Source organism: Metabacillus sp. YM-086, assembly GCF_048059995.1.
Taxonomy (GTDB): domain Bacteria; phylum Bacillota; class Bacilli; order Bacillales; family Bacillaceae; genus Metabacillus; species Metabacillus litoralis_B.
In genome coordinates this window covers 57,672-139,038 of record NZ_JBLUOI010000004.1, presented here as the reverse complement: position 1 = coordinate 139,038, position 81,367 = coordinate 57,672, and the positions used below count along the sequence as shown (strand labels likewise).

General features: G+C 36.3%; 71 protein-coding genes and 3 pseudogenes (1 of these 74 running past the window's edge). 14 read left to right on the top strand and 60 right to left on the bottom strand.

Translation table 11 applies throughout. From position 1 onward, the window contains the following. Positions 1-441 (bottom strand): annotated as a pseudogene (locus ACEWK1_RS03350) (glucose-6-phosphate dehydrogenase); the annotation flags it as partial. A gap of 356 nt (positions 442-797) precedes the next feature. On the opposite strand from ACEWK1_RS03350, the gene ACEWK1_RS03345 reads away from it, so the two are divergent. Beyond that, positions 798-1,751 (top strand): hypothetical protein, encoded by a 954-nt coding sequence (locus ACEWK1_RS03345; protein WP_212135843.1) that lies wholly within the window; start codon positions 798-800, stop codon positions 1,749-1,751. Positions 1,752-1,835: 84 nt separating this feature from the next. On the opposite strand, the gene ACEWK1_RS03340 is transcribed toward ACEWK1_RS03345, so the two are convergent. The 8 genes from ACEWK1_RS03340 to ACEWK1_RS03305 all read right to left on the bottom strand — a co-directional run bounded on the left by ACEWK1_RS03340 (position 1,836) and on the right by ACEWK1_RS03305 (position 11,401). Next, a complete protein-coding gene (locus tag ACEWK1_RS03340; RefSeq protein WP_212135842.1) occupies positions 1,836-2,669 on the bottom strand; it encodes a sugar phosphate isomerase/epimerase family protein in 834 nt (277 codons plus the stop codon). After that, the gene (locus ACEWK1_RS03335; protein ID WP_212135840.1) at positions 2,666-3,649 is read right to left on the bottom strand and encodes a DUF6005 family protein; all 984 of its coding nucleotides are present in this window, start codon (positions 3,647-3,649) and stop codon (positions 2,666-2,668) included. The genes ACEWK1_RS03340 and ACEWK1_RS03335 overlap by 4 nt, the downstream gene beginning before the upstream one ends. Beyond that, the gene (asbD, locus tag ACEWK1_RS03330) at positions 3,642-3,920 is read right to left on the bottom strand and encodes a petrobactin biosynthesis protein AsbD (protein ID WP_212135838.1); all 279 of its coding nucleotides are present in this window, start codon (positions 3,918-3,920) and stop codon (positions 3,642-3,644) included. Before asbD ends, ACEWK1_RS03335 begins: the two co-directional genes overlap by 8 nt. Next, the gene (locus tag ACEWK1_RS03325) at positions 3,917-5,149 is read right to left on the bottom strand and encodes an AMP-binding protein (protein ID WP_212135836.1); all 1,233 of its coding nucleotides are present in this window, start codon (positions 5,147-5,149) and stop codon (positions 3,917-3,919) included. The genes asbD and ACEWK1_RS03325 overlap by 4 nt, the downstream gene beginning before the upstream one ends. Further along, positions 5,146-6,840: an IucA/IucC family protein gene (locus ACEWK1_RS03320; protein ID WP_232273799.1), complete on the bottom strand. Its 1,695-nt coding sequence runs from the start codon at positions 6,838-6,840 to the stop codon at positions 5,146-5,148. Before ACEWK1_RS03320 ends, ACEWK1_RS03325 begins: the two co-directional genes overlap by 4 nt. Then, positions 6,812-8,641, bottom strand: coding sequence for an IucA/IucC family protein (locus ACEWK1_RS03315; protein WP_212135834.1), 1,830 nt, complete (start codon positions 8,639-8,641; stop codon positions 6,812-6,814). Before ACEWK1_RS03315 ends, ACEWK1_RS03320 begins: the two co-directional genes overlap by 29 nt. 109 nt (positions 8,642-8,750) lie before the next feature. After that, entirely contained in the window at positions 8,751-9,734 is a 984-nt protein-coding gene (locus tag ACEWK1_RS03310) for an ABC transporter substrate-binding protein (protein ID WP_212135832.1), read from the bottom strand. A gap of 113 nt (positions 9,735-9,847) precedes the next feature. Beyond that, positions 9,848-11,401 (bottom strand): helix-turn-helix domain-containing protein, encoded by a 1,554-nt coding sequence (locus ACEWK1_RS03305; RefSeq protein WP_232273798.1) that lies wholly within the window; start codon positions 11,399-11,401, stop codon positions 9,848-9,850. 127 nt (positions 11,402-11,528) lie between these two features. Here ACEWK1_RS03305 and ACEWK1_RS03300 point away from each other — a divergent pair, with 127 nt between their 5' ends. Both ACEWK1_RS03300 and ACEWK1_RS03295 read left to right on the top strand, forming a co-directional pair. After that, complete coding sequence (locus tag ACEWK1_RS03300; RefSeq protein WP_232273797.1) at positions 11,529-12,575, top strand: FecCD family ABC transporter permease; 1,047 nt, start codon at positions 11,529-11,531, stop codon at positions 12,573-12,575. After that, positions 12,575-13,606: a FecCD family ABC transporter permease gene (locus ACEWK1_RS03295; RefSeq protein ID WP_212135830.1), complete on the top strand. Its 1,032-nt coding sequence runs from the start codon at positions 12,575-12,577 to the stop codon at positions 13,604-13,606. The genes ACEWK1_RS03300 and ACEWK1_RS03295 overlap by 1 nt, the downstream gene beginning before the upstream one ends. Before the next feature lie 44 nt (positions 13,607-13,650). On the opposite strand, the gene ACEWK1_RS03290 is transcribed toward ACEWK1_RS03295, so the two are convergent. Further along, positions 13,651-13,974 carry an antibiotic biosynthesis monooxygenase family protein gene (locus ACEWK1_RS03290; RefSeq protein ID WP_212135980.1) on the bottom strand — a complete coding sequence of 108 codons (324 nt, stop codon included), beginning with the start codon at positions 13,972-13,974 and terminating at the stop codon, positions 13,651-13,653. 142 nt (positions 13,975-14,116) lie between these two features. Between ACEWK1_RS03290 and ACEWK1_RS03285 the strand changes: the two genes are divergently transcribed. Next, the gene (locus ACEWK1_RS03285; RefSeq protein ID WP_212135828.1) at positions 14,117-15,328 is read left to right on the top strand and encodes an MFS transporter; all 1,212 of its coding nucleotides are present in this window, start codon (positions 14,117-14,119) and stop codon (positions 15,326-15,328) included. A gap of 256 nt (positions 15,329-15,584) precedes the next feature. Here the strand turns inward: ACEWK1_RS03285 and ACEWK1_RS03280 are convergent, their stop codons facing one another. The 10 genes from ACEWK1_RS03280 to ACEWK1_RS03235 form a co-directional block, all read right to left on the bottom strand. Next, positions 15,585-16,928 carry a GH1 family beta-glucosidase gene (locus ACEWK1_RS03280; protein WP_212135826.1) on the bottom strand — a complete coding sequence of 448 codons (1,344 nt, stop codon included), beginning with the start codon at positions 16,926-16,928 and terminating at the stop codon, positions 15,585-15,587. Positions 16,929-17,142: 214 nt separating this feature from the next. Then, the gene (yicI, locus tag ACEWK1_RS03275; protein ID WP_212135824.1) at positions 17,143-19,467 is read right to left on the bottom strand and encodes an alpha-xylosidase; all 2,325 of its coding nucleotides are present in this window, start codon (positions 19,465-19,467) and stop codon (positions 17,143-17,145) included. Between the two features lie 141 nt (positions 19,468-19,608). Further along, the gene (locus ACEWK1_RS03270) at positions 19,609-21,270 is read right to left on the bottom strand and encodes an ABC transporter substrate-binding protein (RefSeq protein WP_212135822.1); all 1,662 of its coding nucleotides are present in this window, start codon (positions 21,268-21,270) and stop codon (positions 19,609-19,611) included. 117 nt (positions 21,271-21,387) lie between these two features. Next, a complete protein-coding gene (locus ACEWK1_RS03265; RefSeq protein ID WP_212135820.1) occupies positions 21,388-22,302 on the bottom strand; it encodes a carbohydrate ABC transporter permease in 915 nt (304 codons plus the stop codon). 14 nt (positions 22,303-22,316) lie between these two features. Then, positions 22,317-23,276, bottom strand: coding sequence for an ABC transporter permease (locus ACEWK1_RS03260; protein WP_212135818.1), 960 nt, complete (start codon positions 23,274-23,276; stop codon positions 22,317-22,319). A 141-nt stretch (positions 23,277-23,417) separates the two neighbouring features. After that, entirely contained in the window at positions 23,418-24,965 is a 1,548-nt protein-coding gene (locus tag ACEWK1_RS03255) for a response regulator transcription factor (RefSeq protein ID WP_212135816.1), read from the bottom strand. Continuing rightward, a complete protein-coding gene (locus tag ACEWK1_RS03250) occupies positions 24,958-26,745 on the bottom strand; it encodes a cache domain-containing sensor histidine kinase (protein WP_212135814.1) in 1,788 nt (595 codons plus the stop codon). The genes ACEWK1_RS03255 and ACEWK1_RS03250 overlap by 8 nt, the downstream gene beginning before the upstream one ends. Positions 26,746-26,860: 115 nt before the next feature. After that, positions 26,861-28,894: a beta-galactosidase gene (locus tag ACEWK1_RS03245; RefSeq protein WP_212135812.1), complete on the bottom strand. Its 2,034-nt coding sequence runs from the start codon at positions 28,892-28,894 to the stop codon at positions 26,861-26,863. An 11-nt stretch (positions 28,895-28,905) separates the two neighbouring features. Further along, positions 28,906-31,266 (bottom strand): glycosyl hydrolase family 95 catalytic domain-containing protein, encoded by a 2,361-nt coding sequence (locus ACEWK1_RS03240; RefSeq protein ID WP_212135810.1) that lies wholly within the window; start codon positions 31,264-31,266, stop codon positions 28,906-28,908. A gap of 86 nt (positions 31,267-31,352) precedes the next feature. Further along, positions 31,353-34,196, bottom strand: coding sequence for a glycoside hydrolase family 3 protein (locus ACEWK1_RS03235; protein WP_212135808.1), 2,844 nt, complete (start codon positions 34,194-34,196; stop codon positions 31,353-31,355). Positions 34,197-34,546: 350 nt separating this feature from the next. Between ACEWK1_RS03235 and ACEWK1_RS03230 the strand changes: the two genes are divergently transcribed. Beyond that, on the top strand, positions 34,547-36,274 hold the full coding sequence (locus ACEWK1_RS03230; protein ID WP_212135806.1) for a cellulase family glycosylhydrolase: 1,728 nt from the start codon (positions 34,547-34,549) through the stop codon (positions 36,272-36,274). Positions 36,275-36,338: 64 nt separating this feature from the next. Here ACEWK1_RS03230 and ACEWK1_RS03225 read toward each other — a convergent pair whose 3' ends face one another. Then, on the bottom strand, positions 36,339-36,935 hold the full coding sequence (locus ACEWK1_RS03225; RefSeq protein ID WP_212135804.1) for a class I SAM-dependent methyltransferase: 597 nt from the start codon (positions 36,933-36,935) through the stop codon (positions 36,339-36,341). An 11-nt stretch (positions 36,936-36,946) separates the two neighbouring features. Beyond that, on the bottom strand, positions 36,947-37,357 hold the full coding sequence (locus ACEWK1_RS03220; protein WP_212135802.1) for an Lrp/AsnC family transcriptional regulator: 411 nt from the start codon (positions 37,355-37,357) through the stop codon (positions 36,947-36,949). A gap of 130 nt (positions 37,358-37,487) precedes the next feature. Between ACEWK1_RS03220 and ACEWK1_RS03215 the strand changes: the two genes are divergently transcribed. The 4 genes from ACEWK1_RS03215 to ACEWK1_RS03200 all read left to right on the top strand — a co-directional run bounded on the left by ACEWK1_RS03215 (position 37,488) and on the right by ACEWK1_RS03200 (position 41,314). Then, positions 37,488-38,249, top strand: coding sequence for an MBL fold metallo-hydrolase (locus ACEWK1_RS03215; protein WP_212135800.1), 762 nt, complete (start codon positions 37,488-37,490; stop codon positions 38,247-38,249). A gap of 522 nt (positions 38,250-38,771) precedes the next feature. Further along, positions 38,772-39,080 (top strand): PadR family transcriptional regulator, encoded by a 309-nt coding sequence (locus tag ACEWK1_RS03210; protein WP_121663599.1) that lies wholly within the window; start codon positions 38,772-38,774, stop codon positions 39,078-39,080. Positions 39,081-39,099: 19 nt separating this feature from the next. Continuing rightward, positions 39,100-40,287 (top strand): chromate transporter, encoded by a 1,188-nt coding sequence (locus ACEWK1_RS03205; protein ID WP_212135799.1) that lies wholly within the window; start codon positions 39,100-39,102, stop codon positions 40,285-40,287. A 205-nt stretch (positions 40,288-40,492) separates the two neighbouring features. Further along, complete coding sequence (locus tag ACEWK1_RS03200) at positions 40,493-41,314, top strand: STAS domain-containing protein (protein ID WP_251395427.1); 822 nt, start codon at positions 40,493-40,495, stop codon at positions 41,312-41,314. A gap of 126 nt (positions 41,315-41,440) precedes the next feature. Here the strand turns inward: ACEWK1_RS03200 and ACEWK1_RS03195 are convergent, their stop codons facing one another. The 3 genes and pseudogenes from ACEWK1_RS03195 to ACEWK1_RS03185 all read right to left on the bottom strand — a co-directional run bounded on the left by ACEWK1_RS03195 (position 41,441) and on the right by ACEWK1_RS03185 (position 42,769). Further along, the gene (locus ACEWK1_RS03195; RefSeq protein ID WP_212135798.1) at positions 41,441-41,779 is read right to left on the bottom strand and encodes a DUF1048 domain-containing protein; all 339 of its coding nucleotides are present in this window, start codon (positions 41,777-41,779) and stop codon (positions 41,441-41,443) included. A 14-nt stretch (positions 41,780-41,793) separates the two neighbouring features. Then, positions 41,794-42,120 (bottom strand): PadR family transcriptional regulator, encoded by a 327-nt coding sequence (locus ACEWK1_RS03190; RefSeq protein WP_121663602.1) that lies wholly within the window; start codon positions 42,118-42,120, stop codon positions 41,794-41,796. Between the two features lie 152 nt (positions 42,121-42,272). After that, positions 42,273-42,769 (bottom strand): annotated as a pseudogene (locus tag ACEWK1_RS03185) (GNAT family N-acetyltransferase). Positions 42,770-43,075: 306 nt separating this feature from the next. Between ACEWK1_RS03185 and ACEWK1_RS03180 the strand changes: the two are divergent. After that, entirely contained in the window at positions 43,076-43,252 is a 177-nt protein-coding gene (locus ACEWK1_RS03180; RefSeq protein WP_212135797.1) for a hypothetical protein, read from the top strand. Between the two features lie 93 nt (positions 43,253-43,345). Here ACEWK1_RS03180 and ACEWK1_RS03175 read toward each other — a convergent pair whose 3' ends face one another. From ACEWK1_RS03175 to ACEWK1_RS03140, 8 genes are all read right to left on the bottom strand, one after another. After that, positions 43,346-43,621: an adhesin gene (locus tag ACEWK1_RS03175; RefSeq protein ID WP_212135796.1), complete on the bottom strand. Its 276-nt coding sequence runs from the start codon at positions 43,619-43,621 to the stop codon at positions 43,346-43,348. A gap of 21 nt (positions 43,622-43,642) precedes the next feature. Next, positions 43,643-44,071, bottom strand: a complete 429-nt coding sequence (locus tag ACEWK1_RS03170; protein WP_212135978.1) for a protein-tyrosine phosphatase family protein — start codon at positions 44,069-44,071, stop codon at positions 43,643-43,645. A gap of 23 nt (positions 44,072-44,094) precedes the next feature. Next, on the bottom strand, positions 44,095-45,867 hold the full coding sequence (gene arsA / locus ACEWK1_RS03165; protein WP_212135795.1) for an arsenical pump-driving ATPase: 1,773 nt from the start codon (positions 45,865-45,867) through the stop codon (positions 44,095-44,097). 20 nt (positions 45,868-45,887) lie between these two features. Next, positions 45,888-46,247, bottom strand: coding sequence for an arsenite efflux transporter metallochaperone ArsD (gene arsD, locus ACEWK1_RS03160; protein WP_212135794.1), 360 nt, complete (start codon positions 46,245-46,247; stop codon positions 45,888-45,890). Between the two features lie 86 nt (positions 46,248-46,333). Then, on the bottom strand, positions 46,334-46,753 hold the full coding sequence (arsC, locus tag ACEWK1_RS03155; protein ID WP_212135793.1) for an arsenate reductase (thioredoxin): 420 nt from the start codon (positions 46,751-46,753) through the stop codon (positions 46,334-46,336). Positions 46,754-46,780: 27 nt separating this feature from the next. Beyond that, positions 46,781-48,079 (bottom strand): arsenic transporter, encoded by a 1,299-nt coding sequence (locus ACEWK1_RS03150; RefSeq protein ID WP_212135792.1) that lies wholly within the window; start codon positions 48,077-48,079, stop codon positions 46,781-46,783. A gap of 14 nt (positions 48,080-48,093) precedes the next feature. After that, positions 48,094-48,438, bottom strand: a complete 345-nt coding sequence (locus tag ACEWK1_RS03145; protein ID WP_212135790.1) for an ArsR/SmtB family transcription factor — start codon at positions 48,436-48,438, stop codon at positions 48,094-48,096. Positions 48,439-48,543: 105 nt separating this feature from the next. Next, a complete protein-coding gene (locus tag ACEWK1_RS03140) occupies positions 48,544-50,013 on the bottom strand; it encodes a SulP family inorganic anion transporter (protein WP_212135977.1) in 1,470 nt (489 codons plus the stop codon). 254 nt (positions 50,014-50,267) lie between these two features. Here ACEWK1_RS03140 and ACEWK1_RS03135 point away from each other — a divergent pair, with 254 nt between their 5' ends. Next, positions 50,268-50,687, top strand: coding sequence for a universal stress protein (locus tag ACEWK1_RS03135; protein WP_121663605.1), 420 nt, complete (start codon positions 50,268-50,270; stop codon positions 50,685-50,687). A gap of 68 nt (positions 50,688-50,755) precedes the next feature. On the opposite strand, the gene ACEWK1_RS03130 is transcribed toward ACEWK1_RS03135, so the two are convergent. The 10 genes from ACEWK1_RS03130 to ACEWK1_RS03085 form a co-directional block, all read right to left on the bottom strand. Next, a complete protein-coding gene (locus tag ACEWK1_RS03130; protein ID WP_232273796.1) occupies positions 50,756-52,477 on the bottom strand; it encodes an alpha-amylase family glycosyl hydrolase in 1,722 nt (573 codons plus the stop codon). Between the two features lie 155 nt (positions 52,478-52,632). Beyond that, positions 52,633-55,005 carry a glycoside hydrolase family 31 protein gene (locus tag ACEWK1_RS03125; RefSeq protein ID WP_212135788.1) on the bottom strand — a complete coding sequence of 791 codons (2,373 nt, stop codon included), beginning with the start codon at positions 55,003-55,005 and terminating at the stop codon, positions 52,633-52,635. Between the two features lie 15 nt (positions 55,006-55,020). Beyond that, positions 55,021-56,352 carry an alpha-amylase family glycosyl hydrolase gene (locus ACEWK1_RS03120; protein WP_212135786.1) on the bottom strand — a complete coding sequence of 444 codons (1,332 nt, stop codon included), beginning with the start codon at positions 56,350-56,352 and terminating at the stop codon, positions 55,021-55,023. 66 nt (positions 56,353-56,418) lie between these two features. Beyond that, the gene (locus tag ACEWK1_RS03115) at positions 56,419-57,303 is read right to left on the bottom strand and encodes a carbohydrate ABC transporter permease (RefSeq protein ID WP_212135784.1); all 885 of its coding nucleotides are present in this window, start codon (positions 57,301-57,303) and stop codon (positions 56,419-56,421) included. A gap of 17 nt (positions 57,304-57,320) precedes the next feature. Then, the gene (locus ACEWK1_RS03110) at positions 57,321-58,175 is read right to left on the bottom strand and encodes an ABC transporter permease (RefSeq protein ID WP_232273887.1); all 855 of its coding nucleotides are present in this window, start codon (positions 58,173-58,175) and stop codon (positions 57,321-57,323) included. Positions 58,176-58,338: 163 nt separating this feature from the next. After that, complete coding sequence (locus ACEWK1_RS03105; protein ID WP_121663610.1) at positions 58,339-60,015, bottom strand: extracellular solute-binding protein; 1,677 nt, start codon at positions 60,013-60,015, stop codon at positions 58,339-58,341. A gap of 345 nt (positions 60,016-60,360) precedes the next feature. Next, positions 60,361-61,746: a response regulator gene (locus tag ACEWK1_RS03100; RefSeq protein ID WP_212135783.1), complete on the bottom strand. Its 1,386-nt coding sequence runs from the start codon at positions 61,744-61,746 to the stop codon at positions 60,361-60,363. Then, positions 61,743-63,476 carry a sensor histidine kinase gene (locus ACEWK1_RS03095; protein WP_162987577.1) on the bottom strand — a complete coding sequence of 578 codons (1,734 nt, stop codon included), beginning with the start codon at positions 63,474-63,476 and terminating at the stop codon, positions 61,743-61,745. Before ACEWK1_RS03095 ends, ACEWK1_RS03100 begins: the two co-directional genes overlap by 4 nt. 412 nt (positions 63,477-63,888) lie before the next feature. Then, a complete protein-coding gene (locus ACEWK1_RS03090) occupies positions 63,889-64,239 on the bottom strand; it encodes a hypothetical protein (RefSeq protein ID WP_285849118.1) in 351 nt (116 codons plus the stop codon). A gap of 13 nt (positions 64,240-64,252) precedes the next feature. Beyond that, the gene (locus ACEWK1_RS03085; protein WP_121663613.1) at positions 64,253-64,660 is read right to left on the bottom strand and encodes a carboxymuconolactone decarboxylase family protein; all 408 of its coding nucleotides are present in this window, start codon (positions 64,658-64,660) and stop codon (positions 64,253-64,255) included. Between the two features lie 122 nt (positions 64,661-64,782). Between ACEWK1_RS03085 and ACEWK1_RS03080 the strand changes: the two genes are divergently transcribed. Beyond that, positions 64,783-65,220, top strand: a complete 438-nt coding sequence (locus tag ACEWK1_RS03080) for an Lrp/AsnC family transcriptional regulator (protein ID WP_121663614.1) — start codon at positions 64,783-64,785, stop codon at positions 65,218-65,220. A gap of 385 nt (positions 65,221-65,605) precedes the next feature. On the opposite strand, the gene ACEWK1_RS03075 is transcribed toward ACEWK1_RS03080, so the two are convergent. The 11 genes and pseudogenes from ACEWK1_RS03075 to ACEWK1_RS03025 all read right to left on the bottom strand — a co-directional run bounded on the left by ACEWK1_RS03075 (position 65,606) and on the right by ACEWK1_RS03025 (position 72,977). Continuing rightward, a complete protein-coding gene (locus ACEWK1_RS03075) occupies positions 65,606-65,746 on the bottom strand; it encodes a hypothetical protein (RefSeq protein ID WP_212135777.1) in 141 nt (46 codons plus the stop codon). Between the two features lie 18 nt (positions 65,747-65,764). Next, complete coding sequence (locus ACEWK1_RS03070; RefSeq protein ID WP_212135775.1) at positions 65,765-65,923, bottom strand: hypothetical protein; 159 nt, start codon at positions 65,921-65,923, stop codon at positions 65,765-65,767. Positions 65,924-65,992: 69 nt separating this feature from the next. Then, positions 65,993-66,514, bottom strand: a complete 522-nt coding sequence (locus ACEWK1_RS03065) for a hypothetical protein (RefSeq protein ID WP_212135774.1) — start codon at positions 66,512-66,514, stop codon at positions 65,993-65,995. Positions 66,515-66,524: 10 nt separating this feature from the next. Continuing rightward, positions 66,525-67,994 carry an FAD-binding oxidoreductase gene (locus tag ACEWK1_RS03060; RefSeq protein ID WP_212135773.1) on the bottom strand — a complete coding sequence of 490 codons (1,470 nt, stop codon included), beginning with the start codon at positions 67,992-67,994 and terminating at the stop codon, positions 66,525-66,527. Positions 67,995-68,326: 332 nt separating this feature from the next. Beyond that, a complete protein-coding gene (locus tag ACEWK1_RS03055) occupies positions 68,327-68,701 on the bottom strand; it encodes an FtsW/RodA/SpoVE family cell cycle protein (protein ID WP_212135772.1) in 375 nt (124 codons plus the stop codon). Between the two features lie 47 nt (positions 68,702-68,748). Beyond that, on the bottom strand, positions 68,749-69,183 hold the full coding sequence (locus tag ACEWK1_RS03050) for a hypothetical protein (protein WP_212135771.1): 435 nt from the start codon (positions 69,181-69,183) through the stop codon (positions 68,749-68,751). 366 nt (positions 69,184-69,549) lie between these two features. Beyond that, positions 69,550-70,083, bottom strand: coding sequence for a GNAT family N-acetyltransferase (locus ACEWK1_RS03045; protein WP_212135770.1), 534 nt, complete (start codon positions 70,081-70,083; stop codon positions 69,550-69,552). A gap of 139 nt (positions 70,084-70,222) precedes the next feature. Next, positions 70,223-70,777: an HAD-IIIA family hydrolase gene (locus ACEWK1_RS03040; protein WP_212135975.1), complete on the bottom strand. Its 555-nt coding sequence runs from the start codon at positions 70,775-70,777 to the stop codon at positions 70,223-70,225. Positions 70,778-71,005: 228 nt separating this feature from the next. After that, positions 71,006-71,206: pseudogene (locus tag ACEWK1_RS03035) on the bottom strand (DUF3885 domain-containing protein); the annotation flags it as partial. A 240-nt stretch (positions 71,207-71,446) separates the two neighbouring features. After that, the gene (locus tag ACEWK1_RS03030) at positions 71,447-72,067 is read right to left on the bottom strand and encodes a zinc-dependent metalloprotease (RefSeq protein WP_212135769.1); all 621 of its coding nucleotides are present in this window, start codon (positions 72,065-72,067) and stop codon (positions 71,447-71,449) included. Between the two features lie 70 nt (positions 72,068-72,137). Continuing rightward, on the bottom strand, positions 72,138-72,977 hold the full coding sequence (locus ACEWK1_RS03025; protein WP_212135768.1) for a hypothetical protein: 840 nt from the start codon (positions 72,975-72,977) through the stop codon (positions 72,138-72,140). 278 nt (positions 72,978-73,255) lie between these two features. Here ACEWK1_RS03025 and ACEWK1_RS03020 point away from each other — a divergent pair, with 278 nt between their 5' ends. Both ACEWK1_RS03020 and ACEWK1_RS03015 read left to right on the top strand, forming a co-directional pair. Further along, entirely contained in the window at positions 73,256-74,017 is a 762-nt protein-coding gene (locus ACEWK1_RS03020; protein ID WP_212135767.1) for a FixH family protein, read from the top strand. 14 nt (positions 74,018-74,031) lie between these two features. Then, positions 74,032-74,529 carry a hypothetical protein gene (locus ACEWK1_RS03015; RefSeq protein ID WP_212135766.1) on the top strand — a complete coding sequence of 166 codons (498 nt, stop codon included), beginning with the start codon at positions 74,032-74,034 and terminating at the stop codon, positions 74,527-74,529. 660 nt (positions 74,530-75,189) lie between these two features. Here the strand turns inward: ACEWK1_RS03015 and ACEWK1_RS03010 are convergent. The 6 genes from ACEWK1_RS03010 to ftsE all read right to left on the bottom strand — a co-directional run. Next, positions 75,190-76,365, bottom strand: a complete 1,176-nt coding sequence (locus ACEWK1_RS03010) for a PDZ domain-containing protein (protein ID WP_212135765.1) — start codon at positions 76,363-76,365, stop codon at positions 75,190-75,192. Between the two features lie 71 nt (positions 76,366-76,436). Continuing rightward, complete coding sequence (locus ACEWK1_RS03005; protein ID WP_212135764.1) at positions 76,437-76,784, bottom strand: swarming motility protein SwrAA; 348 nt, start codon at positions 76,782-76,784, stop codon at positions 76,437-76,439. Positions 76,785-76,933: 149 nt separating this feature from the next. Next, the gene (locus ACEWK1_RS03000; RefSeq protein WP_212135763.1) at positions 76,934-78,394 is read right to left on the bottom strand and encodes a S41 family peptidase; all 1,461 of its coding nucleotides are present in this window, start codon (positions 78,392-78,394) and stop codon (positions 76,934-76,936) included. A 197-nt stretch (positions 78,395-78,591) separates the two neighbouring features. Next, positions 78,592-79,881 (bottom strand): murein hydrolase activator EnvC family protein, encoded by a 1,290-nt coding sequence (locus tag ACEWK1_RS02995; RefSeq protein WP_212135762.1) that lies wholly within the window; start codon positions 79,879-79,881, stop codon positions 78,592-78,594. A 60-nt stretch (positions 79,882-79,941) separates the two neighbouring features. Next, positions 79,942-80,832: a permease-like cell division protein FtsX gene (ftsX, locus tag ACEWK1_RS02990; protein WP_212135761.1), complete on the bottom strand. Its 891-nt coding sequence runs from the start codon at positions 80,830-80,832 to the stop codon at positions 79,942-79,944. Beyond that, a protein-coding gene (ftsE, locus tag ACEWK1_RS02985; protein WP_121663619.1) for a cell division ATP-binding protein FtsE crosses the window boundary here: on the bottom strand, positions 80,825-81,367 show its 3' portion. The gene runs 144 nt beyond the window's last position; 543 of the gene's 687 nt are visible here — the last part of the coding sequence; its start codon lies off the right edge, out of view; the stop codon is at positions 80,825-80,827. The genes ftsX and ftsE overlap by 8 nt, the downstream gene beginning before the upstream one ends.

The following is an 81,367-nucleotide window of genomic DNA, read 5'->3' as shown; positions in this document are numbered from 1 at the left end:
GATAATAAGCCGCTTCCATCCGTTTGTCTCTCCTAAACCTGATTCTTTTATCTTTAATGCGATCACATCAAAAAATTGTGGAGCCACCGATAAATAAAACAAACGGTTTTCTGGAATATGTAACACCTGTTCTCGCTCTTGGATTAGAGTTAATAATCTTTGATATTCCTGATCCTTTGTCACATCCACCTTGCAGTAGCGAATAAGCTTGAGAAACTCCTGCATTTGAGGGATTGTTGCATCAAACTCTGTAAAGGATTGAATCGTTTGCTTGATATGCTCATGAAAATCTTCATCAGAGAGGTCTGTAAGGCTAGCCCCTATGATCGAAAACGGAGTTGACAGCTTTTGTTCATAAAATAATCGAAACAGGGCCGGAATAATTTTTCTCTTTGCCAAATCTCCAGTTGCACCAAATAATACAAAGGTTGAAGAATCCATCTTACCGCCATCCTTTTTTGCCTTTTATAAACATTTATTATGCTTATTGTGTCCGATGGTAGCTAAATTAAAAGGGGGAATTTATTGAATACTCTGGTGTAATTCTTGAGATTGTCGAAATTTATCGAATCGGAAATAAGTAGGGCAAAATCGAAGATAAAAGCTTAATAATCGACGATAAACAAATCTTACCCCTGCTAATTTGTAAGCACATACGGCTAAATCCTGATAAGTCTTTCTTAGTAAAATCCAGTTTCCTCCTCCTACTTAAGCTTCATATTTAGGGAAATCTGGAACTTTCTCCTAAACAGAAACGTCTTATTAATAGATACTTAAACAGAGGAGAGGTTTTAAAAGTGAAAAAACATTTTATAAAAGGAGCCCTTATCTCGAGTCTTCTTTTAACAAGTAATGCTGTCCTTATTGATCCTGTAAATGCCCAAGTTCAAACGTCTTCACAAGTTACGTTTCAACAAGCATATAAGCAAGGCGAAGTATTTTCCGAGAAAATCCTTACTTACTATCGAGCTGTTGAAGCAGGAGACATTGAAAAAATCAATCATTTATATGATGATTTCACGAGTGATCTAAAAAAGATTGAACAAACGATCGGGAAGGTTCCTGGTTATCAAAACCGTAAAAATCTACAAAGATGGTTTGTTCATCCCGCGAAGGTGGACATTGAGCGAACGATATATGAGGTTTCACAATATCGGTTATTAGATAAAGTGACTGACAAAGTAGAAGCAGATCAGCTAGAGGCTGCAGAATCTTTGCTTGATAAATTAGATAGACTAAAAAAACGTGGGAAAGAAATAAAACAGACTACTGGATATAAATCACTCCCTCGACAAATTTATAACGATTTATACTTAAAGGAAACTGTCACCCAAGGCCATTTAGTAACCGCCTATACTAAGAAATATAAAACGATAATCGACTCAGGAAATCTCCCCCTGCTTAATGATTCATTTCTGCAATTAAGAAGTAGTATGAAGCAAATGGATTTGTTAATTGGTCAAATTCCTAATGCTGACACAAGGAAAAAATTCGGAGAAGAGATTGTAAGACCTGCTAAACTTCAATTAGAGAGAACTCGTTACGAAATATCACAATATCAGTTAATGGAAACAATTAAAAATGATCTCATCACAAATGGAAGTAAAGAGCAGTACGAAGAACAAATGGCAATGCTTCAACGCTTAAAGGCGCGCACAGAGGAAAAAAATCAGTCAGGCACCTATGAAGCTGTACCCCAGATTGAAAAGGCATTAAGGAAGTATGAGCAAACATTACAAGCAACAGAATAAAATATAGGAAAAAACAATCAAAAATAGCCTATCAATTTGCATGAATTGATAGGCTACTTTCTTTGCTAACTTTATTCAAAATCACTACTCTTTTCTCACCTTCATAGCCTCAATTATCTCATTAATCTGCTTTCCATCCTTCTCAAGCACTTCCTTCACATTTGGACCAAACCATTCTAACGATGCCTGTACGTCCATTGTTGGAATCAGCTTCTCAAGGAACTCCTGATAATTTACAGCCCCTTCAAATAATGAAACCATTCCTTTTCTAGAGCCGGCGGCTGCATAAACATTATTAGGAGAGAAAACATCTAATTGAGACCGCGAGGCAATATTTTTAAAGTGAAAATGAGACACATATGGTCCAAGCTGCTTCATAGCTTCAAGTGGATTTATGCCAGATTCCCATACATGTAACACATCAAAGTTTATTCGGAGAGCAGGGTGATTTGCTTCTTCAAGCAGCTGAATCGTTGAAGCTACGTTATCTGCTAACGTATTTGGATGTGTTTCAACAAGAACAGACTGGCCTTCTGAATAAAGGTATTCACAGATCAATTGAAGCTTTTCTATCAAATCTTCTCGTTCCATTTTAGTTGTCTGCGCACTTCCCTTTTTTCCAACAAAAGTGCGAATCTTTTTTGTTCCCCAATGCTTTGCTAGTTGAGAAAGCTTTTTCGTTTCTGCAAGTAGATCTGATTCGCTAGCCTCTAACGGAAGGTAATCGCTAAGCATACTTGTTTCTAAACCATATGCATTCAGCCAGTCTGCTCCATAATGAGGTTCATCGGCTAGGTTTTTTGCATGAATTCCCCAAAGCTCAATTCCCTGAAAATCGTGTTTTTGAGCCCAGTGTGCGATTTGATCAAGGGAGTGGAGATGATGTCGAAAAGAGATTGTGCAGATCGAGAGCTTCATATCATTGTCACCTTCTTTATCTTGTTGTTTTGTCCTTTAGACCATTGTTCAAAGCATTGTAATAATCCCTGTTTAATCTTAAATTCTCGTTCGTTTTGCTCGGCTAATTTTGAAGTAATATCATCAACAAGTGATAAGTCCTTTGTTAGCGCAAGCTTCATTGTTCGGTATTGTATAGTTGTATATCCCTTTACAAGATGTTCAATTTCATCACACCAAGCTTCAAAGCCATCCTCCTCAAGCTCAAGAAGCTCCCAAAAGTAAGCAAAGGCATGCTCATACGCATATTTTCGAATCGCAAGTACAGGTAATTGCTTTAATGCCGGTGAAAGCTGAGCTAGATTCTCCTTCTGTTCTCCAATTGTATAGGCTTTAACAATGTCTGATAGAGCATCCGTAATAGGATTGGAATCAAGCTTAAGGCAAGTATGAAAATAAGCTTGAATTGTCTCAGCACTTGGAGGGCGAATCCTTTCAGCCTGAAAAACATACCCTCCTTCTACTGCTGGTTCCGCAATGGCGTTCAGAATTCTGTCCTTCGGTAATACGCCCTCCCACCTAAAATCAGGATCATACATAAACCACTCATCCTCATTTCCTGTTTTTTCAAGCATCACATAATGAGGAAAAGGCTTTGAATGAAACTTATTTTCTCGTTCTGGAAGCAGTGATAAGTCGAGCATCACCATCACGTATTGGTGCCGATCTTTATCCTCTAAAAGTGTTAACATCTTTTTGATATTTTCCTGCTTTGTTTTTGATTCGTCATACCATTTTTGTAGCTTAATACCGTAAAGTATTTCATACCATGTTTGAAAAAATTCATGGTTGATTCTGTCTGAATGGTACCTTAATGTTCCATCCTCAAGAACATCAAAATCTGCGTCCCATACACCAAAATAATAAGGCCTATGGTCAACTCCATTTGTTTTTTTAATGACCTCACAAACACAGCTAACAAAGCAATGAACTTTAATCATGAGTTTCCACCACCACCCCTTTTTCATGCTGACGCTCTAAGAAAGTAGCTAAGTGGCCTACTGTTCTAAAATCATTTGGTGAAAGTGCCTCGTCTGGCATTTTGATCCCTAGATCTAACTCAATGAATAAAATCAGCTCTAAAATCATGACTGAATCCATATAAAGATCTTCATTTAAACGTGCTTCTTCATGAAAAGAATCGATCGTCGGAAGCTCTATTTTATTTTTCAATATGTGATAGATTGCTTGAATGATATCATCTCTTGTCATATGTACGTCTCCGCTAATTTTTTTCGACTTACCTTGCCATTTGGTAGTTTGTAAATTTGTGAAACACGTTCGAACTCGATCGGTATTTGATGCGGAGCAAGATACTTGCTACACCATTCCCTAAGCACTATTTCTTCAATAAATTCAGTTGAAACATATTGAGCACATACCCGTTCTCCTGTGAATTTGTTTTGCTTTCTAAATACAACGGCTTCAATGATTCTCGGTTTCTTCATCAACACATTTTCCACTTCTTGAGGGTATACATTTAAGCCAGCAACATTAATCGTGTCATCCATTCTTGCTAAAAATGATAGAATCCCATCCTTAACATAGCCTAAATCCTTTGTAGAAATGGACTTTGTTGCTGTATGAATGATGATCTCACTCGGTGAATCGATTACACCCGCTTCCACGCTTAGATGTGGCAAAGGATATCCCATTTCCCAAGCCTGTTGTAAATTTGTGTGAACGGCAACACATCCAGCCTCAGAGCATCCATACTGCTGAAAAACCTTTGTTGATACGGCTTTTAAAGACTCTAACCAAGTAGCTGGGATAACTGTTCCTGAAGTCATCACATAGTGGCACCGTTGATTCGCACCCATTAACCTGCTTAGAGTGTGCAGAAGTGTTGGTGCTGCATAAAGAATATGATTACGATGTTCACTTAGTTTTTTCAATATAAAGCTTGGATTCATTTTTGTGATGATAACAGGCTCTGCCCCTCTTTTTAGACAAGAAAGCACACCGCTAATTAATCCATAAGAATGAGTAACAGGACAAGCTACGATTGAGGTGGTGAAACGATCAAGAGATAAAGCAGAAACATAACTATTGAGCTCTTCCTCAACCGAATTCCATGATCGTTCAATACATTTAGGAGCACCTGTTGTACCCGAACTCATTTGAATAAGACCACCTTCACCTTCCCATTCTCTACTAGATAATTCAGTTATAGAATGGAATGATTGATAGAATAGAAGGTTGCAAGAAGCAGCAGTCGCCATTCGTAACGCTCCTTCTTGTGGTGTCGAAGGATGAATAGGAAACACCATTCCTCCTTTTTGACGAATATATAAGCAGAGTGTGATCCACTGAAACATATCAGATAAACAAACAGCTAATCTTTTATGTTGACATTCTCTTATCGGTTGAATGGAATCAAAGAGCTCAAATTGCTTCTCCACTTCATGCAATGTATAGTAATGATCATCCACATAGATCATCGCAAATCCTCCCTTTTTTCTAACTTATTTTTCACAAGGTGACGAAATTCACTTCCACTCTTTCTGTTAAGCTTTTTCTTTAAAAGAGATTCAACATATATAGACTGTTTGTTGATTTCTACCTGTTTGTGTCGTTGTTTTAACTCGGGGAATTTATCCAAGTGAAGAGAGATCACTGTATCGACTGCATTCCAAAATTTTTCCTCTTTGTAGCCATAGTGTTTTCCAAGTAGAGCTGATAATTCTGATAGATGAAAGACAAATAAGGTATCCATTGCTAGCTCTCTTAACGCCTCCACAGATGACATCCAATAATATTGATTAACAGGTGCATCTTTAAAAGCAGGATGAATGCTTCTGAAATTTGGAACGAGGTCTTGATCTACTAAGAACTCCTCAACATACTCCAAACTATCATGAAAATCTCGTAAAACCACTTTTGTTGGCCAGCCATTTTTGTGTAAAAGAATCATATTTTGGGCATGGGCCTCAATGGCAATTCCATGTGCGATAAGAAGATGCCAGACAGGGACTACACTTACTCGTAACAATTGGTTTAACCAAGTTTCAATTCCATATCGATTAAGCCAATCATCAATAAATGGTCGACCATCTTGCTCGATTAATGATAGAGCATTACACGGGACAGCCCTCACATCTTCTTCCACATATAGCCTTAAGCTTTCTCTCCAAATGGCTCCTAGCTGTCCTTCTAGCTCTTGCTCCAATGATTCAAAAGTGATACCAGCATATTCCTTCAACATAACGAGCGATGCCTCATTTTTTAGATAAACATCTTTTTGAATGATGTGATCAAGCCAAGTTGAAAGATACGGTGCTGCACAAACTCCATGAGGTTGTAATGTTCTTACAGAAGATGTGTTGACCATGTTCATAGACAGCTTGATATTCGCTTTTTCTGGATTGGACTCGTTCCATAAGGTGCGAACAGATTGCGTTGCTCTGTAATAATCCCCTTTTACCACTAACAAAAGAATTTCTCTCGCATTGAGATGATTTTCTAGTTGTTCTTGAATTGACTCCCATTGATAAGGATGAATTGGTAAAAACGTATAGGTTTCAAAGCTTTCTCCCATCGAATGAAGCTGCTGTAACAGGTATTCCCACATTAATGAACCAAGCTCTTTCCTCCAAAATGCTTCTTCGTCTCCAGGTAACGATATTCTAACTTTGTTTCTTTTCACCGCTGTCCATATTAATGGAAACGATCGTTTTGCTTCTGGACCATACTGTTTATGATCTTCAACTGAAAAGCCGATACGTGACTTAAAGCACGGATGATAGGGATGACCTTCCATGATTTCTGATTCTAATTCTTCATAGCTTGCATCCCTCCTGGACACGGGATGGAAAAGATGAGTTTCATTCCACTCACATAGATTTATCGTTTGAGTTAACTCTCTGATTAATCGCCGTTTTGCCTCATCATCTGCTATACACTCTTCTACTAGCTCTTCTAATGTTGCCTCCATATTTTCTTCATCTAAACGCACCCTATCAAAGGCCATTCTTTTTCCTCTTAAACGATAGGTACGTGATTTTCCGAATAGAAGAAAGGTGCCATCCCTTTCGTCAAATTGAATCAAACCTTCATATATCATCGCCTCAACTAATTGTTTTTTCACTCGTGCTTCTGTTGTTTTAGTAGGTATAAGAGATAACTTTTGCACATTTCTCCTCCTTTTGAAGGGGTAAGAAAGGATTATCTATTTTTGTGTAAATGGCTTGCTCTAGCTTGGCTGTTAGTTCATCTACATCATGAAGACGTGTTAATAAATTTGCTTTGTATGATAGTTTTTCTTCATTTAATAAGCTAGAAACAAATTGCTTGCCTTGCCCTACTAGCTCTCCTTCTAACATCTTCAGCTTATCTAATGACCACTCAAGCAGAGTTACTTCAGGTATTAGTCCATCAGCTCCAAATCGGTAGATGACCGAGAAAAGCTGATTCATCACTAAATAATAGGTAAACCTTTCTTGTATTAACGAATTCTCATAAAAAAGCTCCGGTGCTTCCAATAACGAAGGCTCGATCTGACATAGAAATTGTTTGTGATGTTCTGATAAATAATAGCCCTGATTATCCCGATAAAAATATGTTTTTGGATAACCCTCTGAAACATCTAAAACACTGTTTTGCTGATGAGCTTCTAACGCAATTCCATATTCATCATATAAACGGATAAGTGGTTCAACTGCACAGCACCAATACTTTTTAAACCATTTCATACTCACTTCCTTTATGGAAAGATGATCCCGCTTGACCACCTTCATAATGAGGTGATAAAGCCTTGATTGTTGATTTGGCAAAGGATCTTGAACAATAGCTGCAATCGAGCTTATTCCCTTATCGCTTCCTTTTGGAAAGGGATTTGACCTAATAATCACTTCAAATCCTGATTCTTTCTGATTTGGAAAATCAACCGTTACATAACCTGGATCGTCAATCATTTGAAAAGCTGGATAGGCTTCAATAAACGATAATTTCCTCCATAATCTTGCTATTACAACTCCTGCTTTTAGTTCATGCTGTTGATTAACTCGTAATGAATTGGTGACTTTCACAGGAATTGAAAATTTGAGCATATACTCCTCATCAGCTCTATAAACCGTTCGTAGTGAGGATGTTGCGGTATAGTGTTTACCTAAAGTCCCTAAGGCCTTTATTAATCCCTTATTCATCGCGTCTTTCACATGATCTTGTTGTAAAAGCCACTGAGCTTGAAGTGGGTGCATTGGAATGATAAAAGCTTCTTTCGGTATGTGTAGAGTCGGAGATGAATGAATTAAGGCTGTTTTCAGCAGATCACTAGCACTCTCAGTTGACAAAATGCATTCTTCTTTTATCATGCTGGAATCAACTTGAAAGTAATGAAGCTGAAAACTTCCTGCTAATTCTGGTGCAAAGCTTTTGTGCTGCCAATATGACATTCCTTGCCTGCTTTTTGGTGTAGGGTGAAACCAATGACCAAAAAGTAACGATTGCTCTGTTTCAATAAATGAGCTGTTTTCTGAATAAAGAGTTTGAGAATCCTCCATTCTTGCTTCAATATATCTTTTCATTGTTTGATAGCTACCGATTAATCTGAGAATAAGTTCATCATAATGTGAAGCAAGATCATGATCACTGTTAGAATTTGTTATTAAGTGAAGCTCTTGAATCAACGTCATCATAAGGGTGAGCTTTTCTTCTCTATACCACTGCTTTCCCTTCTGACAGTACTTATGTGCTGCTCCTAAAACATGCCTTCCAACCTTTGAGAGATAGTTTACTTCGATTGCTAGCAGAATGTCTTGCTGAAGAAGCTCAAGCTCTATGATGTATGGACCATCAAGGAGGATCGAAGACCTATTTTCTATGATCCAATCCTCCGTCCTTATGTAATGTCCAGTACCAGCTTCTCGAATATAACTATTAAAAAAGGCCTGAAACGTTGCGTTTTCAGCGATTATTTTAGCTGAATCGTTCATATTTCCACCCTTTCACAGAGTCTATAGTCCTAATAATTGAAAATCATTCTCATTAGGTGAGGGAAAAATAGTCTTCCTTTACAGAAGACTACATTTTCAAAAGTGATGATTATTCACCTAATAATAATGTTTCAATTTCTTTCAAGCCTTTTTGACGTTCAATCGGATCCCAAAAGCCCCAAGTAGTTGTAAGAGTATGTACTTTATCATTTTGTACTGCTCTTAGGTTTTTCCAAACTTCTCCTTGAGTAACAGAGTCATAGTATTCTCCACTATTAAAGTAAGTAACATCAATAATGTGATCAGGATCATATTTTACTAGACCTTCAATCGAAATATTTTCACCAAAATCTTCAGGGAGGTTCTCAGTTGGTTTTAGTTTTAGATCATCAAATAATAATGAGTTCGTTGCATGATTTGTTGTTCCATATACACGAATGTCCTTTTTATTGATACCAACTGCCATGAAGGTTTCTTCCCCAACCTTCTCACGAATACGATTTCCGATATCTTCTGCTTCTTTTTCTAGATCTTCAATTACCTTTTTACCCTCTTCTAATTTACCAGCTGCTTCAGCTACTTTTAGGTGATCTTCCTTCCAATCTCCGCCTACCTCAACAACAACAGTAGGAATTGTCTCAGCTAATGCATCGTACAATGGTTTGTATCGATCACTGATAATTAATAAGTCAGGGTTAAGCTTTACAATTTCTTCCGTATTTATTTCATCTGCATATGGCAGAGCTGTTACACCAGCTAATTCTTCTGTTAAATGTGGTGGGAATTCATTGTCATATGCCATAACAGCATGTGGTTTTACCCCTACAGATACGAGTGAACCTTCCCATGAAACATGTGATAAAAGCACAATTTTCTCTGGGTTCATCGGTACTTCTGCTTCTCCGTATAAATGCTTAACTTTTCTTGTCTCCGCTACTTGCTCTTCTTGCTCTGTCTCGTTTACTTCCTCTGCTGCTTGTTCTTCTTTATTCTCTTCTGCATTAGAAGCAGTTTTTTCTCCATTACCGCATGCTGTTAATACAAGTAAAAGCAGCATTAACATCATGCTCCATAAAGCTAATTTCTTTGCCATGAGCCTTCCTCCTAATTGATAATGAATTTCATTTATGATGATAACAATTATCAATTAAAGCGAACATGGAGATTTCATCCTTTTTACATGGACGAAATACACACCTTACTAAACTATGACATTAATTTTGAAGCTTTAAAGCTTGAGCTAAATTGAAGGAGCATTTGTTTCCTGCCTATTGGTCCCCAAGGATCCCATTCGTGGCTCTTAGGATAATAAACTTCCTTATTTTTAACAGCTTTTATTTTCTTCCATTCCTTTGATTGAACCACTTTCCATACATCTTTTTCATGACTCCAAAGGATAAGCAGCTTGTCAATATTTAATGTGGCAAGCTCCTCTACTGTTAGTAATCGATATCCGCTAGTAGGCAAATCAGGATGAGGCTCAAAGCCCAGCTTTTGATATAACAAATCAAAACAAGCATGATGGCTGTGGCCATAAAGACGAATTTCATTTTGTCTAATCCAAATAACCGCCCATTTCCCTTTACGCGTTAAAGGACAGAGTTCATCCTTCACCTTTGACTCTAAGCAAGAAATCTCCTGTTCAATTTTATCAACCATACTCTCTCTTCCAAGCAAGCTTGCAATCTCGCGAAGATAGTCATTCCATTCCGTTTTGAATGAAATATGCTGCACTCTTTGTTGATGTGAAAGCAACACAGCTTGTACCTCTCCATTATGTAACGGAGTTTTTAAAATGCGGTCTGGCTGTGATTGAAGAACTTCCTCTGGTTTGAACATCTTTTCTGCATTTAGTAAACGTGTTCCTTGTAAATGATGTTCTAGATAGCTTGGAAGCCCACCACTCAAAGGATAAACGGATGGATAGAATGGAGCCGCTACAGGCTGTATGCCTAATGACAGCAAATGATCTTGTAAAAACATTTGACTCACAACCGCAATTCTTTCCTTTGACTTTTTCATAAAAATGGTAGGAGCCTCTCCTACTTTTTGTTTAAAAAGACGACTAAAATAAAATTCATCCTGTAACCCGATTTTCATCGCAACATCTTTTGTTGTAATCCCCTTATTTTGAAGCATCAGCGCTTTCGCAGTTTGTATTCTTTCCTCCATTAAAAACTCTTTAGGTGACATTCCTACTCGCTTTTTAAACGCACGTGTAAAAGAATTTGGTGTCATATTTGCCTTTTCAGCTAGTGTTGCTACCGAATATGGATTGGCTACATTCTTTCGAATTAACTCAATCGTTTCCTCAATTTGATCCACTTCAGCATAATCTGTTAACAAAGATAAGATCGTCCAAACTGCAGATTGAAATTTACATTGAGCCGATAACGACTCCCCATTTTGTAACCGAATCGCTTCATCCCATAGTGACACCATCTTTGCTGGCAATTGATCAGCTAGGCGAATGGACAAAACATTTGAAAGGTTTTTTACTTCCTTATCCCATGACAGCATATAAACTGTTAAAAGCTCAGAAGATGTGGATAGAAAATGACAGTCTTCTGTTAGGAAATAACTTTTACCTTCTTTAAGAGCTTCCTGTTCTCCATTTTTCGTTAAAAACCCATGACCCGAAGCAATGTACATAAGGTTAATATGCCCGTTCATGATGTTGATTGACTCAACACCTCCATCCCGAACTTTTAACATATCAAGCTTAAAATGATGAAGTTTCGTCAAAAGTAACTGTGACATAAAAGCACCTTCCTTATTTTAGAAAAAGAATTGACAAACTGAAGGTAACAATAGTAGATTAATAGACAATTACGACAGTAAATGAAAATGATAATCATTTACACGAAAAATAAAAGGAATGATTCTGATGAAAAACCATTCAATGACTGAATTAGCATGTGATACACCATCTCAATCTGTGAAGCACAATAACACAACAGTACTGAGTTTAGTTGGTCTGCTTTTCATTTTTATTAGCTTAATTGTTTCCATTGGTCTTGGAGCAGTTTGGATAAGACCTGCTGTTATCATAGATTCTTTTTTTTCGTTTCAAAATGGAAATATTGAGCACCAGCTTATCCGAGAAATCAGGATTCCGCGTGCTCTAACGGCCGCTTTAGTCGGAGCAACCCTTGCAGTTGCAGGAACAATTATGCAAGGACTTACACGAAATCCACTTGCTGATCCTTCTATTATTGGAATTACACATGGTTCTGGATTAGCCATTGCGATTTCACTTGCGTTTGTAGGATCAGGATCTTATTGGGTGCTTCTTCTTTGGTCATTTGCAGGATCAGCGATTGGTGCATTTTGTGTTTTAGCCTTCTCGATGATATCAAGAGACCGCATCTCTCCTGTAACACTTACTTTAGCTGGGGCTGCCTTGAGTACACTTTTTAGTGCCTTATCAACTGGTATCGCGCTTTATTTTCAAGTATCCCAAGACCTTAGCTTTTGGTTTGCTGGAGGATTATCAGGCACAAAATGGCTTCATGTTTTCATTCTCCTTCCCACCGTTATCATTGGTCTAACACTAGCATTATGGATAAGTCGTTCGCTCACCATTTTAGCCATGGGAGAAGAGGTCGCTACAGGACTTGGACAATCTTATCAAAAGGTTGGTTGGATCGGATTGATCAGTGTTATTTTACTGTCAGGTGCTGCTGTTTCAATTGCTGGTGCAATCGGGTTTATCGGACTTGTAATTCCACATGTGATTCGGTTGCTTGTTGGTCCCGATTATCGTATATTGCTACCGCTTAGTGCGATTGCTGGAGCATTTCTTCTTGTTGTGGCAGATATCGGCGCCCGAATGATCAACCCACCTTTTGAAACACCTGTTAGTGCAGTTACTGCCCTTGTCGGGGTACCAATTTTCCTTTATCTATCTCGTCAGAAAAGGGGGTATATGTAATGGACTGGAAAGAAGCATTACTTCAATCTAAATTATGGCTATTACTACTTACATGCTTGATTCTTAGCGTTTTTATAATCAGTCTTTCAACAGGAGTTTTGCCCATTTCACTCAAAGATATCGTTGCGACACTTTTAGGAAATGGAACACCTCAACAAGAACTTGTTTTGTATCAATTAAGATTACCGCGAATGATGATTGCACTATTAATTGGAGCAGGACTAGCACTATCAGGAGCGATTCTCCAAGGCTTATCACGTAATTCATTAGCCGACCCTGGCATACTAGGCATAAATGCAGGGGCAGGATTAGCTGTTGTATGCAGTATTTTTCTATTTGGACAATCCAAAGGCAGCATTCTTTCTTCTACCTTTTTTCTACCTGTTTTCGCGTTTGTAGGCGCTTTACTTATTGCACTCTTAATCTATAGCTTTTCTTGGAAAAATGGAATTGACCCTGGCCGTCTCCTCCTCATGGGACTTGGCTTTAATGCTTTATGTGGGGCATTATTAATCATTTTCCAATTAAAAATGGACCCAAAGGATTTTCAACAAGCAACGATATGGCTGACAGGTAGCATTTGGGGAGCACAATGGCCATATGTATGGGCTTTGCTACCTTGGATTCTACTTTTAATTCCGACCTCCTTTTTAAAAGCAAGATCAATGAATTTGCTTCAATTTAGTGAAACTGTTCCACATGTTCTTGGACTAAAGGTTGAGTCTGAGCGCCGGTTTTTATTAATTCTTTCAGCAGCATTAGCTGGAGCATGTGTAGCTGTTGGTGGTGGCATTGCATTTATTGGACTACTAGCACCTCACCTCGCCCGCCGACTATGTGGAGCAAATTATTTCAGCATTTTACCAGTTTCCGCTTTAATCGGTGCCCTTCTTTTACTTGTAGCGGATATGATTGGAAAAAATCTCTTAGCACCAGCTGATATTCCAGTTGGTATTGTGATCTCTGTCATCGGAGCTCCATATCTCATTTACATGTTGCTTACGAGAAAGGGAGTTGGCTTGAAAAGCTAAATAAGGAGATCGCTCATCAGATTATAAGCGATCTCTTTATCCCTTTATGGGCTTGTATATTCTTTCTGTCCGAGTACATAGTACAAATCTTGACAGCTATCTAAAATGAAGGAAGGAGAAGGTTTGCCACGATTTTCCCGGTGTCCAGCTAGATGAATCTCACTTGTTTCCCATGCCTTCCATGCGCTTTCTGATTCCCAACGAATGAGAATCATCACTTCTTCATTACCTTTTCGTTGCTTTTTCTTGCTAACACTCATATCAATAAAGCCTGGTTGCTTCTCAATGATTCCCTCCCCTGCAAAACGCTCTACCATCTTCTCCGCATGACCCTCTGTAACAGTGATTGATTTTTTCTGAATAAAAATGTTACATCTCCTCCTTAATCATTGTGTGATCTTCTGTTATTATAAATAATAATGATAATCAATTTCAATAAGAGGATGAGTGATTAGTAAAATATATACATATGAAATGTAAAATTCTACGAGAATGTGAGGCTTCTTGCTTATGAGAAAAAATAGAAATGTGTGGATTCTGCTAACAGGTGAGTTTGTAGCAGGCTTTGGGTTATGGCTGGGGATTATCGGTGATCTTGAGTTTATGCAGGATAAGGTATCTTCTGATTTCTTAAAATCTCTTATTCTTGTAGCTGGTATTTTTGCAGGAATTATCGCTGGTCCACTTGCGGGAAAGATTACAGACCAATACAACAAGAAAACTATCATGCTTTACTCTGGTGTAGCACGACTTATCAGTGTAGCTTTTATGTTTATCGCGATCGAAACAGGCTCTGTTTGGTGGATGATTGCGTTTCTTATTGCTATTAATCTTTCGGCAGCTTTCTATTTCCCAGCATTGCAAGCAACTCTCCCTCTTGTTGTGGAGAAAAAAGATTTATTGCAGCTTAACGGAATACATACAAATGTTTCTACCCTATCCCGCATTCTTGGTACAGCCGCTGCTGGGATTTTCTTAAGTGTAATGTCACTTTGGACGCTTTATTTGTTGGCGTTTATCTCTTATGTTGTTCTTTTTATTCTTACATGCTTCTTAAAAGTAGATGAACAAAAGTGTAAAGCTCAAAGCATTAAAGAAGACGCTGCTTCAAAGGGACAAGGATTTAAAGAGGTGTTTCCTCTTATAAAGGGTCAGCCTCTTGTCCTCATGACACTTGTTTTAACGATCGTACCGATTCTGTTTATTGGGGGCTTTAATCTAATCATTATCGCGATAAGTGAAATCCAAAACAATCCCTCAGTAAAAGCCTGGCTATATGCTGCAGAAGGAATTTCCTTTATGCTCGGTGCTTTTTTCGTTAAAAGGTATGGGAACAAGTCTCCATATGCTACGTTATTGTTCTTTTCTACTATTATCGGGATTTCTCAACTAGTCCTCTATTTTACAAACATGCCGATTATAACAGTTGTAGCGTTTATTTTATTCGGCTTTTCAGTAGGCACTTTCTTTCCAACTGCAGCGACGATCTTTCAGACAAATGTTCCGAGTGACTTTCATGGTCGATTTTTCTCCTTCAGGGGAATGTTTGACGATTTCACCTATCAAATCGTTTTAGTCGCAACAGGGTTTTTATTAGATATCATCGGATTTCAACAGATGACTGTGATCTTTGGTGTGCTGTCACTCCTGATTACGGGTTGTTTTTATATGAAGTTTAGGAATGGGGATAGAGAGAATTCTTTATTTAAAGAAGCTGGGTGATGTAGGTTATTTCTATATAAGAATACATTATTTATGGTTTATTTCCGCAGTACATGAAGTTGCAAACTCTGTTGATTGAAGTGAAAGGCGCGCAGGAGCTTGCGACAGGAGGCTCACCGCCAGCCCCGCGGAAAGCGAAGTGCCTGGAACGGAAAGCAACAGCCTCTGTTCAGCTCAACCAAAATAAAAGACTGTAGAAACCCCGATGTTTTTCGAGTTGTCTACAGTCTGAGGGAAGCGACTTAGTCGTTTCCCTTTAAAACTCAAACCAATTATTTGCAATCATCTTTTTGTACCAATAAAAACTATCTTTTTTCGTTCTTTCTAGAGTGTTGTAATCAACATGTACAATCCCAAACCGTTTGCTATAGCCTTCTGCCCATTCAAAGTTATCCATTAAAGACCATACAAAATAGCCCTTAATATTTACTCCAGATTCAATCGCTTGACTTAAAGCGGTTAAATGCTGTTGTAAGTATTTAATTCTTCGTTCATCTCCGACTTTTCCATTAACAGGTTCATCATTGTAACATGCACCATTTTCAGTAATATAAATCGGTACATCGCCATATCTTTTCGTAATGTGCGTCAGCACTTTAAAAAATCCCTCAGGATAAACCGGCCAATCAATATCCGTTCTTTCATAGCCCATTTCAATATATTCAAAGTCAAATAAACCTGTATTTTCTTTATAACGCGCGATATGACCTGTGTAATAATTAATCCCAAGAAAATCAATAGGCTGGTTAATATCATCTAAATCTCCAGATTGGATATGAAGTTCAACCCCTTTTTTCTTAAACCATTCGACCATAAACTGTGGATATTCTCCCTTAAACACCGGGTCCATAAACCATTCCACATAATGACCAATTTCACGTTGACATGCATCGAGATCCTCTTGTTGATCACTAAAAGGATCTAGCCATGTGGTGTTAGGTGCAAAGCCAATTTGTCCTTCTACCTCTAATTCTCTAAATTTTTTCACTGCTCTACCATGCGCTACTAATAAATGATGAGAGATATCAGTAGCTAACTGCAGATCTTGATATCCAGGTGCATGTGCTCCGATATGATTGGATAAGAAAGAAATACACCATGGCTCATTTAATGTAATCCAGTATTTAATTTTCCCTTTAAATTCACGAAACATCGTTTCTGCATATTGAACGAATGCATCAATGGTTTCTCTGTTTGCCCAACCGCCTTGATCTTGAAGGGCTTGTGGAAGATCCCAGTGATAGAGTGTACACATTGGCTCGATTCCATTTTCTATTAGCTTATCAACAAAATCATGGTAGTATTCTAATCCTTTTGGGTTGATGTCTCCCTTACCATTTGGATAAATACGTGGCCATGCAACAGAGAAGCGGTAGTAATCGATCCCAAGATCTTTCATGATTCTAATATCTTCTTCGTATCTATGATAGGAATCACATGCAATATCGCCGTTGTCACCACCTTTTACTTTTCCAGGTGTATGGGAGAATGTGTCCCATATTGATGGTCCACGGCCGTCTTCGTTTGCTGCACCTTCAATTTGGTATGATGCTGTTGCGGTTCCCCATTTCATGTCTTTAGGGAATTGAATGATTGCCATATTTATTGCCTCCATTATGTTGAGTGTTATAGGGTATAGGGTTAACTCTTTGTACTGGTTCGTTTCATTGCGCTGCAGACACTTGCTTTCCTCTACCTCCCGCAGGAGTCAAGTGTCTTCCGCTCCATTACACTATCGTTTAAAAAACTAGTTTCCCAAAGCAGTACTCTGTTTGAATGCCAACATATTGCAAAAACCTTAAGAGGACATTATATTAAAGTACAACTGTAAAGCTTTCAACACCATGCTCTGGTATAAGTTTTATTCCATGCTCTGTTGATTCGAATTTCACATGATCAGCTCTAGTTATTTCTGTGATACCACGTAATAGTAATGACCATGGTTTTCCTACAGTTTCAGAGATATTGATTGTTAATTCATTTTCAGTACGGGTTGCTGATACTGCTAGTTCTGCTTGTGATTTAGGGTTACGTACAGTGGCTGTTGCTGTTTTACCGTCTTCGAGTTGGAAGAGGTGTAGTTCGGTATTGTTTGCGTAGTCATAATCAGCTTTGTTAACAATTGAACCGAACGCAATGAGTGAATTAGGACGAGCATATAATGGAAGACTTAAGTAGCCATGATTTTCTGTTCTCCATTCTCCTCCGTCTATTACTTCATTTGATAATAGATGTGTCCATTTTCCTTTTGGAAGATAAAATGATACATCTCCTTCTTCGTTAAATATTGGGGCTACAAGTAAGGATTCACCAAACATATATTGTCTATCCAGGGTTTCGACAGCTGGATCGTCTTGGAACTCAAGTAGCATAGCTCTCATCATCGGAAGCCCTAGTTTTGCTGAATCATTCGCTGAATCAAAGATATATGGCATTAATGTTGATTTTAACTTTGTGAAAAATCTCGTCACTTCAACAGCCTCTTCATCATATGCCCAAGGAACACGATAAGACTTACTACCATGCAAACGGCTGTGACTAGAAAGAAGACCAAATGCTACCCAACGTTTATATAAATCAGCTGGCGCTGTACTTTCAAATCCGCCGATATCATGACTCCAGAATCCAAATCCCGTTAAACCAAGTGACAATCCACCGCGGATACTTTCGGCCATTGATTCATAAGTAGCGTCACAATCACCACCCCAGTGAACTGGGAATTGTTGACCACCAGCTGTTGCTGAACGGGCGAATAGGGAAACTTCTCCTTCTCCGAGCTTTTCTTTTAATACATCAAATACAACCTTGTTGTATAAGAATGTATAGTAATTATGCATTTTGTCAGGATTTGAGCCGTCAAAGTAAACAACATCGGTCGGGATTCTTTCACCAAAATCGGTTTTAAAAGAATCTACTCCCATATCTACTAATCTTCTAAGATGACTAGCATACCACTCACATGCTGCAGGGTTAGTAAAATCAACGATTCCCATACCTGGCTGCCATTTATCCCATTGCCATACATCTCCATTAGGGCGTTTAATTAAATAGCCATTTTGAACGGTCTCGTCAAAAAGCTTTGATTCCTGAGCAATATAAGGGTTGATCCATACGCAAATTTTTAATCCTTTTTCTTTCATTCGTTTTAGCATTCCATCAGGATCTGGAAACATGGTTCGATCCCATTCAAAGTCGGTCCAATTTAATGCTTCCATCCAGAAACAATCATAATGGAATACCGATAATGGAATATCGCGTTCACGCATTCCTTCTACGAAACTATTCACTGTTTCCTCATCATAGTTTGTTGTAAACGAGGTTGATAGCCATAAACCAAACGACCAAGCAGGTGGCATTGCTGGTTTACCTGTTAATGATGTATAGCTTGAAATAACATTTTTTAACGTTTCTCCACCAAAAATAATGTAATCTAATGATTCACCTTTTACGCTGAATTGAATCTTTGATACTTTTTCAGAAGCCACTTCAAGAGATACGTTTTCCGGGTGATTAATAAAGACTCCATACCCTTTGTTTGATACGTAGAAAGGGATATTTTTATAGGATTGTTGTGATGCCGTACCTCCATCTTGATTCCATATCTCGATTTCTTGTCCGTTCTTTACAAAGGAAGTGAACCTTTCACCAAGACCATAGATATTTTCCCCAACACCTAAATTGAGCTCTTCGCGAACATAGGTAGTTTTATTGGCAGTTTCCGTAATGTGGGACATTGCCTTATATCCACTGCCCGTCATTTTTTTGCCATTATATAAGTATTGAATTCCCCATGGTCCCTTTTTATTAATGACTGCACTTGTTTTTCCACTCTTAAATGTTATCGTATCTTCATTTTCTTCTATTGAAACAGGTGCTTGCTGTTCATAAAGCTGAAATTCTGGACCACGCTGCAATGCTCCTTTATGGTGAATGATTTTTACTCGAATCGCATCTTCCATTGGAGATGAAAATTCCACTGTTAATAAGGACGTATCTAGTTGATAGCCTCGATCTGATATATCCTTCGGTGCTACTAATACTTTTAATGTATTCTCTGTTATAGTAGCCTTAAAAAACTGTACGCCAGAAATTAAATCTAAGCCTTCCCTTATCATCCAATATCCATCTGTAAATTTCATGTTTACACCTCTTCATATCATTAAGTCAATTTACCAAAAATCTATTTGGTAGATAGACGAATTTTCAAATTAATTACACTTAAATGTTCCTTATTTTTAAAAGAGACCCAAAGGTGATTTCGGGTCTCTTATCTTTTTATCTTAGTTATTCCAAAGCTCTACTCGCTCTTTGATTAATTCTGTTCTCATTGCTTCGGCTTCTTTCGCACCAGCGTCATCGATTTCTTTCAAGAAACCATCATACACCTTATCAAAGTCAGAAGGTTTTGCTAAGATTGCCTCCGGAATACGTTTCTTCACAATATCAAGCACCTTTTGTTCAATAAGCGCTAAATCTGAATCACCAGGAACTTGAATATTAAAAGATGTACCCCAAGGTTTGATAGGGAATTCATCTTCCTGTGGATATAAGTCCTTCCACATTTCAACACCATAGTTAGTTAATACTTCTTTTTCTACATCTGTATAAGCATCTTTTATTTGTTCTGGAGAAGCAATTGTATATGTTTGGCCATTTGAATCAGTTACTCCATCTCCATAAAGAGGAGCAAAGCCTTTTAATACACCAATACCAGTTTCTTTTACATAGTTAGCATTATTATTTCTTTTATCCATTTCTTCATCAGAAATGACACGTTTTCCATCTTCAATTGTGTAGTGCTCTCCTTCAATTCCCCAGTTTTGAAGAATTTGACCTTCTTCAGATGCTAGAAAATCTAAGAATTTGATGGCAGCTACCGGATCTTCACAATTAGTTGTGATACCAACCCCCCAGCCAGCTAAATAACCAGCACTTTGGAAGTTCGCATGCTTCATATCTTCTTCCAGTGTCGCAGGGTATAATCCATACATTCTATCTTGTTGACCTTGTTCACGTAATGCACGCTGCGCCTCGTCGAATTCCCAATCATCATCAATAATTCCTAATACACGTCCTGAAGATAATTTAGCTAAATATTGATCATATTTTTGAACAAAGCTTTCTGGATCAAGCAACCCTTCATCATTCATATGATTTAACCAACGGAAGTACTCTCTCTCCTCTGGACGCTTGTAATGAAACATTGCTTCATACGTTTCTGGATCAATATAGTATTCTCCATCATCAGATGCACCAGTTGACCAGAAAGCTGGGTTTGTCGTCGAAATCATAATGCGCCAGTCATCTGCTAATAGTGATAAACCAATAGTAGATTGCCCATTTACTTCTGGTACCTTTTCTTTATATTCTTTAATAGCGTTTTCAAAATCCTTTAACGTATTAATTTCTGGATATCCAAGTTCCTTTACAACTGCATGCTGTAATCCCACACCATGACTAGGCTTAAAGTACTGAGTGTCTACAGGAGCCGTAGGTAAAATGTAGATTGACTCATCATCACTGCTCCATTTTAGACGATTCATATAATCGCCATATACTTTTTTCAAGTTAGGAGCATGCTCTTCAATAAGATCCGTAAGATCAATAAGTGCACCAGCATCAACTAATTTTCCTGCTTCACCTTTTGGTGCAATAATGTCCGGATACTCTCCACTTGCAATCATTAAGGCAATTTTTTGAGTTCCACCATTTACGTCAAATTCAGGATTTAACGTTACACCTGTTTTTTCTTTGACAACTTTACTTACAGGACTTTCCATATTATCCCATTGCGTATGTGGATCTGCACTAAATAGAGTAAACTCTGTAAGGCCTTCTTTATTCTTTTCTGTTTCAGTTCCAGACTTGTTGCTACAGCCTGAGATGATAAGAACAAAACTAATTGCCATGAACAAAACAATCTTACTAACACTCTTTTTCATGTATGAAACCCCCTAGTTTGAAATTGTATACATAGAACAGAAGTTTATATCTACTACTCTCTTACACCTAGTTTAGTTGGATCACCTCCTACAAAGTTGAGTTATTAATAGACTTCATTAACTTTTAACAGCCCCAATTGTCATTCCTTGCACAAAATATTTTTGAACAAATGGATAGACGACTAAAATAGGAACAATTGTTACAACTGAAATGGCCATTTTAATTGACTCTGGAGACACAAATGCTTTTAATTGATCCCCAGTCATCCCCTTCATCCCATTTGGATCTGTACTACCTACCGATGTATTTTGCAAAATCTTCATTAATTCATATTGCAGCGTTGTTAAATTTTCATTCATGCTGTTATATAAGTAGGTATCAAACCAGGAATTCCAATGCATTACGGCAACAAAAAGGGCAATTGTCGCAAGTACCGGTTTACATAAAGGCATGATAATCTTCCAAAAAATCATAAAATCATTTGCTCCATCAATTTTTGCTGATTCTTGAAGGGCATATGGAAGTCCATCAATAAATGAACGAACAATGATAATATTAAATGCATTTACAAGGCCTGGGATAATATAAACCAAATAGCTATTTACTAATCCTAAATCTCTTATCAACATGTACCCTGGAATTAATCCACCAGAGAAATACATCGTTAACACAATAATCATGGAGAATAATTTCCGCCCTTGAAAATCTGCTCGACTAAGCGTGTATGCGACCATTGCAGATGATATAACACCTAAAATAGTTCCAATAATGGTACGGGTAGTCGAGTTAATAAAACCAGTTATCAGGTTATCGTATTTGAAGATTTCCATATAATTGTCTAACGTAAATGATCTTGGCCAAATATGAATGCCACCTCTTACTGTATCAACCGATTCATTAAATGAAATGGCAATTACATTCAAAAAAGGATATAGGGTGACGATTGAGATTAGAATTAAATAGATATAAATAAACCAATCAAATAGTCGATCTTTTGCAGTTGATTTAGAAAGTGACTTATCTTTCCGCATGTTTATTTTCCTCCTTACATTACACTGGAGTTGGAATATTTCTTAAAAATTCCATTCGCCACAAAAAGTAGAATGATACTAACTACTGAATTAAATATGCCAATCGCGGTACCATATGAGAATCGTCCTAACCCTATTCCATAGTTCAACGCATATAAGTCTAGTACCTCGGCAAAGTCTACAACTAAGTTATTTCCTAATAGCATTTGCTTCTCAAAACCAATGCTAGTTAAGTGCCCAATATTTAAGATTAATAGAACGAGAATCGTTGGTCGTATTCCCGGCAATGTGATGTGCCATATTTGTCTTAACCGACCAGCACCGTCTACCTTTGCCGCTTCGTAAAGCTGAGAATCAATTCCTGACATTGCTGCAAGGAAAATAATTGCGTTCCATCCCATCTCTTTCCATATATCAGATGCTACAACAATCCCCCAAAAATACGATCCTTCTGCCATGAATTGAAAAGGCTTGTCTAGTATGCCAACGCTTATTAATAAATCATTGATTACCCCACCGTCAGTAGATAGCATTTTTGTCACAATCCCAGCAACAACAACCCAAGATACAAAGTGTGGTAGATATGTGATTGTTTGAACCGTTCGTTTGAACATGTTTACGCGAACTTCATTTAACAGTACAGCAAAAATGATTGGCATCACAAAGCCGATGGTTAACCCAAGAATACTCATACCTAGTGTATTTCTTAGTGCCCGATAAAACCGATCATCTGAAAATAGTTCAATAAAATGCTCAAATCCAACCCATTCTTGCTGTAATAGAGGTAGACCTGGCTTGTAATTTTGAAAGGCCATCGTCCATCCCCATAACGGAAGATAGTTAAATATAATGACTAGGATGACAAAAGGAACAGACATCATATATAAGTATTTTTGTTGCACTAAGGTTTTCCAAAAGCTGTTTTTCTTCGTTTGAATGATTGTAGCCGTTTTTTTGCTAGTAACCGTTTTCATATCCGTTGATTCCTCCTTACTTATAACTCAATGATAGCGCATACAATTAAGATTAAATACCTAATAAATTTAAACAAAAATCATATAGAATTTATATATATAAAATCATATAAAAAACGTACAACGAAAAAATCGTGTACGTTAAGGTGTTTTTCTTCTATATTTACTTGGAGACATACCAACATATTTTTTAAATTTATTATGAAAATAATCAACGTTAGAATAGCCAACCTTTTCGGCTACTTGGTAAACCTTCATCCCTTCTGTTAAAAATGTTTTTGCATTTTCCATTCGAATTTTATCAAGATAGGTGTTGAAGTATTCTCCTGTATGATTTTTGAAAATTTTACCTAAATAGGCACTATTATAATCAAATATCTTTGCCAAAGTTTCCAACTTTAAGTTTTCATGATAATGACGATGGATAAAATCTACAAGTTTCTTTAATTGCCCTTCCTGGTCACCAACATTTTGACTAGATATAACTTTACACAATATATCATAAATGTATTCTATTAGAACAAACAAAGATGTTTTATCATTGATTTTATGAAGATCCGCCGTAAGATCAGATAACGTATCACTTAGCTCTGGTTTATTCACTGAGCACTTATTAAGGACCATTGATAATAAGCGGATAAAACTTGTTTTGATTTGTTCCTCTGAGTACTCTATATTAATCATTGTTTGCGCAGCTTCCATTATTTCATTTTTAAGTGCCTGTTCATTAAATGCTTCAAGAGCAAAATAGAGTCTTTCTGTAAATGTATGGATTGGGAACTCATTTAGGTGAATTTCATTATCTTTTTGATTTCTAGCCACTAAAAAAGGTTCTGAATCAGATCTTAGAAATTTAGATTCTTTATAATAAAATGCATCATCGAGTCTAGCTTTTGTGTTTCTATATTCAACACCAATGTCAGTAATGATTGGAAAAACATGACTTACAGACATCATAATATTGATGCCCTTCAGATGGTTTCTTACTAGATCATACAACTCGTTATAATGAACAAGATTAGGTCTTATGTCTTTTAGTAGGATACAAAGATAATGATTTCTACTGAACAAATAGCCCCAAGTTTCTTCAATATAATTTGTTAAACGTAATCTAGCTTCTTCTAAATCTATGTTTGTTTGATTTAAAACTTTTATCAATACTACCTGATAATTTTTTGCTTCTAAACCTAATTTTGCAACGTCATTATTCAAATTTTGAGAGGGAACATTTTCTTTAGAATCAATCAATTCCTTCAAGAAAACTTGTCTATTATCAGGCAAGCTGCTAGCTAGTAATTCGTTAGAAGTTTGTTTTTGATCTAACGTTTTCTTAATTCCTTTCACATATCCAATCAATTCTTCTTCCTCTACTGGTTTTAATAAATAGCCAGTCACATTTTGCCTAATAGCCTTTTGGGCATAAGAAAAATCAGCATATCCACTCAGTACTAGAAATTGCACCTGATCATCATTTCTCCTAACAGTTTCAATAAGTGTGATCCCATCCATCCTTGGCATCCGAATATCAACAAGAATCAAATGGACTTCATTCTCCTTATATTTTTCGAACCCCTCTTGTCCATCTTTTGCTGTATCAATCACGTTGAAATCAAAGTCCTCCCAAGGAATTAATGTTCTCAAACCTTCTCGAATCATCGGCTCGTCATCAATAATTAACACGTTATACATGTTCCTTCCCCCTTGCTGGTATCACAAATGAAACCTCTGTTCCACTATTAGGTTGACTCTTAATTGTTAAGCCACTTTCCTTTCCAAACGTAAGGATAAGTCTTTGATGTACATTCACTAAACCAATTCTATTTTCTCTATTATCCTCGATATTTTCCAAGGCTTTATTGATTAGTTGTAGCCTTTTTTCATCTATACCAACTCCATTATCTGAAACAAGTACATGTAACTCTTCACCTATCACCTTTGTCTTAATGGCTACTTGTCCACCGTGTGACTTATCTTCTAGACCGTGAAGAACGGCATTTTCTACAAGCGGCTGAATAATAAGTGGATGAATATAAAGCTCCTCAGATAATGGATCAATATTTAACGAATAAGTTAAACGGTCATCATAGCGGAATTTTTGGATTTCTAAGTAACATTTAACTAAGTCAATTTCATTTTGTAGCGTGACCATTTCACCGGTAACAGAAATACTTTTTCTCATTAATTTCCCTAGCAATTTTACGACACCGGCAATTTCCTTTTCCCCCTTCATATGTGCCTTCATCCTAATGGATTCTAACGCATTGAAAAGAAAATGCGGGTTAATTTGACTTGCCATCATTTTTAACTTTATTTCCTGCTGACGTTTTTCCAGGATATTGTTTTTTCTGTGCGCCTTGTCTACCTCTTCTATTAGCTCTCTTATATTTCGAATCATATAATTTAATTGGTAAGATAACAGCCCAATCTCATCTTCTCCATCTACTTGAATATAAACATTTAAATCTCCTTCAGAAACGGTATCAATCTGTTCACCTAACCTAAGGATTCTTCTTGATAGGAGCTTGGAGAAAAAGTAGATTAATAGAACAGCAATTACTAAACTAAGAACAATGACAATTAATCCTAGAACGAGAAACTTATTCGCATCCTCCATAATGACCTTCTGAGGGATAACAGAGACAAATCTAAGTTTATTTGAGCTAATTTCAGGCAATAAAATATCAACAAGAACTTCAGCTTCTTCTCCATCAACCTTCCCAGAAAACGTACCTGACCATTCATCAGGCGGCAGCTCACTAGCAACAACATCATTTATCTTTTTACCTATAAATTCTTTACGATTTGAAACGGCAATATAGTTATTATCATCAATAATCATAACCGGTGTTTGTTCTTGGCTGAGCATATCGTATAAATGCTTGTTGTTCACATTAATCACTAAAAGAGGGCTTGTTTTATAATCCGTATAGTTGATCTTTCTTACTAAGCTTAAGTATTTTTCGTTGTTTTTTGTTTCATCCGGTATATAATACCAGCCTATCAATCCATTAGCATTTTTTGCGGAATGATACCAAAAATTATCTTCAATAAATTCCTCAGGAATAAATCTCCAATTATTTAGCATTGTTTTATTCTTTGTGTAAACACGTATGTTCGAAATTTCATTAAAGGTTTCAAGATATTCTTCAAATTTATGATAGCTATTATACGAAGAAACAACTTCTTGAATAGTTGTATATTCCTTATTAAGAATATCTTTCAGATCATGATCTAACGTTAAGTTATTCGATACATATATTGCCTTTTCTAACGTCTCGGCAGTACGCTTTTTAACCCTTTCTAAATCAGAGGACACTTGCTCTTTTGCATCGGTGAGAGCATTGGACCTTAATTCATGAGTCAAAAAAGTTCCAACAATAAGCAATGGAATAATAACAGCTATAACAAAAGAAAATACAAGCTTAGAATGGAGCTTCATATTATTAAAATAGTTTTTGATACGATTCATAAAATTGCACCGCCAAGATTTGTGTGTAAACGCTTTAATTTTTGCGAACTAGTAAAATTTATCTAGGAATAGGTCAGTAGGGAAAAGAGGCTAAAAAAAGATAGCCCCTTCATCGTCATTTACTCTGCTCAATAATCGCAACATCATATGAAGCCAGCTCAATTGAGTGATCGACTTTTTTTCCGGTTAATAGATTAAGTCCATTTACAGAAGGAAGCTCGATTTTTATAGCATCACTATTATGGTTTAAAACAAATACATATGTTTTTTCGCCCTTTATACGTTGTGTAATTTCAACACCAGGCTCATTCCCTGCAAAATTATTGCTTATTCCTTTTTCATTCATCATTCCATTAAGTAAACCATATAAAAATGCCTCATCAGGGCTTGATGCCACATACCATGCCTGCCCTTTACCATATTTATTCTTCGTTACCACCGGTCGGCCCTGATAAAAATCCTCTCCATAGGTGGCAATGGTCTCCGCACCCTCTGAGTGAATAAGATCAAATAATAGGTTACAAGAATATTCACTTTTTAAGAGGCCATATTCTTTTTCCATGATTATTTTATTTGTATGTTCTGGAGCAAGTGCGTCTATTTCTTCTGACCATATTCCAAGTAGTTGACGCAATTCACCAGGATAACCTCCTAATGTGACCAGATCATTTTCATCCACAATCCCGCTAAGAAAAGTGGTTAAAAATGTTCCCCCCTTTTCTACAAAATGTTCAAGCTTCTTTGCATATCCCGGCTTAACCATGTATAAAACAGGGGCAATAACAACTTCATATTGACTCAGATCCGCGTCAACACCAATCATATCCACTTGGATATTTTGGTCAAACAAAGCTTTATAGTATTTGTGAACTTCATCTACATATTTCAATGAGATAGATGGACCTGAGGAATATTCAACAGCCCACCAATTATCCCAATCAAACACAATCGCTACTTTTGCTTTGACTCTTGAATTTAATAGAGTATGTGATAATTGATCAAGCTCTTCCCCCAGTTCCGCTACCTCTTGGAAAACTCTTGTATGCTCATGACCGACATGCTCGATCACAGCTCCATGGAATTTTTCACATGCTCCTCTTGAACGTCTCATTTGGAAAAACAACACTGTATCAGAGCCGTGGGCAACTGCTTGATAGCTCCACAACCTCATCACACCAGGACGCTTCAATGCATTATATGGCTGCCAATTTTGCTGACTTGGCGTTTGCTCCATTAACATAAAAGGTTCGCCATCTTTTAAACCGCGCATTAAGTCATGCATCATCGCTGTATAGCTAACAGGTGTGTCAATTGAAGGATAATTATCCCATGCGATCACATCCATATACGGGGCCCACTTTTGATAATCTAGTGGTTTATAAGCACCCATTATATTTGTAGTGACAATCGTATCAGGAATCGATTCTTTAATAATATCATACTCCATTTTATGGCATTCTAACATACTATCAGAATTAAAACGTGCATAATCTAAGGAGATTCCCTGGAACATTGTGTGTCTTTCCCCAAAATGTTCACTAAGTAGATTAGGTGTGACAATCTCGTCCCAGTCATAAAACGTATGTCCCCAAAAGCTTGTGTTCCAGGCTTTGTTAACATCATCTAATGTACCGTATTTTTCTTTAAGCCAAACACGAAATGCTTTCTCACAATGATCGCAATAGCAGGCTCCACCCCACTCATTTGAAATATTCCAAAGCAGTACAGCCGGATGCGTCTTATAGCGCTCAACAAGTTTCTCCACAAATAACGAAGCATATTTTCGGTAAGTTAGGCTGTTTGGGCAGGAATTATGTCTACCACCAAACTTACGTTTCTTTCCGTCAAATTCAGTTCGTAAAACATCTGGATATTTCTTAGCAAGCCAAGCTGGATGAGCTGCTGTACCTGTTCCAATTCCTACCCTTATACCATTTTCATATAAGGTATCAATCACTTCATCTAACCATTGAAAATCGTAAGAAACTTCATCCTTCTGAGAGGTTGCCCATGCAAAAATATTCACTCTCACAAAATCAATTTTCGCCTTTTTAAACATTCTTATATCTTCATCCATCGTTTCACGGTCATATTGTTCGGGATTATAATCTCCCCCATAAATCATTTTCGGGATTTTTGTACTAATCATTCTATTACCTCCTAATCTATTTTTGATTTCTCAACTGATAAAACGATCAGTTTTGAATTACTATCTACTTTTATTGCATTTGTAGTAAGAACTGTCCCTTCTTCACTTTCGATCTTAACCTGTTGATTGTTATAAGAAACTACGACATCAGTTTGTTTAGTAGACGATATTTCTGCTAGTGTTAGTTGTCCATCAGCCCATTCTATCGTTACTTCGAATCCACCTCTTGCTTTTAATCCGCTTACCCTACCATTTTTCCAAGCCTTTGGTAATGCAGGTAGTAACTCAATTTCTCCTAAATGGCTTTGAACCAACATTTCAGCAATTCCCGACGTTCCACCGAAATTCCCATCAATTTGAAAAGGAGGATGATCATCGAAAAGATTAGGATGTGTGGATCTTGCTAGTAACGTTTGCAAATAATCATGTGCATTTATAGGATCATGAAGGCGAGCAAATAAATGAATGAGCCACGCGCAGCTCCACCCTGTGTGTCCTCCACCATTTTCTAAGCGATAGGTTAAGGTGTTTCTCACAGCTTCAACTAAGTTTGGAGTTTGTTTTCTATTTATTTGATTGCCTGGGTATAGTCCATATAAATGTGAAACATGTCGATGACCTGGTTCATGCTCCGCAAAATCCTCGATCCATTCTTGCAATCGTCCAGCTTTGTTTATTTTATATGGTGCTAAGCGTTTTAGAGCTTCCGACACTTCTTCAAGGAAATCATCTTCAATATTCAATTGTTTGCTGGCCTGCAAACAAGTCTGAAATAGCTCTCTCATTAACGTCATATCCATTGTAGAAGCATAAGAAACAGCAGTTGGTTGACCGTCATATGTTAGAAATTTATTTTCCGGTGATGTGGAAGGATTTGTTACTAAATAGCCTTCAGGTCCTTCTACTAACCAATCCAAGCAAAATTGTGCAGCCTCTTTCATTAATGGATACGCCTTTTCTTCTAGAAATTTATTGTCTAATGTAAACAGATAATGCTCCCATAAATGACTCGCCAGCCACACCCCTGCCATTGGCCAAAAAGCCCAACAAGCCTGGTCTGAGGACGGTGTAGACATCCTCCATAAATCAACATTATGGTGAACAGCAAAACCTCGAGCACCGTATAATTCTTTCGCAGTCTTTTTACCCGTAATACTCAAATCTTCTATTAAATCAAAAAGAGGATCATGACATTCTGTTAGGTTACATACCTCTGCTGGCCAATAATTCATTTCTGTGTTTATATTTGTTGTATAATCACTATTCCACGGTGGCTGAATAAACGGATTCCAAATTCCTTGAAGATTTGCTGCCTGAGTTCCCGGTCTTGATGATGAGATTAATAAATATCGGCCGTATTGGAAATACAAGGCTTCAAGTGCAATATCATCTCGGTTCGTTTTATAGATTTCAAGTCTTTCGTTTGTTGGCAGTTTCTCATACTTCTGTTCATGATCTAAAGATAATGAAACACGATGAAACAAACTCTGATAATCAACTAAATGACGATTTTTTAATTCCTCATATCCCCAATAGTTTGCGTTGGCGAGGATATCCTGACATTGCTTTTGAATACCTGCTAAATCCGGATCTGGTACTTCATTAAACTTTGTGAAATTCGTTTTCGCTGTTAGCAGTACCATCACTTCATTGTCACCAGAAACCTCAAGAGCCCCATTTGAGATTGATAATTCACCCTTATTGGTCTTTCCTTGTATATGAATTTGAAATCTTAAGCCTCGATGATCGTCATAAAGAATTTCACCTTGATTTTTTACAGAAATCGGACTTTGTCCACTTAGTATTAAAGAGTTATCTTTGCCTTCGTTTATTTTATGTGGATGCAATGAATCTAGTTGAATTCTTAAACGAATAGGAGAACATTCCTGACCGTAAGATTTTACTCTTATCGCAAGAACCTGATCTGGGTGACTTATAAAGGCTTCTCTCCTATATGTAACACCATTTATTTTGTATTCCGTCAAAGCAACAGCTGTTTGTAAATCTAGTTCACGTCGAAAATCGATAACGTCTCCTTCAACAAGATGTTCAATATGCAAATCACCTAGGGGCTGGTATGCTTCACTATCTTCTCCTACCATCTTACTTTCAATTAATTGTTCAGCTTCAGCATATTTCCCATTAAAGACAAGCTCTCTTACCTTATCTAAAGTAAGATTAGCTTGTTTATTTATGTTTTCACCTGGTTCACCGGACCATAATGTATCTTCGTTCAATTGAAGTTTTTCAACCTTTGTTCCTCCGAAAACCATTGCTCCTAACCGCCCGTTACCTAACGGAAGTGCTTCCTCCCACTTCGCTGCAGGAGTTTTATACCATAGCTTCAACTCATTTTTATTAGTTTGATCCATATTTTCACCCCATTTTTTCAAAAAAGGTCAGTAGGCACTCTCTGCCAGTCTGACCTTTACATTAATCCCCAGTAACCTTTTTATGACTACGCAATGAATCGGAAGTAGCTTAGGAATACCTCACCCTTACATACAAAATAAACCTTCGTGTGTTCAATCTTTTCTCTGATAGAAACAGCTCCTGTCACAGTGTGCCAATCTTGGCTTCCTCCAGTGTTATGGACAAGGAGCTGACCAATTTTTTCTCCTTGAGGATGTTCTAGGTGGATATCAATTTGTGTTGTTTCTGAACTATTAGATACACGAGCTTCAATAGAATGTACTCCTTTACTTAAATCTACATCAGAGAACATCATCCAGGAATCTGGTTTCGCTTGAACGGAGTGCCCGCCCTCTTTGCATTCATTAATCATAACGCCTTGATAGTCATCATAGTTTTCCGCTCTTGTATTGATATACAAATTACGTGAAGGAATCACCTCACCGATTACTTGGAGCTTTTCTTGTAACTGAATATCAGCTGATGATTGACCAATCAGCAATTCATATTCTCCCGTTTCAACACAATGCTTATCTCTAGTAACATCCCAAACGGCTAAATCAGTTGCTTTTACTTTTAGCTCGACTTCTTTTGTTTCTCCCGCTTCAATAAAAATTCGTTCAAACCCAATCAGCTGTTTAAGTGGTCTTTGGAATCTCGATTGCAGTGAACGGAAATACAGCTGTACAACCTCATCACCTGAGAGCGTGCTAGTGTTTTTCACTTTTACTGTTACAGTTACCTCACCATGTTCATTGATATCTTTTTCACTAAGCTTAAAATCACTATATTCAAATTGGGAGTACGATTTTCCATGGCCAAATGGGTATAATTCTTTATCATCGAAGTACATATATGTTCGCTTACCTTTGATAATATCGTAGTCTAATAGATCTGGTAATTGATCTACTGAACGATACCATGTCATATTTAAACGACCCGCAGGATTATAGTCTCCAAATAACACATCACTTATTGCATTTCCTAGCTCCTGACCTCCATGTGAAGTATAAAGAACTGCCGGAATATGTTCATCTACCCAATTGATCGCAAACGGATAGCTTCCGATTACAACGACAACTGTATTTCGATTCACTTTATAAACTTCTTGTATTAGTTTTTCCTGAGCCTCAGCTAATGTAATATCAGGACGGTCGACTTCTTCTTTCCCGTTCACAACCGGGTTATTTCCTACAAAAACGATGGCAACATCAGATTCCTTTGCCGCTTTAATTGCTTCTTCCATTCCATTTTCAATGATTTCTTTCTCAAGAACAGAAGACTGGGACACGTCTGTACCTTCAGATACCTTAAGCCTTTTTTCTTCATCTAAAACAACAGCTTGATTATTCCACGTGGACAGCTTAAAACCTTGTTGGCTTTCTGGTTGTAAGTGAAGAACTTCTTTTACAAACCACCCGTATATTTCATCAGCTGAAGCTGCTATGTTTTGATCATCTGCACTTGTTACATATTTTCCATTATCAAGTGAACGGGCTGTATAGCTACCCCATCCCCAATCGGAAAGCTCAAACCTTGCTGCTTCTTCTTTGATCTTTCTATTTGCGATTAGCGGGCTGTTTTCATCTGTGTCTAACCCAACAAATTCATTACGATATTTTAGAATGACTTTATCATTCCCACTATGGAATGTTACTTGCTTACCTGCCATTTTATTTTTTATTCCTTCATAAGGAGTAATAGAATACGGAAAATCTCCTGAATACCAATCTCGGTAGACGATGTTTCCGAGCGGCCCTATTACTGAAACCTTATTTACCTTTTCCTTATTTAAAGGCAACATATTATGCTCATTTTTTAATAGAACAATAGATTCCTTAGCCGCTTTAGCCGACACCTTAGCATGTTTCGGATCACAAATCACTGATTCAGATATAACTGAATAAGGATTATTTTCAGCAGGATCAAACTCTCCTAAACGGAAGCGAACTCTGAATGTATTTCGCAAGGCACCGTCTAAATCATTTTCATTTACTAATTGCTTTTCTAACGCTTCAAAAATTGCCTTTGTTGTTTCATCAAAGTCATCTGTCATACTGTCAATTCCGTTTTTAATGGCATCAGCCACAGATTGTGCATGATCATTATAATATCCATGATCTCGTACAACACCCAACAGGTCGGCTGCATCACTTACGACGAACCCATTCATTCCCCATTTTTCTTTCACGATTTCCTTTACATAAGGGTGAAGAATAGCTGGCGTACCATTAATCGAGTTATATGCTGTCATCATGGAGTAAGCCCCGCCTTCTTTAAAGGGCACTTCAAATGCTTTCAAATAATACTCATGCATATTTCTCGGATCAATACTAGCTGAACAGCTTCCCCGATCAATTTCATTATTGTTCGCTAAGAAGTGCTTTAATGTGGCAACAGCTTTGAAGAAAAACGGATGATCCCCCTGAATTCCTTTAACAAGAGACGATGCTAGCTTACCTGTTAAATAGGGATCCTCACCATAAGCTTCTTCTGTTCTTCCCCATCGTGGGTCTCTTTCCATATCAACGGTAGGAGCCCATAGGGTTAATCCATTTACTTCCGGGTTTTTCTTATAAAAAGCTCTAGCTTCAGTACTGATAACATCTCCAACTTCTTTCAATAATTCCTGATTCCACGTGCACGCCAGTCCAATTGTTTGTGGAAAGGTTGTTGCTTTACCTAACCATGCCATGCCATGAGCCGCTTCAGTACCTTGCTTATGAGCATGTATTCCCAAGCGTTCAATAGCCGGCTGATATTGACACATTAAATTCACCTTCTCTTCTAAGGTGAATCTTGAGATCAGATCATTTACTCTTGTTTCTAAAGGTAGATCAGGATTTTGAAAAGGAAATTCATAACTCTTTTTTTCTACTGTTTTTTCCATCATATTCTCATCCTCGCTATATTTTCATTAGTTAGTATTTAGTAATAGGAAACGGTTACCAAAATAAAGAATGCATGTAAACGCTATCTTTACTCTATCATCTACTCCTTACTGTTAAACACCCTAATTATTATTGAAATAATCCATTGTCATTTAGAGATATTGGAAAAAAATCTTCATCCAAACGTGCTCTAATAATCAAATTACTTCATGAAAACACATCTAATTTTCCATGTATAAACACTTAGCTTGTTTTGCTAACATATTTTTGTAAACGTTTACAGATTAATTGTGGAGGTGATTTGGTTTATTGGAGTTTTGTTAGTCTACTAAAATAGGAGGCGAGTTAAATGAGGTTCTTCAAGTTATTATTATCCATTGCTTTAGTAATAAGTGTAACAATCCCTACGGTTGGTTTTGCTAAAGAAAAAGCTAAATCAACATCACCAGCCTATGATATTGTTAAATACGCAAATAGCATGCAGCCGGGTTGGAACTTAGGAAATACGTTTGATGGCTTTGATACGAATAAGGTTGTTCTTGATGAAACTGCCTGGGGAAACCCACAGGTTACAAAAGATCTTATCAAAAAAATTAAGAAACAAGGTTTTAATAGTATCCGAATTCCAATTACATTTGACACTAGATTAGGAGATGGCCCAGACTATACGATTAATCCACAGTTTCTAAGCAGAGTGGATACAGTGGTAAATTGGGCACTAGATGCAGACTTAAAAGTGATGATCAACGTTCATCATGATTCATGGAGCTGGGTTGCCAATGGCATGCCTTGGGATCATGATCCTACCGTCATGAAATTTAATGCGATTTGGTCACAACTCTCTGACCATTTTAAACATTATCCGTCAGATTTAATGTTTGAAAGTCTCAATGAGCCACAATTTTGGGGAGATGGCGGAGATGCTCAAGGACAACAATTTTTAAATGAGCTTAATGATTCATTTTACGAGATTGTTAGAAGCTCTGGAGGAAAAAACAATACTCGTGCCCTTGTAATCCCTACACTTCATACTAATTTCGAAAAGCAAGAACTTGTAGATAACCTGTATAATTGGATTTCCGAAAAAGAAGATCCATATATCATCTCGACTGTTCATTATTATGGATACTGGCCTTTTAGTGTCAATGTTGCAGGAACCACTACTTTTGACGAACAATCAATAAATCATATCACCGAAAACTTTGATCGAGTTTACGAAAAATTCACTTCTAATGGAATTCCTGTTGTAATTGGAGAGTTTGGATTACTAGGCTTTGATCAAAATACTGGTACCATTCAACAAGGTGAAAAATTAAAATTCTTCGAGTATATGATCAATTATGCTGAACAAAAAGGACTCATTCATATGCTTTGGGACAATGGACAGCATTTTAACAGATCAACATTACAATGGAATGACCCTCAATTATACGACATGATGAAAGCAAGCTGGAAAGGTCGTTCTTCAACTGCAGACACTGATTTTATCTTCTTAAAACAAGGGGATCAAACAACAGACGTAACAAAAACGCTTAACTTAAATGGCAATAAATTCGTTTCTCTAAAGCATGGTAAAAAACGTTTAGTTCCCGGAAAAGACTATATCGTAGATGGTAACAAACTCACTCTGAAAGCAAGCTTTCTTTCCAAGTTCACTTCAAATAACTTAGGAGAAACAGCTGTTTTAACTGCAAAATTCAATAAAGGTGCAAATTGGACCTTCACTATTTATCATCATAATACACCTGTTGCAAGTGACGCATCAGGTTCTACTAGTGATTTTGCCATTCCAATGCAATTTAATGGAAATCTATTAAAAACAATGGAAGCAGTTTATACAGATGATGCTAGTGCAGCCGGACCACAGAACTGGACATCTTATAAAGAATTTGGATATGCATTTGCTCCTAACTATGAGAACAATACAATCACATTCCCTTATGGAAACGAACGGTTCTTCAATGAAATCGAGGATAACCGTGAGGTACAACTTACATTCCATTATTGGAGTGGGGAAACAGTGGAATATGTTATCACAAAAAGTGGAGACAATGTTGTTGGAACAGCGGTAAAATAGATTTGAATGAAGAGGTTACCAATCCGTTTTGATTGGTAACCTCTTTTGTAGTGAGAACAAACTATCACTTAACACTACTAGCTAGAAACATCGAAGCATCCTGATTCATAAAAATCCGCTGTCCATGATGAAATGTCTTCATGTCAACTGATTTAAATCCTACTTCATGTAACATCTCTTTCAGTTCTTCATGTAAAAAACCGTTATGAACTTTCGGATGATGAATGTGATCGTTTTTGTCAAAATCGACAATAATGAGCTTGCCATCTTGATTTAAAATGTTGAACAATTCTTGTAGTATTTTTTTCGTGTCCGGAATATGAAGAAGGACCAGTGACATGAACACGATGTCTGCCTTAAGCTCATGAGTTTCTTGAGTAAAATCTGAATAAAGTACCTTTGCGTTAGTGATTCCTTTATGAGATATTTTAGCTTTCGCGACCTCCAGCATTTCTTTAGATGAATCAACCAACAAAACAGAATCTACTAAATCTGCCAATTCTAAACTAACAAGACCAGTACCACTTCCATAGTCTAGTAAAGATTTTGAATGGCTATTTTGTAATTCAGTTCTCACTTCCTTCACGATCACTTTTGCTAATTCCATTCTTTCTTCTGTATCATATCTTTTGGCCATCTCTTCAAAAACGTTATGTTCCATGTTACACTCCCCTATTTATTAATCACAATCGATAATTTGTAGTTTGCATGCTCGTTTAATGCTTCTAAAAATTGATTCATATGTTCATTGGACGTAAATTTGCATTCAAGTAAGTAACAGCCTTCGCCACTAATTTTATAATTATTTAGGATATATTGATCATGAAGCTTAACGAAAGAAAGATACGGTTGGTGATTAATGCTTTGGGTAATGATCGTAATAAAAGCATATATATGATAACCTAATTTACCTTGGTTCACTTTAATCGTATATCCTTCAATCACTCCACTATCCTCTAGCTTCTCCACTCTTGCTGAAGTAGCTGGTCCTGTTAAATGGACTTTCTCGCCCAGTTCTTTCATTGTTATTCGGCTGTTTTTGGAAAGTTCATCTAGAATTTTTAAATCTGTGTGATCTAACAATTGATTTAACTCCTTTCATTAATAAAGTAAAAAGGCCAAAAGAGTTTATTTATTCTATGTATCCGTGATTAGCTTATATTTTAGAATATACATTGTAGAAAGGAATTTATAAAGAAAAGGAGTTTTTCACATGAAGATAAATACAATACGAAATGCGACGATCATTGTTGAATATGCCGGTAAAAAATTTTTAATAGATCCAATGTTAGCAGAAAAGGGAGCTTACCCACCATTCCCAAATTCACTAAGACAAGATCAGCATAACCCTTTAGTTAGCTTACCTACATCAATTGAAGATATGATCAACGTAGATGCGGTTATTGTCACCCATCTCCATTATGACCATTGGGATGAAGCGGCAAAAGAGGCATTGCCAAAAGATATGAAAATATTTGCCCAAAATGAGGAAGACGCAAAAGAAATTCAAAGCGCTGGTTTTCAAAACGTAGAGGTTCTACAAGAGAATACAGTCTTTGAAGGTATCAAATTAATCAAAACAAAAGGTGAACATGGAAGAGGCGAAATCTTAAAATTCACTGGTTTCGTATGTGGTGTTGTTTTCAAACATCAAACTGAGAAAACGCTATATGTTGCTGGAGATACAGTGTGGTATGAAGCCGTTCAGGAAGTGATCAACACACACAAACCAGAAATTATTGTAGTAAATGCTGGTGATAATCAATTCTTTGAAGGCGGTTCTCTTGTTATGGGAAAAAATGATGTTTTTGAAGTTTATAAAGCAGCCCCTACCTCCAAGATTATCGCAGTCCACATGGAGGCTGTAAATCACTGGGGTTTATCTAGAGAAGAATTAAAACAATTTAGTAAGGAAAAAGATATGACATCTAACGTTTTAGTGCCTGATGACGGTGAATCTTATCTATTTAAATAGGAGAGAAGAGATTGGAGGTACTCCTATTATCATCTGTATAGCTTATTAAGAGTCTGTTGAGGGGGCTTTGAACTTTGGATCAAATCCTCCTTTTATTTTTTTGTTTTTCACTGTTATTTTATAGAAAGGTTATGCTACATGACATAAATCCCCTGCTTTTCCTTAAATTTCATTATAAACGAAGCAAAAAATACTGCCTAAATTTTAAAAAGGTCATTTATCTTCGATTATGGACGTTTTATCTTCGATTACAGTGAGTTTATCTTCGATTATCAGAATTCATCTACGATTTTCCCCATTTTATCTTCGATTCTACAATTTACTACATATTTCGCCATCTACGAATCACAATCGAAAACTTCTTATACAGCGCTACATCATTATGAAATTTAGATCAATATCAATGTTAAGATTTTGTAAATATAACTGCGAAGTTATTGCAAATAATATTTTCATGTTATAGACTTTCGTTATCGAAAACCGATATTGTGTATTGATATTGAACTTTCCGGGGGTGATTGTTTGGAAGATAAAGTATTACGCAAACTATTTCTCGGTTTTATCCACATTCATATTTTGCATCATGCCAAGGACCACCCGATCTATGGAGTTTGGATGGTCGAAGAATTAAGAGAGCATGGCTATAATATCAGTTCTGGTACTCTTTATCCCATTCTACATTCTATGGAATCAGATGGGTTATTAGAAAAAGAAGAACGAAATGTTGAGGGGAAAATTAGAAAATATTACACAACTACGGAAAAAGGAAATGAAGTCCTAGTTGAGGCTAGAAAGAAAGCTTACGAGTTATTTAAAGAAATAAAAGATTAAGAAAAGAAGGTGAGTTTTTATGAAGAAACAAAATCTAAGTTTTAAAGCACTTATGGAAATACTTTTTATTTCTACAAGGCTTGGTTTAACCTCGTTTGGAGGACCTGTAGCTCATTTAGGTTATTTTCACAATGAGTATATTCGTAAAAGGAAATGGTTGGATGAAAAAAGCTATGCTGATTTAGTTGCCCTGTGTCAGTTCTTACCAGGTCCAGCAAGTAGCCAAGTGGGGATTGGAATTGGCGTTATGAGAGCTGGCGTCTTAGGAGGAATTGTCTCATTTATTGGTTTTACATTGCCATCTGTTATTGCTCTTATTGTTTTTGCATTGATTCTTCAAGGAGTAGATGTAGCAGATGCAGGCTGGATACATGGATTAAAAATTGTAGCCGTTGCCGTTGTGGCACATGCTATTTTAGGAATGGCACAAAAGCTTACTCCTGATTTAAAGAGAAAAACTCTCGCTTTATTAGCATTAGTGATTACCCTTTTATGGCAAACAGCTTTTACGCAAGTCGGTGTTATTCTACTTGCTGCTTTTATCGGTTTTCTATTGTATAAAGAAAATACCAATACTGATGATGCTGATTTACAAGTACCTATTTCAAAGCCTTTTGCATTAGTATGCTTATCGTTGTTTTTTGGACTTCTCGTCCTTTTGCCAATTTTGAGAGAAACAACAGCATTAAATTGGATTGCCATGTTTGATAGCTTTTATCGTTCAGGTTCTTTAGTATTTGGTGGTGGTCACGTTGTTTTACCGTTACTTGAACGTGAATTTGTACCAACAGGATGGATGAGTGAAGAAGCTTTCTTAGCTGGATACGGTGCTGCACAAGCTGTTCCTGGCCCACTCTTTACATTCGCTGCCTATTTAGGGGCCGTGATAAATGGATGGCAAGGAGGCCTTTTAGCTACAATCGCGATCTTTTTACCAGCATTTCTATTAATTTTTGGTACACTTCCATTTTGGGACGCTTTGCGTCGAAATCCTAAAATCAAAGGTGCATTAATGGGAGTAAATGCTGCAGTAGTTGGCATTTTAATTTCTGCCTTCTATCAGCCTATCTGGACGAGTTCAATATTAGCTCCAATTGACTTTGCACTTGCTGCAATTCTTTTCACCATGTTGGTGTATTATAAAGTTCCACCTTGGATCGTCGTTATTACAGGGGCAATTGGTGGGTCATTAATGACACTAATTTAAACAAAACGACCTCACAATTTCACACCATATGGGGTCCTTTTTTTAAGTTCCCTTTTTAACTATGGTCTGCTGTTACTAAGAAAGAACCACTGCTTTTTCTGTTGTAATTTAGGCCAAAGAATCCGTTTATTTTTCTCAAATACTATAATAAAATGAAATTAGGCAGTAGAATTCAAAAAATTTAAAGCATATTGGGGGGATTACAGTGGAATTCTTCTACCATGAATCATATCAATTAAAAGATTTTTTTGAGAAAAACATTCAAAGCTTCGAAGAGTTGCTTCTTTCTGAAGCTGTTAATGTAAAAGATATGATTGATGACATTTTACATATTGGAAATATCGATCTAGTAAATAATGCTAAGATTCTTGTTTTCTATATTATTGACCGAAAAGAAAAAGAGCTTCGACAGTTTGCCAAACACGAAGGTATTGCTTGGGCTACTCATTCAATTGACCTATCATTTAAATTAGAGTGGGTGCAAGCCATTCGTCGTACAATTTGGTTTCTAATTAAAGAGTATAACAGGTTAACAAATGATAAAATTATTGAAAACTTTTTCACTCTTGAAAAAGAAGTAAATAATCAAATTGATGACTTTTTAAATGCTTTTTTTATTAGTTACTCTACATATAAGGATTCTTTGATTAAGGCACATAGAGAGCTAGTCGAGAATTTGTCTGTGCCGATCATCCCAATTAATTCCTCAGTCTGTATATTGCCACTAATTGGTGCTATAGATGAATTTCGCACACATATCTTAGAAGAAAAAGTACTAACTGAAATTGGAGTGCTACGCATTCAAACATTAATTATTGATTTATCAGGTATTGCCGATATGGAGATTGATGTGATTGAACATTTATTAAAAATAATAGATGGTGCAAGTATGATGGGATGTAAATCAGTTATTACTGGTTTACGAGTAGAAGTTGTGAGAAAAATGATACACCTTGGTATCTCATTTGAACAAAAATCAAAAACATTGGGAACACTGCAACAAGCTTTAAGTGAATACTTACATTAATTAGACTTAAGGAGGAGGATCTTATCATCCTCCTCTTCTTTTTAGAATACATTTTCTAAAGTTAGAGTAGATGGAACTTCCTTTTGGTTTCTAAGCTATTAATAGTTTGCAGCTTGGCAAAACCATTTATCCCCGACCAACCGTATCGTTCAACTTCGTGCGATACTTATCCGACCACGTTTTCGTATCCTTCACGAGTTCATCGCAGAAAGAAGCCACGTCTTCACCTGTGAGGTCAGTGACTTTCTTGCCTTCTGCTGCACCTTCCTCAAAAAGGTCGATTATTCCATTAAAGATACGGCTGCATTCCTTCCATTCAGCAGGACCACCAGTAGTCCACATATACTTTTGAATGGCTTTATAAGCGTTATGATACTCACTTGGAAGTGCCTTTGCACGTGCCTCCATCGCCTTCCATTCTCGCTTGTCTTCCAGACTTCCGATCATTTTTTCAATAATATTCATATTGTTTCTCCTTTTTATTTTATTTTTGTTTTGAGTTCGTTAATTTTACTCGAGACAAATTCCCATTTCTTCCAAAAAGTTTCAAGATGCTCTTGACCTGCTGCATTGAGTGTGTAAAATTTTCTCGGCGGTCCCATATTGGATGGCTTTTTCTCGATGTTCACCAAATTGTTTTTTTCAAGCCTCATGGTAATCGTATAAACAGTGCCTTCAACCACATCAGTGAATCCAAGTTCACGCAGCTGTTGCGTAATTTCATAGCCGTAAGTTTCGCCACGGCTGATGATCTCAAGTACGCAACCCTCTAGCACCCCTTTCAGCATTTCTGTAATATTTTCCAAATTAATCCCTCATTTGTAATTCACTAATTTTATTTAGTACTCTATATTACAGGTATTTCGTAATACAGATATTAAGTAATACTTACTACTAGTATATAGTATCGCATGGTAGTGTCACTTGTAAAGGATAAACATGCTCCTAGATATAGCACCTAATTATTCCCATGCGTTCTGCTTCTTCTTTCTAATAACAAAACATCTCTCCATACTCCATTCATTTTCCCAATCTTTTCTCTCATCCCTACTTCTCAAAACCTAATTTTTTATGTAGGTTAATACTAGCTTTATTTTCTGGAAAGATACCAGCTTGAAGTGTCCAGAAGCCATTATCTTCACTTTCTTTAATTAATGTTTGAAGTAAGACTTTTCCAAATCCTTTCCCTTTATAATCCTGACCAGCATAAACACTCACCTCTGCAACTCCCGCATAAACACATCTGCCTGAAACAGGACTTAATGCTGCCCACCCAACTATTTCACCCCCTAAGGTAGCAATGATACGACAGCTAGCTGTATGTCCCTCATCCCAATCTTTCCATGTGGGTGCTTCGGACTGAAAAGTAGCGTTTCCAGTCGCAATTCCTTCTAAATAAATTTGCTTCACCTGAAGATAATGGTCACTCTTCATATTTTGTATGGTTACATTCATTTTTTTCTCCTCTTTATATCAATTTTTTTTGATTAATTTGTTGACAATAGTAAATTTTGGATATATAGTTAAAACATCAAAAAAATTTGATTTAGAAAAGATATTTTTGACGAAAGAGGAGCTCGACATCATTAGTAAAAACTAGGAGTACATGGAACAACTACAAGCTTAATCTACGAAGTTAACACCTATTATTAGCAAACCTTTTTGCCGATTCACGACTACTTGCTGATAAATTTTTTTAGGTTCTACATCAATTTTTTTTGATTAATACATCAAAATAATTCAGTTAAAGGGGATAATTAGATGATAAATGATTATGAGATTTTTATGCTTTTTAAGTTACAGCAAGAAAAATTGAGAAAAATAGACAAACATCATCATTGGGTAACATCTGCTAAAATGATAAAAACAAAGGTAAAAAAAAGAAAAGAAAAGAAAGACTTGAATGCAACCTGCTGTCATACAGCTAGTTGTTGCTAAAATGAGGAAAATACCTGAGATGCATTTCTGTTCAACGGAGAAAGACAAAAAAGGAAAGGTCTCCTCATAAGGAATGACCTTTCCCCTGGTAGCTTAACAGCAATTGCTTGCTCCTAATAAGACTAGCCCTGCACCATCCTGATTTTCCTCTTTATCTAAAGTTAATTCCTTAGTTCCAGCAAGTTGTGAATCAATCGCAACCTTTATCCCATTAATGATTGAAACTTCATCTGATTCAATTGGTGCATCTAACGAGATCGTAAATTGTGGTCCACAACATCCTGCAATTGACGTAAGGCGTATTCCCTCTGCTCCTTTTTCACTTAAAAAGTTCATTAACAGTTCCTTCGCTCCATCCGTTATATTCATCATCCTTTCCCCCTTTTTAGATTATGCATTAGGATAGATTCTTTTTAATGCTTCTTTCATTTCAGGCTTCACATTAATTTTAGGTCTTGCAGTTTTTGCCATTTCTTCTGCTTCTTCGATGGTTTTAGCTTGTCCTAAAGATAAAAGGGTACCGATGGCAACAGTTCCTGTTCGATTACTTCCACCTTGGCAATGAAAATAAACCTTTTTGCCCTCATTGTAGGAAGAAACAACAGAATCAATAGATTTTTTTACTGATTCATCTTGATGGTCTGCGTCATCCACAATTGGGCTGTGTACATGATGATATGGTGATTCGGCTTTTGGTGCCTCTGCTCTTAAATCATAGGCAATATCTACTTTTTCATTTTCCATTACATCATTGATGTCATCTGCTCCACCAATATAGATTCGTCCTTTAACTAGTTCATGATAATTTTTTGTCATAATTTTATTTACCTCCTAAATTTCTTCTACATTTTTATGTAGTCTTTAATCGCTTCATATCCTATCTTTTCGTCACTAATCCATGGAATAATGGCAGCATGGGGTGCAAGTTTTTCTTTAACCATTTTGATCCACTGCTCTTCTGAACGAGCTCTACCTTTTAAAATAGGGTCTGTTGTTTCAGTTGCGTACATACTTTGATTAATGATCCACCATTTAGGCTGAATATCTGCTCGTAACAAATCCTTCTGAAGTCTCTCAGCTTCCAATACAGGAGTTGTTTCAGCTAATGTAACAATTAGTACACTTGTTTCATTAGGATCTCTTAACCGTGGTAGCAAATTGCTAACACTTTCCGGTACTTCACCTGTAGATCGTGCAAGTTCCTTATGATAAATCTGCGTTGAATCTAATAACAGCAACGTGTGACCTGTAGGCGCCGTATCGATTACCACAATCTCGTTTTCAGATCTAGCAACTACCTTTGCGAATGCTCTGAAAACCGCAATTTCTTCGGTACAAGGGGAGTTTAAATCTTCTTGTAAATAATCTAATTCATCTTCGTCAAGATCTTCACTTGCATTTAAAAGAACTTCTTTCTTGTACTTCTCAACTTCCTCACTAGGGTCGATTGCGCTTATCGATAGGTTGTTATGGATCTCATGATGATTAAACATATATTGAAGATGAGCGGCAGGGTCTGTTGTTGTTAAATGAACTTTATGCCCTTGTTCAACTAGTCCAACCGCAATGGCAGATGCAACAGTTGTTTTCCCAACTCCTCCTTTTCCCATAGTGAAAATTATCCGTTTATTTGAGCTCGACAAGTCATCGATCACGTTAGTTAATTTACTCAACTGAACAAGATCATCTCCCTCACTTACATCATCTACTTCTGACATAACTCCTTGTCCGAATAAATGGCGAAGATTCTGAATTCCCGTCAAATTGTAAGAAACAAACGGCAACGAATAAATTGGCACCTGTTTTAATTCATTAGGGATATTTGTTAAAGCAAGCTGCTGACGATGAAAAAAGGCTGAAGAGACTTCATCATCTGGAACTTGCTGTTGTAACACACCATTCATAATAAGCACCTGATTTTCTATTCCTATTCCTCTTAGTTCAGCTGAAGCCCTTTTTGCTTCCTGAATAGAAGAACTTTCAGGTCGTGTAACTAAGCATAACGTTGTTTTATTTGAGTCAGACAATACCTTAACCGTTTTAGCATATATATCCTTCTTATCTCCTAACCCAGATAAAGGACCTAAACAAGAGGCACCATGTGTACTTTCTTCAAGAAAACCAGTCCAAGCAGTAGGTAGCTGTAAAAGCCTTAATGTATGTCCAGTAGGTGCTGTATCAAATATAATGTAGTCGTATTTGCTTGTAATGGAATAATCTGACAATAGGCTTGTGAATTCATCAAAAGCTGCTATCTCAACTGTACATGCACCAGATAATTGTTCTTCCATTGTCACGAGTACAGCATCCGGTAATTTACCCCGATACGGACCGATCATCTTTTCTCGATAATTGTTTGCAGCTTCTTCCGGATCTAAATTACACACAGTAAGGTTGGGGATATGTGGAATACGTGTTGGAATATTACTAAGTTCAATTTCTAATACATCCTGTAAATTTGAAGCTGGATCTGTACTGACCAACAATACTTGTTTGCCCTCGTCTGCTAGTGCAACTGCTGAAGCACACGCAGTTGACGTTTTTCCTACCCCACCTTTTCCAGTAAAGAATAAAAATGGGGTTGTAATAAGCTCAGGGTGAAAGGATTGAAACATCCTCTCCCTCCTTCCATCGTTTACAGTTGCTTTAGATTGATTGACAATCTTTTTCTTGGCTTTTCATTTAACTTATCTTTTGCTACACCAAACCATTCCGAAAGCTCATCATTTGTAGGGTAGTTTCCGACCTTTTTAATAAAGTTATCTACAAGAGTGATTGGAAGAGCATCCGGACCTTTTTCAGCAAGAATTTTGGATACTTCGTTATTTTCTGCAAATGCACCCGGTTCACCCGTAAGATTATAACGCTTGATCTCAAACCCGTTTTTTTCTAGCGAATAAACAGCTGAAGCAACACGAGTTAACTCAGGATCTACACTTGGTCCACACACGCCTGTTGAACAGCACATGGCAGGATCGAATATCTCCACTTTCATTTCGCTATCATCTCCTTATTGTTTTTAAAGATTAAAGGAAAAGCCGAGAGATTCCTCACGGCTTTTTACCCTATCTGATAACTTCATTATTCACCAGTCTTCGCAAATCGTTCAATTCTTTCCCCAATTTCATCACGAACACGCTGGAAGAATGCCCATTTCTCTTCTTCGGTACCTTCAGCTTTAGCAGGATCATCAAAGCCCCAGTGAACGCGTTTAATATGTGGTGGTGTGACAGGGCAATGATCTGCTGCATGACCACATAATGTGACGATTAAATCGGCATTATTTAGAATGTCTGGATCAATCACATCAGAAGTTTGAGTTGAAATGTCAATACCAGTCTCTTTCATCGCCTTTACTGCATTCGGATTTAAGCCGTGTGCCTCTAAACCAGCGCTTTTCACTTCCCACTCATCACCTAAATGTTTTTTTGCCCAGCCTTCTGCCATTTGGCTTCTGCAAGAATTTCCAGTGCATAAGAAGTAGATTGTTTTTTTAGACATGATTGTTTTGCTCCTTTTTTATTAAGATTAATGAATGATTAGTAACCAAATATATAAGCCAACAAGTGTAATGAACAATGTCGGGATGGTTAAAATGATTCCTGTTTTAAAGTACGTACCCCAAGAAATTTTCACACCTTTTAAAGAGAGAACGTGCAACCATAATAACGTCGCAAGTGATCCGATTGGTGTAATTTTTGGTCCTAAATCTGATCCAATCACATTCGCATAAATAAGTGCTTCTCTTACAACGCCCGTTGTGTTTGTGTCTGAGATAGCTAACGCATCGATCATAACTGTAGGCATGTTATTCATAATCGATGATAAAATCGCCGCAATAAAGCCCATTCCAACTGTTGCAGCGAATAAGCCTTGATCGGCTGTTACTTGAATTAAATCTGCTAACACATCTGTTAATCCAACATTTCGTAAGCTGTAAACAACTACATACATTCCAATTGAGAAAAACACGATTGCCCACGGTGCACCTTTTATGACAGATTTTGTGTTAACTGCAGGACTTCTCTGTGCCATGAACAAAAAGAAGATCGCAACAATTCCAGCAATTATTGAAACAGGAATACCGATAAATTCACTCGCGAAATATCCTACAAGTAAGATTCCTAAAACAAACCAAGACAATTTAAACATTTTCATATCACGGATTGCATCAGCAGGTTTTTTCAGATTAGTTATATCATAGTTGCTAGGAATACTTTTTCGGAAAAATAGAAATAGCACTAAGATACTTGCTCCTAAGGAGAAAAAGTTAGGGATAATCATTCTTGATGCAAACTCAACAAACCCAATTCCAAAGAAGTCAGCTGACACAATATTAACTAAATTACTGACCACTAATGGAAGAGATGTTGTATCTGCAATGAATCCACTAGCCATGATAAATGGAAAAACCATTTTTTCACTAAAGTTTAAGTTTCTTACCATTGCTAAGACAATCGGTGTAAGAATCAAAGCAGCTCCATCGTTTGCAAAGAATGCCGCTACTATTGCACCTAGAATACTTACATAAACGAACATTTTTATTCCGTTTCCTCGAGCTGCTCTTGCCATATGCAAAGCTGACCATTCAAAGAAACCTATTTCATCTAAAATGAGTGAAATAATAATAATTGCAATAAACGCTAAGGTCGCGTTCCAAACAATTGATGTTACATCAATTACATCATTAAAATCTACAACACCTACTAGTAGAGCTAAAATAGCACCGCCACAAGCAGACCAGCCAATAGACAAGCCTTTTGGTTGCCATATGACTAGCGTCAGTGTGAGTAAAAAGATAATTGATGCTAAAATTACAGATGTCATTTCATAAACCTCCATTATTCACACGAAATACGTAATCCCTGTTCCTCTAGTTCTTTTATTCGAAAATCTTGATTTGGGAGATGTTCAAGCACATGTTGAACAAGTGTGTAATATTCATTATTTTTGTTTAAAGAATAAATAATCCACTGCCCTCTTCTTGTTTCTTTCACAACTCCTGCATCTTTTAATTTGCGAAGATGCTGACTAATAGCTGGTTGACTGGCTTTAAAGATTTCAACAAACTCACAAACACAGCAATCATTTGAATCTAACATTTTGACCATTGTTAAACGTGTTTTATCACCTAACAATTTTAGAATTGTTGCAGCTTTTTCTATTTCAACTGTTGTTTCTGACACACTAAGCACCTCCATTAACATCCATAGATTAATATATAATAATTTACTTATATATTCAATAAAAAAAGAACATCAAATCATGTTGCTTTGATGTTCTAATATTTTTTAATGGTTTGCGACTTTGCTTAAACCGCCTGGCTTATTATGAACAGCAATTTTCTCTATTAATTTGTTACTTTCTGTATTCACACCAATAAGGTTAACCTTCACACCATTTTGATGATATTTAATAATGACTTTATCGATAGCACCTACTGCCGAATCGTCCCAAAGGTGAGCATTTGTTAAATCTAAATCAACTTCTTTTACATTTTCTCTATAATTGAAGCTTTCAACAAAATCAGTAACAGATGCAAAGAATAGTTGACCAGACACACGGTATATTTTCTTGCTAGATTGATCTGAGGATAAGCTTGTAATCTTCACCTTAGAAATTTTAGATGCAAAGAAAATTGCACTTAAAATAATTCCAACAAGAACACCTTTAGACAAGTCATGTGTCATAAGAACCGTGATCACTGTTACAACCATAACGATTGTATCTGTTAATGGTACCTTATGAAGTGTTTTTAATGATGTCCAGTCAAAAGTTCCGATTGATACCATAAACATAACTCCTACAAGAGCAGCCATTGGGATTTGAACTAACAGGTCATTGAGCAGTAGGATTAGGACCATTAAGAAAACACCCGCTACTAAAGCAGATAAACGTCCTCTACCACCTGACTTCACATTAATTACCGATTGTCCAATCATTGCACAACCGGCCATTCCGCCAAAAAATCCTGACACAATGTTTGCAATACCTTGCCCACGAGCTTCTTTATTTTTGTCACTGCCTGTATCTGTCATATCATCTACGATTTGAGCTGTTAATAATGACTCAACTAACCCAACAATGGCAATTGATAAAGAATACGGGAAAATGATTTGTAATGTTTCAAAAGTAAAAGGAATATCTGGTATTAAAAACATCGGTAATGTTTGAGATAACTCACCCATATCTCCTACCGTTCCAACATTACTTCCTGTCATTACAGCAATAATCGAAATCACAACAATTGCTACTAAAGGTGATGGCACAACCTTAGTAAAACGAGGTAAAATGTAAATAATAGCTAGAGCACCTAGAACCATTGTATACATTGGCCAAGATTCACCAACAAAATGAGGCAATTGTGCAGTAAAGATAAGGATAGCCAAAGCATTAACGAAGCCAGTCATAACCGAACGAGGCACAAATTTCATCAATCTGCCTAATTTCAAAATCCCCATTACGATTTGAATAATACCAGTTAGAATGGTTGCTGCAAGTAAATACTGCAATCCATAGTCAGCAACTAATGTTGTCATAAGCAGAGCGGTCGCACCAGTTGCGGCTGAAATCATTCCGGGACGTCCGCCGACAAATGCTATTGTTACAGCAATACAAAATGAGGCATACAACCCAATCATAGGATCAACACCTGCAATAATTGAGAATGCGATAGCCTCAGGAATTAAAGCGAGCGCTACAACGATACCTGATAAGATGTCTCCTCTAATATTTCCAAACCAAGAATATTTAATTGTCATATTATCCAAAAAAAATCCTCTCCTTTTTCACTTTTATTTTTTAATGACTTTCAACTCTCATGAAAGTCGGGTCCGTTGTTAACAAAAAGCATTATAAATGTTTTTCAAGATTTTGTGAAGCAACCAGTAAGCGTATACATTTTCTATATACTCTTTATTTCTCTAGTTTTCTACCCCATGCAACATAATATCAAAATTTGTGTCGGTAAATTTTTACTTATCATAAAATATCCTAATCTTAGGAGGTATACAGAATGTATAAAAGAATTTTATTAGCATCCGACGGCTCCGAACATTCTAAACGCGCAGCCGAAAATGCCATTCATATCGCACAATGTAGTAAGGGCTCCAAAATTGATGTTGTGTACGTTGTTGATCCTGATCGAGCTAAATCAGATGTTCTTAGTAACTGGAACTCAGTTGATATTAACGATCAACGTAAAGAACGGATGAAGGAAGTGGAAAAAAGGGCACTAGAAGCAGGAGTATCTTATGAAATTAAGATCCTCCACGGTGAACCCGGACCAACAATAGTCAAATATGTAAACGATAACAATATGGATATTGTGGTGATTGGGAGTCGTGGCTTAAATGGCCTTCAGGAGTTTGTATTAGGAAGTGTAAGTCATAAAGTAGCAAAAAGAGCAAATTGTCCTGTGTTGATTGTGAAATGAAATGGAAATAGGATGACTAGATTCTTTATTTACTAGTCATCCCGGGTTGTAAAGATAAGATACCTTATTTACTTAACTATAATTTTATAGTCCCACGGTTCTAAGTTGAACTGTTGCTTACTGTTCAATTTAAAGAGCTTATTCGAAGGATATAAGTGATATTTGCCTTCTAGAGAGCTACCTTCTACGTTACCAGAAACAGGTTCTGGTGAAAGATTCATAACAACAATGACCTTCGATTTACCTTTTACTCTTTCAAAAGCAAGAATACGTTCGTCAGATGTTTCAAAAAAGTTCGTCTCTCCACCAGCTGAACCATTCCACAATGCCTGATGTTTCTTTTTAAGTCGAACTAGATCTTTGTAGAAATCTTGCATAGTTAAGTCTTCCCACGAAATTTCATCTTTATCAAAGAACGCTAATCTTTTATTCAGTCCTGCTTCTTGTCCAGAATAAATTAACGGTATGCCTGGTAAAGTAAAGGTTAGGGCAGCCATTGTTTTTTCGGCTTCTCCGAATAACTCTTGTGTTGTACCTTCCCATGAATTTTCATCATGATTTGTCGTCCAATGCATCGCATAAGAGCCAGTTGGATACAGTCGTTTCATTTTATTCACATAAAACTCTATATTTTTTGCACTCTTATTTCCTGCCGCAATATCTCTCATCGTATGAGAAAGCTCCCAGCCATAGTTGAAGTTGAAAGCATTTTTTAACAAATCATATTCAACGTTATCTTCTGCTAACATATAAACTGGTTTAATTTTATCAAGTTCTTTACGTGCGGTTTCCCAGAAGTCTACTGGTACACCAACTGCGTAATCAGCACGATAACCATCAATATCAGCTTCTTCTACCCAATATTTCATTGCATCGATCATCGCAGCTCGCATGTTAGCATTTTCATAATTTAAATCGGCTACATCCAACCAGTTTGTACCCGGTGGATGAGTGATATTTCCTTCGTCATCCAATGTGTACCATTCTTTTTTTTCTGTCCAAACATGGTCTTTTCCTGTATGATTCGCTACCCAATCAAGCATCACTTTAAAGCCCATTTCATGTGCTCGATCCACCAATCTTTTGAAATCTTCCATTGTTCCAAATTCTGGATTAATCGCTTTATAATCCTGGATGGCATAATAGGAGCCTAATGTTCCAATTCGCCCCTCTTGAGAAATCGGATGAATCGGCATAAACCATAAGACTTCTACTCCTAGCTGCTTTAATCGTGGTAAATGCTTTTCAAATGCTTGAAAGGTTCCTTCTTCTGTATATTGTCTTACATTCACTTCATAAATGGTTGAATTCTCCGACCATTTAGGGAAATGTGCGTTACTATTTTCAACTATGACTGTAAGATCTGGCGAGGTATAAACATAGTCGTCTCCCTCTGTAATATACACTGAGTCATATTCATTTAGCTTTGTAAATGCCTTGCTATCCCCGTCTTTCTCACCCGTTTCCCGATTAACAACGATGAAGTTGATTACCCCTGGATTTTCATTTAATTCAATATCAACATATGCTCCATGCTCTCCTATTTGCTCATTTGAAAAAGGAGTAGCACCTGTTGGCCATCCACCTGCTTGATCAGAAGGTGTCGCAACATCTCCCCATAGCCATAGTCCCCATTTGTCGTAATTTTGATCTTCTCTTTCATAATAAATTCTGATTGTAGAATCTGTCGTCTCAGCTGAAGCAGTGTTGTGATAAGAAAAGGACAAACTCGAAAACAACATAATTGCCATCATCATCAGTACTACACTTTTACTCAAACACTTTTTCAATCCACCCACTCCTCTACTTTTTACTAGCCTTTCTAGGTGTTTCACAATCTTTTTGCTTGCGCTTTTTTTTCCGGTAATCACCTCCCTAAAAAACGAAATGATTTGTCTAGTAGTTCTCGCAAATTAATACGAGGATCTTTTAGGCAAGTGATCCTTTAAATATCTAACTTAATACGAATCTTTTCCCTTCCATTTTCAATAAAGTATTCAGGTGAAATACTCTCACCGTTTATGAAAACTTCCTTCTCTTCAAGAGATCCGTGTATGACTAATGTCCATTCTTTCCAATCAGGCTGATAGTTTCCTCTATTTTCAATCGTAAATTCAACCCTATTGGCATGGAATTCACAGGAAACATGTTTCTCTAAATAGTGACCTTGTTCATAAGAAAATGTTTTTCCATCATCCTCATATAAAGCATACTTTGCCGTACCATGAGTAGTTGGGTACAAATGAATTTGCAAATCCTCTTCACGGTGTTCTGTAGATTGTTTAATAGAACCATGAGCTATGAATGTTCCTTCTTTAATAAAAATTGGTAAGGTATCAAGATTTGCTTCTACTAAAATATGTTGATTCCCTTCACTGATTTCACCAGTCCAATAATCAATCCAATTTCCTTCAGGAAGATAAACAACGCGATGGAATGTATCAGGCTTTGTAATGGGAGCGATGATGACATTATCTCCAATCAAAAATTGATCAGATAAGTTGAAGGTATGACGGTCCTTTGGGTACTCCATAAATAATGGACGCATTACTGGTACACCTGTTTTGCTTGCTTCTTGAAATAAAGTATAAAGATGTGGCAGCCATTTATATCGAAGCTGGATATATTTTTTAACAATTTCTTCAATACCTTCACCAAATGACCATGGTTCTTGGCGGATACTTTCAAGAACGCTATGATTACGGAAATAAGGAGTAAATGTCCCAAATTGAGTCCAGCGTGCTAACAGCTCACCTGTTGTATCGTGTGCAAACCCACCTACATCCGGTCCAGTTAAAGCTACACCGGAAATCCCAAGATTCATACACATTGGGATCGCCATTTGTAAATGCTCCCAGAAGCTTCTGTTATCACCAGTCCACACAGCAGCATAACGCTGCACTCCAGCATAACCAGCACGCGTTAATAAAAATGGCCGCTTTCCATCTAGTAGGTTTTTCATCCCATTGTAGGTTGCTTCTCCCATATAAAAACCATATAAATTATGCATTTCTCGGTGAGATTTCAAGCTTCCATCTTGATTATGCATCACTTTAGTATCCATTGTTTTTGTTTCATTAAAGACCGCCGGCTCATTCATATCATTCCAAATGCCTTCGATCCCCATATCTGTATAAAATTTATGTTTTTCTCCCCACCATGATCTAACTTCACTGTTCGTAAAGTCAGGAAATGCACTATTTCCTGGCCAAACATCTCCATGATAAATGTTTCCGTCAATGTATTTACAAAAATGGTCACCGTGAATCCCCTCTTGGTAAATGGAGTATTCCGGATCTTCTTTCACGCCTGGATCAACAATTGGTACAACATGAATACCCGCATTTTTTAAGTCTTTCAAAAGCTGTTCTGGATTCGGAAAACGATTCCTATCAAATGTAAATACTCTGTAACCATCCATATAATGAATATCTAAATAGATGGCATCCACCGGTATCTCTTTTTCAAGAAAAGAAGTAACAAGTTCCCGTACTTCCGCTTCTGTTTCATAACTATAGCGAGACTGATGATAACCTAGAGCCCACTTTGGCGGAATATCCATACGACCTGTAAGTGTTGTATATTGTTCTAACACATCCTTAGGTGTTGGACCTACCATCACATAATAATCTAGCTCTCCACCTTCAGCAGAAAACGAGTAAATATCACGTTCTGTTTTCATATCAAAGATTGATTTGAATGGATTATCAAAGAAAATACCATGTGCAAACCCTTTGTTTAAGGTCATAAAAAACGGAATCGATTGATAAAGCGAATCGATCTCTGGATTATGTGGGGCAAATACATCACTATTCCACATCGTCATCTTTTCTCCACGTTTATCTAAAAAGCTGGTTTTTTCACCAAATCCATAGAAATGGTCATCTGTTTTCATTTCCTTAAAGCAAATCACTTCTTTTTTCTCGTTATATCCCATACCACGTGATGTTTCTTGTACTAGTAATCGCTCATCCCGATCGTAGATTGAGATACGGAAGGGTACACGTGATATGTTTAATGATAGTTTTGAAGTATGAAGATTAATTGTTTCTTCTGTCTCACTCACTGCTATATCTACAATTTCTGGTTCCGTTACTAAGGCAAAGCTACTTTCCATCGTAGGTGGTGAAAATGGATTCATTACAACTCTGACAATTTCTTCTCTATAAAATTGAATATTCACAAACGCCTGTTCACAAACAAATGAATAAGTATTATCTATTCTCGTAAAAGAATTCAAATTTCCAATATCGTGATAAGGAACACCTTTCATAGACTTTTTACTGCCAGGATGTATAGCAAAGCTCGTATCTTGCATGTAAACTCCTCCTTATTATTTTTGTACCAAAACATAATAACCCCAAGGTTCAAAATCAAAAGTATGTTCTTTCGTTAACCTGAAAGGAGAATGATCGAAGTACAGCTTATAGCTACCTGCTAATGAGTTATTTTTTAGAGTCGTAGAAACATGGTTCTGTGATAAGTTAACCATCACTACAACCCTATTCTTCTCCTTTACCCGTTCAAACATGAAAATACGTTCATCTGATGACTCCAGAAAGTGTGTGTCTCCTCCATCATGACCATTCCAAAGAGCAGAGTTTTCCTTTTTCAAACAAATTAGCTCCTTATAAAAGTCTTGCATGGTAAGATCATTCCAAGAGATTTCGTCTTTTTCAAAGAACTCCAATCTTTTATCAAGTCCAGCTTCTTGTCCGGAGTAAATCAATGGAATCCCTGGTAAAGTAAAGGTCAATACTGCCATCGCTTTTTCAGCTTTACCGAATAATTCTGATGTGGTACCTTCCCAAGAATTATCATCATGATTTGTAGTCCAATGCATGGGGTACGTACCTTGTGGATATAACCTTCCCATTCGATCAATATAATCCTTTATATCACTTGCACTTTTTTCTCCTTTAGCAATATCCCGCATAATATGATTGAGTTCCCAACCATAGTTTGAATGGAAGGCTTCATCTAGTAATTCATAGAATCTATTATCCTCTGCTAACATATAAACCTGTTTGATCTTATCCAGTTCTTTACGAGCTTTCTCCCAAAATTCTACTGGAACACCACCGGCATAATCAGCACGATACCCATCGATATCTGCTTCTTTCACCCAAAACTTCATAGCACTTAACATTGCCGCACACATATCTGGATGATCATAATTTAACTGAGCTACATCATGCCAGGTCGTTCCTTGTGCTGTTGGCGAAAGGATTTCTCCATGGTTGTTTGTTTTATACCAAGTTTCATTCTTCATCCATTCAGAATCCCATCCTGTATGATTTGCCACTAAATCTAATAAAATCTTAAATCCCATTTCATGTGCTTTTTCTACTAATCTCTTAAAATCATCCATTGTTCCAAACTCAGGATTAACAGCTGTATAGTTTTGTACAGCATAGTAGGAGCCTAGGGTACCAGCCCTTTTTTCTTTGGAAATAGGATGTATTGGCATAAACCAAAGAATATCTACTCCTAAATTTTTAAGCCTTGGAAGATGTTCTTCAAACGCCTTAAACGTTCCTTCAGACGTATATTGTCTTACATTTACTTCATATATGACGGCATCTTTTCCCCATTCAGGATATTGAGCTTTATTTTCCTTGAACTCCTCTTCATTAATCACTTTGTTACGATCTGCTATACTCACTCTTTCTCATTCCTTTCGAATTTGAAGTATGAATATGAATAAAACAAGTTAAAGTCTTTCCCTTCATCACCCTTTAACAGAACCAAGAGTAATTCCTTTAACGAAATATCGTTGAAAAAATGGATAAATCACTAAAAGAGGAAGCATTGAAATGAATATTTTCGCAGCATTTAAGGTTTGATTAGAAGAGCTTGCAAGACGTTGTGCTGATTCTGCATCAATTTGTGAAGGATCAATTTCAACCGTTACAGAACGGATATATGTTTGTAAAGGATATAAATCATTATTTGTCATTAACACCAGTGCCTGAAAAAACTCATTCCAATGCATAACAATCGTAAAAACTAAGATTGTCGCTAGAACTGGCTTTGACAATGGTAAATAGATATCAAACAAAATTCTCCAAGGTCCTGCACCGTCCATTACCGCTGATTCTTCTAATTCCTTCGGCAGGTTTCTAAAGAAATTCATCACCAAAATCACATTGAACACAGGTAATCCACCACCAAGAACAAGTCCCCAAATATTGTTCGTCATTCCTAGTGTTTTCATCGTCATATACCACGGAACCAAACCACCATTAAAAAGCATCGCAAAAATTAATAGCCACATAATAATATTTCTTGGTCCGAACTCTTTCGATGTTTTCGATAATGGGTATGCCATTAAGACCACGACTACGAAGGTCGTGATCGTTCCTAAGACCACTCGCTGAATGGAAATCAAAAATGAATTGAGAAATTTACCATCTTCTACAATTAGAGAATAAGCTCCTAATGTAAAATCCTTTGGCCAGAAAAAGACTTGCCCTGCAGAAACAGCGGCTTTATCACTTAATGAAATAACTAACGTATACCAAACGGGATAGATACAAAGAAGCGTTATTAAAATAAGCAAAACAACATTAAAGCCATTGAAAAACCTGGATACTAGTGTTTTATCTTCTACCATTTACCTCACACCCTTTATTAGAAAATTCGATAATTAGCAAATCGATAGGCTAATCCATATGAGAACGCAATAAGGATAAATCCAACAATCGATTTTAATAGTCCTACTGCTGTTGCTAATCCATATTGCATATCAATAAGTCCAGCACGGTAAACCCATGTGTCGATAATATCGCCTGTTGAATAAACAAGTGGATTATACAGATTAAAAATTTGATCAAAACCCGCATTCAAAATATTTCCCATACTTAACGTCCCTAATAAAACAGCAACAGGTAAGATACTCGGTAGCGTAATACTAATTAATCGTCGAAATTGAGAAGCACCATCAATCGCAGCTGCTTCATACAATTCAGGACTTATAGATGTAAGAGCTGCAAAATAGATAATGGCCGCAAAACCAAATTCCTTCCATATATCACTACCAACAACAAGTGCTGGAAAGATGCCAGCATCAGCAAAGAACATAATCGGTTTTATTCCAATAGCCGTAAGTAATTGATTCACAGGACCTGAAATTGAAAACATATCCAGCATAATGCCGGCAATAATCACCCAAGACAAAAAGTGTGGTAAATAAACAATCGTCTGAACAGAACGGGTAAAAAATCTGTTTTTCACTTCATTTAACATCAGTGCAAATACTAAGGGCACAACTAAGTTACCGATCATTTTTAACAGCGCAATGACGATTGTATTTCTAAAGATTTGTTTACTATCATCAAGCTCAAACATATACTTAAAATTCTCAAGCCCAATCCACTCTGACTTCCATAACCCTATTCCTGGATTAAAATCTTTAAAAGCCATTAAAATTCCATACATAGGTAATAAATTAAAAAAGAATAGCCAGATAATTCCCGGAAGCAGCATCAAATAATAATGCTTATAATCTGATCTGTTTTTCTTCGTCTTTGTCCTAAGGTTGAGACGAAGACCACGATGACTTTTAATCGTTTCCGCTCTATTTTCCATACTCTTTATCCTCCTTAAGAAGATATCAAGACGAGTGAAACACCACCCGTCTTGACTATTTTTACTTCAATTCATTAACTTCCTTCGTGATTTGCTCTCCACCCTGTTCGTTCCACTTCTCAACGAATTTATCGAAATCACTGATAGGTGCATTACCCATAATAATTTTCAAGAATGTTTCATCTTCTAATTTCTTTAAATTATTCCATTTTAATTCCATTGTTTTTGTTTTTGCAGTAGCGATGCTTCGAACATAATTGATATCTGCATTGATGAAAGCAGAACCACCATTTAGATGAGCGTATAAATGAGTGAAGAATGCTTCATCTCCAGCTCGATCCCAGTATTGAATGTTATAGTCATCATACGGTTCCTTTTTCACATTTTTCACATGCTCTGCAAGATCATACGCAAAGCCATAGTTTACTTTATCAATATCCTCTAGTTTAAGCTCTCCAGCAAGATGTTTCTGTGTTGAAGTCACGGCATACTCTAACTGATCTCCATGTCCCATAACCATAAATAACGGAATTTCCTGTGACGTCATTTGCTTATCTGCTACTACTTCCTCATAGCTAGCATCTTTCTCACTTACATGAATATTAGTCATTTTTATGACAGCTTCAGGATGTTCATAATCTTTGCTAACGACAATATACGTGCTTCCAGTCGTTTCGTTTGAATTAATTTTACCTGAGGAGTCTGTAGGGCCGGCATAAGGACGCCAGTTAGCCTTTGGATCATTTTTAATAGAATCTTCTAGATTGTACGGTGACCACCAAGGACCAAAGAAGATCCCTGCTTTTCCACTCACAAGAACTTCCTGCGCACTTTTTCTTAAAGCCATTTCCTGATCAAGGATTCCTTTTGCATACCACTCGCGCATCATTTCAAGTGTTTTCTTTGTTTCTGGAGTAGTTGATCCATATACTGCCTTGCCATCTTTATCTTTTACCCATATTCCCGGATAAGCGTTATTCGCAAAGAATAGAGATGAGAAATTTAAGAAATGATCACCTGAGGTCAAGAATGTTGAACTAAGTGCTCCGCCTTGTGATGTTCCTACGATTCCTAGTGTGTTTTCTCCACCCATTTTATTATCAATAAATGCTTGAGCAATTTTTTCAAGATCTTCTAACGTCTTTGGTGCCTCAAGGCCTAGCTCATCAAGCCAATCTTGTCGGATCCAAGTTAACGGTGCTGATGGAAGAGTTGTTTCAGGTAAAGCGTATAATTTTCCATCATAAGTAACATTATCTAATAGCCCTGGATTAGAGTCATAAATATCCTTTAATCTTTCTGCCCCATATTTATCATAAACATCTGTTAAATCTGCCAGCTGACCTGCTTTAATCATTTGCTTTAGCTGGGTTTCGTTCACCACCATTGCATCTGGGATATCGTTACTAGCAATTGATAAGCTTACTTTTTGCTCATAGTCCTCACCTGCTGTTGCTTCCCATTCATGCTTTGTCACAATGTTATACTGATCTTCTAACCAACGTGTGTAAACATTGTTTTCAGGTGTATCCTCACCATCAAATTTATAATTCGGATCAATTCCTCTTCCAATTGAAATTTCAACGGGTTCTGAAAAGCTTCCTAATGGATCAATATTTTCTTCGGAAGTATTTTTGCTTTCTTTTGACTCGGTACTGCTTGTGTCCTTACCCACACAAGCACTTAAACTTGCAATCACTAGCAATAAACTCAAGAATGTGAACAGCCTTTTTTTCATCTTTCTCCCCCTCTTTATTGTCCTTTTTTGTTTACGCTTTCAATATACCATGACACCTTATTCCTTCGAGTTAGAAAGCGATTTCAAATAAAGTTCACTATTTTCTAATAAATAGAAAAACGTTCAAAAAATGTCTACCTTCTTTTCGAACGTTTTCTACCCTTTATTGTTTTTGAACTAAGGCTACGGAACAATTAAAGCTCTTAATCATTTTTATCTTCGATTATTGCCAATGTATCTACGATTCTACAAATGAATACAAAATGTCATGCTTTCGCTCTAAGTACAAGTAGATAAAAAAACGCTCGAAATAAAGGGTCCTTTATTCCGAACGATTCCTACCTCCTACTTACCCTTTGAATCCATTCTTCTATATTCACTAGGCAACACACCTACATAATCCCGAAACAGTCTGCTAAAATACTTTTCATCGTTATATCCAACCTTCTCTGAAATCCACTGAATTGTTTTCGTTGAATTACGCAAATATTCCTTTGCTCTTTCCATACGGATTTCCCTTAAGTAGTCTGTATAGGTTTGACCAATAATATCTTTAAAACACTGACTAAAATAACTGCTACTCATATTTACCTTTCTAGCAATCTCCCCTGCTGTCAAAGGCTGATCAATCTTTTTTTGCGCCAATGTCACAGCACGCATGATGCTATCATGAATTTCATCTGAATAAGGCGTCTTCATATTAATCACTTTAATAATCTCTCTAATTTCCTTTAACCAGATCTCAAAATGAAACCAGCTTGACAGAAAGTCGTCTATGGTGATGGGCTCAGGCAGGATTTGACTATAAAGCCTGTTCCATTCATCTGTTAACGAATAAAAAAACCTAGTTAATCGTATTGGCTGCATCCGCATCGCTTTAAGCTCATGAATCATCGTTACAAACACCGCATCATCATAAATCCACTCACCGGAAAGCCACCTGTCTTTTAATCTATTTAAATCATATTTCGTCTCTTTCCTTTCCTTCGCTAACAGCTCCTCACCTTGAACAATCTGAAATGGCTGTGCTGGGTCATAGTCATAAAACAAGTCACTCTTTTGATATCCACGAAGAAGTTGTAAAATTGACTTTCGATCCATTCCTTTTAGATTTTGAAAGACAATCAGAGCATATTCTATCTTTGAGTTTATCCATTCAAGTATTGATTTCTTTTCTCGCTCTAGCATATCTGTCCAATACCATATGCCCACATCTGCTTCGAAGGCTCTTTTCAATAGGGAGGCATCTATTTTCATTTCATCTCTTTGGAGGTTTAATGCGTATAAAACAACTAAATCATTTGTTTCTTCTATTTCATTCTCACCTGTTAACTGTCTTTTTGAAGAATCTTTCTGCTCTATCAACGAAACAATTCGTTCTAAAACATCCTCAAACTGCTCTTTTTCTAGCTCCGTTTTTGCAATATAATCAACTGCCCCCATGCGAAGAGCCTTCTGCACATACTCAAAATCTTGGTGCAACGTCAGAACAACAATTTGGATATGTGGATACCTTTGACTTACTTCCTCCATCAATTCAATTCCTGACATAACAGGCATTGCTAAGTCTGTAATTAATAAGTCAACCTTGTTCGTTTCCAAAAATTCAAGTGCTTTCTCACCATTATTCGCTTCCCCCACAACAATCATCCCAAAATCCTCCCAAGGCATAAATGAGATTAATCCCTTACGAACGATTTTTTCATCATCTACAACTAAAACTCTTATCATTGAGCATCTTCACCCCCTGATACAGGTAGGAGTATAGATACAATCGTGCCTTTTCCAACCTCACTTTTAATTTCCAACTTAGCTTTATCTCCATAATTTGATTCAAGAATTCGCTTTACATACCTCATCCCAATTCCCATCCCCACCTTTTGGCTTTCATCTTTTTGATCAAGAAATAAAGCTTCAATTTCTTCTTTTGACATTCCCGACCCGTTATCTTGAATCGTAATTTGGAGGTTGTCCATCAATTGAATGTCCACATGAATATATCCGTTATCACTAACACCATGATAAAGAGCATTTTCCACCAATGGCTGTAGAATGAATCGAGGAATCGAAATCCCCATCGTGTTTTCATCTACATCAATATCAACATCAAATTGAAAATCATAGCGAATTTGCTGTAACTGTAGGTATTCCTTTACTGCTTGTATTTCTTTCTCAACCGTTGTTTCCTCACCCATTTTCCCAAGATTGTAACTTAGCAATTTATTTAACGAGAGAACTAACTTATCAATTTCTTTGTTTCCGTTAAAAACAGCAAGCCAACGCACAGTATCTAGTGTATTCATGAGGAAATGCGGATTAATTTGATATAATAATTTCTCTACCTCCAAATCTGCTCTACGTTTTTCTTTTTGTTCAACTTCTCTATACAGATCCCAAATCTTCGTTTTCATCGTTCTTACTTGATTTAGTAAATAATCAAATTCAGGTATTTTCGTTAATTCTGTATCTTGCGTTTCGGTTTGTATTAACGTTTTAATTTCCTTGTTAAACTTATTCAAAGGGTTATATACCATCTTCCATAAAAACCAGGCAAATAATAACGAAATTAAAATGAATACGATAAAAATAATCGAAACTTGAAGAAGCCATTTGTTTCGTTCTTGATTCAGTTCTTTAATCGGAATGATCGAAACAATACTCCAGCCTTGGTTACTTGTTTCTTTACTCCAAAAGTATGTACTATAATATCCTGATTTAGCTTCAGAGCTGTATCCAGGAAACATATTGTTCTCAGGAAAAACATCCTTGTTTTCACTAAACGTGACTCTTCCTTCATTATTTAGAATGAGTAATCTCCGTGAGTTATCTTTACGATTTTGAGGAGCAAATAAGGTCTCCAAAGCATTCCGACCTGTTTCAATATATAAATAAATATTATGATTTGATATATTCACTTTTCGCATCGAGCTAAATACAAATTGATTAATATAGCCGCTGTAACTTTTATGTGGACCATAATAGGTGATTCCCGAATATTTAGCCATAACAGGTAGCTGCTCCGGCAAAAAATCATCACGAAGCCTAAAATTTTCAAAATCATGTAAACCTGTGTCAGGATAATAGTACATAATTAACCCAACATTCGGGTTAGAAAAAGAAATCAGGTTTATTTCACTTTTGATTTCACTTAATAGCTCTATCCGTTTAGAGGGTTCAGTCTCCTTTTGTAATTCTTCTAACAATAAAGTCACCCGCCCACCAAACGCTAACTGTTGTGAAACGTGATTTATGTTATTTAACGAATTCTCCAAGGTAACCAAATCCTGCTTCAAGTTACTTTGAATGGAACTCTCTACCTTATTGTCTATAATGGAATCTATTGTGTAAAAAGAGATAACACCAAGGCAAATAAACGGAATGAAGGTACTGATCAGAAAAATAAGGATAATTCTATTTTTAAACGTGACTTTGCTCAAACGGTTAACTAGTAAGTTCATCATCACAATGTCCTCACCCCCTCCCATAGTTTTGTTAACGCTTTCAACAACTTTTAGATTGATTGCTTTTCAAAAATGTTATTCAGTATATTTAATTAGAAATCTAGCTTTCTATATAGTCATTTTACATGCACTGTTCTTTTTTCTTTTCATAACTTCCATATTTTATAAGGTTAAATATATTCTGAATCTTATCCTATATCAGATTTAATATCAATATCTACACCTGAACAATTATGAATATATTGACTTTTCCTCCTATTAAAAAAAGCTCCAATCCTCAAGGAATGAAGCTCTATATTCAACTCACCAAAGCGCTTAGAGTGGTATTTAATGAATCATATAAAGGAGAATTTTTGCAACCAATAAAATTGATCTCGTACATGGACTGATTCAATATCCATTAACCGTTTTATCATTTATATAAATAACGATATACACTCAGCTTTAAATAATTGTATTGCTTTTCATTAGTATCAGAAAAAGCCTCATCTCTATTGGAATGTATATCTGAATACTCAATTTCATTGTGAAATTGTGAAGCGGTAAAGTCATATCGTTTACCATCTATGATATTGTAAAAGTGCCAACCATCTAGTAGAAGAGTTTTCTTAATTTCTCCACCTAAAAGGTCCTGAACAACTAAAGCGGTTACTCCACATTGGCCTCTTGCCGGGTTATCTTGACTCCATTTTGTACTTGATTCTGAGGACCATGACTTTTTAAGTAACTGATGAACATGTTCTATTTGCAAATGATCTACCAACACACATTCCCCCTCAATCTTCTAGTTTCATCATCGCACCAAAGTATTGAGATGCAGTAGCAAATGAAATAAAGGCACATAGCTCACTTATTTCATTATCGGAGAAGGTGTCTCGTAATATAGTAAAAGTAGATTCTGAGATATCACCCTTTTGCTTCAAAAATACTTCTGCAAAACCAACTGCAACGGAAATTTTTTCATCAAACTTATCCGGTTCAGGCTTCCCTTTTGCCTTACAGTATTCACAACCATTACCCTGTGCTAATGTTCTCCTCACTTGTTCCTTTAATTCTAAGGATAGTAAACCATCCTTCTCTAGTTCATTACCTAAATGAACCCAGCCTTCCATCACTCGTTTATTGTGTCCTAATAGCTTTTGGAATGATGTACGACCATACTTAGATTCTGCAATCCTTGCCATTGAAACAACCTCCTTGTAAAATTAATTATAAAATTCCGTAAAGCATTTTCACATTAAATCTGAAATATAAATACATATAATATTTTATAAATTTAAATTAATAAGGAGGTTTCACCTTAAATATGAAAATTGACGTGATTGATAAAAAAATACTAGATGAATTAAATACGAATAGCCGCCTGTCTATGAGTGAACTTGGAAGAAGGGTAAACCTGTCTTCTCCATCTGTAACTGAGCGAGTCAGACAAATGGAGTCATTTGGTATCATTAAGAACTATACTTTAGAAGTGGATTATGAAAAATTAGGACTACCGATTCAATGTATAATAGAAGCAACTGTAAAAAATGGGGACTATAAATCTTTTAAAAACTATATAGAAAAACTTCCAAACGTAGAGTTTTGCTACCGTATCGCAGGTAATGCCTGTTATATGCTCAAAATGAATTTTGAGACCTTTGCTGAAGCAGAAGAATTTATTAATAACGTCAACCCATTTGCACAAACTGTAACCCACTTTATCTTTTCTCATGTGCCTACTAATCAAAAGCTGAATACTTAATTTAGATTTAGTAAAGAACTTATTTCCCTTGGTTTACACGTAACCATAGAATCACTCAATATAAAAATAGAGAAACGACTAATCGTTTCTCTAATGATTTTGTTCCCATTATTTTTTTTTAACTACCCAGCCAGAATTGACATTCGGGAAGATTATGAAAATCACACTAATGTAATTTTTCATAATCTTCCCGAATGGGACATTACCATATCTTAAAATGATAAAGCGTTCCATTTTTACTCATAATCTTCCGAAAAAACACCGTTTCCTTTGACATCAAAAACGATAAAATGAAACGCCTTCTCCCTTTGTTTTACATTTAAGGCATTCAAATACACATAGATAATCCAGGTAAAGATAAATCCCGTTTTCTTCTTTAGCATTGCTAATAAACGTTTGGTACAATACTATAACCTATATCAATAATTCCCTCTTCGTTTGGTCCACCTTTAAATCCCATATCACCTATACTTGTGTTATCTTCCTTATTAATAATAATTCCTTCCCATTCATTCTCATCAGGCAATCTTCGAAACCTCTCAATCTAATAAGCGAAAAAGTGTCTATAAACTTCCATAGGATAACCTTCTGATATATTATATGGAACGATCTTTTCTAGTTCACTATTACTTATTAATAAAGCCTCCATCATCTCAACTGTAAAAGTAACTAACTTAAGTCTGTTAGTTTCTACAAATGGCAAACTATTTCCCCCCCTATAAATGAATAAATAATGGTTAAGATACTGAACCGTAGTGAAACGCTCTACTGCCTAGACAACTTCAGCTTTCTTTTTTCGAATAAAATCCCAAAAGCCACAAACACACAACACGCTTCCGAAAACAGAAATAAAGATAACAGGAGAAATTACATTAACAAAAGAAAACCCAATCATAGTTACACCGACAATTAAATAGTGGTTAACAGTGTGTAATCGATAGTTCTTCTGCTCTATATGCCATGCACGAAAATAACCCTGTAAAAATCCTAAGATGATTTGCAATAGTAGAGCAACATAAGGAAGAAAGTCAAGCGAATTTTTTATACAGCCTACAAGTATATATACAACACCCATCCCAGCGTAAATAAAAGGGATATAAGAATTGTTCTTATTCTTTTTTGAGTGAAAGACACGATAACCCCAGGCAGCTGCAAAAGAAAATGCAGAAAATAGCCATGAAAATAAGGTGAAAGTCAAGGATACTTCTTTTAACCAAACTATATAATATGGAAAAATAGCGACCTGTCCAACTGTCACAACAAGAGGGATATACCGTTCACTTGTATTGTTCATGTTGTCTCCTTTACTTGATGTAATAGTCATAAAATAGATTTCGAAAGACCTCATTTGGATCTCTTCGCAATTTTTCTTCTTGGAACCTTTCCCATTCAGGATAAGACTTCATGAATTGTTCTTTTGTTTGATAACGATAATAAGGAAGATAATATGTTCCTCCATAGTCGAGGGTTAAACTGGTCCAATCTTGGATAATAGCTTTGGCATTAGCAATCTCTTTTTCTTTTAATCCATGTTGAATCAAAATTACTAGACCAAACATATCTTCCTTGGCATAGTTCAAACTTGTGTGGTTGTCCTTTGCTGCATATCGCACCGTAATATTATGTACTTTAAGATCTTCATTTTTGTCGTTTGGTGAGAGCAATTCCTTTAAATCATTTATGTATTCTTCGTAAGAATGGACTGGAATAAAAAACTCTTGCAAGACTTCGACTCGATTAGGTTTTGTAAATTCCATGAATGTAGATTCCGAGCGCATAGCGTTATTTCTATTAATCGTATTACCGTCGATTGAGTTAATATATAGTTTTTGAGTTTCCCAAAAAACATTCTCTAAGAATCCACCTTGTCGTCCAAGATCTAGCGCCAGTTTACTTAGACGAACATCTCGTTCTCCTTTGAGTGGCGTATTATGATCCTGTTTTCCTGTATAGTTGTAATCAATCACATACATTTCATCTAAAAAGGTACTTGGAGCAACACTTACCCTAGCATAGTGCATAGCAGTATTTTTATTATCTAATAAATTGGTAAAATAGGATTCATACTCTTCCGTTTGTAGTTCTACTGTATGGATGGTGTATACTTCATTTTCTGTTAATTCCAATGTCACATCTAAAATCACACCGAATAATCCATAGCCGCCAAAAACATACTTCATCCATTCTTCTGAGCTATCTCGGGTTACTTTCTTGATTTCTCCTTTAGGGGTTAATAATGTCATTTCCTTTACCGTTCCTGCCATAGGACCAAAACGAATATCTCGCCCGTGAGCGTTTACTGAAAGGGACCCCCCTATTGAAAAAATTGACTGCGATTGGGTTACTTTTAAGGCTAAACCATAAGGTGTTATAGCTTCTTGGACATCTTCCCATGTCGCTCCACCTTCTACACGTATTGTTTTATCCTGCTCATCAATTTCTAACACATCATTGAATGTCCGCATATCAAGAACGACACCATCTTTGTAATAAGTATGGCCGCCTTGTGAGTGCTGTAATCCAGCAACGGAAATTTGCTGACCTTTTTCGTTTGCTTCCACTACAATCTTTTGTAATTCAGTACGATTTTCTGCTTTAACTACTCGTTCAACTCTTTTAGGAAGAAGACCTGTATAGTCTGTTACTAAATTACTTTGAGATAGTCCATATTTTCTTTTCTCAATCGGTATGCTCCATAAGACTACGCAAATAATAACAAAAACTAGGCTTCCAAGAAACCATGGTTTTTTAAATAATTCCGTTATCGTTTGCATATTAACTCCTGTTTTTATATGTAGTGTTGTTATTTGAAAATCCTCTTATTACAAAAGACGCCTTTTGCAAAAATTTGTATATGCTAACACTGTAAAAATGTTGCATTATCATGCTTTAATCAAATATATATATTTTGTTTCTAAAACTAATGCTTAACACTAAACCTAGAGCTAACATATTCCCTACCATAGAGCTTCCACCATAGCTTATCAATGAAGTGGTATTCCACTAATGGAATTAAACCAATAGTCATACCAATATTTTGGAATGCATGAAAAGTAAACATTGCATAACCCCAATACATATGTAAAATGATAGCCTTCTCCTTGTATCAAACGGGACTTATTATTTTCCATGCTATCCCTGATATAAAAACTAATCCACAAAAAATCGAAATCAGAACTAAAGACGTTCCAAGGTCTGGTTGCTGCATTATTAATATGATAAGTATCATGGTAGTAATTGTCATTTTCATTAATAGGGATAGATTACCTTTAATACTAGCATTTACATTACTAGATTTCTTAATAATATAACTAAGTAATATAATTAAAGAAATCTTTATGAGTTCAGATGGTTGAAAAGATATGCCAGGTAGTCTAAACCAGCTTTTAGCACCATTTCCAGAATAATCAATAGTAAAAAACAATAAGAAAAATGTGTTTTGAGTAATGAGAAATAAAAATGGACTACTAATACAGTACATCGTTATTCAATTCTTGAGCTTATAAATTTTCACTTTACACATTAACATTAAATTGAATCAGAAGACATTTTATAATTAGAAATATAGACTACTTTTATATTTATAACTTGATTGTTCTTTAAGAAAAATTCAATATGTCGATCCGATTCTTTATCAAAGTAACCGATCCTCTTATAGCTTTTATCTTCTTTATTCGTATAATAGTTCGATCCGTACTGCTGGATGACTTCCTCTTTGTTACTACCTACTTTGATCCCTTTAACCGTTTGATACACCGTACTATTGATCTGGTATTCGACGACTATATTATCATCTAATGTAATAGAAAGACCATCATTTCCATATGTTAAATGAGTGACTGAATCAATTTTTTCAATTCTCTTGGGTTTCCCAAGGTTCTTCTCTACACTTTCAGAGTTATCTCTTAAACTTACCCCATTTGTTGTTTCATCTTGTAATTTTGTAGATCGCACTTCGCTCATATAGTCATAAGCATCTTTTTGAAGGACATCACATCCAGCTGCAGCTAAACTGGCTGCAAGAATGACTATAGCTAGTAAACTCTTCTTCTAATTTCCACAGGGCTGAAAAAACTAATGAATTAAAAGTTGAAATTCTTTGTACAGAAGATAGTAATGGCAGACCATTAAAAGATTCATTTATATTTACTGCTGAATAAATAATTTATTTACATTGAACATCGTGCCCAATAGCACGATGTTTTTTATTGTTCATATTTCAATTATATGTAACTGTCTCTCAAAATTAATAAAGCACTTATCCTTGTCTTTCCTTGTTCAATAAAGGCGCTTTGATTGCTGAAGAGTGTTATTAAACAGCCCGCCTCATTAGCTTAATATTTTTTGCATTCTATATCTCGGAACTTTGTCTTCCTCTTCAATTCTAAGTAATTCAAATCCGTGTTTTTTATAAAAGTTTATTGCATTAATATTCGTTGGAGATACTCTTAATTGATATAAATTCAATTGATTTTTGCGAAAGAAATTCTCGGCATATTCTATTAGTTTAGCTCCGTAACCTTGCCCACGGTATTCTTCAACTAAGTAAAACAAATTAACGTATCCAACGTTCTTATTCTCAAATTGCTTAATTTGCAACTCAATTTGACCCACTGGCTTATCATCCATTTCAACAATTACAAGTCCCTCTGGGAATTTATTAAGCCTTTCGAATATCCTCTTTATATAACTATTATTACTCCCAAACAATTTTTCTTCACCAAAGCTAATAATGTAAGAATTTCTTCTAAATTTAATAATGGTTTCATTATCTCTTGGTATCTCAATCCTTCGAAATGATAACAAGTTAACTCCTCTATAATAATTTATTATCGTATATACCTTTACCTTTACTTTCTTCAACAAACCGCCCCATTAAATTGAATGAAACTCTTCACATTCAATCTCCATTCTATATAGTTTTAAAAGTAGCTCTCCTCTTATTCAAGAACAGCGCTTTTGTTTGTTAAAGATTGTCCTGAAACTAAAGCATCTTACCCTCTCAAGACGAAAAAGATGAACTCGTAATATCTAAGTGACAATAAAGCCAATCTATTGCTACCTTAATATTCTCAGCGACATATTCAATGTCTATATCTCTAATTTTGTCATAATGTTCATTTAATGCTGATTGACCTGCACCCGTTTTCACAAGTATTTTGATACAATTAGCTCTAGAAGCAGCTAACATATCACTCCATCTGTCACCTATGACAACACAATTTTCTAGATTTAATTTATATTTCACTGCACCTTTGGTAAGCATTCCTATGTTGGGCTTCCTACAAGAACAACCTTCATTATGACTATGTGAACAAATAAAAGTATCATCGAAGCCAAATGTGGTAAGTTCGTCTATAAAATCTTGTGGAGTTGCTTTTCCTTCAGATATTCCTGGTTGATTTGTAAATGAGAATACTTTAATCCCATCTTTCCTTAATTTGTATATTAATTCTTGAGAATGAGAAAATAATTCAAATGTTCCTGGATAGTGTACAGTGTCATCACCACCAATTGTTCCATCACGATCCAAAAAAATAGCTTCTATTTTACGAATATTATTCATTAAAATGATCTCCTCACCCACTAACAATCATCTACCTAATATTAAATTTACTTCATCAAACCTGCCTGTTAGTTAAAGTACATATTACAACATCTTCCTAATTTTAACATATCCTCATCCTTGTTTATCTAAAATAATTCACTTAAATTGGAATAAGCACCCCTCTTCAATTCCAGAAAGGCGCTGTTATTGCTGAAGATTATTATTAGATTAAGCACCTTATTTAAACACTTTATCTATTTCATACTTGTCGTAAACTAATATCCATTCATTGTATTTTTTATAAATGTCCCGTATAGATTCAGGTGAGGTAGCAAACAAATCACATCCTCTATCATCGTACACATGAAAAATCGTTTTTCTTTTGATATTTAGAAAATATATCCTATGAAAAGTACTTGGTTGGATCCCTAAATGTTGTATATTTATAAAAGCATGATTACCGTAAGAGCTTTTAGTGAGTTTTTGTTCTTTTTATAGTATTCTCTTTCTTTTCTTTTGTCCTCTCGATTGCATTTCTTTGATGTTGAAACAGAAGAGAAAATTAAATAGATGCAAAAAACGGAAGTAACTGTTTTAAAGCCGTTACTTTTTTATTTTTGGTTTGAGTTAATTTAGATAAATATAAAAAAGCATATTTCTATATAACAAACATACTTTTTAACTATCGATGTACCATTTGACGTTTTTCTTCAATTGATCTAAGTGATCAGGATCCCATTCTGAAATTTTATATAAAAATGAGTAGTTCATAATGCATTTAATTTCGCTATCTTCTGGATGATGAGATAACCCAAAATTATGCGAAAGTTCATGTTGGAGGGATTGGTATGTTCTATCACCTTGATCGTAGACAACACTATAAGCACTCTTTTTAGGTTTTTCCTTATAAATAGGAGCGATGCCTCCCTCAGTAAAGTTCTCATCCAATGTAATTCCTACGATAAAATCATACTCAGGGTTATCCCAATTTGATTTAAGATCTTGCAATATCTCTTTACTGTTCAACCCGTCAGATTCCCACTTGCCTACAGCTGTTACTTGAAAATCAATGTTGAATGTATTATTAAATAAATCATCTGCTTGTTCCACTACTTCTTTTGCTCTAATTTGCCAATCCTCATGTGTGTTTCTGTATTCTTCATCAACTGCAACTAAAACATATAGGGGATGGGGTTCAAATGCGGCATCTTTTTCATTAGGAATAAATGATAAAAATAAAAGTGCAATGACAAAAAGAAGAATAGGAAATACTGACCTAATAAAAATCTTATTAATCAATTATTTGTCACATCCTCAGGAAAAGGCCATGCTAGGTGCATGGCCAATGGTTTAACAATACAGAATTCTATTAGTGTGCGTGGTAGGATGTTTTGTGTCCAATAATACTTGAGCAGTTGATAGTACCGTCACAATACTCAGTGTTATTATTATGATCTCCTGTGCAACCAATCCAAGCGGCAAGCATACAATCACTGCCAAAGAAATGACTCCAGTCGTGAACATGACGAGAATCAGGAGCATTCCAACCATTATAATCAATACATGGTTTATACGGATATTTGTGACTATATGCTACAGTTTCTTCTTCACTATCAGAAGTAACGGAGTCTGCAGGCGTTTCTTCTAATACAACAGTTTCTACTGATTCTTCCGAAGAACCTTCTTCCGTTCCTTCATGATCATGTACGTGATCATGTTCTTCCTCTTCACCTTGGTGCATAGTAGCATTTAGATAGTCATCTAAATTTAATGGAACCAATAGATCATTAACTTTTGATTTATTGATTGTAAGTTCTTGTGTGGAAAGAACTTCTTCTCCGATAACTAAGGAAGCTTCATATTTACCCGTTTTAACATTAGAGAAATTATAATTACCGTTTTCGTCAATAAATGTTTTGTAGCTGTACTTTCCATTCTTGCTTACTAATTGGATTTCAAAAGAAGCGCTACCTACACGGAACATTTCACCTTTGTCTGAGTTTGTAATAACACCGCCTTGAGCAACAATGTCATCTTTCATTTGTTGGGTAGCTGTGTCATCAAATAAAATCCCCACCGTAACAGATCCGTTTACATGTGAAGGGTTTACTGCTTGAGCTTTACCAAATGCAGGTGAGATTAAGATGGCTGTTGCACAAGCAATAACACCAAAACCTTGAATTTTTTTAACAAATTTACTTTTGTTCATATGTACTCCTCCAAAACGATTAGTATATGGCGATTAGATTAAAAAAGCACCTCCTTAGTGAATTGCCACAGAATCAATCATAATAATCCAGAATCTAGAGTCAATCGTTTATGGGAAATTAGGGAAATATTACCCACCTAAAAAATGGAAAATAAGTAAAGAATCACGATTTTATAGTTTCGAAGTGATAAATTTCCACATCGTTCGACTCATTAACATTTAATACCATAATTGGTAGAATAAGAAACCTACTAATACAAAAGCAAGGGAGATACTTTATGAAAAAAGTTTTTTATTCAGCCATTATTTTTCTATTATTATGTGGATGCAGTGCACAACCAAAAGGAGATGGCTCATCTTCGGATCCATTAGTTGCTAAGATCTCTATTGAGGATGAAAATGTTGAGCCAGGGGAAAAAGTAAGATTCACTCTAACGGTAAGTAAGGGTGAAGAAAATGTTAAAAAATTAGACGAGGCGTACTATGAACTTGTATCTGTAGATGAAAAGAATAAGGTGGAGAAGGAAGATTTTGAACCAAACAAAAATGGTGAATATTCGTTTGTAAAAGAATTCGAAAAAGAGGGAAGATACCATTTAAAGTATCACGTCGAAAAGGGAGAACAATTTTTCGAGGAAACCACAACTCTTTTAGTAGGTTCTGAAGTATCAACAGAAGAGAGCCATGACCATACAGAGGTAACTACAAGTGATACGCATGAACATGAAACCACTAATGAAACACAAGAAGGAGAGAAACAAAAAGGAAACATTTCTACGCACCTTATGTATGATTCAAATGCAAAAAAACTTCTTGTTCATGTATCAGAAGGTAGTGCCTATTTAAAAGAAGCAAGAGTTCGATTTGAAATTTGGAATGAAAAAACAGCAGAAAAACATACATATTTAGACACAGTTGAAGAAAAAGAGGGAGAGTACGTCCACCAACTTGATAGTGATTACGATGGTTTATATCACGTAAACATACATGTTGAAAAGGGAGAAACCCACTATCATAAAGAAGAGGAAGTAAACTTTTAAAAGAGGTGATTTGATTGAAGAAGTGTTTACTAGTAGCATTCATTCTTGCGGCCACCCTAACAGTCTCTGGATGCGAAGTACTTCAAAAAGATGCTTATGATTATATGAGCGATGTAAAAACTACTAAATTACAAGATGAATCGACCAACGGGATGAAACTAGGCGACAGTTCCGAAAAGGTTCAAGAAGAACTTGGAGAAGCAAAAAAAAATGAACAAACAGATTCCATAACTCATTTAACGTATGGAAATGATGGGCTTATGATCATGTTAATAGAAAACAAAGTTGTGGAATATCAAATCAATAGTAGCTACTATGAAACAGTTAAGGGAATTAAAGTGGGTAGCAATAAAAAGGAAGTCATTGAACAATATGGACAGAATTTTTATACAAATAAAGAAAGCAATACTTCTGAGAGTATAGGGTACTTTGATAAAGAATCAAATAAGCATATTGAATTCTCGTTAAAAAATGGTCAGGTAATTTATATAAAAGTAGTAGACATTTCTTAATTATTTGTGATGATTCCTGTGGTTCTATTTTGTATTAGTGACTTGGAAATATGGTTTGAAGAAGTAAAGTGTAAGAAAAAGGGCTAGGCCCTTTTTCTTTTTAATAATGTCTCGTTTAATTTTTAAAGTAATAAAATAAACCTGATGTTAGAACATCATTTAACCAAGAAGTGTAATCTAACAGTTCGATCGACTCTTCATCTGAATCATCTGGAACCTGAATAGTTGTGGTTGTGTTTTAAGTAGTTATTTCTTTCTTCTGAGATAAAAGATGGGTAATACAGACCGATATACACGTCAAGGTCGACATAATTTCGGGAATTGGGAAATATCACACTTTGATAGTCCGAGATTCAGAAAAATAATTTTTTAAATATAGGCTCTGTTAATGTTTAATGTTGTTTTTTATCATAAATATTAGAGAAACCCTTGAATACAAGGTTTCTCCCGTTAAGGAAGTTCTTTTCTTATTTGTTCAAGTAACTTTTTGGATGGATTATATGTTTTATTTCGCATAAGAACCTTTTTCAAGGATGTCAATTGATAATTCTTTATTACCAACATAAAAATAGAGAAACGACAGAATCGTTTCTCTTAGAAATTTTACAGTTAAACTTTATCTTTATGTAATTTGCCATTCCAAAAGATTATGGATTACTACTAAACAGCCGTCTCATTCTCCCACTTCTTCTTCCCATCCTGCACAAACAGAATCCCAAGCTCATGATGCTCACCATCATAAAGCGCTCTTTGAGCATATCTGATTTCTCCGTTAAAATTGATCACTTCAAGCTTACAAAATGCTCGGTTTTTCTGGAGAGCTTGATAAAACTCGTCCACTGTTTTCACAGCATACCCATTAACCTTTGTGACCATTTCCCCGACTTGAAGGGTCATTTTTTCAGCTGGTGAATGTGGAAGAATGCCTAGTATCATTAAGCCATGATCTCGTTTTGAGAAATAAAACGCTGCTGAGTCATCGTTTAGTCGTTGACGGATTGTGATGAATTCGCGTCCTACCATCGCAACAAACACAGCGATAAATGCTGCAGGTGCAAACCAAATACTTGCTACTGCCATGAGCAGAGTCAACACACCGAGCCAGATAACCCGTTCTCCTGTCACCTTCATACTTTCTTTTGGCAATGAGCCTTGAACACGCTGATGGAATCCAAGGAAAAATGGTATGAACAGTAGTAAAAACGGCTCTCCGTTAATTGATAGCACTGGCCACCAAGGTAGTGACGAGGTTAACGAACCACCTGGAACAAGTAACAGCAATGGAAGCATCCACGTTCGTTTTGCCTGATGATTTCCGATTGGTAAACCTCTAGTACTTGTTTTTAAAAACGGAGACGTTTGGATATGTGCTGTGCGGAAAATAAGAATTCCCTCCGCTATGACTAATAAAGCAGCTAGAATGCTAAGTGAAGCAAAGCTTGTCTCAGATAATCCTACAAAAAAAGATCCATCTGGAATAAAGGTTGCTGCTAACAGCGTTAATCCCACTGTAAAAGCAGCTGACAGCCATCGCAGCTGAAATGTAAGACCAATCACGGCTGTAATAATCGCCATGAGGACAACAGTTCCAAACGGCAGACTTAAGCCTAATGCAAAAGAAACAACAGAGACAATCAGTCCCAACACAATTCCTTTTGTATACGTAAACTTCATTTCATTATAAATATCGAACACACGAATATGAAAAGACTTTCTTTCTTGCTTAACACGAAGATAGCCATAGGCAAATGTGAAAAGGAAAAAAAGATAAAAGAGCGGATGGATAAAGAAGCGACCGGCTGCCCATAGCAACTCTAGTAACCAATCATCGATCAAAACAGAATCCCACCTTACTGTTTCTATTAGGTTAATCATATTTTAACATCTCGGTGGAAAATTTAGTATTCTTATTTTAAGTTGTTCCAAATACACATGTTAGAAAGTGAAAAATCACTAAAACACTCATCTTCCTCAATTCCTAAAATAAGAACAATCGTTTTAATCGATTTTTTTATATCTGAAAGAGATAGCGAAAGTCGCTTATGATTTTTTAAGAGATAGGAAAAAAATGCTTTCACACATTCTTGATCAATCTGCTGTATTTTTTTGATGCTTGTATAGTTGGCAATATACATACTAAATAACCGAACAGGCTTACTAGGGCTAGTGTGAAACTTATGTTCAGAACTGCTTTCCATCAACTCAGTTAAAAACTCCTGATACACCTGCTCCTTTTGTAAACTGGAATTTCTCATGGTTAACCTCCTAAGTTTCACCGATATATTATATAGGTACGAACATAGAGGCTTTTTTTCGTCCTTATTGGCAGAAAAGCTTGGCTTGTTGCCAGCACTAATACAAAAAATCAGGGCTAACATGGTGTTAGCCCTGATTAATTAAACGTTTATTTAAACAACGATTTAATTGCCATTTTTAACTGAACATCGTTGTCTTCTTTTCCTCGCAGCTCTACTACCTTTTGGTTTAGAGTGTCTGCTGTTTGCAAGTCAATTTTCCCGCTGATCGGGAGCTCATTTGTTTGCTGGAAAGCTTTTACGGCATTTTCTGTTGCTTTACTAAAGTAGCCGTCCTCTCTTCCAGGTTCAAAGCCTAAACCTTTTAAAGCAAGCTGTGCAGTTTTAATTTGGTCATTGTTCATATCAAACGTTAACGCCTTTTCGATTTGTAAAGGGCTTGCTTGATATAGTGCCGGCTGTTCAACCTTAATCGTTGGCTCCACACCCTTTTTGTGAATCCAATTGCCTTCAGGTGTTAACCATTTGTAGAGAGTTAACTTGATATTGCTGCCATCTCCCATTGGAACAGCCTGTTGAACCGTTCCTTTACCGAACGAGGTCACACCAACAATATCATATCCTGATGCTTCTTTTAACGCACCTGCTAAAATTTCAGAAGCAGAAGCACTTCCTTTATCAATTAACACCGAAACAGGATAATCTTTTTTCTCAGAAAGTGTAGAGAAATAACGCTTTTTATCTCCATTGCGTTCTTGAATTTGGATATAAGGATGATCCTTCGTTACAAACTCTTTCAAAATTTCTTCAACACTTTGTAAGTAGCCTCCAGGATTTCCACGAACATCTAACACAAGTCCTTCAATATTGTCCTTCTCTAGCTTTGTTAATGTTTCTTTAAAATCCTTTGCTGTGTTTTCAGAGAAAGAAGTAATTTGAATGTACCCAACCTTTTTCCCTTGATAATCCTTTGTTGAACCGAACACAGTTTCTAACGGAATTTCATCACGAACAACATCAAATGTTAATTTTTCTCTTGTGTTCGGACGAACAACCTCAATCGCGACTTTTGTTCCTTTTTTTCCACGAATTTTTAACACCGTTTCGTGTAAATCAAGGCCTTCAACATTTTCTCCATCAATGCTCACGATTTGATCGTTTGGCTGAAGACCTGCTTTTTCAGCAGGAGAGCCTTTAAATGGAGAAACAATCGTTACTCTACCTTCTTGCATACCAACCTCAGCACCAATTCCCTCAAAGGAGGAATCAAGTGATTGTGAAAACTGTGCTGCTGTTTCTTTGTCCATATATACAGAGTATGGATCTTCAAGCGTTGAAAGCATACCCTGAATCGCGCCTTCTAATAGCTCTTCTTCATCAACATCCTCAACATATTTTGTTGAGATTAACTCAAGAGCTTGCTTAAACTTATCAAACCCTTCAATTTCAGATGCTTGTTCTTCTTCAGATTGAAACACATTCCCAAAGGTTGGGATGGCTTCAGCTTCCTTAGGTGCTGGATCTTCTGTAAGCTCTAATCCTACAAACATTCCACCTGCGCCAACGAGTACGCCAAGTGCTAGTAAAAATGCTGTGATTTTCTGATTCATCCTTTACCTCCTCATGCCAATATAGCCAGGTTTATGTAAATCATTTTGTAAGTAGACTTTTCCTATTATATGTAAAGCTTGGTCATATCATGTAAATAAAAAAACGAAAGTTAGACAACAGGACAATAGATAAACGAGGTTAAAACGAAAAGCCTCTAAAACATACGATGTTTTAGAGGCTTTCTTTCTGGGTAATGTTATGGTAAATAGTCCAATGGATTGACAGAGCTTGAAGATCCGTTCCATGGCCCTTTATGAATTTCAAAGTGTAAATGCTGTCCTGTTGAACGACCTGTATTTCCCATGATGCCAATTTGCTGACCTTTTGAAACAGATTGTCCTGATTTCACATAGAATTGTTCCATGTGCGCATAGACAGTTGTGTACACTTGTCCATTAATTTTATGAGAAATGTACACTACATTTCCGTAACTGCTAGAATAGTTGGCACGAATTACTGTACCTCCTGCTGCAGCGACAATCGGAACATCTGCACTGTTGGCAATATCAATACCAGAGTGCAACTTCTTACCACCTGTTACAGGGTGTATACGGTAGCCATATCCTGATGTGAAGGAACCAGATGCAGGCCACATAAAGCTTCCACTTGTTACAGCTGGTGTTTGTGAAGATGAATTATTACTTGAGCCAGAAGAACCTGAGCTTGATTTTTTAGCTGCTGCTGCCTCTGCTTTTCGTTTAGCTTCCGCGGCTGCTGCTTCACGCTGACGCTTTTCTTCAGCTTCAATTGCTGTCTTTTGCTCTTCTAAAAATGCTGCTTCATCTTCTAATTCATGCATTTCATGAATGGCTTCATCATGCTGAACTTGAACTTGAGCCATTAACTCTTCTTTTTTCTTCTTTTGACCAGCTAATTGCTGTTTAAGAGTTTCTAATTCTGTTAAAGCATTTTCAAGTTCTATTAGTTTATTATTTAGATCTGCCTCTGCTTGCTCTAGCGTTTGCTTGTCTGCTTCATGTGCTTTAATAATTTCACGATCTGCTTCTACAATTGTTGTAACCGCATTAACACGACCAACAAAATCTCCAAAGCTTTGAGCACCTAGGAGCACATCTAAATAACTAATCATACCGCCAGATTGTTGTAGCGTGCGAGCACGATCTTCTAAAAGCTTATTACGTTCAGCAATACGAGCTTTTACTTCTTCAATCTCTACTTTTAGTTCTTCAATTTGCTTTCTAGACTCTTCAATACTAGCCTCTTGTTCACGAATTTTCCCGTTCGTTTCAGCAAATTGCGTGTCAATTTTTTTGATTTCTTCATCTAATTTTGCTTCTTGATCTTTAAGCTCGGAGATTTCACTTTCCTTTTGATCAAGATCAGATGATACGTCTGATTGTTTTTTCTCTATTTCCTGCTTCTTTTCCTGTAACGTTTGAGCGAAGCCAAGGTGGTGATTAGGCAGTAATAATGTGCTTGTCCCTAAAACAGCAGCCAAGCTAAACGTCATTAGTTTTCGATTCATCTTGTTTCCTCCCCAACGTTATGTAAAAACTAGTAAACTAGCAATAAAAATATTGCTAGCTTACACTTTTAAGAACTTACGAACAGACATTAAACTTCCCCAAATTCCAATTAACGCACCGATGAACAATAAAAGAGCTGATATTTGGAAAAGGAATGGACTTGACGGTAATAACTCAACAAATGATCCTTGAAGCTTAGGAATCGCCCATGTGTACAGAGATTTATAAACAACGCCAATTAAAATAATCGGAACCACTGCACCAAATACACCTAAGAATAAACCTTCCAGAAAGAACGGCCAACGAATAAATCCGTTTGTTGCCCCTACAAGTCTCATAATCTCAATTTCATGTCGACGAGCAACGATTGTAATTTTAATCGTATTAGAAATTAAGAACATGGCTGTAAAGATTAAACCGATGATTAAGCCAATCCCGATGTTACGAGAGATTGAAATCACATCAAATAATTTTTCTACCTGATCTTGGCCGTATCTAACCTTAGAAGCATTATCTAATTTCGTAATCTTCTCGGCTAATGCACTCGTATCATTTGGATCCTTCGCTTTGACAATAAACACGTCATTTAACGGGTTATTTTGTTCAAAAAGTTGGAATGACTTTCCTTCTTCTCCTAAGCTTTCAACGAGATTTTCTAACTCTTTTTCCTTAGGAGAGAATACAACGGTATCAACTTGTTCTATTTTTTCGATCTCACTCTTAAGAGCATTTTGCGCTGCTTCATCTGCTGTTACATCGATCAATACACGAATCTCAACATCTTTTTCAAGATTCGATGCTACATGGTTAAGATTCATCATGATGACTAGGAATGTTCCGACTAAGATCAGCGTCACAGTCACCGCACTGATCGATGCAAATGTCATCCATGTATTTCTTGCTAAACTCTTTAAGCTTTCACGAATATGACGGCCAAGAGAATTAGTCATAAATACCATACTCCCCTCTTGCTTCGTCACGCACAATCCTACCATCCTCGATTGCGATGACACGCTTTTTTAACGTGTTCACGATCTCTTTGTTATGTGTAGCCATCACAATCGTTGTTCCACGATCATTGATTTCTTCAAACAAATGCATGATTTCCCATGATGTATCAGGGTCAAGGTTACCCGTTGGCTCATCGGCAATCATAACAGCCGGGTTGTTCACAATTGAACGCGCAATCGACACACGTTGCTGCTCCCCACCTGATAATTCATTTGGGAAAAATCTCGCTTTGTGTTTCAATTGAACTAAATCTAGTACATCTAGTACTCTCTTTTTAATATTTTTAGGGTTTTCACCAATCACTTCTAAGGCAAATGCTACATTTTCAAAGACTGTTAGCTTCGGCAAAAGTTTAAAGTCCTGGAAAACGACGCCGATATTACGTCTTAATAAAGGGACCTTGTTTTCCTTAAGCTTAGATAAATCCATTCCGTTAATAATGATTTTTCCGCTTGAAGGCTTTTCCTCACGGTA

Excerpts from the sequence above, each read along its gene's own strand:
- ACEWK1_RS03105 (WP_121663610.1), bottom strand. The coding sequence starts at position 60,015 with ATGAAAAAAAGGCTGTTCACATTCTTGAGTTTATTGCTAGTGATTGCA.
- ACEWK1_RS03215 (WP_212135800.1), top strand. The coding sequence starts at position 37,488 with ATGAAGATAAATACAATACGAAATGCGACGATCATTGTTGAATATGCC.
- ACEWK1_RS03250 (WP_212135814.1), bottom strand. The coding sequence starts at position 26,745 with ATGAATCGTATCAAAAACTATTTTAATAATATGAAGCTCCATTCTAAG.
- ACEWK1_RS03005 (WP_212135764.1), bottom strand. The coding sequence starts at position 76,784 with ATGAGAAATTCCAGTTTACAAAAGGAGCAGGTGTATCAGGAGTTTTTA.
- ACEWK1_RS03285 (WP_212135828.1), top strand. The coding sequence starts at position 14,117 with ATGAGAAAAAATAGAAATGTGTGGATTCTGCTAACAGGTGAGTTTGTA.
- ACEWK1_RS03335 (WP_212135840.1), bottom strand. The coding sequence starts at position 3,649 with ATGATTAAAGTTCATTGCTTTGTTAGCTGTGTTTGTGAGGTCATTAAA.
- ACEWK1_RS03205 (WP_212135799.1), top strand. The coding sequence starts at position 39,100 with ATGAAGAAACAAAATCTAAGTTTTAAAGCACTTATGGAAATACTTTTT.
- ACEWK1_RS03000 (WP_212135763.1), bottom strand. The coding sequence starts at position 78,394 with ATGAATCAGAAAATCACAGCATTTTTACTAGCACTTGGCGTACTCGTT.
- ACEWK1_RS03025 (WP_212135768.1), bottom strand. The coding sequence starts at position 72,977 with ATGAACAAAAGTAAATTTGTTAAAAAAATTCAAGGTTTTGGTGTTATT.
- ACEWK1_RS03085 (WP_121663613.1), bottom strand. The coding sequence starts at position 64,660 with ATGGCAAGGATTGCAGAATCTAAGTATGGTCGTACATCATTCCAAAAG.
- ACEWK1_RS03055 (WP_212135772.1), bottom strand. The coding sequence starts at position 68,701 with ATGTACTGTATTAGTAGTCCATTTTTATTTCTCATTACTCAAAACACA.
- yicI (WP_212135824.1), bottom strand. The coding sequence starts at position 19,467 with ATGAAATTTACAGATGGATATTGGATGATAAGGGAAGGCTTAGATTTA.
- ACEWK1_RS03080 (WP_121663614.1), top strand. The coding sequence starts at position 64,783 with ATGAAAATTGACGTGATTGATAAAAAAATACTAGATGAATTAAATACG.
- ACEWK1_RS03150 (WP_212135792.1), bottom strand. The coding sequence starts at position 48,079 with ATGACATCTGTAATTTTAGCATCAATTATCTTTTTACTCACACTGACG.
- ACEWK1_RS03050 (WP_212135771.1), bottom strand. The coding sequence starts at position 69,183 with ATGAGCGAAGTGCGATCTACAAAATTACAAGATGAAACAACAAATGGG.
- ACEWK1_RS03095 (WP_162987577.1), bottom strand. The coding sequence starts at position 63,476 with ATGATGAACTTACTAGTTAACCGTTTGAGCAAAGTCACGTTTAAAAAT.
- ftsX (WP_212135761.1), bottom strand. The coding sequence starts at position 80,832 with ATGACTAATTCTCTTGGCCGTCATATTCGTGAAAGCTTAAAGAGTTTA.
- ACEWK1_RS03295 (WP_212135830.1), top strand. The coding sequence starts at position 12,575 with ATGGACTGGAAAGAAGCATTACTTCAATCTAAATTATGGCTATTACTA.
- ACEWK1_RS03260 (WP_212135818.1), bottom strand. The coding sequence starts at position 23,276 with ATGAAAACGGTTACTAGCAAAAAAACGGCTACAATCATTCAAACGAAG.
- arsA (WP_212135795.1), bottom strand. The coding sequence starts at position 45,867 with ATGTTTCAATCCTTTCACCCTGAGCTTATTACAACCCCATTTTTATTC.
- ACEWK1_RS03110 (WP_232273887.1), bottom strand. The coding sequence starts at position 58,175 with ATGCTGCTTCCGGGAATTATCTGGCTATTCTTTTTTAATTTATTACCT.
- ACEWK1_RS03225 (WP_212135804.1), bottom strand. The coding sequence starts at position 36,935 with ATGGAACATAACGTTTTTGAAGAGATGGCCAAAAGATATGATACAGAA.
- ACEWK1_RS03240 (WP_212135810.1), bottom strand. The coding sequence starts at position 31,266 with ATGGATCAAACTAATAAAAATGAGTTGAAGCTATGGTATAAAACTCCT.
- ACEWK1_RS03310 (WP_212135832.1), bottom strand. The coding sequence starts at position 9,734 with ATGGCAAAGAAATTAGCTTTATGGAGCATGATGTTAATGCTGCTTTTA.
- ACEWK1_RS03325 (WP_212135836.1), bottom strand. The coding sequence starts at position 5,149 with ATGATCTATGTGGATGATCATTACTATACATTGCATGAAGTGGAGAAG.
- ACEWK1_RS03020 (WP_212135767.1), top strand. The coding sequence starts at position 73,256 with ATGAAAAAAGTTTTTTATTCAGCCATTATTTTTCTATTATTATGTGGA.
- ACEWK1_RS03195 (WP_212135798.1), bottom strand. The coding sequence starts at position 41,779 with ATGAATATTATTGAAAAAATGATCGGAAGTCTGGAAGACAAGCGAGAA.
- ACEWK1_RS03265 (WP_212135820.1), bottom strand. The coding sequence starts at position 22,302 with ATGCGGAAAGATAAGTCACTTTCTAAATCAACTGCAAAAGATCGACTA.
- arsD (WP_212135794.1), bottom strand. The coding sequence starts at position 46,247 with ATGAAAGTGGAGATATTCGATCCTGCCATGTGCTGTTCAACAGGCGTG.
- ACEWK1_RS03140 (WP_212135977.1), bottom strand. The coding sequence starts at position 50,013 with ATGACAATTAAATATTCTTGGTTTGGAAATATTAGAGGAGACATCTTA.
- ACEWK1_RS03230 (WP_212135806.1), top strand. The coding sequence starts at position 34,547 with ATGAGGTTCTTCAAGTTATTATTATCCATTGCTTTAGTAATAAGTGTA.
- ACEWK1_RS03175 (WP_212135796.1), bottom strand. The coding sequence starts at position 43,621 with ATGAATATAACGGATGGAGCGAAGGAACTGTTAATGAACTTTTTAAGT.
- ACEWK1_RS03245 (WP_212135812.1), bottom strand. The coding sequence starts at position 28,894 with ATGATTAGTACAAAAATCCCGAAAATGATTTATGGGGGAGATTATAAT.
- ACEWK1_RS03235 (WP_212135808.1), bottom strand. The coding sequence starts at position 34,196 with ATGGAAAAAACAGTAGAAAAAAAGAGTTATGAATTTCCTTTTCAAAAT.
- arsC (WP_212135793.1), bottom strand. The coding sequence starts at position 46,753 with ATGTCTAAAAAAACAATCTACTTCTTATGCACTGGAAATTCTTGCAGA.
- ACEWK1_RS03180 (WP_212135797.1), top strand. The coding sequence starts at position 43,076 with ATGATAAATGATTATGAGATTTTTATGCTTTTTAAGTTACAGCAAGAA.
- ACEWK1_RS02995 (WP_212135762.1), bottom strand. The coding sequence starts at position 79,881 with ATGAATCGAAAACTAATGACGTTTAGCTTGGCTGCTGTTTTAGGGACA.
- ACEWK1_RS03315 (WP_212135834.1), bottom strand. The coding sequence starts at position 8,641 with ATGAACGATTCAGCTAAAATAATCGCTGAAAACGCAACGTTTCAGGCC.
- ACEWK1_RS03135 (WP_121663605.1), top strand. The coding sequence starts at position 50,268 with ATGTATAAAAGAATTTTATTAGCATCCGACGGCTCCGAACATTCTAAA.
- ACEWK1_RS03100 (WP_212135783.1), bottom strand. The coding sequence starts at position 61,746 with ATGATAAGAGTTTTAGTTGTAGATGATGAAAAAATCGTTCGTAAGGGA.
- ACEWK1_RS03340 (WP_212135842.1), bottom strand. The coding sequence starts at position 2,669 with ATGAAGCTCTCGATCTGCACAATCTCTTTTCGACATCATCTCCACTCC.
- ACEWK1_RS03060 (WP_212135773.1), bottom strand. The coding sequence starts at position 67,994 with ATGCAAACGATAACGGAATTATTTAAAAAACCATGGTTTCTTGGAAGC.
- ACEWK1_RS03125 (WP_212135788.1), bottom strand. The coding sequence starts at position 55,005 with ATGCAAGATACGAGCTTTGCTATACATCCTGGCAGTAAAAAGTCTATG.
- asbD (WP_212135838.1), bottom strand. The coding sequence starts at position 3,920 with ATGACAAGAGATGATATCATTCAAGCAATCTATCACATATTGAAAAAT.
- ACEWK1_RS03270 (WP_212135822.1), bottom strand. The coding sequence starts at position 21,270 with ATGAAAAAGAGTGTTAGTAAGATTGTTTTGTTCATGGCAATTAGTTTT.
- ACEWK1_RS03255 (WP_212135816.1), bottom strand. The coding sequence starts at position 24,965 with ATGTATAACGTGTTAATTATTGATGACGAGCCGATGATTCGAGAAGGT.
- ACEWK1_RS03065 (WP_212135774.1), bottom strand. The coding sequence starts at position 66,514 with ATGAACAATACAAGTGAACGGTATATCCCTCTTGTTGTGACAGTTGGA.
- ACEWK1_RS03280 (WP_212135826.1), bottom strand. The coding sequence starts at position 16,928 with ATGGCAATCATTCAATTCCCTAAAGACATGAAATGGGGAACCGCAACA.
- ACEWK1_RS03115 (WP_212135784.1), bottom strand. The coding sequence starts at position 57,303 with ATGGTAGAAGATAAAACACTAGTATCCAGGTTTTTCAATGGCTTTAAT.
- ACEWK1_RS03305 (WP_232273798.1), bottom strand. The coding sequence starts at position 11,401 with ATGTCACAGTTACTTTTGACGAAACTTCATCATTTTAAGCTTGATATG.
- ACEWK1_RS03300 (WP_232273797.1), top strand. The coding sequence starts at position 11,529 with ATGAAAAACCATTCAATGACTGAATTAGCATGTGATACACCATCTCAA.